90 protein-coding genes (1 of these 90 running past the window's edge) are annotated in these 115343 nt (G+C 46.4%); 52 read left to right on the top strand and 38 right to left on the bottom strand.

All coding sequences use genetic code 11. From position 1 onward, the window contains the following. From EV202_RS05590 to EV202_RS05505, 18 genes are all read left to right on the top strand, one after another. Positions 1-32, top strand: partial view of a CinA family protein gene (locus EV202_RS05590; RefSeq protein WP_106070464.1) — the 3' end only. The gene continues 436 nt to the left of window position 1, outside the view; 32 of the gene's 468 nt are visible here — the last part of the coding sequence; its start codon lies beyond the left edge, outside the window; its stop codon occupies positions 30-32. A gap of 120 nt (positions 33-152) precedes the next feature. Continuing rightward, positions 153-413 (top strand): 50S ribosomal protein L28, encoded by a 261-nt coding sequence (gene rpmB / locus EV202_RS05585; RefSeq protein ID WP_106068780.1) that lies wholly within the window; start codon positions 153-155, stop codon positions 411-413. A 22-nt stretch (positions 414-435) separates the two neighbouring features. After that, positions 436-624 (top strand): 50S ribosomal protein L33, encoded by a 189-nt coding sequence (gene rpmG / locus EV202_RS05580; RefSeq protein WP_106068779.1) that lies wholly within the window; start codon positions 436-438, stop codon positions 622-624. A gap of 13 nt (positions 625-637) precedes the next feature. After that, positions 638-796 carry a DUF4295 domain-containing protein gene (locus tag EV202_RS05575; protein WP_106068778.1) on the top strand — a complete coding sequence of 53 codons (159 nt, stop codon included), beginning with the start codon at positions 638-640 and terminating at the stop codon, positions 794-796. A gap of 362 nt (positions 797-1158) precedes the next feature. Continuing rightward, entirely contained in the window at positions 1159-2118 is a 960-nt protein-coding gene (gene ftsY / locus EV202_RS05570) for a signal recognition particle-docking protein FtsY (protein ID WP_125239543.1), read from the top strand. Beyond that, a complete protein-coding gene (gene rimO, locus EV202_RS05565) occupies positions 2115-3413 on the top strand; it encodes a 30S ribosomal protein S12 methylthiotransferase RimO (protein WP_131925969.1) in 1299 nt (432 codons plus the stop codon). The genes ftsY and rimO overlap by 4 nt, the downstream gene beginning before the upstream one ends. A gap of 77 nt (positions 3414-3490) precedes the next feature. After that, positions 3491-3790, top strand: a complete 300-nt coding sequence (locus EV202_RS05560) for an HU family DNA-binding protein (protein ID WP_106070463.1) — start codon at positions 3491-3493, stop codon at positions 3788-3790. Next, on the top strand, positions 3787-4926 hold the full coding sequence (locus tag EV202_RS05555; RefSeq protein ID WP_125239540.1) for an HU family DNA-binding protein: 1140 nt from the start codon (positions 3787-3789) through the stop codon (positions 4924-4926). The genes EV202_RS05560 and EV202_RS05555 overlap by 4 nt, the downstream gene beginning before the upstream one ends. A 190-nt stretch (positions 4927-5116) precedes the next feature. Continuing rightward, positions 5117-6112 carry an AAA family ATPase gene (locus tag EV202_RS05550; RefSeq protein ID WP_106068774.1) on the top strand — a complete coding sequence of 332 codons (996 nt, stop codon included), beginning with the start codon at positions 5117-5119 and terminating at the stop codon, positions 6110-6112. A gap of 92 nt (positions 6113-6204) precedes the next feature. Beyond that, positions 6205-7074: a DUF58 domain-containing protein gene (locus tag EV202_RS05545; protein ID WP_106068773.1), complete on the top strand. Its 870-nt coding sequence runs from the start codon at positions 6205-6207 to the stop codon at positions 7072-7074. A gap of 7 nt (positions 7075-7081) precedes the next feature. After that, on the top strand, positions 7082-8161 hold the full coding sequence (locus EV202_RS05540) for a BatD family protein (protein ID WP_131925967.1): 1080 nt from the start codon (positions 7082-7084) through the stop codon (positions 8159-8161). Between the two features lie 53 nt (positions 8162-8214). Beyond that, positions 8215-9198 carry a vWA domain-containing protein gene (locus EV202_RS05535; protein ID WP_131925965.1) on the top strand — a complete coding sequence of 328 codons (984 nt, stop codon included), beginning with the start codon at positions 8215-8217 and terminating at the stop codon, positions 9196-9198. Between the two features lie 51 nt (positions 9199-9249). Continuing rightward, positions 9250-10278: a VWA domain-containing protein gene (locus EV202_RS05530; RefSeq protein WP_131925963.1), complete on the top strand. Its 1029-nt coding sequence runs from the start codon at positions 9250-9252 to the stop codon at positions 10276-10278. After that, positions 10275-10982 (top strand): tetratricopeptide repeat protein, encoded by a 708-nt coding sequence (locus EV202_RS05525; protein ID WP_131925961.1) that lies wholly within the window; start codon positions 10275-10277, stop codon positions 10980-10982. The genes EV202_RS05530 and EV202_RS05525 overlap by 4 nt, the downstream gene beginning before the upstream one ends. A gap of 23 nt (positions 10983-11005) precedes the next feature. Then, on the top strand, positions 11006-12850 hold the full coding sequence (locus EV202_RS05520; protein WP_106070461.1) for a BatD family protein: 1845 nt from the start codon (positions 11006-11008) through the stop codon (positions 12848-12850). A 10-nt stretch (positions 12851-12860) separates the two neighbouring features. Further along, positions 12861-13703, top strand: coding sequence for a tetratricopeptide repeat protein (locus EV202_RS05515; RefSeq protein WP_106068769.1), 843 nt, complete (start codon positions 12861-12863; stop codon positions 13701-13703). A 209-nt stretch (positions 13704-13912) separates the two neighbouring features. Then, positions 13913-14188 carry a DNA-binding protein gene (locus EV202_RS05510; RefSeq protein ID WP_106068768.1) on the top strand — a complete coding sequence of 92 codons (276 nt, stop codon included), beginning with the start codon at positions 13913-13915 and terminating at the stop codon, positions 14186-14188. A 108-nt stretch (positions 14189-14296) separates the two neighbouring features. Next, entirely contained in the window at positions 14297-15424 is a 1128-nt protein-coding gene (locus EV202_RS05505) for a universal stress protein (RefSeq protein WP_106068767.1), read from the top strand. Between the two features lie 202 nt (positions 15425-15626). Here the strand turns inward: EV202_RS05505 and EV202_RS05500 are convergent, their stop codons facing one another. Further along, the gene (locus EV202_RS05500) at positions 15627-16127 is read right to left on the bottom strand and encodes a TlpA family protein disulfide reductase (RefSeq protein WP_131925959.1); all 501 of its coding nucleotides are present in this window, start codon (positions 16125-16127) and stop codon (positions 15627-15629) included. A gap of 277 nt (positions 16128-16404) precedes the next feature. On the opposite strand from EV202_RS05500, the gene serB reads away from it, so the two are divergent. Further along, positions 16405-17634: a phosphoserine phosphatase SerB gene (gene serB, locus EV202_RS05490; RefSeq protein ID WP_106068764.1), complete on the top strand. Its 1230-nt coding sequence runs from the start codon at positions 16405-16407 to the stop codon at positions 17632-17634. 136 nt (positions 17635-17770) lie between these two features. Then, complete coding sequence (locus EV202_RS05485; protein ID WP_125239532.1) at positions 17771-19018, top strand: DEAD/DEAH box helicase; 1248 nt, start codon at positions 17771-17773, stop codon at positions 19016-19018. Positions 19019-19335: 317 nt separating this feature from the next. Here EV202_RS05485 and EV202_RS05480 read toward each other — a convergent pair whose 3' ends face one another. The 5 genes from EV202_RS05480 to EV202_RS05460 form a co-directional block, all read right to left on the bottom strand. Further along, complete coding sequence (locus EV202_RS05480; protein ID WP_131925958.1) at positions 19336-20508, bottom strand: MORN repeat-containing protein; 1173 nt, start codon at positions 20506-20508, stop codon at positions 19336-19338. 70 nt (positions 20509-20578) lie between these two features. Next, a complete protein-coding gene (locus tag EV202_RS05475) occupies positions 20579-21868 on the bottom strand; it encodes a M16 family metallopeptidase (RefSeq protein WP_131925956.1) in 1290 nt (429 codons plus the stop codon). 15 nt (positions 21869-21883) lie between these two features. Further along, the gene (gene kdsB / locus EV202_RS05470) at positions 21884-22639 is read right to left on the bottom strand and encodes a 3-deoxy-manno-octulosonate cytidylyltransferase (protein ID WP_106068760.1); all 756 of its coding nucleotides are present in this window, start codon (positions 22637-22639) and stop codon (positions 21884-21886) included. Positions 22640-22703: 64 nt separating this feature from the next. Further along, positions 22704-23081 (bottom strand): 2-amino-4-hydroxy-6-hydroxymethyldihydropteridine diphosphokinase, encoded by a 378-nt coding sequence (locus tag EV202_RS05465; protein WP_106068759.1) that lies wholly within the window; start codon positions 23079-23081, stop codon positions 22704-22706. A gap of 3 nt (positions 23082-23084) precedes the next feature. Further along, positions 23085-25415 carry a transglycosylase domain-containing protein gene (locus EV202_RS05460; protein ID WP_131925954.1) on the bottom strand — a complete coding sequence of 777 codons (2331 nt, stop codon included), beginning with the start codon at positions 25413-25415 and terminating at the stop codon, positions 23085-23087. 440 nt (positions 25416-25855) lie between these two features. Between EV202_RS05460 and pyrB the strand changes: the two genes are divergently transcribed. The 5 genes from pyrB (at position 25856) to glyA (ending at position 30062) form a co-directional block, all read left to right on the top strand. Then, a complete protein-coding gene (pyrB, locus tag EV202_RS05455; RefSeq protein WP_106070460.1) occupies positions 25856-26794 on the top strand; it encodes an aspartate carbamoyltransferase in 939 nt (312 codons plus the stop codon). Between the two features lie 34 nt (positions 26795-26828). Next, positions 26829-27293 carry an aspartate carbamoyltransferase regulatory subunit gene (gene pyrI / locus EV202_RS05450; RefSeq protein ID WP_106068757.1) on the top strand — a complete coding sequence of 155 codons (465 nt, stop codon included), beginning with the start codon at positions 26829-26831 and terminating at the stop codon, positions 27291-27293. Positions 27294-27301: 8 nt separating this feature from the next. Next, the gene (locus tag EV202_RS05445) at positions 27302-27874 is read left to right on the top strand and encodes a flavin reductase family protein (protein WP_131925952.1); all 573 of its coding nucleotides are present in this window, start codon (positions 27302-27304) and stop codon (positions 27872-27874) included. A 30-nt stretch (positions 27875-27904) separates the two neighbouring features. Beyond that, positions 27905-28678 carry a porin family protein gene (locus EV202_RS05440; protein WP_131925950.1) on the top strand — a complete coding sequence of 258 codons (774 nt, stop codon included), beginning with the start codon at positions 27905-27907 and terminating at the stop codon, positions 28676-28678. 103 nt (positions 28679-28781) lie between these two features. Continuing rightward, positions 28782-30062, top strand: coding sequence for a serine hydroxymethyltransferase (gene glyA, locus EV202_RS05435; RefSeq protein WP_131925948.1), 1281 nt, complete (start codon positions 28782-28784; stop codon positions 30060-30062). An 89-nt stretch (positions 30063-30151) separates the two neighbouring features. Here the strand turns inward: glyA and EV202_RS05430 are convergent, their stop codons facing one another. Then, positions 30152-32554 (bottom strand): outer membrane beta-barrel family protein, encoded by a 2403-nt coding sequence (locus EV202_RS05430; RefSeq protein WP_131925946.1) that lies wholly within the window; start codon positions 32552-32554, stop codon positions 30152-30154. 681 nt (positions 32555-33235) lie between these two features. Here EV202_RS05430 and EV202_RS05425 point away from each other — a divergent pair. Both EV202_RS05425 and EV202_RS05420 read left to right on the top strand, forming a co-directional pair. Next, the gene (locus EV202_RS05425; RefSeq protein ID WP_131925944.1) at positions 33236-33784 is read left to right on the top strand and encodes an occludin; all 549 of its coding nucleotides are present in this window, start codon (positions 33236-33238) and stop codon (positions 33782-33784) included. Between the two features lie 25 nt (positions 33785-33809). Further along, a complete protein-coding gene (locus EV202_RS05420) occupies positions 33810-34709 on the top strand; it encodes an SDR family oxidoreductase (protein WP_131925942.1) in 900 nt (299 codons plus the stop codon). Between the two features lie 365 nt (positions 34710-35074). Here EV202_RS05420 and EV202_RS05415 read toward each other — a convergent pair whose 3' ends face one another. From EV202_RS05415 to ppdK, 10 genes are all read right to left on the bottom strand, one after another. After that, the gene (locus tag EV202_RS05415) at positions 35075-37300 is read right to left on the bottom strand and encodes an AAA family ATPase (RefSeq protein WP_131925940.1); all 2226 of its coding nucleotides are present in this window, start codon (positions 37298-37300) and stop codon (positions 35075-35077) included. Positions 37301-37468: 168 nt separating this feature from the next. Next, positions 37469-38362: a F0F1 ATP synthase subunit gamma gene (locus EV202_RS05410; protein WP_106068751.1), complete on the bottom strand. Its 894-nt coding sequence runs from the start codon at positions 38360-38362 to the stop codon at positions 37469-37471. An 18-nt stretch (positions 38363-38380) separates the two neighbouring features. After that, positions 38381-39967, bottom strand: a complete 1587-nt coding sequence (gene atpA, locus EV202_RS05405; RefSeq protein WP_131925938.1) for a F0F1 ATP synthase subunit alpha — start codon at positions 39965-39967, stop codon at positions 38381-38383. 80 nt (positions 39968-40047) lie between these two features. Beyond that, positions 40048-40608, bottom strand: a complete 561-nt coding sequence (locus EV202_RS05400) for a F0F1 ATP synthase subunit delta (protein WP_106068749.1) — start codon at positions 40606-40608, stop codon at positions 40048-40050. Positions 40609-40620: 12 nt separating this feature from the next. Next, complete coding sequence (gene atpF, locus EV202_RS05395; protein ID WP_106068748.1) at positions 40621-41127, bottom strand: F0F1 ATP synthase subunit B; 507 nt, start codon at positions 41125-41127, stop codon at positions 40621-40623. 39 nt (positions 41128-41166) lie between these two features. After that, positions 41167-41424, bottom strand: a complete 258-nt coding sequence (gene atpE / locus EV202_RS05390; protein ID WP_106068747.1) for an ATP synthase F0 subunit C — start codon at positions 41422-41424, stop codon at positions 41167-41169. A gap of 42 nt (positions 41425-41466) precedes the next feature. Beyond that, positions 41467-42651, bottom strand: coding sequence for a F0F1 ATP synthase subunit A (atpB, locus tag EV202_RS05385; protein WP_131925985.1), 1185 nt, complete (start codon positions 42649-42651; stop codon positions 41467-41469). 18 nt (positions 42652-42669) lie between these two features. Next, a complete protein-coding gene (atpC, locus tag EV202_RS05380) occupies positions 42670-42912 on the bottom strand; it encodes an ATP synthase F1 subunit epsilon (RefSeq protein WP_106068745.1) in 243 nt (80 codons plus the stop codon). A 77-nt stretch (positions 42913-42989) separates the two neighbouring features. Continuing rightward, complete coding sequence (gene atpD / locus EV202_RS05375; RefSeq protein ID WP_106068744.1) at positions 42990-44507, bottom strand: F0F1 ATP synthase subunit beta; 1518 nt, start codon at positions 44505-44507, stop codon at positions 42990-42992. A 703-nt stretch (positions 44508-45210) separates the two neighbouring features. After that, entirely contained in the window at positions 45211-47937 is a 2727-nt protein-coding gene (gene ppdK, locus EV202_RS05370; RefSeq protein WP_106068789.1) for a pyruvate, phosphate dikinase, read from the bottom strand. Between the two features lie 205 nt (positions 47938-48142). Here ppdK and rlmD point away from each other — a divergent pair, with 205 nt between their 5' ends. Next, complete coding sequence (gene rlmD, locus EV202_RS05365; protein ID WP_131925936.1) at positions 48143-49588, top strand: 23S rRNA (uracil(1939)-C(5))-methyltransferase RlmD; 1446 nt, start codon at positions 48143-48145, stop codon at positions 49586-49588. 20 nt (positions 49589-49608) lie between these two features. Continuing rightward, the gene (locus tag EV202_RS05360) at positions 49609-50520 is read left to right on the top strand and encodes an RluA family pseudouridine synthase (RefSeq protein WP_106068792.1); all 912 of its coding nucleotides are present in this window, start codon (positions 49609-49611) and stop codon (positions 50518-50520) included. A 38-nt stretch (positions 50521-50558) separates the two neighbouring features. On the opposite strand, the gene EV202_RS05355 is transcribed toward EV202_RS05360, so the two are convergent. Next, positions 50559-50972: a hypothetical protein gene (locus tag EV202_RS05355; protein ID WP_106068793.1), complete on the bottom strand. Its 414-nt coding sequence runs from the start codon at positions 50970-50972 to the stop codon at positions 50559-50561. A 467-nt stretch (positions 50973-51439) separates the two neighbouring features. Between EV202_RS05355 and EV202_RS05350 the strand changes: the two genes are divergently transcribed. The 3 genes from EV202_RS05350 (at position 51440) to rmuC (ending at position 54454) form a co-directional block, all read left to right on the top strand. Next, positions 51440-52084 carry an HU family DNA-binding protein gene (locus EV202_RS05350; RefSeq protein WP_131925934.1) on the top strand — a complete coding sequence of 215 codons (645 nt, stop codon included), beginning with the start codon at positions 51440-51442 and terminating at the stop codon, positions 52082-52084. Between the two features lie 171 nt (positions 52085-52255). Then, a complete protein-coding gene (map, locus tag EV202_RS05345; RefSeq protein WP_106068795.1) occupies positions 52256-53110 on the top strand; it encodes a type I methionyl aminopeptidase in 855 nt (284 codons plus the stop codon). A 33-nt stretch (positions 53111-53143) separates the two neighbouring features. Continuing rightward, a complete protein-coding gene (rmuC, locus tag EV202_RS05340) occupies positions 53144-54454 on the top strand; it encodes a DNA recombination protein RmuC (protein ID WP_131925932.1) in 1311 nt (436 codons plus the stop codon). Positions 54455-54538: 84 nt separating this feature from the next. On the opposite strand, the gene nhaA is transcribed toward rmuC, so the two are convergent. From nhaA to EV202_RS05270, 14 genes are all read right to left on the bottom strand, one after another. Beyond that, on the bottom strand, positions 54539-55855 hold the full coding sequence (nhaA, locus tag EV202_RS05335; protein WP_125239237.1) for a Na+/H+ antiporter NhaA: 1317 nt from the start codon (positions 55853-55855) through the stop codon (positions 54539-54541). 73 nt (positions 55856-55928) lie between these two features. Further along, positions 55929-57710: a translation elongation factor 4 gene (gene lepA / locus EV202_RS05330; protein WP_131925930.1), complete on the bottom strand. Its 1782-nt coding sequence runs from the start codon at positions 57708-57710 to the stop codon at positions 55929-55931. A gap of 123 nt (positions 57711-57833) precedes the next feature. Continuing rightward, positions 57834-58034 (bottom strand): winged helix-turn-helix domain-containing protein, encoded by a 201-nt coding sequence (locus EV202_RS05325; protein ID WP_106068799.1) that lies wholly within the window; start codon positions 58032-58034, stop codon positions 57834-57836. Positions 58035-58186: 152 nt separating this feature from the next. Continuing rightward, a complete protein-coding gene (locus EV202_RS05320) occupies positions 58187-58651 on the bottom strand; it encodes a C-GCAxxG-C-C family protein (RefSeq protein ID WP_106068800.1) in 465 nt (154 codons plus the stop codon). Then, positions 58651-59415 (bottom strand): exodeoxyribonuclease III, encoded by a 765-nt coding sequence (locus EV202_RS05315; protein ID WP_106068801.1) that lies wholly within the window; start codon positions 59413-59415, stop codon positions 58651-58653. Before EV202_RS05315 ends, EV202_RS05320 begins: the two co-directional genes overlap by 1 nt. Before the next feature lie 29 nt (positions 59416-59444). Further along, positions 59445-60710: an Nramp family divalent metal transporter gene (locus EV202_RS05310; RefSeq protein WP_131925928.1), complete on the bottom strand. Its 1266-nt coding sequence runs from the start codon at positions 60708-60710 to the stop codon at positions 59445-59447. Between the two features lie 573 nt (positions 60711-61283). Continuing rightward, the gene (locus tag EV202_RS05305; RefSeq protein WP_106068803.1) at positions 61284-61529 is read right to left on the bottom strand and encodes a TIGR03905 family TSCPD domain-containing protein; all 246 of its coding nucleotides are present in this window, start codon (positions 61527-61529) and stop codon (positions 61284-61286) included. After that, complete coding sequence (locus EV202_RS05300; protein WP_106068804.1) at positions 61529-62266, bottom strand: YebC/PmpR family DNA-binding transcriptional regulator; 738 nt, start codon at positions 62264-62266, stop codon at positions 61529-61531. Before EV202_RS05300 ends, EV202_RS05305 begins: the two co-directional genes overlap by 1 nt. 44 nt (positions 62267-62310) lie before the next feature. Next, complete coding sequence (gene pheT, locus EV202_RS05295) at positions 62311-64773, bottom strand: phenylalanine--tRNA ligase subunit beta (protein WP_131925926.1); 2463 nt, start codon at positions 64771-64773, stop codon at positions 62311-62313. Positions 64774-65003: 230 nt separating this feature from the next. Then, positions 65004-66089 (bottom strand): ABC transporter permease, encoded by a 1086-nt coding sequence (locus tag EV202_RS05290; protein WP_131925924.1) that lies wholly within the window; start codon positions 66087-66089, stop codon positions 65004-65006. A gap of 6 nt (positions 66090-66095) precedes the next feature. After that, complete coding sequence (locus tag EV202_RS05285) at positions 66096-67154, bottom strand: ABC transporter permease (protein ID WP_125239229.1); 1059 nt, start codon at positions 67152-67154, stop codon at positions 66096-66098. Between the two features lie 2 nt (positions 67155-67156). Beyond that, entirely contained in the window at positions 67157-68617 is a 1461-nt protein-coding gene (locus EV202_RS05280; protein WP_131925922.1) for an ATP-binding cassette domain-containing protein, read from the bottom strand. A gap of 9 nt (positions 68618-68626) precedes the next feature. Next, a complete protein-coding gene (locus EV202_RS05275; protein ID WP_185741351.1) occupies positions 68627-69478 on the bottom strand; it encodes an HlyD family secretion protein in 852 nt (283 codons plus the stop codon). 190 nt (positions 69479-69668) lie between these two features. Continuing rightward, positions 69669-70940, bottom strand: coding sequence for a TolC family protein (locus EV202_RS05270; protein ID WP_131925920.1), 1272 nt, complete (start codon positions 70938-70940; stop codon positions 69669-69671). Positions 70941-71447: 507 nt separating this feature from the next. Between EV202_RS05270 and EV202_RS05265 the strand changes: the two genes are divergently transcribed. Together EV202_RS05265 and EV202_RS05260 are read left to right on the top strand one after the other, a co-directional pair. Next, the gene (locus EV202_RS05265; protein ID WP_131925918.1) at positions 71448-72383 is read left to right on the top strand and encodes a helix-turn-helix domain-containing protein; all 936 of its coding nucleotides are present in this window, start codon (positions 71448-71450) and stop codon (positions 72381-72383) included. A 426-nt stretch (positions 72384-72809) separates the two neighbouring features. Continuing rightward, positions 72810-73472: a response regulator transcription factor gene (locus EV202_RS05260; protein WP_106070469.1), complete on the top strand. Its 663-nt coding sequence runs from the start codon at positions 72810-72812 to the stop codon at positions 73470-73472. On the opposite strand, the gene mnmA is transcribed toward EV202_RS05260, so the two are convergent. Both mnmA and EV202_RS05250 read right to left on the bottom strand, forming a co-directional pair. Beyond that, complete coding sequence (gene mnmA / locus EV202_RS05255) at positions 73463-74527, bottom strand: tRNA 2-thiouridine(34) synthase MnmA (protein ID WP_131925916.1); 1065 nt, start codon at positions 74525-74527, stop codon at positions 73463-73465. The two genes, EV202_RS05260 and mnmA, sit on opposite strands and share 10 nt — an antisense overlap. Before the next feature lie 51 nt (positions 74528-74578). Continuing rightward, positions 74579-75865 (bottom strand): O-acetylhomoserine aminocarboxypropyltransferase/cysteine synthase family protein, encoded by a 1287-nt coding sequence (locus tag EV202_RS05250; RefSeq protein WP_131925914.1) that lies wholly within the window; start codon positions 75863-75865, stop codon positions 74579-74581. A gap of 116 nt (positions 75866-75981) precedes the next feature. Here EV202_RS05250 and EV202_RS05245 point away from each other — a divergent pair, with 116 nt between their 5' ends. Further along, positions 75982-77379, top strand: coding sequence for a S41 family peptidase (locus tag EV202_RS05245; protein ID WP_234878245.1), 1398 nt, complete (start codon positions 75982-75984; stop codon positions 77377-77379). 26 nt (positions 77380-77405) lie between these two features. Here EV202_RS05245 and EV202_RS05240 read toward each other — a convergent pair whose 3' ends face one another. Next, the gene (locus EV202_RS05240) at positions 77406-78218 is read right to left on the bottom strand and encodes an alpha/beta hydrolase (protein WP_131925912.1); all 813 of its coding nucleotides are present in this window, start codon (positions 78216-78218) and stop codon (positions 77406-77408) included. Between the two features lie 150 nt (positions 78219-78368). Here EV202_RS05240 and EV202_RS05235 point away from each other — a divergent pair, with 150 nt between their 5' ends. Next, the gene (locus tag EV202_RS05235; RefSeq protein WP_106068813.1) at positions 78369-78845 is read left to right on the top strand and encodes a copper resistance protein NlpE N-terminal domain-containing protein; all 477 of its coding nucleotides are present in this window, start codon (positions 78369-78371) and stop codon (positions 78843-78845) included. Positions 78846-78957: 112 nt separating this feature from the next. Here EV202_RS05235 and EV202_RS05230 read toward each other — a convergent pair whose 3' ends face one another. The 3 genes from EV202_RS05230 to EV202_RS05220 are packed head-to-tail and all read right to left on the bottom strand — an operon-like array spanning position 78958 to position 83387. After that, the gene (locus tag EV202_RS05230) at positions 78958-79932 is read right to left on the bottom strand and encodes a glycoside hydrolase family 43 protein (RefSeq protein WP_131925910.1); all 975 of its coding nucleotides are present in this window, start codon (positions 79930-79932) and stop codon (positions 78958-78960) included. Next, positions 79929-81914, bottom strand: coding sequence for an alpha-L-arabinofuranosidase C-terminal domain-containing protein (locus tag EV202_RS05225; RefSeq protein ID WP_131925908.1), 1986 nt, complete (start codon positions 81912-81914; stop codon positions 79929-79931). Before EV202_RS05225 ends, EV202_RS05230 begins: the two co-directional genes overlap by 4 nt. A 24-nt stretch (positions 81915-81938) precedes the next feature. Next, entirely contained in the window at positions 81939-83387 is a 1449-nt protein-coding gene (locus tag EV202_RS05220; RefSeq protein WP_394364510.1) for an arabinan endo-1,5-alpha-L-arabinosidase, read from the bottom strand. A 279-nt stretch (positions 83388-83666) separates the two neighbouring features. Between EV202_RS05220 and EV202_RS05215 the strand changes: the two genes are divergently transcribed. The 16 genes from EV202_RS05215 to rpiB all read left to right on the top strand — a co-directional run bounded on the left by EV202_RS05215 (position 83667) and on the right by rpiB (position 115135). Further along, a complete protein-coding gene (locus EV202_RS05215; protein WP_131925904.1) occupies positions 83667-87947 on the top strand; it encodes a hybrid sensor histidine kinase/response regulator transcription factor in 4281 nt (1426 codons plus the stop codon). Between the two features lie 681 nt (positions 87948-88628). Continuing rightward, positions 88629-90494, top strand: a complete 1866-nt coding sequence (locus EV202_RS05210) for a LamG-like jellyroll fold domain-containing protein (protein WP_131925902.1) — start codon at positions 88629-88631, stop codon at positions 90492-90494. Positions 90495-90564: 70 nt separating this feature from the next. Further along, positions 90565-93630, top strand: a complete 3066-nt coding sequence (locus tag EV202_RS05205; protein ID WP_317127779.1) for a SusC/RagA family TonB-linked outer membrane protein — start codon at positions 90565-90567, stop codon at positions 93628-93630. Positions 93631-93638: 8 nt separating this feature from the next. Continuing rightward, the gene (locus EV202_RS05200; protein ID WP_131925898.1) at positions 93639-95384 is read left to right on the top strand and encodes a RagB/SusD family nutrient uptake outer membrane protein; all 1746 of its coding nucleotides are present in this window, start codon (positions 93639-93641) and stop codon (positions 95382-95384) included. Between the two features lie 21 nt (positions 95385-95405). Continuing rightward, a complete protein-coding gene (locus EV202_RS05195) occupies positions 95406-98651 on the top strand; it encodes a SusC/RagA family TonB-linked outer membrane protein (protein ID WP_131925896.1) in 3246 nt (1081 codons plus the stop codon). A 31-nt stretch (positions 98652-98682) separates the two neighbouring features. Beyond that, positions 98683-100512 carry a RagB/SusD family nutrient uptake outer membrane protein gene (locus tag EV202_RS05190; RefSeq protein ID WP_131925894.1) on the top strand — a complete coding sequence of 610 codons (1830 nt, stop codon included), beginning with the start codon at positions 98683-98685 and terminating at the stop codon, positions 100510-100512. 13 nt (positions 100513-100525) lie between these two features. Continuing rightward, positions 100526-102454: an arabinan endo-1,5-alpha-L-arabinosidase gene (locus EV202_RS05185; protein ID WP_131925892.1), complete on the top strand. Its 1929-nt coding sequence runs from the start codon at positions 100526-100528 to the stop codon at positions 102452-102454. 827 nt (positions 102455-103281) lie between these two features. Beyond that, entirely contained in the window at positions 103282-104421 is a 1140-nt protein-coding gene (locus EV202_RS05180; RefSeq protein ID WP_131925890.1) for an aldose epimerase family protein, read from the top strand. 22 nt (positions 104422-104443) lie between these two features. After that, on the top strand, positions 104444-106138 hold the full coding sequence (locus EV202_RS05175) for a sodium:solute symporter (RefSeq protein WP_106068825.1): 1695 nt from the start codon (positions 104444-104446) through the stop codon (positions 106136-106138). 53 nt (positions 106139-106191) lie between these two features. Continuing rightward, positions 106192-106869: an NUDIX hydrolase gene (locus EV202_RS05170; RefSeq protein ID WP_106068826.1), complete on the top strand. Its 678-nt coding sequence runs from the start codon at positions 106192-106194 to the stop codon at positions 106867-106869. A 69-nt stretch (positions 106870-106938) separates the two neighbouring features. Next, a complete protein-coding gene (locus EV202_RS05165; protein ID WP_131925888.1) occupies positions 106939-107625 on the top strand; it encodes an L-ribulose-5-phosphate 4-epimerase in 687 nt (228 codons plus the stop codon). Positions 107626-107660: 35 nt separating this feature from the next. Then, entirely contained in the window at positions 107661-109202 is a 1542-nt protein-coding gene (araA, locus tag EV202_RS05160; protein WP_131925886.1) for an L-arabinose isomerase, read from the top strand. Positions 109203-109317: 115 nt separating this feature from the next. After that, entirely contained in the window at positions 109318-110916 is a 1599-nt protein-coding gene (locus EV202_RS05155; RefSeq protein WP_131925884.1) for a xylulokinase, read from the top strand. Between the two features lie 25 nt (positions 110917-110941). Beyond that, entirely contained in the window at positions 110942-112498 is a 1557-nt protein-coding gene (locus EV202_RS05150; protein ID WP_131925882.1) for an alpha-N-arabinofuranosidase, read from the top strand. A 193-nt stretch (positions 112499-112691) separates the two neighbouring features. Then, complete coding sequence (locus EV202_RS05145) at positions 112692-114704, top strand: transketolase family protein (protein WP_131925880.1); 2013 nt, start codon at positions 112692-112694, stop codon at positions 114702-114704. After that, a complete protein-coding gene (gene rpiB, locus EV202_RS05140; protein ID WP_131925878.1) occupies positions 114701-115135 on the top strand; it encodes a ribose 5-phosphate isomerase B in 435 nt (144 codons plus the stop codon). Before EV202_RS05145 ends, rpiB begins: the two co-directional genes overlap by 4 nt. Positions 115136-115343 lie beyond the last annotated feature (208 nt).

The raw sequence follows: 115343 nt of genomic DNA, 5'->3' as shown, positions 1-115343 counted from the left end.
TTCTTTTCCTGCTTTATAATAAGCTGAAATGAGGAAAAATGCTATTATACAGTGAATTATTTGGGGAAAAACTTGTTTGGTAACGATAAAAGTACTTACTTTGCGCTCTGTTTGAAATAGACAAAAAAGAAAACTATAAAAATAAGATAGAAATGTCAAAGATTTGTCAAATTACCGGAAAGAAGGCCATGATTGGCAACAATGTTTCACACTCAAAGAGAAGAACAAAAAGAACCTTTGATTTGAACTTGTTTAACAAGAAGTTCTATTATGTAGAGCAGGATTGCTGGATCAGCCTGAGCATTTGCGCTAATGGTTTGCGCGTTATTAATAAAAAAGGACTGGACGCTGCTTTGAAAGATGCAGTAGCTAAAGGTTATTGTGATTGGAAAAGCATTAGAGTTATTGGCTAAAAAGTAGAGGAGAACACTGATTATGGCAAAAAAAGCGAAAGGTAACAGAGTACAGGTGGTTCTGGAATGTACAGAACACAAAGATAGCGGTATGCCGGGTACTTCTCGTTACATTACAACGAAGAATAGAAAGAATACAACTGAAAGATTGGAACTGAAGAAGTATAATCCTATCCTGAAGAAAGTGACAGTACACAAAGAAATTAAATAATATAGTATAACCCATGGCAAAGAAAACAGTAGCAAGTTTGCACGATGGAAATAAAGAAGGTCGTGCTTATACAAAGGTTATTAAAATGGTTAAGTCTCCGAAAACCGGTGCTTATTCCTTTGATGAACAAATGGTTCCCAACGAAAAGGTGCAAGACTTTTTCAAAAAATAAAAAAGATGAATGCGGTAGCTGTAAAGCGCTGACGAATCATATAAAGCTCCCCTTATCGGTTATTCCGGTGAGGGGATTTCTTTTTTAAAAAAAAGAATGAAGGTTTTATTATTCATTAGTTTTGTTATATCTTTGTGCAAAATGTAGAATAGTCCGAAAATTCCCGTGGGTGAATGATTTTCATTTTTATAACACGAAGATGTTCAGTGTTTTACGCTTGTACAAGCATCGCCTCACACTTGTACAAGTGTAAGCTTACACATGTAGGGGTGTAAATTGGGAAAGGAAGATGAACGGCATATGCTGTCCACGGGCTTTTCAAGCCGGCTCTGAAATGGAGTTGCATAAAACTTTTTTAGTATATGGGATTTTTTAGTTTTTTTTCCAAGGAGAAGAAAGAGACATTAGATAAGGGATTATCTAAGACCAAAGAGAGTGTGTTCGGTAAAATAGCACGTGCCATTGCAGGTAAATCGAGAGTAGATGATGAGGTGTTGGATAATCTGGAAGAAGTATTGATTACTTCAGACGTAGGTGTGGAAACAACTCTGAAAATCATCGAACGTATTGAAAAACGGGCTGCTGCCGAGAAGTATATGAATGCGCAGGAACTGAATGGGATTTTGCGCGATGAAATTGCAGCCTTGCTCACGGAGAATAACTCTGACGATGTAGATGACTTTGAGGCGCCGATTGCAAATAAACCATACGTAATTATGGTGGTAGGTGTCAATGGAGTAGGAAAGACCACGACCATCGGTAAGCTGGCATATCAATTTAAGAAAGCTGGCAAATCAGTGTATTTAGGTGCTGCCGACACTTTCCGCGCCGCTGCTGTTGAACAATTGGTGATTTGGGGCGAGCGGGTAGGAGTTCCGGTGGTGAAGCAAAAAATGGGTGCCGATCCCGCTTCTGTTGCTTTTGATACGTTAAACTCTGCCGTAGCCAACAACGCGGATGTGGTGATTATTGATACGGCCGGACGCCTTCATAACAAAGTGGGCTTGATGAATGAACTGACCAAGATAAAGAATGTGATGAAGAAAGTGGTTCCCGACGCGCCTAATGAAGTGTTGTTGGTGCTGGATGGCTCTACAGGGCAAAATGCCTTTGAGCAGGCCAAGCAGTTTACGCTGGCTACTGAAGTCACGGCAATGGCTGTCACCAAATTGGATGGGACTGCCAAAGGCGGGGTCGTCATCGGCATTTCCGATCAATTTAAAATACCGGTTAAATACATTGGTCTGGGTGAAGGCATGGAAGATTTGCAGGTGTTCCGTAAAGAAGAATTCGTAGCTTCATTATTTGGAGAAAATGCATGAGAAGAAAAACAGTTGATATCATAACATTAGGGTGTTCTAAAAATCTGGTGGATTCAGAGCATCTGATGCGCCAGTTGGAAGATGTAGGATTTGCTGTGACGCATGATGCCGAAGCTCCCAAAGGGCAAATAGCCGTAATAAATACCTGCGGTTTTATAGGAGATGCGAAGCAAGAATCCATTGATATGATTCTGGAGTTTGCACAAGCCAAGGAAGAAGGTGATTTGGAGAAGCTTTACGTGATGGGGTGTCTTTCGGAGCGTTACCTTAAAGAGCTGGCTGTAGAAATACCTCAGGTCGATAAATTTTACGGAAAGTTCAATTGGAAGGAACTGCTGCATGATTTGGGAAAGACCTATCGCGAAGAATTGCATATAGAGCGTACGTTGACAACCCCCAAACATTTTGCTTACCTGAAAATATCCGAAGGCTGCGACCGGAAGTGTTCTTATTGTGCCATTCCCATCATTACGGGGCGACATGTATCCCGTCCAATGGAGGAAATCTTGGATGAGGTGAAATACTTGGTAGCACGTGGCGTTAAAGAATTTCAGGTTATTGCACAAGAACTGACTTATTATGGTGTGGATTTGTATAAAAAGCAAATGTTGCCCGAGTTGATTGAGCAAATAGCAACCGTTCCCGGTGTGGAATGGGTACGTCTTCATTATGCCTATCCTGCGCACTTCCCTACAGAACTTTTTCGTGTGATGCGTGAGCATGACAATGTGTGTAAATATATGGATATAGCCTTGCAGCATATCAGTGACAATATGTTGCAGAGAATGCGTCGGCATGTAACGAAGGCCGAAACTTATGGGCTGATAGAACGGTTCCGCAAGGAGGTACCCGGCATTCATCTTCGCACAACGCTCATGGTGGGGCATCCGGGAGAAACGGAAGCCGATTTTGAAGAGTTGAAAGATTTTGTCCGTGAGATACGTTTCGACAGGATGGGCGCTTTTGCTTATTCTGAAGAGGAAGGTACTCATGCTGCCACACAATATGAAGATACAATTCCGCAAGAGATGAAACAAGCACGTCTGGACGAACTGATGTCTATTCAGCAGACTATTTCAGGAGAGTTGAGTGCTGCGAAGGTAGGTCGGAAGATGAAGGTTATCATTGACCGCTTAGAAGGTGACTATTATATCGGCCGCACAGAGTTCGATTCTCCGGAAGTAGATCCGGAGGTGCTGATAGAGCGTGGAGAATCGAAGTTGAATATTGGTAACTTTTACCAAGTGGAGATCGTAAATTCCGATGATTTCGACCTTTATGGACGAATAATCTAACTATTTTTCTTGAGCATCTTGCATATATGGAGAGGATTTGCTAATATAGCAAAGTGTTTTATTTTAAAGCAGGCATTTTGAATAATAAAGAGTTTATTTCCGAATTATCACGCAGATTGGGGTACACTTTGAAGGATACTTCTGATTTGATTGCTTCATTGCTGTCGAACATGACAAGGCAATTGGAGGAAGGAAATGCTGTCTCTATACAGACGTTTGGAACATTCGAAGTAAAGAAGAAGGCAGAACGTATATCTGTCAATCCGAATACCAAACAACGTATGCTGGTACCTCCTAAATTAGTGTTGACCTATAAACCCAGTACGCTGTTAAAAGAAAAGTTTAAACAGTTGCCCTTTATTAATTCCGAGTTATGAATAAAAGACTGAATATACAGGACTTGATTGATATGCTTGCCGAAAAGCATGGTATGAGCAAGAAGCATGCCGATGGCTTTGTGAAAGAATTCTTTCAGCTGATAGAGGAAGCGTTGGAAACAGACAAATATGTGAAAATAAAAGGATTGGGTACTTTTAAACTGATAGGGGTAGGAAGCCGTGAGAGTGTCAATGTAAATACAGGAGAAAGGTTTGAAATTCAAGGTCATACTAAAGTTTCATTTACACCGGATTCAGCACTGAAGGATGTAGTAAACAAACCCTTTTCTCATTTTGAATCGGTGCCTCTGAATGATGAAATCGTCTTTGAAGATATGCCATTGGAGGATGAGAATGAGGAGGAAGCCGATGGGGCGGAAACTGACATGATTGAAGTGTCACAAGTTATTTCCACCCCTATGTTGGAAGATTTTGCTGAATCGGTTTCTGTATCTCCAGGAACAGCTATCACGCCTGAAGAGATAAATGATCTTGAGAAGGACATTCCTACCGGAGAAGCTAATATCCCTCAAATAGCTGCTGTAACAAATGAAGATGTTGTAACAGATAAGAAAGATGCCTCTGACGCTTCAACCATGAAATATTTCATTGGTATCGTTGTTTTGGTGATATTATTGTGTGGAGCTGCTGTAGTCTTCATATATCAGCCTGACCTACTTGATAAACTGGTGACTAAACCCTTGGTAGAGGAAAAAAAGAAGCCCCAAACAGATGATTCTGCCAATAAGAACAATGCAGCATTGCCTGACAGTATTACTCTAAGGGATTCTACTGAAGAGATAAGCCGAACGGATACTATAGAAATAGCTGTGGCTGCATCAACAGCGAATCCTGTTGCAAAAGAGGAGATAATATCGGAATCGGTTTCGGTAAAAGAAAAACCAAAGGCCTCCGTGCCTTTTGAGCCGGATTCCGTAGGCTATCAAATTGTTGGAACGGAAACCGTTTATACAGTCAAGGAAGGAGAAACATTGACCAAAATAGCATTGCGCTTTTATGGGACAAAAGCTCTTTGGCCTTATATCGTGAAGCATAATTCGGATGTAATCAAGAATCCGGATAATGTACCTTATGGTACTATTATCAAGATTCCCAAATTGGCTAAGAAGCAGTAAATGTACTGCTTCTTTTTTTGTTAAATACTAAACTCTATGAAAGTAGTTTAATCTAAAGGTTTCAAATCGTTTTTTAATAAATATTAGTTGGTATGGTTAATTTATTACTGTACTTTTGGGAGCGAATTTAAATACCGGTTTTAGAAACCGGATAAAAGGAAGAAGTTAAATACAAAAAATAATTTGATTTATGGCTGAAATAATTGACATTCGCGAATTGAATGAGCGGATTGAAAGACAAAGCGCTTTCGTTACCAATCTTACCACGGGCATGGACCAAGTCATCGTAGGACAAAAGCACTTGGTAGAGTCGTTGTTAATCGGGTTGTTGTCTGATGGACATGTATTGTTGGAAGGTGTGCCCGGTTTGGCAAAAACATTAGCAATCAAAACACTGGCATCGTTGATAGATGCTAAATACAGCCGTATTCAGTTTACGCCCGACTTGTTGCCGGCCGATGTTATAGGAACAATGGTCTACAGCCAGAAAGACGAAACCTTTCAAGTGAAGAAAGGTCCTGTTTTCGCCAATTTTGTATTAGCCGATGAAATAAACCGTGCTCCTGCCAAGGTGCAGAGTGCATTATTGGAAGCCATGCAGGAACGTCAGGTCACTATCGGTAAAGAGACTTTCGGCCTGCCCGAACCGTTCTTGGTACTGGCGACGCAAAACCCGATCGAACAAGAAGGTACTTATCCGCTGCCCGAAGCGCAAGTAGACCGTTTCATGTTGAAAGTAGTAATCGACTATCCGAAGCTGGAAGAAGAAAAACTGATTATCCGTCAAAACATCAATGGCGATAAATTTAGTGTAAAGCCGATTTTGAAAGCAGATGAGATTGTAGAGGTTCGTAAGGTTGTTCGCCAGGTTTATTTGGATGAGAAGATTGAAAAATATATTGTTGATATCGTATTTGCCACACGTTATCCTGAAAAATATGATTTGAAAGAGTTGAAAGGAATGATTGGTTTCGGAGGATCGCCTCGTGCCTCTATTAATTTGGCATTGGCAGCCCGTAGCTATGCGTTTATCAAGCGTCGCGGTTATGTGATTCCGGAAGATGTACGTGCCGTGGCACACGACGTATTGCGTCATCGTATCGGTTTGACGTATGAGGCGGAGGCCGATAATATGACCTCGGACGAAATCGTCAGCAGGATATTGAATAAGGTTGAAGTGCCTTGATGTACAGATGTGTAGCTTGAAAGTGCGGATGAAAAAGCAAGAACTTTCTTTCAGGAGGTTTCGAGTTTTTGGTTAATGAGATGTAGAAATCAATGGAGACAACAGAACTTTTAAAAAAAGTCCGTCAGATTGAAATAAAGACGCGCGGATTATCCAATAATATCTTTGCCGGACAATATCATTCGGCTTTTAAGGGTAGGGGAATGGCTTTTTCCGAAGTGCGTGAATATCAATTTGGTGATGATATACGCGACATTGATTGGAATGTTACCGCTCGTTTCAACAAGCCTTACGTAAAAGTGTTTGAAGAGGAGCGAGAACTGACGGTGATGTTGCTGGTCGATGTTTCCGGTAGTCTGGAATTCGGAACAGTAAAGCAGATGAAGAAGGATATGGTAACGGAGGTTGCCGCAACTCTTGCCTTTTCGGCCATCCAGAATAACGATAAAATCGGCGTTATCTTTTTTTCAGACCGGATAGAGAAGTTTATTCCTCCCAAGAAAGGACGTAAACATATACTATACATTATACGTGAGCTGCTGGATTTCCAGGCAGAAAGCCGCAGAACGAATATCCACCTCGGGTTGGAATATCTCACCAATGTGATGAAACGCCGCTGCACCGCTTTTATCCTATCGGATTTTATTGATGAGGAAAGTTTTCAAAACGCTATGACTATTGCCAACCGAAAGCACGATGTAGTGGCCATTCAGGTTTACGACCGACGTGTAGAAGAGTTGCCGGCAGTAGGTCTGATGAAAATCAAAGATGCTGAAACAGGGCATGAACAGTGGATCGATACATCTTCGCGTGCCGTTCGTCGTGCTCATCATGAATGGTGGAGTAACAAACAGGCGAAACTGAACGAAACGTTTACTAAAAGCAATGTTGATAATGTGTCGGTGCGTACTGATCAGGATTATGTCAAGGCTTTGATGAACTTGTTTGCTAAACGAAATTAATCGGAAAATGAAAAGATATTTATTTCTGATAACGTTGCTGATGGCATTGACCGGCAAGACGACAGCTCAGTCGGTGACGGTGGATGCTACAATTGACTCTTTGCAGATTCTTATCGGAGAACAAGCAAAGATAAAACTTCAAGTGTCTTTGGATGCCAACAAGCGCGCCATCTTTCCGGTGTACACCGATACGTTGGTAAGAGGAGTAGAGATTATTGATGTGGCCAAGCCGGACACACAGTTGCTGAATGGCGGTAAACGCGCATTGATTACCCAAGAGTATACGGTTACTTCGTTTGATTCGGCTCTCTATTACCTGCCTCCTATGGAAGTGACGGTAGATAACAAGAAATATGCTTCTAAAGCGTTGGCACTGAAAGTATATTCGGTGAATGTGCCTTTGGATGCGGAGAACCCGGAGCAATTTTTCGGGCCTAAGACCGTGATGCAACCATCTTTTGCTTGGGAAGATTGGTATGGATTTATAGTTTGTGCGCTGCTGATTATTCTGTTGAGTATATTGCTTGTTTATCTGATTAAACGTTTCTTCGACAATAAGCCTATTATCCGTAAAATAAAAGTAGAGCCGAAGTTGCCTCCCCATCAATTGGCTATGCAGGAAATGGAACGCATAAAAAATGAGAAAGTTTGGCAGAAAGGGGAATCGAAGGAGTACTATACGGAACTAACAGACGCCCTTCGTACATATATAAAGAATCGCTTTGGTTTCAGTGCCTTAGAAATGACTTCTTCCGAAATTATAGATAAACTATTGGAAATGAAAGATAAAGAGGCTATATCGGATTTGCGTGATTTATTCCGGACAGCTGATTTGGTGAAATTTGCCAAGCATAATCCATTGATGAATGAGAATGATGCTAATTTGATTAATGCTATTGAATTCATAAATGAAACCAAGGAGAAAGAAGACGAAAATGCCAAACCACAGCCCACTGAGATAACCATCATTGAGAAACGTTCTTTGCGTACTAAAATAATGCTTGGTGTAGGTATTACGGCATTGGCTTCTGCAATAGTCGGTTCATTGATATATATAGGGTTGGAGTTGTACAATTATTTTGCTTAGCGGCTGAAAGAGCTTCAATCGTAAATTGTAAATGGTTAAAATAGTAAATGAATATGGTTTTTGCCAATATTGAATATTTGTTTTTGCTGCTGTTGCTTATACCTTATATAGTATGGTATATCATGAGACGGAAGAAGAATGAAGCCACGCTTCAGATTTCGGATGCTCGTGTATATGCCCATACTCCCAAAAGCTATAAGAACTATTTGCTGCATGTTCCGTTTATGCTACGCATCATAGCTTTGATATTGATTATTATAGTTTTGTCGCGCCCACAAACTACTGATAGCTGGCAAAACAGTGAGATTGAGGGGATTGATATAATGCTTGCTATGGATATCTCGACCAGTATGTTGGCCGAAGACCTGAAACCAAACCGTCTGGAAGCGGCTAAAGATGTAGCGGCGGAGTTTATTAATGGCCGTCCGAATGATAATATCGGCATAACCTTATTTGCCGGAGAAAGTTTTACGCAGTGTCCGCTGACGGTAGACCATACGGTGTTGTTGAATCTGCTTAAAGACATGAAATGCGGGCTGATTGAAGACGGAACCGCTATAGGAATGGGAGTTGCCAATGCCGTTACCCGCTTAAAAGATAGTAAAGCTAAATCGAAAGTGATTATTCTGTTAACGGATGGTGTTAATAATAAAGGGGATATCTCTCCTTTGACGGCTGCAGAGATTGCCAAGAGTTTTGGTATTCGTGTTTATACTATTGGTGTGGGAAGCAATGGGATGGCACCATATCCTTATCCGGTAGGCGGAACCGTTCAGTATGTAAATATGCCAGTTGAAATTGACGAAAAGACCTTGACACAGATTGCCGGGACCACCGAGGGTAATTATTTTCGTGCAACCAGCAACTCGAAGCTGAAAGAAGTGTATGAAGAGATAGATAAATTGGAAAAAACAAAACTGAATGTAAAGGAATACAGTAAACGCAAGGAAGAGTTTCGCTGGTTTGCATTGGTAGCCTTCCTATGCATATTACTGGAAGTTTTGTTACGTAATTCTATTTTGAAGAAGATTCCATAATTTTTAGATATAAAGTGGTAAATAGTAAATCGTAAAATAGTAAATAAAGAAATGTTTCGATTTGAAGAACCTGCATATTTGTACATCTTGTTATTATTGCCTCTGCTGGCAGCTTTCTACTTGTACTCCAATTATCGAAGAAAGAGAGCCATTCGCCAGTTTGGTGATCCAGAGTTGATGGCACAATTGATGCCCGATGTCTCCAAGTATCGTCCGGATGTAAAGTTCTGGATGGTATTTGCTGCTATCGGATTATTTGCTGTATTACTGGCTCGTCCGCAATTCGGTTCTAAACAGGAAACGGTGAAACGTCAGGGAGTGGAAGTCATGATTGCTTTAGATATCTCTAACTCCATGTTGGCACAAGATGTACAGCCAAGCCGTTTGCAGAAGGCGAAACGATTGGTGGCACAATTGGTCGATAAGATGCAGAATGATAAAGTAGGCATGATAGTCTTTGCCGGCGATGCTTTTACGCAGTTACCTATTACGAGCGATTACATTTCTGCCAAAATGTTTTTGGAATCCATAGATCCTTCATTAATATCCAAACAAGGAACGGCTATTGGAGCAGCTGTCAGTTTAGCTACTCGCAGTTTTAATCCACAAGAAGGAGTGGGACGAGCTATCATTGTGATTACCGATGGTGAAAATCATGAAGGTGGTATGGTGGAAGCTGCAAAGGCTGCTGCGGAGAAGGGCATTCAGGTAAATGTATTGGGGGTAGGTATGCCCGAAGGTGCTCCGATTCCGATAGAAGGAACGAATGATTATCGTCGTGATAGGGATGGTAATGTCATTGTAACCCGCTTGAATGAACAAATGTGTCAGGAGATTGCCCAAGCGGGAAATGGTATATATGTACGTGTAGACAATACAAATGGAGCACAAAAGGCCATCAGTCGGGAACTTGATAAAATGGAGAAAGCAGATGTGGAAACGCAGGTCTATACGGAATTTAATGAGCAGTTTCAGGCAATAGCATGGATTATTTTATTATTGCTGTTGATTGAAATGCTGATATTGGAACGTAAGAATCCTTTGTTTCGCAATGTTCATTTATTCTCCAATAAGAAATGATGCGTATGTTACAGAAAAAGTATATCGGAATATTTTCCTTGTTGTTTTTGGCAGTCTCTGTTTCTGCCCAGAAAGCGGAACGAGACTTTATCCGTAAGGGAAACCGCTTTTTTAAAGATAGTATTTATGTGAATGCCGAAGTGAATTATCGGAAAGCTTTGGAGGTTAATCCTAAATCGACCGTTTCCATGTTCAATTTAGGGAATACGCTGGCTCATCAGAATAAACTCAAAGAAGCCATGGAGCAATATGTGACAGCTACTAAAATAGAAAAGGATAAGTCAAAATTATCACAGATTTATCATAATATGGGCGTTATATTCCATTCTCAGAAAGATTATGCTAAAGCAGTGGAAGCTTATAAGGAGTCTTTGCGCAACAACCCGAAAGATGATGAAACGCGTTATAATCTTGCATTGGCCCAGAAGATGCTGAATGATCAGCAGAATCAAGACCAAAATCAGAATCAGGATAAAAACGAACAACAGAAAGAACAGGAGAAACAAAAGCAGGATCAAAATCGAGATAAGAATCAAGAACAACAGCAGCAATCACCTGCAAAACCGGAGAAAAAAGAGAATGAGATGTCCAAGGAGAATGCCGAGCAGCTGTTGAACTCGATTATGCAGGATGAAAAGGATGTACAAGATAAGGTGAAAAAACAACAGGTCATTCAGGGTAGTCGCTTGGAAAAAGATTGGTAACAAATATTATGAAGAAATTCTATATGAGAAAAATTGTTTTCTTATGGATAATGCTGATAACAGTCAGCATGAAGCTTTTTGCTGATGGTAAAGTCTCATTTACTGCATCCGTCCCAGATGTAGTGGCAGTAGGAGACCAGTTCAGATTGTCGTATACAGTGACTACCCAGAAAGTAAGAGACTTTCGTGCTCCGTCCATGAAAGGATTTGATGTATTGATGGGACCCAGTCGTTCGGAACAAAGCAGTGTGCAAATAATTAATGGGCAGACAACTTCAACGAGCAGCATTACATTTACTTACATCTTGATGGCAACTTCGGAAGGAAACTTTTCCATTCCGGGTGCGACCATTATTGCTGACGGCAATCAATTGGTTTCAAACTCGGTACGTGTGAAAGTGATTCCGGCAGATCAGGCTGCTAACGGAGCTTCAGGAAATAATGGTAAACAAAGTGAAGGTACAGCCAGTCGTGCTTCTTCAAGTACATCGGTATCAAATACAGACTTGTTTATTACTGCCACTGCCAGTAAGACCACAGTATATGAGCAGGAAGCCTTCTTGCTGACATATAAAATATATACGCTGGTTGATTTGCGTATGTTCGACAACGTAAAACTTCCAGATTTTAAGGGATTCCATTCTCAGGAAGTGGAACTTCCAAATGACAGGAGATGGGGACTGGAACATTATAAAGGCCGGAACTATCAAACAACAATCTATCGCCAGTTCGTGTTGTTTCCGCAGCAATCAGGTAAACTGACGATAGATGCCGCCCGTTTCGATGCTTCCATAGCCAAGGCAACACAGGTATCCGATCCCTTTGAAGCGTTCTTCAATGGAGGAAGCAACTACGTGGAAGTTAAAAAAGCAATTCTGACTCCTCAAATGACGATTGATGTGAAACCGTTGCCAGCAGGTAAACCTACGGATTTTTCAGGAGGAGTGGGAGAGTTCAATATCACTTCTTCCATTAACAGTATAAATGTCAAAACAAATGATGCAGTCACGATGAAACTTGTTATCTCAGGTACGGGTAATCTGAAATTGTTGTCCAATCCGGAAATCAAATTTCCTGAGGATTTTGAAGTTTACGATCCGAAAGTTGACAATAAATTTCGCCTGACAAATTCAGGACTTTCCGGTAGTAAAGTGATTGAATACTTGGCCATTCCGCGTAATGCCGGAACATATAAGATTCCTGTCGTAACATTCAGCTATTTTGATATTAATACTCGTTCATATAAGACTTTGAGAACAGAAGAGTATGTACTTCATGTGGAAAAAGGTGCCGGCAACGCAGAACAAACTATTGCTAATTTCACAAATAAAGAAGACCTGAAAGTGCTGAATGAAGATATTCGCTTTATTAAACAGAATGATGTTCATTTGTCTCAAAGAGGCGATTTCTTTTTTGGTTCCTTGATATATTGGTTGTTCTATTTGGTGCCGAGTATTGCATTTATTGTGTTCTTTATTGTGTATCGTAAACAGATAGCTGCTAATGCCAATGTTGCGGGTATGCGTACAAAAAAAGCCAATAAAGTTGCTGTAAAACGAATGAAGCAGGCTGGTAAATTACTGACTGATAATAAAAAAGATGCATTCTATGATGAAGTACTGAAAGCTCTTTGGGGCTATATCAGTGACAAACTGAATATTCCGGTGTCTCGCTTGTCTAAAGACAATATCGAAGAGGAACTGCGCAATTATGGTGTCGATGATGTCCTGATAAAGGAGTTTTTGGAGACACTGAACGAATGTGAGTTTGCCCACTTCGCTCCAGGCGACGACAATCAAGCTATGGATAAGGTTTATTCGGCTTCACTGAAACTTATCAGTAAAATGGAAAACTCAATTAAACGTTAATCGGGAGGATATGATAATGAACAAGATATTATTTTTAGCTCTTAGTTGTGTTATAACATTGGCTACTTATGGCCAGAATCTAGCAAAAGATACATTGCAAGTTCCCAATGATTCCCTTTCAGTCGATTCTCATGCTGATTTTTCAGCTAAAAAACAAGGAGGCGATGTTACAAAGCTCCAAGGAGATAGTGCTTATATGCGAAATGATTATGTTTCTGCCATTCAAATTTATGAAAACCTATTGAAGAAGGGGGAAGCGGCCGAAGTATACTATAATCTTGGGAACAGTTATTATAAGACGGATGATATAGCCAAAGCTATTTTGAATTACGAACGTGCTTTGTTGTTGCAGCCCGGAAATGCGGATATTCAGGCCAATCTGGAGATAGCGCGTGCAAAGACAGTTGATAAGATTGTTCCGGTTCCGGAAATATTTTTTGTGATGTGGACTAAATCATTGATAAATATGCTTAATGTAGATGCATGGGCCAAATTAGGAATTATGTTTTTTATATTGTTACTTGTATCATGTTCTCTTTTCTTTTTCTCAAAGCAGATTATTGTGAAAAAAGTGACTTTCTTTGCTGGATGTGTTTGGTTGGTGCTGGTTATTTTGAGCAATGTCTTTGCAGCGCAACAGAAACATCAATTGACTGAGCGTAACGATGCTATTGTATTGGTACCCAGCGTCACGGTGCGTAGTACACCTAGTGAAAGTGGTGTGGGATTATTTATTCTTCATGAAGGGTGCAAGGTTGAAATAAAGGATAATTCCATGCGCGAATGGAAAGAAATTCGTTTGGAAGATGGTAAAGTCGGGTGGGTGCCTAATATTACAATAGAAGGGATTTAATTGTTCTTTTTTCATTTTCCATCTTTTCTGATTGCTCTCTAAGATAAAAAGCTGATGTTGTCAACCAGCGAAGTATGATATTCTCTTCTTAGGAACTGATCGCTTTTTGAAAAAAGATAAGGAAATAATTTGTTTTATCTTTTTTTTTCCTTAAGTTTATAGCGTAATAATAAAAGAGTAAAAGAATATTAACCATTAAATTTATCAATATGAGAACAATAACATTTAATGAATTACGTAAAATTAAGGACTCATTACCCACCGGAAGCATGCATAGAATCGCTGATGAATTAGGACTGAATGTTGATACAGTAAGAAATTTTTTCGGCGGACATAATTTTAAAGAAGGGAAAAGTGTTGGAATTCACTTGGAGCCTGGGCCGGATGGCGGATTAGTTATGATTGATGACACTACAGTATTGGAACGTGCTTTAAAAATATTGGATGAAATGGCTGATAAAGCTACAGAGCCCATTCAAGTCTAAGAAAGAAGTATATAATCCCAATTGCTAAAACAGTTGGGATTTCTTATTTGTCAAAGAAGAAAAAACATCAACGGGTTAATCTGATTACCCTCTTAAAAACAATAAGGTATGGAAGATAAATTAGTAACATTAGCCATTCTGACCTACGTCAAAGCTCAGATTCTAAAGAATGTACTTGAAAATGAGGGTATAGAAACCTATATCCACAATGTAAATCAAATACAACCGGTCGTTTCTTCAGGTGTTCGTGTACGCATCAAAGAGAGTGACTTACCTCATGCCTTGAGAATCACAGAAAGTTCATCATGGTTATCAGAAGAAGTAGTAGGGGGAAAGACCCCTAAAATAGAGAAAAATAATAATAAAGTATTGATTCCGGTAGACTTCTCTGGTTATTCTTTAAAAGCATGCGAGTTTGGCTTTAACCTAGCTCAGAATATAGATGCTGAAGCCGTGTTGTTGCATGTCTATTTTACTCCGATATATGCAACATCTCTACCTTACGGAGATATTTTTAACTATCAGCTAAGCGATGAAGAAAATGTGAGAAATATCTTGCAGAAAGTTCATGCCGATTTAAAAGCATTGTCTGCTAAAGTGAAAGAGAAAGTTATTTCCGGAGAATTTCCTGATATCAAGTACTCCTGCGTTTTACGTGAAGGCATTCCGGAGGAAGAAATATTACGATATGTTAAAGAATACAGACCACGTATTATCGTTATGGGTACTCGTGGCAAAAATCAGAAAGATTTTGATTTGATTGGCAGCGTGACGGCTGAAGTCATTGAACGTAGTCATATACCCGTCTTTGCCATTCCTGAAAATATTCCATTCAAACGATTTACTGAAGCTAAGCGAATTGCTTTTATTACTAATTTTGATCAACGAGATTTAATAGTTCTTGATTCCTTTATTAATTATTTGAAACCATTTAATGTTTCTATATCTTTGATTCATCTTTCGGAAGTGCAAGATGCTTGGACTGAAATTAAACTGGCAGGAATTAAGGAATATTTTCAAAAACAATATCCACAACAAGAATTTCACTATGACATTGTAACAAATGATGATTTACTTAGTCACTTAGAGCATTATATAAGGAACAATCATATTGATATTATCACATTGACTTCCTATAAAAGAAATATATTTTCTCGCTTATTTAATCCTGGTATTGCCAGAAAAATGATTTTTCATTCTGATACGCCATTATTGGTTGTATATGGCCAGATCTAAATACAAATTTATTTCTTTTGTAATCAACGTTATGTTTAATATGCAACAATGAAGAGACTATCCGATTTTTTGGACAGTCCCTTTTGTTGTATTCATTTTCCTCTTTTATTCACTCTCTTTCTTTCCGTTGAAAACACGGTTTCGAGAGAACATTCCCACTTTCATCTTACAAATTATCAAGCAATAAAAGCAAATGCTTCGCTTAATTCAAGTAAGCAGAAAGTTCCGAAGCAGAGATGTTTTTGGCAATAATCACACCATTATCATCCAATAAATAGCTGGTAAATCCACGGCTTATACGATATTTTTTGAAAAGGCCGGAAGATTCGCCTTTAGTTTCCACGAAACAAGTGGGCGTAGCTATTTGATCCTTACGAATGGTTTCTTCAAAGATTGAACGATATTCGTCGAATGAGACAGAAACCATTTCTACATTATTTCGGGAAGCAGAGCGGAGCGCATTGCTTAAACTTACGTTTTGCATCCGGGATTGCGCATCATAGCTTGCCCAAAAACAGAGCAACACATACTTGCCTTTCAAGTCTGAAAGGTCGATTTGCGATTGCCCAGCCGACATGGATTGGATTTTAAAATCCGGGGCCATGTCACCCACATTCAAACCTCCGGTAGATTTGTCTTTTTCTACAAAAGAAGTCAAGGAACTTATCAGTAATACAACAAAAATCCATTTTACATATTTCATGTAACGCGGTTTTGGTTAGTACTATCCGGGCCTGCCCTTCAACAGCGATTTCTTCCCGGAACATAGTTTTCTTTGAACTTTCAATAATGAAAAATCATTGATATTCAAAGCCTTTTATTCAGAAATCAGGTGCAAAGGTAAGTAAATATTAAACAAACCTCCAAATAAACAACTAAAAAACTTGCTTTTAATATCCATCTTTTTATGTTATTTAGCATAGATAGCAAAAAAAATACCTACTTTTGTAACCTATTAGATTATCAAAAAGATGTGGCCTATGCAACAATTGAACACTGAACTCATCCTGATTCGTATTACAGGGGAAGATCGTCCCGGTTTGACAGCCTCTGTCACAGAAATTCTGGCTAAATATGATGCTACTATTTTAGATATAGGACAAGCAGATATTCATAATACTCTTTCACTGGGAATCCTATGTAAGACAGAGGAGCAACACTCAGGTTTCATTATGAAAGAGTTGCTTTTTAAAGCTTCGTCTTTGGGAGTAACTGTTCGTTTCTATCCCATTACAGTAAAAGAGTATGAAAACTGGGTGAGCATGCAAGGTAAGAATCGTTATATTCTTACATTGTTGGGACGTAAGTTATCAGCTCGTCAAATCGCCACAGTGACTCGCATTCTGGCAGAGCAAGGCATGAATATTGATGCCATCAAGCGACTTACAGGGCGCATCCCTTTGAATGAATATGAGTCCCGTACACGGGCATGCATTGAATTCTCGGTACGAGGCACGCCGAAAGACCGCATTGCCATGCAGGAAGAACTGATGAAATTGGCGGCGGATTTAGAAATGGATTTCTCTTTTCAATTAGATAATATGTATCGCCGGATGCGGCGCTTGATATGTTTTGATATGGATTCTACTCTGATAGAGACCGAAGTTATTGACGAACTTGCCATACGTGCGGGAGTGGGCGAACAGGTAAAAGCCATTACCGAGCGTGCCATGCGCGGTGAAATTGACTTCATAGAAAGTTTCCGCGAGCGAGTGGCTCTGTTGAAAGGTTTAGATGTGTCTGTGATGCAAGATATTGCAGAAAGTCTACCTATCACAGAGGGAGTGGATCGTTTAATGTATGTGTTGAAAAAATATGGCTACAAGATAGCTATCCTTTCAGGAGGTTTCACTTACTTTGGACAATATCTTCAAAAGAAGTATGGAATAGATTATGTGTATGCCAATGAACTGGAAATAGAAAATGGAAAGTTGACCGGCCGCTATTTGGGAGATGTGGTAGATGGCAAACGAAAAGCCGAACTGTTGCGTCTGATAGCTCAAGTTGAGAAAGTAGATATTGCTCAAACCATTGCCGTGGGTGATGGAGCCAATGATTTACCAATGCTTGGCGTTGCAGGTCTGGGAATTGCTTTCCACGCAAAACCCAAAGTGGTGGCCAATGCCAAGCAGTCAATTAATACGATTGGCTTGGACGGAGTTCTTTATTTCTTAGGATTTAAGGATTCGTATATTGACCTTCCTCAATAACATAACCAAAATCTTTCGATACAGTTGAAATTAATAGAACTCCTTACAGAACTTATTTTACGTAAGATCCTATTTTAGAAGTCTTTTTTCTATCTTTGTCTCAAAAGCATAAATAAGCTCAAATTAAAAGATATACATGAATTTTGCCGAACTGAATTTAAATGACAATGTACTCGATGCGTTGGATGCCATGCGTTTTGAAGAGTGCACGCCTATACAAGAAAAATCTATTCCGGTCATACTCGAAGGACGGGATTTGATAGCGGTAGCACAAACCGGAACCGGAAAAACCGCTGCGTATTTATTGCCTGTACTGAATAAACTTTCAGAAGGTGGCCATCCGGCAGATGCCATTAATTGTATTGTCATGGCTCCCACACGCGAATTAGCTCAACAAATAGATCAGCAGATGGAAGGCTTTTCTTATTTCATGCCGGTATCCAGCGTGGCCGTATATGGTGGTAACGACGGTATTTTGTTTGAGCAGCAGAAAAAAGGGCTGATTTTAGGTGCTGATGTTGTCATTGCTACTCCCGGTCGTCTGATCGCTCATCTCAGCTTGGGGTATGTTGACCTTTCCCGCGTCTCTTATTTTATTTTGGACGAAGCGGACCGTATGCTTGATATGGGATTCTATGATGATATCATGCAGATAGTCAAATATCTTCCCAAAGGGCGTCAAACAATAATGTTCTCTGCCACTATGCCGGCCAAGATTCAACAGCTGGCCAGCAATATACTCAATAATCCGGTGGAGGTTAAACTTGCTGTTTCAAAGCCGGCAGAGAAAATTGTGCAAGCTGCTTATGTTTGTTATGAAAATCAGAAGTTGGGGATTATCCGTAATTTGTTTGCCGAAGAAACGCCGGAGCGCGTCATCATTTTTGCTTCCTCCAAATTGAAAGTGAAAGAGGTGACTAAAGCTTTGAAGCAAATGAAACTGAATGTCGGTGAGATGCACTCTGATCTGGAGCAAGCACAGCGTGAGGCCGTGATGTATGAGTTCAAGGCCGGGCGCATCAATATCTTGGTGGCTACGGATATTGTGGCGAGAGGCATTGATATTGATGATATTCGTTTGGTGATAAACTATGATGTTCCTCATGACAGTGAAGATTATGTGCACCGCATCGGTCGTACAGCCCGTGCAAACAATGACGGTGTAGCCATCACTTTTGTATCTGAAAAAGAGCAAGGGAGTTTTAAGGCCATTGAGCGTTTTCTGGAAAAAGATATTTATAAGATACCGATTCCAGAGGAACTTGGAGAAGCTCCTGAATATAATCCAAAGTCGTTTGGTGGAAATAAACGGGGAAATGATGGTCGTAAACCGAGAAACAGGAACAACCGGAATAGGCAAAACAATAAGCCTAAACGTTCATAAAAGTAGAAAGAATAAGAGATAAGTATAAAAAGGCAGTATCCATAATTTTGTGTAAATAGAAACGGGATTCAGTTATAAGTTCTCTTATAGGTAGTGTAAGTTGAACTGTGTCAAGACCATTTCTCTTATTACATTAACCTCAGATGGGAGACACGATTTCCAATCGTGTTTTCCAGATGAGAGGCCTTTCCGCCTGCAAAGTTACATGATTTCATACCTGTCTCCAAATTTTATGGCCAATTGTTGTGAGATGAGTGCCCAGTTTGCCAGTGGCATAGTCCATTTCTCGGCACTATAAAATAAGCCAATGCCTCTTATCATCTATCATTGGCTTCCAATTTCCCCATTTTGTAGGTTCCTTTTCTCATCACTTTTCCATTCTTGTCAGTCTCAACAAAAGGGCCGTGTTTTTTCCCTTGCTTGAAAAAGCCTTCATAGCGATTTCCGTTTTTATCTTCTAAAACGCCATTACCCTCTTCCATGCCGTTCACAAAACTGCCTTTATACTTTGTTCCATCGGTCTGTATCAAGATGCCTCGGCCATTGAATTTATTATCTTTCCATTCACCTTCGTACGAATCGCCCACATTCCATTTGTAGATACCATATCCGTTACGTTGGTTATCTTTCCATTCGCCTTCATACACGGCACCATTGTGCCACGTAAAAGTACCACGACCTTCTTGCTTACCGTCTTTGAAATTACCTACATACTTATCACCATTGGCATGATAATAAATACCTTCACCAGTGCGCTCACCCTGAACATACGAACCTTCGTAACGGTCACCCGTATGGAAGAAATAGAGACCTTTACCATGCTGCATGTCATCCAGCCAGCCTCCCACGTATTTATCTCCATTGGCATACTCAAAAGTTCCTTTGCCATCGCGAACATCCTTTTTCCACAGACCTTCGTATTTGGAACCATCGTTCCAAGTCAGCGTTCCTTTACCGTCCTTCTTATCGTTTTTCCACAGACCGATATATTTAGAGCCGTTTTTCCATGTATATGTACCTACTCCTTCTCGTTTGTCACTCACCCAATCGCCTTCATAACGGTCGCCGTTATAATAATACATCACTCCCTTGCCATGTTGATAATCTTGATACCACATGCCATCATAGCGATTGTTATTCATGAAGTAGTAGATACCTTTACCATGTTGTTGATCCTGAAACCATTGTCCTTCGTATTTTTCGCCGTCCGGAAAAATATAGATTCCATATCCTTCCCGTTTGCCTTTCACATATTCGCCTTCGTATATATCCCCGTTTTTAAAGACGGTCTTACCTTTTCCATTGGGTTTACGACCTTTCATTTCACCGGTATATATAGCTCCGTTTTCCTTAAAAGTATAAGTTCCTATGGTAATTTCGGATGAAAAAGTAGTTTTCACCTTATTCAAGAAAGTTCCTTTTTTTTCTTGAGCCACGATATTGGCTTGGCATAATAAAGTCAGAATGAGTACCGTATATAGATATTTCATGGATTAAAAACTAAGTATTATGCACAAAGATAAGGTTTATCTCTTTACATAAGGCGTAGCTTTCCGTTTTTTATGACATTTTTTTGCCGGATACCACTTCTTTTAATGTCTCTTTGCAAAAATAACATTCGGCAAGTTTACGGATTTCTTGGGGTGTGACGGTTTTTACCACATTCAGAATATCAACAAAGTAGGTATCCTGCAAGCCGGATACTTGTACAAAAATCCATGCATCCGCCAAAGAAAAAGGTGATTCATAGCTACGGCAAATCTCTCCCAACATATAGTTCTTCACTATACCGAGTTCTTCGTCGGATACCGGTTCATTCTGAAGCCGCTCCATCTCGTAATAGACTTCCCCGATAAGAGGCTCCACATATTCGTTGGCAGTTTCAGCGTTAATAACCAGTACTCCCTGCCCGGGATAGGACATGAGACCGGCCGAAATGTTGTAAGTATATCCCTTTTCCTCTCGGATATTGGACATCAGACGACTGCCGAAGTATCCTCCGAAAAGCGTCACCAGCACACGTGTTTTCAAATAATCGGGATGGCTATAATCCAAAGAGAGCATGCCCATGTGGACAGCACTTTGCAGGGCTTCGGGACGCTCTATGAAGACGCGCTTTTCGGACAGAGTGGCAGGAGAAAACTCTTTCTTATCAGGTTTGCGGAAATCCTTGCCGAAAGACTCATTGCCAAACACCTTCTCTATTCTGCATAGATTCTCGTCCGTCACTCTTCCCGAAAGATAAATGCTACAATTGCCGGAATGATAATGACGATTGTAAAACTCGCGCAAAACATCGGGGGTGATGTGCCGATAATCGACTTCCCGAACCAACCGTCCGCAGGGATGCTGCTCACCATACAAGGCGCTCATCAATCCACGATGCGCAAGAAAATCCACTTTGGACGAATTGACGAGGAATTGCTGGATATTGCTATCTACAATTACATTCAATTCTTTTTCCGGAAACGTCGGTTCTTTTATAATAGATTCCAGTACATCCAGTGTCTCAGCAAAATATTTGTTCAATGAATAGAGTGTGACATACGTATATTCCGAAGCACTGGAAAGTTCCAACCAAGCCCCATAGTAATCCAACTTTTCCGCTATCTCGGCAGTAGTGTAGCGTTTGGTTCCTTCACGTAGCATGCGGTTTGTGAACAACGATTGCAAAGGGCAGGTCTGCTGCCAGCGCCCTCCCCCCATTAATAAATCTACGCGCATCACGTCGTTGTCACCGACATTGAGTATATTCAAGGGAATGCCGTTAGGCAACAATACAAATTCCGGCTTTTGTACGGCCAGTTGTTCCGGCTCTATGACGGCAGGACGATTCGTTCGGTTCAGCATGCTATTCCGATAAGTTTATAAACTACAACTTTCAAGGAATCTCTCAGCGCGTTCCAAGTCCTGTGGAGTATCTATGCCTATGGTCTCCACTTCGGTGATGCCCGCCTTGATGCTGTATCCATTTTCCAGCCAGCGCAGTTGTTCCAACGATTCAGCCAATTCGAGCGAAGATTGGGGAAGTGACGTTATCTCCTTCAATACCTCTGCACGATAGGCGTACAGGCCGATGTGTTTATAATAAACATGATTCTTCAACCAATCTTTCTTGTCGGCATTGCGCTGATAAGGAATAATGGAGCGACTGAAATAGAGAGCCTTCATGTTCCGGTCGAGTACGACCTTCGGAGAGTTTACGTTTTCCAAAGCCTCGAAATCATTGTCGGCAGTGAAGGGTTTCACCAAGGTGGCTATCTGGGTGGAAGGAGTGTCGAAACAGGCTTTGATTACTTGCAATTGAGAAGCTTGAATGAAAGGTTCATCACCCTGAATGTTCACAATGACATCATAGTTTCCTCCTATCCGGGTATAGGCTTCATAACATCGGTCGGTACCGCTCTTGTGACGGACGGAAGTCATAACAACCTTTCCGCCAAAAGCCTTTACGGTATTCTCTATTCGCTCGTCGTCCGTAGCCACATAGGCATCGTCCAATATACCGGCCACTTGTTCATAAACTCGTTGTATCACAGTTTTTCCCCCCAACATAGCCAAAGGCTTGGCCGGGAAACGCGTAGATGCGTAGCGGGCGGGAATAATTCCTAAAAACTTCATTTCAAATTTTATTTTTATCTTCGTCTGCTTCGGTTCGGTGGATGAAAAGCACGACGTTTATTCTTTAATAGCGGCCAGAGGATAGTTGTTCCAAACCGTGCACGATGTAATCTCGTTTCAAATCTTCCGGCTTATAGGCTGTGTCGTCGCAAGAAAGCAAATCAATATCCAGTCTGATAATCTCCAATTTCTTTTCTTCAGGTTTTCTGCCGGCTTCACGCTCTATGGCTTTCAGTCGCAAGAGGATTTCCGCAGGTTGCTGTTCCGAGGAAAAACGTGCCACCTGATTGGAAAACAGAGCAGGACGATGAAAAAGCAAGGGGGATGTCTCCTCCTCTTTTGAGAAACATATTCCCGGAAAAAGCTCGATCAGGCGTCGGCGCGCCAAAGCCATGTTCTCTTTCCGTTGCTCGTTACTGCCAATGCTGATTGTGTAAACCATCTGCTAATTAAATAATTCATCAAGCCCCTCTATCGGTTCTTCCGGATTGCCTCCTTCATGCAGGTTGCCATCGTCTTTACACGGGTCATAACCTTCGGGTAACTGAAATGTCTCCTTTTCATCGTAACCTAAGGATTTATCTCCCAAAACTTTCACCATGTATTTGCTCCAGATAGGCAATGCCATCGAAGCTCCCTGCCCGTGCAACATGGTGTCGAAGTGGATATCACGATCCTCACCGCCTACCCAGCAACCTGATACGAGCGAGGGGGTGAATCCCATGAACCAACCGTCGGCATTGTAATTGGTAGTTCCCGTTTTGCCTCCCATATCTGCTTTTATACCGAGGCGACGTACACGCCCTCCGGTGCCTTCGTTGATTACGGAGCGCAGCATGACCAGCATCTTGTATGCACTGGATGCACTAATGACCTCCTGCATTTCGGGAGTAAAAGTAGCCAGCACATTACCTTCATTATCTTCAATGCGAGTAACAAACAAAGGGGCTACCCGAATACCTTTATTGGGAAATGCCGTATAGGCACTGACCATTTCGCCTACGGAGATTTCGCACGGGCCGAGACACAAGGAGACGGAAGGCACGATATTGCGGTTGCGCACGCCGAAAGTATGTATCAGACGTTTCAGGTTGTATGGGTTCAACTTGCCCATCAGGTAGGCCGTAATCCAGTTGTCCGAGTTTGCCAACCCCCACTTCACCGTCACCATTTCGCCATACCGTTTTTTATTGGTATTGCGCGGTGTCCATGCCCTCCCGTTCTCGTCAAGCAGCGTGTATTCCACATGGCGCACTTCATCGCAAGGAGAAAACCCGTTTTCCATGGCCAGCGTATAGAGAAAAGGTTTGACGGTAGAGCCTACCTGACGACGCCCCACCATTGCCATATCATACTGAAAATAATGATAATTAGGGCCGCCTACGTATGCCTTCACATATCCGTTACGCGGATCCATAGACATAAAGCCGGCGCGAAGGAAGAATTTATAATAGCGTATGGAGTCCATCGGCGTCATCACGGTATCTTTCCCTCCCTGCCAACTGAACACCGTCATTTCTTCGGGCGTGTTGAAAGCCTTCTTTATTTCGGCTTCGGAAGCCCCGTTCTTCTTCATGATGCGATAGCGGTCGGACTGCCGCATGGCGCGTCCCAGCATTTCGTCTACTTGCTGTTGGGTGACCCGGAAAGTGTAGGGAGCTTTCTTAGCGCCTTTCTTCTCCTTGAAGAAATGACCTTGCAACTCTTTCAGGTGCTCCGTCACGGCTTCTTCGGCATATTGCTGCATACGCGAGTCGATGGTGGTGTAAATTTTCAGTCCGTCGGTATATAGGTTGTACTTCGAGCCGTCTTTCTTGGTGTTCTTCTCGCACCATCCATACAGAGGATTATTCTCCCAATCCAACGAGTCTTCGTAGAATTTCTGCATCTGCCATCCGCGATAGTCGCTCTTGTCCGGCTTCTTGGCAGTGAGCACTCCGCGCAGGTATTCGCGAAAGTAAGTGGCAAGTCCTTCCTTATGGTCTACCCGGTTATACTTCAACTTCAAGGGCAAAGTCTGCAAAGAATCGCATTCGGTCTGAGTAATATATCCGGCTTTACGCATCTGGTCGAGCACCACATTGCGCCGTCCGCGCGAACGTTCGTTGTAGCGAATGGGATTGTAAAGCGACGGATTCTTGCACATGCCCACCAAGGTGGCAGCTTCCTCCGGCCTCAGGTCTTTCGGCTCACACCCGAAATAGGTAAAAGCGGCCGTCTTGACACCTACCGCATTGTTCAGAAAATCGAATTTATTGAGATACATTGTCAGTATTTCCTCTTTGGTATAGTAGCGCTCCAGCTTCACGGCAATCACCCACTCTATGGGTTTCTGAAACAGGCGTTCCATAATATTCCCCGCACTGGGCGAGTAGAGTTGTTTGGACAACTGCTGGGTGATGGTACTTCCTCCGCCGGCATTTTTCTGCATCAGTATTCCCCGCTTCACCAAAGCACGGACCAAAGCGATGGCATCGATGCCCGAATGGTCGGCAAAACGCACGTCTTCCGTGGCAATCAAGGCATTGATGATGTGCGGTGACAAATCGGCATACCCTACAAATACGCGGTTCTCCTTACTGTATGAATATGTACCCAGCACTTTCCCGTCATCCGATAGGACTTCTGTGGCAAACTTATAGTTAGGATTCTCCAAATCTTCAACCGGCGGCATATAGCCTATCCAACCTTTTGCTATGGAAAAGAATATCAATACGCATACAAGAGCTGTCAGTGCAATGAAAATCCATAGGATTTTGACTACTTTCTTTATCATGTTGAGTTCTTAAAATCAAAGTTAAATAATAGGGCAAAGGTAGGAAAATATATTGGATACACCCATGTTTTCGCTTATCTTTTTCGGATAAACAGGTTTCCGAACACTTGCAGAAGCATAGCATTACACTTGTCAAAATGAGAGGCTGTGTTTACAGAGGTTTAACACGGTCTTTTCCGAAGTGCGGGATTACCTTTTCCGAAGTGTGGGAATATCTCCCATAAAGTGTGGGCATACATCTGCTGAAGTGTGGGCATACATCTGCTGAAGTGCGGGCATACGCCTGCTCAAGTGTGGGCATACATCCGCTCAAGTGTGGGCATATGCCCGCTGAGGTGTGGGCTTGGAAATTCCATTAAAAAACTTCCCTACATATTTCCACAGCACGCAGATTTTACTTAACTTTACACTCTCGAAAAATATAAATGAATATCAACGATATGGAAAACAGAAGTTTAGTCACCATTGCCGAACACAGTAAGGAAAAAATCCTCTACATGCTCGAAATGGCGAAAGAGTTTGAGGCCCATCCCAACCGGCGTCTACTGGAAGGGAAAGTAGTAGCCACCCTATTTTTCGAGCCTTCCACCCGCACCCGCCTGAGTTTTGAAACGGCGGCAAACCGTCTCGGAGCACGTGTTATCGGCTTTTCCGACCCCAAAGCCACCAGTTCATCCAAAGGCGAAACACTGAAAGACACCATCAAAATGGTGAGCAACTATGCCGACATCATTGTGATGCGCCACCATCTCGAAGGTGCCGCGCGCTATGCCAGTGAAGTCACTGCCGTGCCCATAGTCAATGCCGGAGACGGTGCCAATCAACATCCCTCGCAAACCATGCTCGACCTCTATTCCATCCACAAGACGCAAGGCACGCTGGAAAACCTGAACATCTTTCTGGTGGGGGATTTGAAATACGGCCGCACCGTTCACTCACTGTTAATGGCAATGCGCCACTTCAATCCCACGTTCCATCTCATTGCTCCCGAAGAGCTGAGAATGCCCGAAGAATACAAAATCTATTGTCGGGAACACAACATAAAATATGTGGAACACACCGATTTTACGGAAGAAACCATCGCCGACGCCGACATCCTGTACATGACACGCGTCCAACGCGAACGCTTCACCGACCTGATGGAATATGAACGTGTGAAGAATGTCTATATCCTGCGCAACAAAATGCTGGAGCACACCCGCCCAAACCTGCGCATCCTACACCCCCTGCCCCGTGTCAACGAAATAGCCTACGATGTGGACGACAACCCCAAAGCCTACTATTTTCAGCAGGCACAAAACGGACTGTATGCACGCGAAGCCATCCTGTGCGATGTACTGGGCATCACGTTGGAGCAAGTCAAGGATTTCGCCAAATAATAATTCGTAAATCGTCAAAACAGTAGATAGAAAGATGCTAAACGAAAAAAAACAAGAGTTGCAGGTTGCCGCTCTGGAAAACGGAACCGTTATCGACCATATTCCTTCCGAAAAGCTGTTCACCGTAGTCTCCTTGTTGGGACTGGAACACATGAGCAATAACATCACCATCGGTTTCAACCTCAAAAGCAAGAAACTGGGCACAAAGGGCATCATCAAAATTGCCGGCAAGTTTTTCTGCGACGAAGAGATAAACCGCATTGCCGTGGTGGCTCCGAATGTGAAACTGAACATCATCCGCGATTATGAGGTGGTAGAAAAGCGGGAAGTCAGTCTGCCCGACGAGCTGCGTGGCATAGTGAGATGCGCCAACCCCAAATGCGTCACGAACAACGAGCCGATGCCCACACGCTTTCATGTGGTAGACAAAGAGAATTGTATCATCCGATGTCATTACTGCGAAAAAGAACAAACGCGCGAAGACATCGAAATAATCTGAACAGCAAAGTGAAAGAAGACTGGAAACCCGGAACAATGATTTATCCGCTACCCGCCGTACTGGTGAGTTGCGGAAGCACTCCGGAAGAATATAATATATTGACCGTAGCATGGACGGGGACGATTTGCACGAATCCGCCCATGTGCTACATTTCCGTGCGTCCCGAACGATACTCCTACGACATCATCAAACGCAACATGGAATTTGTCATCAACCTGACCACGAAAGAGATGGCACATGCCACTGATTGGTGCGGTATACGCTCAGGCAGAAACCATGACAAATTTAAAGAAATGGGTCTGACGCCGGGAAAGAGTACCGTGGTCAGCGCTCCCCTCATCGAAGAGTCTCCGCTCTGCATAGAGTGCAGGGTAAAGGAAATCATATCTCTCGGCTCGCATGACATGTTCATCGCCGAGGTAGTAAACGTACGCGCCGAAACAAGCAACCTTAATCCACAAACCGGCAAGCTCGAATTGGCTGAAACCAATCCGTTGGTCTACGTGCATGGCGGATATTATGAGTTGGGCGAAAAGATAGGCAAATTCGGATGGTCGGTAGAAAAGAAAGGAAACAAGTAGCGAACGACCGATGAAATATTTAAAACAGGCATGAAATTGAAAAGAACCTTTATCTGTTTATACTCAGCGATTCTTTCCGCAGCAATGTGGGCACAGACCCCTATGGTGCCGGGTACAGTTGATGATGAACAACCCATCCAAAGAAAAGACCGTCTGGTAAATTTCGGCGTTAAAGGCGGATTTACTTCTTCTTTATTCCTCATCTCCAGCTTCAATGTCGACGGAGTGCCCGTTGAAGAAGTACAGAACAACTATAAAATAGGCTATTTCGGTTCTCTTTTCATGCGGATAAACTTCAATAGGCACTTCCTTCAGCCCGAAATTTCATACAATATCAATCGTTGCAACATCACTTTCGAACGTCCTTTGCCGGCCGTTGCCACTACAACGCCCCCGTCGGTGGAGGCCTCCATTACATCATCCATCCACAGCATAGACTTCCCTGTCATCTATGGCTATAACATTATCAAAGAAGGCCCTTACCGCCTTGCCGTCTTCGGAGGGCCTAAAATACGATATATCTGGAATAAAAAAAGCGATATAACGTTTGACGGATTCAATCAGAAAAACATCCGTGAGCAACTACACCCTTTCAACATTAGCTTTACGACGGGCGTATCGGTCACCATCTCGCGTATATTTTTCGATTTCCGTTACGATATCGGGCTGCACAATATCTCCAAACGCGTCACTTACGACATACCGACCGATGAAAACAAAGCAACGGATGAAACCGCGAAAAACAGAATACGTTTCAAACGCCGGGACAACGTGCTCAGTTTTTCTTTCGGAGTACTTTTCTAAGCATAATTTTCTGTACCATCTTTCCGTTTATTCATTTATTTCCTTTAAATTTGTGCTCTACAAGAGAAAAGCACCGATTTATCAACTTATCTAATAAGCAGTAATGAAAAGAGACGATTTAATTTTCGACATCATCGAAAAAGAACATCAACGTCAGCTCAAAGGCATTGAACTGATTGCATCAGAGAATTTTGTCAGTGATCAAGTTATGCAGGCCATGGGGTCCTGTCTGACCAACAAGTATGCCGAAGGTTATCCCGGCAAGCGTTACTACGGCGGTTGCGAAGTAGTAGACCAAAGCGAACAGATAGCCATCGACCGACTAAAACAAATCTTCGGAGCAGAATGGGCAAACGTACAGCCCCACTCCGGTGCACAAGCCAATGCTGCCGTATTCCTCACCGTACTGAATCCGGGCGATAAATTCATGGGATTGAACCTTGCTCACGGCGGACACCTCTCTCACGGTTCGTTGGTCAACACTTCCGGCATCATCTACACTCCCTGCGAATACAATCTGAATCAGGAGACCGGACGCGTGGACTATGACCAAATGGAAGAAATTGCCCTGCGCGAGAAACCGAAAATGATTATTGGCGGCGGATCTGCTTATTCACGCGAATGGGACTACAAGCGCATGCGCGAAATTGCCGACAAGGTTGGCGCCATCCTGCTGATTGACATGGCTCATCCTGCCGGACTGATTGCTGCCGGCGAACTGGATAATCCGGTGAAGTATGCCCACATCGTTACTTCCACCACCCACAAGACTTTGCGCGGCCCTCGAGGCGGTGTCATCATGATGGGTAAGGACTTCCCCAACCCATGGGGCAAAACAACTCCGAAAGGAGAAATCAAGATGATGTCGCAATTGCTTGACTCGGCCGTATTCCCCGGCATTCAGGGCGGTCCGTTGGAGCACGTCATCGCAGCAAAGGCTGTGGCTTTCGGCGAAATTCTGCAACCGGAATGGAAAGAGTATGCCAAGCAAGTGAAAAAGAATGCCGCCGCATTGGCACAGGCATTGATAGCCCGTGGCTTCACAATCGTTTCAGGCGGTACGGATAATCACTCCATGCTGGTAGACCTGCGCAGCAAATATCCCGACCTGACCGGTAAAGTTGCAGAAAAGGCCTTGGTATCTGCCGACATCACCGTAAATAAGAACATGGTTCCATTCGACAGCCGTTCGGCTTTCCAGACCTCCGGCATCCGTTTGGGCACTCCCGCCATCACAACCCGTGGCGCTAAGGAAGACCTGATGCTTGATATTGCAGAAATGATTGAAACCGTTCTTTCCAACGTAGACAACGAACAAGTCATCGCAGACGTTCGCACACGTGTAAACAAGAAAATGAAAGAGTATCCACTGTTTGCATATTAATAGGAAACGGCTGCTTAGCTCAGCATACATCAAAAGAATCAAAGGCTGCATGATTGCAGCCTTTGATTCTTTTATACAGGAAGATATGGCTACAATCTATCTACCTCCTCAAACTTGCTATTGTGCGAAGCATCCTTCTTCTTTCCGAATCTGTAAGCTACATTCAGCTTTATCTGCCTTGATTCGCTCTTTCCCCAATTCCACAATTGAAAACCGGTGAATGAGCGGTAATTATCCCATCGGCTGGTTCGAAAAATGTCGCTCACAGCCAGACTGACCGTCCACCTTTTATCGTCAAAGCTTTTACTGAAACCGACATCGACATAGCCCGAAGATTCTATGTGTTCATTGGAAGTCCCCAAATGTCTGGTCGCATACGAGCCGTTCAGCTCCATTTGAATCAGCCACGGAAGGCGTATCGTATTCTGAATGGAGAAAATACCGGCAAAGTCGTCCAAATCGAATGTCCGGTAGCGGTCGAAAGCGATGTCGTTTTTAATGTAATAGCCTATCAGGTTCAGGTTCACCTCCCACCATCGCGTCATATCAAGACCCTGAAACAAGGTCAGCGAGAGCCTCTGCTGCTTCCCGATGTTGCGCGACGTCATAATCATCTTGCTGACGGAAACTGTATCGGTGATTTGCGTCTTATAATCTTTCATATACGAATAAGAGACAGTCAGTGCCGTCCGTTTGTGAGAGTAAGAGAGAGACAACTGATGCGTTTTCTGTGGAATGAGGAAGGGATTTCCTTTCCATGAGGTCAATTCGTCGAGAAGATACTCAAAAGGATTCAGGTCTTGATAAGCCGGACGGTCTATCCTGTTTGCATAGCTCAGTGTAAGCGCATGATTATCGTCGAACCGGTAGTTCAAATTGAAGGTAGGAAACAGGTTGAAGTAGTTACGCTCGTTCTTCTCGTCGCTCCTCCCGTTTATGACGTGCAGGGTTCCGTCGGAGAAGGTATATTCGCCGCGCACCCCCGCCTCCAGTTTTAGTTTGCCGCCTATAGCGCGAGAATAAAGCATATAAGCAGCCAGTATTTGCTCTCTATACCCGAAGGCGTTGGACTGGGTACGGTCTATTATTTCCTTCTCGTTCACCACGTTATAGAACCAATAACCATTGTCTGCACGGACCGATGAATATTTCATCCCGGACTTCAGCTCACCGTTCCATAAAGGATGCTGCTGATCATAAGACAAGGCATAGATATGGATATTCCTGCTATTTACCGACTTGTAAAGGTTATCCTCCAGTACTTTCCCGTCGGGTGCGAGGTATTTGTTAGGCTGCCGGTTGCCGGAACCGCCATCAAACCATGCGTAGTTGATGTCCAGCGTGTAGCTGACACCCTCTTCGGGCGTTGACATATAATAAAGGTTTCCTCCATATCGGTTTCCCTTCTGCATATAATAATCATTTTGGGCATAAAGAATCCGCTCCAGCTTCATGCTTTCCATATCCCTTATTTCCGTCACGGTATTAGTGATTCCCGGCCCGAACAGTGTATTGGCATCTATGCGTCCTCCGATGGTTTGCTTCCCGCTCAGTGCGTACTCCATGTTCAGGTTTCCGGACACGGTCTTGCGCTTGTCCGTGTCCTGCGTGGGGCTGTAATAGTCTTTCCCGTTCTGACGACGATGCAGACCGTAGTCCATATCGAAATGTCCGAAAGCATGATTGTAGTTGCCCGACAGGCTGAATTTTCCTTTCGTATAGCTGAAAGAGAGTTCTGTATTTTCTCTCGGGTGATTCCAATAAGAAACCCCGTTGTTGAGCGAAAAGAAAAAGCCTTCCATCTTGCTTTTCTTCATATTGATGTTGATGATGCCGCCTGAGCCTTCCGCGTCATATCGGGCCGAAGGATTGTGGATGACCTCTACCGAAGCCACAGAGGACGATGGAGTGGCCCTCAGCAGAGCAACCAGCTCGTCCTTCTGCATGTACGTCTGCTTTCCGTTGAGTATGACCAATACACTGTTCTTACCTCCGATGCTGATGTTGTTTTCTCCATCGACGAAGATGCCCGGTGTTTTCTTCAGTACTTCAAGGGCGGAACTTCCGGCCGTGATGCTGCTGTTTTTGGGCGTGAAAATCATTTTCCCGCTCTCTATCTTTATCGACGGAGATTGCTTCTCGCCGATGACTACCACATCATCCAGCAGAAAACTCTCAGAGCGCAACCGGATATCGGAGATTACAGTATCATTACCCACTTTGAACGGATCGCTCAAATATTGCTTATAGCCGAGGCAACTTACATAGATTTGTATATCCCCCGCCACATCCATGCTATACTTTCCATCGGAGAAAGTGATGCCCTGCCGAATGGAAACACCGGTTTCGGGATTCATCAGAACCACCACCGCCGCATCTATCGGAATGCCGATGGAATCGGTCACTGTGCCTTGCACCCGATATTGAGCCGATGCAACTATGCTTTGCAAAACAAAAATAAAAGTGAAGAGCATCCTTCCAGTCCGTTTCATGGGCCTCATCATGTATTTTACGATTTTGATTAATGAGATGCAAAGGTACGAGATGCAAGAAAGAGGTTCAGTAATCCATCCCCCCTTTTACCAATAATTAACGCCGATTCGGCGAGAATGCTTGAAACAAAGACGTACAGCTATCAGCTTTCCTGTTATACGGCCGGTTATTGACATACCGCTAAAAAAGTTTGCGATGTCTGCAGAAAAACTTTGCGATGTCTGCAGAAAAAGTTCTCTTTATCAGGAAAAAAACTCTATCTTAAGCGCTGAGATACATATCGCAAGTGCTGAGATACACATCGCAAGTGCTAAGATACATATCGCAAGTGCTGAGATATAGAATACTTCCCGTATTCACAAAGTTTTTCTGCAGACATCGCAAACTTTTTTAGCGGACAGACACAAGTGTTTGTCATGAGAGAGTCCAATGCCTGGCAACAAGGAGAAAACAAATCTTTGCAAGCACCCCACCGCATTCATATAAAGAAATAGAAATAATACAAAGTTTTTTCCCATTGCTTCCGAAAAGACATTATCTTTGTTCAATCTGTCGTTTATCGGGCTTTCATACTATGCTTACAAGCAGTTCGGACTGCATTTACATATGCGTATAGACTACCAATGTTGTCTCTTTAAACTGCATGTACGACAGATGAAAACTTAATAATGAACGAATCGATGAGACGAATATTCTTTTGCATCATTGTGTTGCTTGCCGGCATATCATCAGCCGGCGCACAGAACGAGACACCTGCCGATACGATAAGGGAGCTTCCACCGAATATTAAAAACTACGATGGCTCCCTGCTTGACATGGGGCTGATGAATGTATCTCCTCCCACCCTGCCTAAGTTTACGCTGGAGATTCCGGATGCAAGCAAAGATTACAGCCGAATCTTCCGTCTGAATACCGACGTGACTTACTCGCAAGGGCTTTCAAACCTGTTCTCCCTCAGCAACTCCCGCTATTTCGGGCCAAACCCTTTCGGACTGACCGGTTTCGGTTCTCCTACCGATAATTTACAGATGGGAAGCTTCGTCTTGAAAAACGGCATGCGTATCAAAACCTATGGAGAATACGATAAAGATGGCCGGAAAGTATATAATCCTTCCGCTCTTCCGTGGGAAAGGAACAACTTCAAAGGTGCGTTCGAGTTGAAATCGGCCAACGGAGCGTTTGGCATACGCATCGAAGTGCAACAAGGAAGAAAAATGCCATACCCCTGATAAGCATTAGATATACCACAGATTTATGAATAAGAAGATATTGGTCATAGGTGCGAACGGTTTTACCGGCAGGCGCATCCTCAATGATTTCTCGCGCCACGCATCCTATCAGATAACGGGCTGCTCCCTGCATGATGACATCTGCCCTCATTCGGGGAACTATCGCTATGTCCGTATCGACATACGAGACCCCGAAGCCGTGAAACAACTTTTTCAGGACCTGCAACCCGAAATCGTCATCAATACCTCCGCCCTCTCCGTACCCGACTATTGCGAGATGCATCATGAAGAAGCCGACGCCATCAACATTACCGCCACAGAGCATCTGGCAAACTGCTGCGAGATACACGGCAGTCGTCTTATCCATCTCTCCACAGATTTCGTATTCAGTGGCCGGACAGACCGTCCCTATACGGAAGAAGATGTCCCTGCTCCCGTAAACTACTACGGCCGCACAAAGTTGGAGGGCGAGAAACGCATAGCCGCCATTTGCCGGAATTATGCCATTGTGCGTGTGGTGGTGGTATATGGTTCTGCCTTGCCCGGACAACATGGAAATATACTCCAATTAGTGGCCGACCGACTGAGAAGCAATGAAGAAATACGCGTCGTTTCCGACCAGTGGCGCACCCCGACTTATGTTGAAGATATTGTGCAGGGAGTAGAAAAACTGATACATCATCCGCACAACGGCATCTACCATATTTGTGGAAGTGAGTGCCTGACCATAGCCGATATAGCTTACCGAGTAGCCGATGTTTTGGGGTTGGACCGCTCGCTGATTCGTCCCGTCACCACTTCGGAAATGGGAGAAAAGACACCCCGCCCACACTTCAGCGGGCTGAGCATAGAAAAAGCCCGCAAAGAGCTGGACTATCGGCCACATACATTGGACGAAGGAATAAAGCTGATGTTCAGAATGTAAGAATCTATATTTCACACTTGTACAAGTATTACCTCAATAGTTGTACAAGTGCATTTTCACGTTTATGGAAATGAAATTCAGAAGTATCCAGACAATCAGCGGGATAATCTCTCCTCTTTCCTAAATCAATATAAATCAGAAGCTTGCATGTTTAGAAGCATAAGCTTACACCGAAGAAAAATTAAGCCCACACTTTAACAACTCTAACCTCACACTTCAGCAGTTCTATGCCCACACCTCAGCATTGCTATGCCCACACTTCAGAAGAGATATGCCCACACTTCAGAAGAGATATGCCCACACTTTAGGAGAGATATGCCCACACCTTAGGAGAGATAAACCCACACCTCAAGGTAGACAGAAGCTTACAATTCCGGTTCTATCAATCCTTTTTCTTTCTGATAAGTGCGTACCATCTGCAAAATAATATCTCCGTACTTCTCCACGCTTTTCTTACCGAAATACGGAATACGCATCAACATGGCCTTATCCGAAGGAAGCAAATTACTGACTCCCAATATCGCCTTCTGCTGAATGACTGTATATACCGGTAGCCCCAGTTGTGAAGCTTCGGCATTGCGCCACGCCACCAAGCGATTGTAAAGCACCGGATGCAACACATCGGCAGGGACTTCGAGAACCGCAGTCTCACGCTTCCGTTCCCGTTTTCTTTCTCTGCCATTCTCAAACTGATGTTCTCTGCTTTCTAACGACGCTTCTCCTCTCTTTGCAACTTCCTTTCCGCGAAGTTTCTTCTTTTGTGAGGCCGAATCGTCAAGGGTAAGAAGTGCTTTCTGCTTCAGGTAGTCCGTAATTTTGAATCCGTGTGTCAGAATGTGTTGCAGCAAGTCGGACTTCAAATCATACATATCTTCCAATTCTTCCAACGCATTCCGAAGCTTCTTTTTCAAATCCTTATTGTCAGACACCACACCGTTCGCCGGCAGCACATCCAAAGGTTGCAACTGTTCCAGAAAATAAACGGCAGCAGCGTGTATTCGTTCGTGCAGCACCTTGTCTGTGGCATAATCTTCCGCAGCAGCAATCAGACGGGTATATTGGAGGCCGAAGCGTGCGGCCACCTTCGTCACCTTTTCGTGAAAACGCTCCACCTCCTCTTTGCAGACGGCCAACTGTTTTGGGAAAAGCTTATACAAATGTTCGTCTATCAAACGCACATACCTGCGCAAAGCCTGTTCCAAAGACTGAAAATCGAATAATCCCGACAATAAGTTCTCAAAATAAGCCTGCCGCAAAGAGTTGAAACGCTTCTCGTCCGGTTCGTTCAGGCGCGCTTCCGTTATAAAGGCATTTACCGCATTGTCACTGATGATGGCTTTTGCCGAAAGCGGTGCACTGAGCACCACCCCTTCCAGAGTTTTACAACGGCTCAAAGCCACATACGTCTGCCCATGCGCAAACGATGCGCTGGCATCAATCAGCGCACGTTCAAATGTCAGTCCCTGACTCTTATGGATGGTAATTGCCCAAGCCAACTTCAACGGATATTGCCGGAAAGTACCTTCAATGGCTTCGGTAATTTCTTTGGTTTCCTCATCCAACACATATCTGGCATTTGTCCACTCCTCTTCCTGAAGAGCGAAAGGCACGTCGTTTTCCTTACTGCGCACCTCTATTCCACCTGCCGAAACGGCCGTCACCTCTCCAATCATGCCGTTATAATAGCGGTGCTCGCCGGAAGTATCGTTCTTTACGAACATCACCTGCGCACCGCGTTTCAACTCCAGTACCTCGTCCGTGGGATACGAATAATCGGGAAACTTCCCCTCAATCTTGGCCCGAAAAGCATAAGAGCGTCCCGGAAGTTGCGCCAATTCATGGTCGTTGATTCGTTGAGCCTGATAGTTATGAGTGACTAAACGGATATATCCATCCTCCTTCTTAGGTTCGAATCCGGGCATATAGCGACGATTCAAGGCTTCCAGCACCTGACTGTCGCAACGGTTCTCGCGGATGCGGTTCAGCAGTTCAAGAAATGCTTCGTCATTCTGCCGATATACTTTCCGTAACTCAATGGCACAATATTCCGTCTGCTTCAGAGCTTGGCTGGAAAAGAAGTAAGGGGTATCGTAATATTTGCTCAGCATCTGCCACTCTTCTTCCTTTACAACGGGAGAAAGTTGCCGAAGGTCGCCAATCATCAACAGTTGCACTCCTCCGAAAGGTTTGCTCCTGTCGCGGAAGCGCCTCAACACCGCATCCACCGAGTCGAGTAAGTCGGCACGCACCATGCTGATTTCGTCAATCACCAGCAAATCGATGCTGCGGATTATGTTTATCTTCTCTTTACCGTAGCGAAAACGGTATGTGACTTTGCCATCCGCACTGAACGAACTCTCAGGAACATAAGGGGCGAAAGGTATCTGGAAGAAAGAATGAATCGTCATCCCGCCGGCATTGATTGCGGCAATCCCCGTTGGGGCCAATACAATCATCCGTTTCGGACTTTCGGACTTCAGTTTTCTCAGAAAAGTGGTTTTACCGGTACCGGCCTTACCGGTCAGGAAAAGGTGAGTACCGGTACTTTCTATTAATTGCCATGCAAGCGCCAATTCTGAATTTTGCTCCATTGAAATGCTCTTTTTTCAACTAATCCGCTCCTTCTCGTTATCGATATCGGCGGATTTCATCTATTGTTATGCTTTCACAATAGGGCAAAGATAAAGATTATTTCATTATCCTTGTCTTTCATTGCCGCTTTTGTTTCCGGGCGCCTCTCCGTAAAAGCCGATAATCCACTACTTCAAGCTGCCGCCAACAATGTCGAGTAGTTCATTGGTTATGGCTTGCTGACGGCTTTTGTTGTACTGTTTTGTTAAATCCTGAATCAAATCATTGGCATTATCCGTTGCTGCCTGCATGGCAAGCATACGGGCGGCATGCTCGGAGGTGTTGGAGTCGAGAAGCACCGTAAATAACTTCTGGCTCAACACTTTGGGTAGAAGCTCGGCAATCAGCCCGTCAACGGAAGGTTCTACGATATAGTCATTATTGAAGCTACGGATATTCTCGGCAGCAGTATCGAGCTTTGCTTCTTCCGCCACTCGGCTAAGATCGATGGGCAGATAATTCTCGCAAAGCAATTCTTGCGTTCCCATCGACTTGAAGTGGTGGTAAATCAGCTCCACATGATCGATGTTTCTTCTCACAAACTCCTGCATCAGCTTTCCCGCCAATTCATAAGCCTCTGTATACGAAGGCTTGTCGGCCATCGACCGGTAACTGCCTTGCGGCTCGTATCCCATCTTCTTGACAGCCTCTTCTATTTTTTTCCCTACGGGATATATCAGTATGTTTTCTCTTCCCAGCGACTGATAACTTTCCAACATCCGTTCCAGCATCTTCACCACATTCGAATTGAAAGAGCCGCACAAAGAAGTATTGGACGAGAACACGACAATTGCTACCCGTTCCACGGTCCTCTTCTCCGTATAAGGCGACTCAAACGAAGCGTCCGTACGCAGGAAGTTGGTTAGAATCTCATTCAGCTTCCGTTGATAAGGCAGCATATTCTCAATCCGTCCTTGCGCTTTGTGCAATTTGGCGGAAGCCACCATCTTCATCGCCGATGTTATCTGGCGTGTACTCTTGACGGAACTTATTCTGTTTTTTACCTCTTTCAGTGAAGCCATATCTGTCTTACGATTTCATTACATAAATTGCCTTGCAACCATCTCGGCCGTTTCTTCCATCTTCTGGCAGATATCATCGTTGATGGCACCGGTTTTCAAGACATCAAGCACCTCCGCACGATAGTTCATCTCAAGCGATTCGAGAAAAGCACGTTCAAATTCGCTAACTTTATCCAAAGGAACGTTCTTCAGCAAACCGTGTGTGCCACAATAAAGAACGGCCACCTGCTTCTCTACGGGCATGGGAGCATACTGAGGTTGCACCAGCAGACGCTTGTTCTTCTGCCCTTTGTCAATGGTCAATGCAGTCACAGGATCCATGTCACCGCTAAATTTGGTAAACGCTTCCAATTCACGGTATTGCGCCTGATCAATCTTCAGCGTACCGGCCACTTTCTTCATCGCCTTTATCTGCGCGTTACCTCCTACACGACTCACCGAAATGCCGACGTCGATGGCCGGACGGTTACCCTGATTAAAAAGATTCGAGTCGAGGAATATCTGTCCGTCGGTAATGGAAATCACATTTGTAGGAATATAGGCAGAAACATCTCCGGCCTGAGTCTCGATGATGGGTAATGCGGTCAGCGAGCCGCCGCCTTTTACCTTACCTCTCAGACTGTCGGGCAGGTCGTTCATTTCACGAGCCACTTCTTCCTGACTGATAATCTTTGCAGCACGTTCCAGCAAACGAGAGTGCAGATAGAAAATATCGCCCGGATAAGCCTCGCGCCCTGACGGACGGCGCAGAATCAGAGACACCTCGCGATAGGCGACGGCCTGTTTGGACAAGTCGTCGTATACCACCAACGCATGGCGTCCCGTATCACGAAAATATTCGCCTATGGCAGCACCCGCAAAAGGAGCATAATACTGTAACGCAGCCGGGTCGCCCGCCGTAGCAGCCACTACAATGGTATAGTCCATGGCACCGTATTGGCGCAATGTGTTTACAATAGAAGCCACCGTAGAACCTTTCTGACCAATGGCTACATAGATGCAATAAACCGGGTCGCCTGCCTCAAAATTGGCACGCTGATTGATGATGGTGTCGATGGCAATCGCCGTTTTACCGGTTTGACGGTCGCCGATAATCAACTCTCGCTGTCCGCGCCCTATGGGTATCATGGCGTCTACCGCCTTCAACCCCGTCTGCAACGGCCGATTTACCGGCTGACGGAAGATGACTCCCGGCGCTTTACGCTCCAACGGCATTTCACAGAGTTCTCCTCCTACTGCCCCCTTACCGTCGAGTGGTGCTCCCAATGGGTCTATCACACGCCCCAGCATACTCTCTCCTACCATGATGGAAGCAATGCGCTTGGTACGCTTCACGACGAAACCTTCTTTTATCTTGTCCGTAGGGCCAAGCAATACAGCGCCTACATTATCTTCCTCAAGGTTCATTACAATGGCTTTGACGCCGTTATCAAACTCAAGCAACTCGTTTGCTTCGGCATTGCGTAGGCCGTAGATACGCGCCACACCGTCACTGACTTGCAACACTGTGCCAATCTCGTCCAGTTGCACGCGGGTGTCGATACCTTCGAGCTGACGTCGAAGAATATCGGATACTTCGCTTGCTTTTATATTTTCAGAAACCATGTTTTCTGTCTTTAATTGATTAGCAATGAGTACTCACCAAACAGCATTACTATGCACTGACCACTCATCGCTAACCGTTATTATACTATTCTTCTGTTTTTGTCAATAAATTGCTGCTTCACCTTTTTGAGCTGGGTGGCAATGCAGGCATCGAGACGAAAATCGTTGATGTCGAAAATAAAACCGCCTTCAATGGAAGGATCCACTTCCGTATGCAACTCCATGCTGGCATGCAGCAAGGAAGAAGCACTGTCATGAATGCGTTCCCATACAGCCCGGCTAACCGGCACGGCTGTAATCAACCTTCCTACACCGATGTGCTTGTCTTTCCGATACAAGTTCAGAAAGCTAAGACAAATATACTGGAGGAAGTTTTCACGCCGGTTCTTCAGCACCAAAGTGATGAAACGCGTAAACTCTCTTTCTGCAGGAGCATCGCCCGAAGCAGCAATACAGATAAGCGCAAACTTTTCGCGTATTGTCAGCATAGGATTATCCAACGCCACACGTAGATCGGGGTGCTTTCTGAAACTACGGTCGAGCATGCGGAATCTCTCGTATAAGGTATCTTCCGTACCCGTGCCCTTGGCATATTCCATCAATGCTTTTGCATAGCGCATCGAAATGATTCCTATATCCATTTTTCAGCCACTTTAATTGTTCTTGCTTGCCGCCAGCACTTCGTTCAACATCCGGTCAATCAGCCCCATCTGCTCATCCCTTTCATTCAGGTTTTTCCGAAGAATTTTCTCAGCAATGTCTACTGACATAACGGCTACTTGACGGCGGATATCAAGAATAGCCTCTTCCTTCTCTTGGCGTATTTGCCTTTTCGCCTCGTCCAGCTCTTTTTGGGCAACAACTTCCGCCTGCTTGTGCGCCTCGACAATAATCTTATCGCGCTCATGCATGGCCTCCCGCAAGATGCGTCCCTGTTCTTTGTTGGCAGCGGCAACCAAGGCTTCGCTCTCCGCTTTCAGTTCGGCAAGCCGAACATTTGCCTCGCGGGCCATTTCCAAAGAGTGGTCTATGTAGGCTTTACGCTCTTCCACCATATTGGTAATGATGGGAAAACCGTATTTGGCAAGCACGACAAACACCACCCCGAACGAAAGGAACATCCAAAACAGCAAACCACTATCCGGTAATAACAATGACATAATCTTTTTTTATGCTTTAGACTATTGTCCGATTATACATTATAAGAAAAACACCAACAGACATACAACCACTGCCAACAAAGCGACACCTTCAATCAAAGCTGCGGCAATAATCATATTCATACGAATATCTTTGGAAGCTTCGGGCTGTCGGGCAATGGCCTCCATGGCAGAATGACCGATCTTGCCAATACCAAATCCGGCACCTATCACGGCAATACTGGCACCTAATGCCGCACCTACCTTACTAATTCCCACACCTGCCGCAGCAGCTTGCAATAATACTGATAGTAACATAACTTTCAATTTTTAAAATGTTTATTAATCCTATATACTTTTCTATTTCATTTCTACATCTACATGTTCGGGGAGTGACGTCTCCTTCTTCTCTTCATGTCCCTCCACTTGCGCCAAGCCGATGAACACCGCGGAAAGCATGGTGAACACATAAGCTTGGATAAAAGCAACCAGCAACTCCAGAGCATTCATGAAGATATTGAACAAAACTGAAGCCACCGTCAGCGAACCGTTCAGTACCGGCCCCATGCTTGCCGAAATAAAGATAAGAGATGTCAGCACCAGCATCGCCATGTGTCCGGCAAGCATGTTGGCAAACAGACGAATCATCAGGGCAAAAGGCTTGGTGAAGATACCGAACAACTCTATCATGGGCATCATCGGGAAAGGGACTTTCAACCACCAAGGCACATCGGGCCAGAATATATCTTTCCAGTAAGCCTTTGTTCCGAATACATTGACGACAAAGAAAGTGCAAAGAGCCAGAATCATAGTAACGGCAATGTTTCCCGTCACATTGGCTCCGCCGGGAAAGAAAGGCACCAGTCCCATCAGGTTGTTGATGAATATAAAGAAGAAAGCCGTCAGAAGATAAGGAGAGAACTTACGATAGTTGGGCCCTACGCACCCCTTGATGACATCGTCGTTCACCATCATAATGAACATCTCCATGAAACCGACAAAGCCTCCGGGAACGGCACTGCCTTGAGGATGCCTGCGATACCAACGAGCCACGCTCAGGATGATGACGAGCAGCAACACACTGTTGATTATCAAAGCAAATACAACCTTGGTTATGGAGAAATCCCACGGACGAACTTCATTTCCCGCCGTGTCATGCTCCACCAATTTGCCTTCGAATCGGCTTCCCTCCGGAGCAATCGACAATCCGTCGTAGCTACCTCCGTTCTCTTCCAACCGGGCGGATGAGAAGACGTGCCATCCCGACATCCGGCTGTATACGATGACAGGCAACGGAATGGTGATATGCCTCTTGCCCCAAGTCGTGATATGCCATTCATAAGCATCGCCGATATGTCCGAAGACAATCTTTTTCACGTCCATTCCGCTTTTCTTCTCTGCCGGAACCGTCCCGTCGCCTCCGCCCTGTATGGCGGCAGTAACCGGATGATGTACGGCGATGCTATCGGCATGCATGCCGACGGAGGTCAACAACCCCATCAGCACAAACAGGCCGATAAAAAACATAGTATGCTTTTGTTTCATCCTTTTCATTCCCTTTCTTCACTCTATACAGACAGTGACTCTGTTATTGTTCATTTCAACGAAACCGCCTTGAATCAGCGATTCATGCTCCTCGCCATTCACCACATAAGTCAGTTTTCCTGCTTTCAATGACGATACAATAGGGGCATGCTGCGGCAGTATCATGAACGAACCGCCCGAACCCGGCAACGTCACGCTTTCTACCTCGCCCCCGAAAAGCTCCTTTTCGGGCGACACAATAACCAAATGCAGTCTCTTCATCTTTTTTATTTACGGGTTTGTCAATTTATGCATGTCCGATATCGGAGGAAAGTTTCATCGAACAAAAAACTCACGTTTTATTTTACTTGCTCCAGCAACTTCTTTCCTTTTTCGATGGCTTCTTCAATTGTTCCCACATTCAAGAAAGCCGGCTCGGGCAGGTAGTCCACTTCTCCGTCGAGAATCATCTTGAACCCCTTGATGGTGTCCTCAATGGAAACCATCGTACCGGGAACGCCGGTAAACTGTTCGGCCACGGCGAATGGTTGCGACAGGAAACGCTGTACTCGGCGCGCGCGGTTCACCAATGTACGGTCAGCGTCCGAGAGTTCCTCCATGCCAAGAATGGAAATGATGTCCTGCAACTCTTTGTTTCGCTGCAAAATTTGTTTCACGCGCTGCGCCACCTCATAATGCTCTTCGCCCACAATGTGGGGGTCGAGGATGCGCGACGTAGATTCCAAAGGGTCTACGGCAGGATAAATGCCGAGCTCCGTAATCTTGCGGCTCAATACCGTGGTGGCATCGAGGTGTGTAAAGGTAGTGGCAGGTGCAGGGTCGGTCAAGTCATCGGCGGGCACATATACCGCTTGCACGGAAGTGATGGAACCCTTGCGGGTGGAGGTGATGCGCTCTTGCATCGCTCCCATTTCCGTGGCCAGTGTAGGCTGATAGCCCACTGCCGAGGGCATGCGTCCCAGCAAGGCCGAAACCTCGGAGCCGGCTTGCGTAAACCGGAATATGTTGTCGATGAAGAACAAGATATCGCGCGGGCCATCCGTATCAGCTCCCATGTCGCGGAATGATTCGGCCACTGTCAGTCCCGACAATGCCACTGACTGGCGGGCACCGGGAGGTTCGTTCATCTGGCCGAATATCAAGGATACTTGCGACTTAGCCACTTCATCATAATCTATCTTCGACAAGTCCCAATTGCCTTCCTCCATACTTTTCTTAAACTCTTCTCCATAGCGGATGACACCGGATTCAATCATTTCCCTCAGCAGGTCATTGCCTTCGCGAGTACGCTCTCCCACTCCGGCAAAAACGGAAAAGCCATGTTGCTTCTTTGCAATATTATTGATGAGTTCCTGTATGAGCACTGTTTTGCCTACACCGGCTCCACCGAATAAGCCGATTTTTCCTCCCTTACTGTATGGTTCCAACAGGTCGATGACCTTGATACCCGTAAAGAGTACTTCCTGCACGGTAGTCAGCTCTTCAAATTTAGGAGGCTCACGATGGATAGGATAGGCTCCATTACGATCCAACTCTCTCATTCCGTCGATGGAGTCGCCCACCACATTCATCAGACGCCCCTTTATCTGCTCGCCTATGGGCATGGTAATGGGACCTCCCAACGGATATACTTTCATTCCTCTTTGCAGGCCATCCGTACTATCCATGGCTACGGTTCTCACTGTGTTCTCGCCAATGTGCTGCTGCACTTCTACAATCAACCTTTTTTTGTCAGGTCTTTTAATCTCCAGCGCATCATGAATACTTGGCAATTTCAGTTCCGCCTCCGTTCCTTCAAAATAAACATCTACCACAGGACCTATAACCTGTGAAATATGTCCCGCAATCTGTGACATAAGCAATCTTTTTATTCTGTTTTTCTTTAATAATACCTAACTAATGCAATGTGGTCGATTTCGTATATACACGCAGATTACTTAATGTTTATCCGTACACAAACCACATTAATATTTTCACTTATAAACGTTTACTCTTAACCGTTTGTTCTCTTCAATAGTTAAATAAACAACTTTGCAAATGTAGAAACAAATTGTATCTCGTTGTTCTATACCAATGCTTTTTTTATATAAAAAAACCTATATTGAACAATTATTACTACAAATGGAACAAATTTGCGACATTACACGCCTACAAACAGAGAAGTTCGTAACTCAAAGTCACTCAGTCTTTTATTCTTATACAAAGCTAACCCCGCATACGAAGAAACGTAAGCCCACACTTGAACGGACATAATCCCACACTTGAGCGGACGTAACCCCACACTTCAGCGGGCATAAGCCCACACTTCGGAACAGCTATACTCACACTTTAGAGAAGGTAAGCCCACACCTGAAGGAAGATGAAGTGGCATATGCAGGAAAATAAACCGAGAGGACGTACATGCAACTGGCAGATCTTTCCGGCATCCGCCCATTATTTCTGAATAAACAAGCGCACAAATCACACGTTTTACAGCATAGAAAAAAGGGATTCGCCTCAAGAGCAAATCCCTTCAACTTACAGATTATCAGTTATATCTATTTTTCAGATACTTCTTTTTCAGTTCAAGTCCTCAATCGCCGCCTGCGCCGCGGCCAAACGTGCAATGGGCACACGGAACGGAGAACAGCTGACATAATTCAATCCCACCTTGTGGCAGAACTTCACTGAAGAAGGTTCTCCACCATGCTCGCCGCAAATACCGCATTTCAAATCCGGACGGATGGCACGCCCTTTCTCCGTGGCCATACGTACCAACTGTCCTACGCCATTTTGGTCGAGCACTTGGAACGGATCGACTTTCAGAATCTTCTTCTCCAGATAGATAGGAAGGAAAGAAGCGATATCGTCACGTGAATATCCAAACGTCATCTGAGTCAAGTCGTTCGTTCCGAATGAGAAGAACTCTGCCGAAGAAGCAATACGGTTGGCAGTCAGAGCAGCACGAGGAATTTCAATCATAGTACCGACCTTGAAATCAATGCTATCCCCTACTTCTTCAAACAACTTGGCGGCTTCGCCACGAATGACATCTTCTTGTTGTTTAAATTCGTACAAGATACCGGTCAGCGGCACCATAATCTCAGGATGCGTTTCAACGCCTTCTTTCTTCAACTCCAAGGCTGCACCCAAGATGGCACGCGTCTGCATCTGGGTAATTTCAGGATATGTATTTCCCAAACGGCAACCACGGTGCCCCAGCATCGGGTTGTGTTCGCAAAGCGATTCAACACGTTGCTGAATATATTGCAGACTCACTCCCATTGCATCGGCCATCTCTTGCTGACCTTTCAAATCGTGAGGAACAAACTCGTGCAAAGGAGGATCGAGCAGACGAACAGTTACCGGGAATCCGGCCATAGCCTTGAAGATACCCTTGAAGTCGGCTTGCTGGTACGGCAGAATCTTAGACAAAGCCTTGCGGCGTCCTTCGGCATCTTCTGCAAGAATCATCTCGCGCATGGCTTTAATCTTCTCGCCTTCAAAGAACATGTGTTCTGTGCGGCAGAGACCGATTCCCACTGCACCGAAGTTGCGTGCCACCTCTGCATCGTGCGGAGTATCGGCGTTGGTACGAACTTGCAGTTTAGTATATTTATCAGCCAGATTCATCAACTCGGCAAAGTCACCGGAAAGTTCGGCAGCCTTTGTTTCTACCTTACCATTATATACTTGGCCTGTGCTACCATTCAAAGAAATGTAATCACCCTCTTTCAGGAGAACGCCATCTATCTCTACTGTACGTGCCTTATAGTCGATATTCAACGCTCCCGCACCCGATACACAGCATTTACCCATGCCGCGAGCCACTACGGCCGCATGCGAGGTCATACCTCCACGAGCAGTCAAGATACCTTCGGCAACTGCCATACCGGCCAAGTCTTCGGGAGAAGTCTCAATACGTACCATCACAACCTTTTTGCCGGCAGCATGCCATTCGGCGGCATCATCTGCAAAGAATACAATCTGCCCGCAAGCAGCACCCGGAGATGCAGGCAAACCACGGGTCAAAGTCTGGGCTTGCTTCAGAGCCTTTGTATCAAATATCGGATGAAGCAACTCATCCAGTTTGTTCGGCTCGCAACGAAGCAATGCCGTTTTTTCATCAATCATTCCCTGACGAAGCAAATCCATGGCAATTTTCACCATAGCGGCACCGGTACGCTTACCGTTACGTGTCTGGAGGAACCAGAGTTTACCTTCCTGTACGGTGAATTCCATGTCCTGCATATCCTTGTAGTGGTTTTCGAGCTTGGTCTGCAACGCATCCAACTCTTTATAGATTTCCGGCATGGCCTCTTCCATGGAAGGATATTTGCTTACACGCTCTTCCTCGCTCACGCCGGCCAGTTCCGCCCAACGTTGCGAACCGACTTTTGTAATCTGCTGCGGAGTGCGAATACCTGCTACCACATCTTCACCTTGCGCATTAATCAGATATTCACCGTTGAAAAGGTCTTCGCCGGTTGCTGCGTCGCGGCTGAAGCAAACACCCGTAGCCGAGGTTTCTCCCATATTGCCGAACACCATGGCCTGAACACTGACAGCCGTACCCCATTCATCAGGTATTCCTTCCATTTTACGATAAAGAATGGCACGCTCGTTCATCCAAGAATTGAACACGGCACATACGGCTCCCCATAGCTGCTCGTAAGCACAAGCCGGGAAATCCTTACCTGTCTGCGCTTTGACTGCGGCTTTGAATTTTTTCACCAATTCTTTGAGATCTTCTACTTCGAGCTCATTATCCAACTTCACGCCTTTGGCATGTTTCACCTCTTCAATAATGGCCTCGAACGGATCTACATCTTCTTTGTTTACCGGTTTCATGCCAAGCACCACGTCGCCATACATCTGAACGAAGCGGCGGTAAGAATCCCATGCAAAACGTGCATTGCCGGTTTTGCGTGTCAAGCCTTCTACCACTTCATCATTCAGACCTAAGTTCAAGATAGTATCCATCATGCCCGGCATGGAAGCACGTGCACCCGAACGTACAGAGACCAACAAAGGGTTCTCCACATCACCGAACTTGGAACGCATCAGCGTTTCTACGTGAGCGATGGCCTGTTCTACTTCGTTTTTCAATAAAGCAACGACTTTGTCCTGACCCATTTCATAATATTCGGTACAAACTTCTGTCGTAATTGTGAAGCCCGGAGGAACCGGAACTCCTATAAGATTCATTTCTGCAAGGTTGGCACCTTTTCCACCCAACAGATTCTTCATGTCAGCCTTTCCCTCTGCCCGGCCGTTTCCAAAAGTGTAAACTCTTTTTTTGTCCATAATAAATATTTAAAGTTTCTGATTATTACTTTATTTTTCTGTTCGCAAATCTAAGTATATTTCGCATACTATAAAACTTTTTCCCTCGAAAACTTTATGCCAAAATGCAATTTCGACATTGCAATCTTTAATATTTCGTTTCATAGAGAGAATTACCGAAAAAATATCTACTTTTGCAGAAGAATTTATTATATTTGGTGTAGAAGTGGCAAGAAAGAGAAAAGAACTTCCCCTATTGGAGAAAGTGACAATAACGGATGTGGCTGCCGAAGGAAAAGCCATCGCAAAAGTCAATGATTTGGTTGTATTCGTGCCATACGTCGTCCCCGGTGACGTGGTTGACTTGCAAATCAAGAGAAAGAAACATCATTATGCCGAAGCCGAGGCAGTAAAGTTTCATGAATATTCATCGGTAAGAGCTGTTCCGTTTTGCCAACATTACGGCGTATGCGGCGGTTGCAAATGGCAGGTACTTCCCTATTCCGAGCAAATCAAATACAAGCAAAAGCAGGTAACTGACAACCTCACACGCATCGGCAAGATAGAGCTTCCTGAAATATCTCCCATCTTAGGCTCGGAAAAAACGCAATTCTATCGTAACAAGTTGGAATATACTTTTTCCAACAAACGTTGGCTCACGGCAGAAGAAGTGGGGCAAAACGTGGTGTACGAACAAATGAATGCCGTAGGATTGCATATTCCCAATGCTTTTGACAAAGTATTGGCCATAGAAAAATGCTGGTTGCAGGACGACATTTCGAACCGGATTCGCAATGCCGTGCGTGATTATGCCTATAAACACGATTACTCGTTCATCAACCTGCGCACTCACGAAGGGATGTTGCGAAATATGATTGTGCGTACGTCCACCACGGGCGAACTGATGGTAATCCTCATCTGCAAGATAGAAAGAGAGGAAGAAATGGAGCTTTTCAAGCAGATGCTGCAATATGTGGCAGACACATTCCCTGAGATAACTTCTCTGCTTTACATTATTAATAATAAGGTGAACGACACCATTACAGACCTCGACGTATATACTTTTAAAGGGAAAGACCATATTTTCGAAGAGATGGAGGGGCTGCGTTTCAAAGTAGGACCGAAGTCTTTTTATCAAACCAACTCCGAACAAGCCTACAATCTTTATAAAATAGCACGCGACTTTGCGGGGCTGACAGGCAACGAGCTAGTATATGACCTATATACGGGTACGGGAACCATCGCCAATTTTGTCTCCCGGCAAGCCCGCCGGGTCATAGGCATAGAATATGTGCCCGAAGCCATTGAAGATGCCAAAGTAAATGCCGAGATTAACGGGATAGAGAATACCTTGTTCTTTGCAGGAGATATGAAAGACCTGCTGACGGAGGATTTTATCAACCGATACGGTCGCCCCGACGTCGTCATCACCGACCCTCCCCGTGCCGGAATGCATCAGGATGTGATAGGCGTCATTCTCTTTGCCGAGCCCAAACGTATCGTATATGTCAGTTGCAATCCCGCCACGCAAGCACGCGATTTACAACTGCTCGACGTAAAATATAAGGTAAAGGCCGTTCAACCGGTAGACATGTTTCCGCATACCCATCATGTAGAGAATGTGGTATTGCTCGAACTGAAGCCTGAGAATGAGAAACCGCTAATCAACTAATCGCTAAACCACTGACCAACATGGCAAAAGAAAAAATCGTGGCAAGAGCCCGCACACAATATACGGACTATATGGTGAAAGAACCGATGGAACTTATGGAGTTTCTGGCAGCCAAAATGCCGGATGCCAGTCGCACCAAACTGAAATCGTTGTTGAGCAAGCGGATTGTATATGTGGACCGCGTCATCACCACGCAATACAACTTCCCTTTGAAACCGGGCATGAAAGTACAAATCAGCCGCGAAAAAGGAAAGAAGGATTTCAACCACAAACTGATAAAGATTGTGTATGAAGATGCATATATCATCGTTATCGAAAAAATGCAAGGATTGTTGTCCGTCAATACGGAAAGGCAGAAAGAGCGTACAGCCTATACGATACTGAACGAATACGTGCAGCGTTCGGGAAGACAGCATCGAGTCTACATTGTCCACCGTTTGGACCGTGACACTTCAGGTTTGATGATGTTTGCCAAAGACGAGAAGACGCAAAACACATTGCGCGACAACTGGCACGACATCGTGTTCGACCGCCGCTATGTAGCGGTCGTGTCCGGAGAGATGGAAAAGAATGCCGGTTCTGTTTCCTCATGGCTCACCGACCGCACGCTTTATGTACATTCCAGTCCCACGGACGACGGCGGCAAAAAAGCCATCACGCACTACCGCACGATTAAACGTGCCAACGGCTACTCTTTAGTGGAACTGAATCTTGAAACCGGACGCAAAAACCAGATACGCGTGCACATGCAGGACTTAGGGCATCCCATCATCGGCGACGGACGCTACGGACTGGAAGATGTCAATCCGATAGGAAGATTGGCGCTGCATGCCTTCAAGTTATGCTTCTATCATCCCGTCACGGGAGAAAAGATGAATTTCGAGACTCCGTATCCCGGAGATTTCAAGAAGTTGTTTTTGAGGAAACAATAAGGGGCGGCACGGCCTATTATTTGCTGTGCCCCTCTCTCCTAATAATCCATGTCCAGAGTGAAATTAAAGCCAGAAGATTCTTTGGAAAAATAGAATACACCCCGTAATCGGGTATCGCCGATTCGAACATTATTCATATAGGAAATGCCTCCTACCCGGCCATAGTCCAGAACCAGATTTCGGCTATAATCATCTTCCCACCACCATTGAAAACGGAATTGGCCATAAACTTCTCCGTCATAATAGCGTTGAAGCTCCTCGCCGAATCCATCGGCTCCAAAATAAAAGGTACTCAAAACCCGTTCACCATGTTCATCCTGCATGCCCACATAGCCTGTCCACGAACGTCCGATGAGCGCAGCATCCACCATTTCCTGGTCGTCTTCGCATGCTGTCAGACTTACAGCCAGCACACACAACAGACATATCTTCACATAACTCAAGAATCTCATAAGTCATATCGTCATTTAGCATTCAGAGACAAACATACGCAAAAAAATAAAAAACATACCATTCCTTTCGTTTTTTTCTTTATTCCGATGTCAGGATTCCGCCCTGCTTCCTTTCCGAAAGTGTCCTGTTAAATGATTCCTCCCTCGGAGATATCTATCCGATTAATCTTCTCCAAAAACTTGCCTGCTTACTAAACATTCTTTATCTTCGCATTGCGAACACTTATCTGAGCCGTGCGAACACTTATCCGCACACTGCGTTTATTTGTCCGCGCACTGCGTACAGAGATTCATCCGCGTAAAGCGACAACTTCTCTGCCCATAAAGAAACGCTTTGATACCTGTACTAAACAACTTTTCTGCCTGTATCCGACCGTAGCATTGCCTATATCAGGCAAGCAATATCCGGGCAGGCAGAGAAAGAGAATGATTAATTTATAACCAAAACTTCATTTATATATCCGATTATGGCAGAATACGACATGCAGGAGCTTACCCTGCCCAACGAAGAAGGCAAGCGCATATTTTATCCCAAGATGCAACTATACGGACAGAAAGACTTGGGAGATGTTGCAGAGAAAATAGCTAAAGCCACCACCTTCACGCGAGGAGACATTATGGGGCTGGTGCAAGCCATCGCCGACGAGATTGCCTACAATGTGAGCGGAGGCTATTCGGTAAAGATAAACGGCCTGGGCATATTCACCCCGGCATTAGGCCTGCGCAAGGGCAAAGAACGCGAAAGCGGCGAAGAGGGCGAGTCCAAGCGCAATGCGGCAAGCATCTGCCTGAAAGACATACACTTCAAGGCCGACAAGGAGTTGGTGTACGAAACAGCCCGGAACTGCCATCTGCAACGGGCAAGATACAAGAAGTGCCGCCGCTCCTCACAATCCTTCAGCCCGCAAGAACGGTTGGCCATGGCCAAGGAATACATCAGGAAGAACCTCATCATGAGCGTTGCGGAGTACTGCCGACTGACGGGGCTGCTGAGAACCGCCGCAGCCAAAGAGCTGAGAGAATGGGAGAAAAACCCAGAAACAGGCATCGGAAGCAAAGGACGACGCACACACAAAGTGTATGTCCTGAAACCGGACAACACCGACATGTAAGGAGACGAAAGAAGAATCGGCCGCGCAAATCCCATGCGTTTTTTAAGAAGCATGTACGGACGGATATGCCGGAGAGGCGTGTGCGTGTGTGCGTTTTTTTATGCCCTATGTACACAACCATACCGTATTATTCCGTATTTTTGCCTGTCATTTATAAAAAGAAGAAGTAGTATGAAAAAGGGTATGAAAGGAGTACGGTTTACTCCCAAAAACTATTCCGACGAGGTAGAAGCAAAAATCCAACAATATAAGAAAGAAGGATATAAGTTGCCGTCGCGCCACCTGTTGCGCACGGAAGAACAATTGGCCGGCATACGCGAAAGCGCCAAGATAAACACGGCACTGCTGGATTACATATCGGCCAACATACGCGAAGGCATGTCCACCGCCGAGATAGACCACATGGTTTACTGCTTCACTACCGACCACGATGCAATCCCCGCTCCTTTCCTTTACGAAGGATTCCCCAAAAGCGTATGCACAAGCATCAACGATGTCGTATGCCACGGCATACCCAGCACGAAAGAGTTTTTGCGCAGCGGAGACATAGTGAATGTAGATGTATCTACCATTTATAAGGGTTACTTCTCCGATGCCTCGCGCATGTACATGATTGGAGAAGTCAGCCCCGAAAAGCAACGCTTGGTGCAAGTGACGAAAGAATGCCGCGACATCGGTGTACGGGCAGCCCGACCTTGGGCACGCCTCGGCGACATAGGCGCAGCCATTCAAGAGCATGCCGAGAAGAACGGATATAGCGTGGTGCGCGACCTTTGCGGACACGGCGTAGGAGTGAAATTTCATGAAGAGCCGGATGTGGAGCACTTCGGGAAACGCGGCACGGGCATGATGATAGTGCCGGGCATGACGTTTACCATCGAACCGATGATTAATATGGGAAGGTATGAAGTGTTCATCGACGAAACCGACGGCTGGACTGTATGCACGGACGACGGACTGCCCTCCGCACAATGGGAAAGCATGATATTGATTACAGAAGACGGAAACGAAATCTTGACCGAATAGGATTTAAAACGATTCATTTCAATAAATAACGACATGGATATAATACTACTCATCACGGGCATCTGCACAGGCCTCGTCATCGGCTATCTGCTTGCCTCACGAAAAGTCGACGCCATACGTGCCGAAATAGGTGGAAAAGAGAAAGAGATGGAGTTGCTGAAACAGCAGCAGGACAAAGAAGTGAGCATGCTGAAACAGCAGCAGGAAAAGGAAACGGATTTGTTGAAGCAACAGCAGGAAAAAGAAGTAAAAGCACTGAAGCTGCAACAGGAAGAGGCCGAAGCTCTGCACAAACGTATGAGCATCGAATTCGAGAACCTCTCCAACCGCATCTTCCAAAACAAAGCCGAAGACTTCAAGAAACTGAATGCCGAACATCTCGGCAACTTGTTGCGCCCTCTCGGAGACAATCTGAAAGATTTCCGCGAAAAAGTAGAGCAAGTTTACAGCAACGAATCCAAGGAGCGCTTCTCTCTTAGCGAGCGTATCAAGGAATTGGTGGAGTTGAATAATCGGCTCAGTGAAGATGCCAACAACCTGACCCGTGCCCTGAAAGGCGACTCGAAAATGCAAGGCAACTGGGGGGAAATGATTCTGGAACGCTTGCTGCAAGCCTCCGGCTTGATTGAAGGAGAACATTATACACGTCAGGAATACCTGAAAGACGAGCGTGGAGATGCCATCGCCAACGAAGAGAGCGGCCGGAAAATGCAACCGGACATCATCGTGAAATATCCCGATGACAGGGAAATGATTATAGACTCCAAAGTTTCACTCCTCTCCTATACAGCCTATACTTCCGCCGAAAGCAAGGAGGAACAGGCTCGCTTGCTGAAAGCGCATCTGCAATCTGTCCGTACGCATATCGACGAACTAAGCCAAAAGGACTATTCGCGCTACAACATCAAGTCGCCCGATTTCGTAATGATGTTCATCCCCACCGAGGGCGCCTATCTGCTTGCAGTTCAGGCCGACGCCACTCTTTGGGAATACGCTTATAACAAAAAGGTGGTATTGATAAGCCCCACCAACCTCATCAGTGCCCTGCGCCTTTCTCTCGATCTCTGGAGAAAAGAGAATCAGGTGAAAAACGTACAGGCCATCATCAAACGCGGCACAGCCCTCTACGAAAAGATAGCCGGCTTCACCGATACTTTCCTCGCCATCGGCGACAGGCTTACCGGTCTGCAAAAAGACTATGAACGTGCCTTCAACCAACTATCGGACGGAAACGGAAGCATAGTGCGCCAAGCAGAAATGCTGAAAGGCATGAGCCTTACGCCGAAAAAGAGAATCTCGCCAAAACTCCTGCCCAAAGATAAGGAGACGGAAGAGACGGAATAAGCATCCGTATACAAACTACCCCTTATTCCCTTTTTGGAAAGGTATCCGATAAAGGGAATAAGGGGTAGTTCGGAATCTCCGGGATTATAACTCCTTTTTGGGCAACACCATGTTCAAGACAAGATAACCGAGCAAACCGGCAACTATCGTACCCAGCAGTACGCCGAACTTCGCCTGATTCAAGAGTTCCGGATAATCGCCTGCAAAGGAAAGATTAGCCACGAACAAAGAAACCGTAAACCCGATACCTCCCAACAACGAGACGCCGGCAATATTTTTCCAGTTCATACCCGAAGGCATCGGAGCCAATTTGCTCTTTATCGCCACCCACGTGAAGAGGTAGATACCTACGAATTTCCCTAAAAGCAATCCCACGGCCACGGCTATGCTCACGTCACCCACTACATCGCCACTGTCTCCAAGCACTACACCGGCATTGGCAAAGGCAAACAACGGGAGGATAACGAAATTCACCACCCCATGCAGATTATCTTCCAATGACTGCAACGGACTGATGACAAAGTCCGAAGCACGCTCCACCCTCTTCAGTTTGGCAATCTGCTCATTGTCCAACACAATATTGTCTGAATGAGAGACTGGGAAACAGTTTACAACGGCACGGATATGTTTGATATACCGCCCTGCATCCAGACGCGGACGTGCCGGTATCACAAATGCCAATATCACACCCGAAATAGTGCTGTGGATACCCGACTGGAGAAACAAATACCAGATGACAACTCCTCCCGACAGGTAGAGAATCTTTTGCGTCATTCCCCGTTTGCCCAAATAGTAAAGAATTGCATAGAGCGCTGCCGCTATCAGCAAATACTCATACGCCACATCCGAACTATAAAACAAGGCTATCACTAAAATACCTCCAATATCGTCAACTACGGCAAAAGCCGTCAGGAATATCTTCAGGCTCAAAGGCACTCGCTTGCCCAGCAGACTGAGTACTCCCAACGAGAAAGCAATGTCCGTAGCCATCGGTATAGCCATGCCTTGCGCATCGGGAGTGCCTTGCACCACCAACAAAGAGTAGAACAGCACCGGCAATATCATTCCCCCGCAAGCTGCAATGAAAGGAAGCACCGCCTTACGGAAAGAGGATAACTCGCCCACCAGCAGTTCGCGCTTTATCTCCAATCCTACGGACAAAAAGAAAATCGCCATCAAACAATCGTTGACAAATTCAATCATCGTAAGCGGATGCCCTCCGTGTGAAAACAAGTTGAAGTCTCCGACACGGAGATACAATTCTTGCGACAAAAAGTCTTGATAAACCGGCGCCATCGGCGAGTTAGCCACACATGCAGCCATTATTGCCACTACAAACAATAAAATACTTGCCCAGACATTGAGCGACAAACGACTTTTGATAGAAAATATTTTTTTCATATTGATTAGATGTTGGAATCGTTTATATGAAAGAGAATGTCAAACACGACACATCCTCCCTCAAAAGATTTTATCAATCCAGCTTCAGTACTGCAAGAAAAGCTTTCTGCGGCACCTCCACATTACCAATCTGTTTCATTCTTTTTTTACCTCTTTTCTGTTTCTCAAGCAACTTGCGCTTACGGCTCACATCTCCGCCATAACACTTTGCCGTCACATCCTTACGCACAGCCTTAATCGTTTCGCGGGAAATAATTTTCGCACCGATAGCCGCTTGAATGGCTACATCAAACTGTTGTCTCGGAATCAAGTCTTTCAGCTTTTCGCACATCCGTCGTCCCAGTTCGTAAGCATTGTCAAAATGCGTCAAAGTAGAAAGAGCATCCACCGGCTCGCCGTTCAGCAAGATATCCAGCTTCACCAGTTTGGAAGGACGAAAGCCATTGGGATGATAATCGAAAGAAGCATAACCTTTGGAGATACTCTTCAACTTATCATAGAAATCGATAACTATCTCGCCAAGCGGCATATCATAATAGATTTCCACACGGTTGCCCGAAATATATTCCTGTTTCACCAGTTCGCCGCGCTTGCCCAAACAAAGGGTCATGATAGGACCGATATAGTCGGTAGCGGTAATCACCGAAGCACGGATATAAGGCTCTTCGATATGATCGATCATTGTCGGGTCGGGCATACTGCCGGGGTTATGCACCTCGGTCATGTTGCCTTGCTTGTCATAAATATTATAAGATACGTTGGGAACTGTTGTGATGACGTTCATATCAAACTCACGGTCGAGACGTTCCTGCACAATCTCCATGTGAAGCAAGCCCAGAAAACCGCAACGAAAGCCGAAACCCAAAGCCAACGAGGATTCCGGCTGGAAAGTCAGCGAAGCATCATTCAGCTGCAACTTCTCCAGCGAAGAACGCAGATCTTCAAAATCTTCCGCCTCAATAGGATATACGCCTGCAAAAACCATCGGCTTCACCTCCTCAAATCCGGCAATGGCTTCTTTGCAAGGGCGCATGATATGCGTGATGGTATCACCCACTTTCACTTCTTTGGAGGTTTTGATGCCCGAAATGATATACCCCACATCGCCGGTACGCAGTTCGGAACGCGGAAGCATATCCATTTTGAGTACGCCTATTTCGTCCGCATCATACTCCTTGCCCGTATTGAAGAACTTCACCTTATCTCCTTTACGGATTACGCCGTTCACAATCTTGAAATAGGCAATGATGCCGCGAAAAGAATTGAATACGGAATCAAAAATCAAAGCCTGAAGCGGAGCCTCTTCACTGCCTTCCGGATGAGGAATGCGTTCAATAACGGCGGCAAGGATTTCTTCCACTCCCATACCCGTCTTGCCGGAAGCACGAATAATTTCTTCACGTTTGCAACCCAGCAGCTCGACGATTTCATCCTCCACCTCTTCGGGCATGGCGCTCGGCATGTCGCATTTATTGATGACCGGGATAATTTCCAAATCATGTTCGATGGCCATATAGAGGTTGGAAATAGTCTGAGCCTGCACACCCTGCGAAGCATCTACAATGAGCAACGCGCCTTCGCATGCGGCAATGGAGCGCGACACTTCGTACGAGAAATCCACGTGTCCCGGAGTATCAATCAGATTCAAAATATATTTCTCGCCTTTATACGTATAGTCCATCTGTATGGCATGGCTCTTGATGGTAATGCCTCTCTCCTTCTCCAAGTCCATGTCATCCAGCATCTGTCCGTTAGTCACTTGTATGGTATTGGTAAACTCCAGCAGACGGTCTGCCAGTGTCGATTTACCGTGGTCGATATGGGCAATAATGCAGAAATTGCGTATATTATTCATTGTCAACAATTATCTATTTATTCGGTGCGCAAAGATAATGAAATCGGGGCAAATAAAAAAGATGCGTTGACAACATATACATGTATCAACGCATCTTTTTATAACATTCTAATCAATCTCTGCTTAGTTCAGCTTTACAAACAATTCGCCTTCTACTTCGGAAGTAACGACCTTGTTCTCTCTCAATAACCAACCCAAACCGAGGAAGAAGTCCTTATCAACCAGTTTGGTTACTTTTTTGATTTGCTTGTGTGTCAAGCCATCTGTGCCATTCAATGCTGTCCAAATCTGTCCTGCAACATTTCCAGCTTTTTCTTGTAACATTTCTATTTGCTTTTAGTTAAACGTTATCCTCATCTCCATTAACAAAGATGCAGGTGTTTCTTATATCGCTGCAAAGATAGACAAAATATGTTATAGAACACGTTTATAATCATATTTTTTTATATAAAGGGGCATAAAGTTCCGTTTCATTACTATTGATGCGCCTTTTCCATGTATTCAGTCCAGATTCGGGCAGCAACTTCCACCATCTTGGCACAAGGACGCTTTGCATAATATTGTTCTGTCCTCGCTTCGGGAATAGAAGATTTTTCCACTTTCTCCAGTCCCAACAACTTGGCACAAATTATAGAACCATTGCGTTTCTCGAATTCTTGGGCCAACTCCTGCACCAAAGCATAATTGGCCGCCTTGCTTTCACGGTCACTGGCACGTACCGCTCCTTTTTCCAATCCGGCCAGCATGAACAGCCCGCACGCGGCGCCACACGTCTGGCGCATGCGGCCGATACCGCCTCCGAAAGATGCGGACATGCGCAACGATTGTTCTTCCGTAAATCCATACATGTCGGCAAAAGCCGCCACAACAGATTGAGAGCAATTATACCCACTCTTGAAAAGTTCGACCGCCTTTGCTATTCTATCCTCTGTCTCCTTCATTACTCTGCAATTTCCAACAACATCGGGCAATGATCGGAATGAACGGCATCGCTCAGTATCCGAGCCTCCTTCAGCATCGGACGCACCGGTTCATTCACCATGCAATAATCTATGCGCCAGCCTTTATTCTTGGCGCGAGAATTAAAACGGTAGCTCCACCATGTGTATTCCTGCTTATCCGGATGAAGAAACCGGAAGCTGTCGATGAAACCCGCATTGAGGAAACGTGTCATCCACTCGCGCTCTTCGGGCAGGAAACCGCTATTGGTGGCATTGCGCACAGGATCGTGAATATCTATTGCCTCATGGCATATATTATAATCACCGCAAAGAATCAGTTTAGGACGGGTACGCTCAAGTTCAAGCACATACTCCTGAAATTTTTCCAACCAAATCATCTTGAATGCCTGACGTTCGTCGCCACTGGTTCCGGAAGGATGGTAGACGCTTACAACGGAAATATCCCCGTAATCGGCACGAATAAAACGTCCCTCGTTATCATACGCTTCCATCCCCATGCCGTATTCCACATGATCCGGCTCACGCTTAGTCAAAACAGCAACCCCGCTATACCCTTTCTTTTGTGCGGAATAGAGATAATGTTTGTATCCTAATGCATCCAACGCCTCGGCAGGATATTGCTCCGGTTGCAATTTCGTTTCTTGCAGACAAAGCACATCGGGCCGCTCTTGCGCCAACCAATCGGGAAATCCCTTCGTCACGGCAGCCCGCAACCCATTCACATTGTATGTAATAATTTTCATATCCGAATTTCTTTTAAAAGTTTCTTTATTCAGGATGTCAATTCGGAGATTAACAGCATGATATTCAAAGCCGTGACAACGGCAGCTATGGAATAAAGCACAAAAGTGCTCCATTTACTGTTTGCATACTGTCCCATTACTTTTCGAGAAGAGGTCAGTCCGACTTGGAGAAAGACAGTGAAAGGCAACTGAATACTCAATACCATCTGAGAAATCAACAATCCATTGAAGGGATCTCCGATAAAGAAAATCAGCAGCAAGGCAAGGCCCAACGAAAGTATCACGCCTACTTGCGAATGACTGTCTTTAATATGATAAGCCTCTCCGAATATTCCGGCAAAAATAGACCCCGCAGCCATGCCGCTGGTGATTGTAGAAGATATGCCTGCCATCAGCAGCGCCAATGCAAAAACCACGGCAGCGCTGTTTCCCAATAAGGGTTCCAACAAAGATTTGGCTTGCTGCAACTCTTCCACCTGAATGCCTCCTTTATAAAAGGTTGCCGCAGCCAGCAGTATCATGGCGCTATTGATAGCCCACCCCACCACCATGGAGAACAGTGTATCGAACAGTTCGTATTTCAACACCTTCCGGATAGAAGCATCGTCTTTCTTATTATATTCATGGCTCTGTATCACCTCCGAATGAAGAAACAGGTTATGAGGCATCACCACCGCTCCCAACACGCTCATAATAATCAGCATGCTACCATGCGGGAAAGAAGGCGTCACCCATCCCTGCACGGCCACAGGCCAGTCTATCTTCACCAGAAAAAGCTCGTAAATAAAAGAAAGTCCGATGACAGAGACAAATGCGATAATGGAACGCTCAATCTTTTTATAGGAGTTGGTAAAAAGCATAATGAAAACAAACGCCGTCGTCAATACCGAGCCCCATATAATAGGAATGTCGAAGAGCATTTGCAAGGCAATGGCTCCTCCCAATATCTCTGCCAAGGAAGTAGAGACGGAAGCCAGTACCGCCGTGCCGAGTATGGGACGCGACACCCATGAGGGAGTATATTTGGTGGCGGCCTCGGACAAACATAAGCCGGTCACAATGCCCAAGTGTGCCACATTGTGCTGCAACACTATCAACATAACGGTAGACAATGTGACTACCCATAACAAGGAGTAACCAAACTCGGAACCGGCGGCAAAGTTAGAAGCCCAGTTGCCCGGATCGATAAACCCCACCGTCACCAGCAGTCCGGGACCTATGTATCTGAAAACGTCCAGACCGCCCAGATAACGTTTATGGTCTCTCCGTTTCAGGTCTTTAAGAATATTCTTCATTGTCTTCGTTTATTTAAAAGTGTAAAAACATTGAATTAATAACAAATACGCTCCTATTAAGTTCGCAAGGAGGTCGATAGTTAAATTAAAACAAGTCAGGGTCCGTTTCCGGAGTCAGTCCGAGAAGTCTTTCGACAATCCATATCCCTCCCAAGATCAACCTTGTCTTAAAGTGTGGGGATAGCGATTGTAAGCTGGGGGCTCACCTCCCATAAAGTGTAGGAATACCTCCTCTAAAGTGTGGGCATACGCCTGCTGAAGTGTGGGCTTACGCTTACTGAAGTGCGGGCTTGTGTCCATTAAAGTGTGGGCAAACGCCTCCCCAAATACAGGCTTATGGTGACACAAGCGCACAACACTGATTTACACAGAATTACAATATAGAAAGATTTGTACGCCAAACTTTCTGACCGCCCCTGTTTCCATTCGCGCTACGATATAATATCAGACGCGGATTTCGCGGGATTAACACAGCTTCCGTTGACAAAATCCGTGAAAATCCGCGCAATCCGCGCCTGAGAAGAAAACCATACGGAGTTTTGCCTCTACATTCTCTTATTTCAAGCAAAAGGCTTAATACCCCATCTCATGCAGCGCTTTGCACAATTGGTCGGGACAAGAAGTGGAGCGCCTGCCGCAACGAATACCTTCCAGACGGCTTATCACCATATCCACCGGCATGCCTTTCACCAAGCGCGAAACTCCTTGCAGGTTTCCATTACATCCACCCCAAAATATCACTTCTTTCACAATCCCATCTTCTACTTCAAGCTCGATGTTACTGCTACATGTACCTTGAGTCTTATATGTGTACATCATTACGCTTCGCCTTCTTCCGGTTTCATATTGGTATAAACCGTCTGCACGTCGTCGAACTCTTCAAGACGTTCTACCATTTTGTCAATGGTCTCGCGCTGTTCGGGAGTCACGTCTTTCAGGTCATTCGGGATATAGGTAAACTCACCGCCGACATCCTCAAACCCACACTCTTCCAGATGTTTCTGAATGGCCGCGTAGCTCTTCGGATCACCGTAAATCGTGATTGTACCTTCTTCCTCATCCTCTTCATAATCCTCTTCCACATCATAGTCTATCAAATCGAGGATTAACTCTTCCATATCCATGTCGTTTTTCTTTTTGAAAGTAAACACACATTTATGGTCGAACAAGAAAGCCAAAGACCCCATGGTTCCCAAATTACCACCGAACTTATTGAATACGGAACGGACATCCGCTACCGTACGGGTGGTATTATCCGTCAAAGTGTCAACAAAAACAGCAACGCCATGAGGGCCATATCCTTCATAAGTCATGCTCTTGTAGTCGCTTTGGTCTTTACCCATCGCGTTCTTGATGGCGCGCTCGATATTATCTTTCGGCATGTTTTCGCGTTTACAAGTAGCGATAACCGAACGCAAAGTCGGATTGTTTTCCGGTTCCGGACCACCGGCCTTTACCGCAATAGCAATTTGTTTACCCAACCTCGTAAAGGTCTTTGCCATGTGGCCCCATCTTTTAAGTTTGGCGGCCTTTCTATATTCAAATGCTCTTCCCATTGGAACTATATTTATTTTTTAATTATAAATCATTCGATACTTAATCAGCGTAACTTGGCTCCCAGCATGTTTTCCAAATTAACCACCAACTTCGACATAATCTTGTCTATCTGCTTATCATTCAGTGTTGCATTCTCATCTTGCAACAAGAAACTTACCGCATAGCTCTTCTTGCCGGCTTCCAGATTCTTGCCTTCGTATACATCGAAAAGAGCGACTTCTTTCAGCAACTTCTTTTCCGTCTCATAAGCAATTCTCTCGATTTCGGCAAATTGCACTTTCTTGTCGAGCAACAAGGCCAAATCGCGCTTCACGGCCGGGAACTTGGATAGTTCCGTATAATTCACTTTTATGTTTTTGATGGCTTTCAGCAATTCCTTCCAATTCAGGTCGGCATAATACACCTCGTTGTCAATGTCGAATGCTTTCAGCAGCTTCTTCGAGATAGAACCAAACGTTGCCAGCCTCTTCCCTCCTCTTGTCTGTACGGACAAGGCGGAAGCATAAATATCATCCGTCAAGTTACCCACAACCAAATCTCTCATCTGCAATCCCAAACGTGCAAAGATATTTTCAACGTATGCTTTCAGTTCGTATACGGAACTGTCTTCATCCGGATGTGCCCATGAGTTGGAAACTCTTTTACCCGTCACCCACAAACCGAGATGGAAATCTTCAGAGTAAGCCGCCAATGCTTTTTCCGGATTCTTCTTTTCTTCATGGAAGCAATAGCAGTTACCATACTCAAAGAATTTCAAATCGGCATTCTTACGGTTGGCATTATGCGCAATGCTTTCCAAACCTCCGAAGAGCAGCGTTTGGCGCATTGCATTCAAATCTGCGCTCAACGGGTTCAAGAGCATCACAAGATTCTTCGAGGGATAGGACTCCAGATTGTCGTAGTAAGCCGCACGGGTCAATGAATTATTCAATATTTCGTTGAAACCGCAGCCCACCAACTGTTCGGCAATGAGATTCTGCAACTTATTCGATTTATCATGCTCGCCTTTTGTCGTCAGGCAAGATTTCAATGTAGACGGAATTTCCACATTATTATATCCATAGATGCGCAGAATATCCTCTATCACGTCGCAGTCGCGTTGCACGTCCACGCGATAAGGAGGCACAGCCAACGTAAGCCCTTCGGTGGTTTCCTTCACAATCTCCATCTCCAAGCTTGTCACAATGCTCTTGATTGTATCCGTCGGAATGACCTTACCAATCAACGAATGTACCTTTTCATACGAAAGTTCCACGCTGAAGTCTTCTATGGGAGCAGCGCATACATCCTTTATCTCGGAAGAGACGATACCTCCCGCGAGTTCTTTTATCATCAGTGCGGCAAGTTTCAGACAGTAAACCACGTTGTTGGGGTCGGCTCCTCTTTCAAACCGGAAAGAGGCATCCGTATTCAACCCGTGACGACGGGCCGTCTTACGCACCCACGTAGGATGGAAATAAGCGCTTTCGAGGAATATATCTTTAGTAGCCTCGGTAGAACCGGAATCCAATCCTCCGAAAACGCCGGCGATGCACATGGCATCTTCCTTGTTGCAAATCATCAGGTCGCGCTCGTTCAGTTTACGCTCCACGCCGTCAAGAGTGACAAAGGGCGTGCCTTCAGGCATTGTTTTCACAATCACCTCACGCCCTCTGATCTTATCGGCATCAAAGCAATGAAGCGGTTGCCCGAAAGCGTGAACAATATAGTTTGTGATATCCACTACATTATTTATAGGGCGCAGGCCGATAATGCGAAGTTTGTTTTGCAACCACTCCGGACTTTCTTTTACCGTAACCCCTTTCAGCGTCACTCCGGCATATCGGGGACACGCCTCTGTATTCTCTACCGTTACTTTAATATCCAAATCATGGTTCTCAACGGCAAAAGCATCCACAGACGGTTTCTTCAAGGCAGTCTGCTTTCCGTTCTGCGTCAGATAGGCATACAAATCGCGGGCCACGCCATAATGCGAACAAGCATCGGCACGGTTCGGAGTGATGTCCACCTCCAATACATAATCGCTTTTTATATTATAATAATCCTTGGCAAGCATACCCGGAACCGCCGTATCAGGCAGCACAATGATACCCGCATGGTCTGTGCCGACACCTATTTCATCTTCGGCACAAATCATACCCACGGATTCTACTCCGCGAAGTTTCGACTTCTTGATAGTGAAACATTCGTCACCATCATACAGTTTTGTGCCTAAAGTGGCCACTACCACTTTTTGTCCGGCTGCCACATTGGGAGCGCCGCATACAATCTGCACGGGTTCTCCCTGTCCCAAGCCAACGGTTGTAACATGCATGTGGTCCGAATTTGGATGGGCCTCGCATGTCAATACTTCACCGATGACCAATCCTTCCAATCCTCCCTTGATGGTTTGCACCTCCTCCACACTTCCTGTTTCCAATCCGATAGACGTCAAGGCGGCTGCAACCTCATCCGGCGTCAAATCAAAATCGACATACTCCTTCAACCAATTATAAGAGATATTCATATCATTGTTTTTTTATTGTTTCCAAAAGTGACCTGCAAAGTTAATAAGTTTTTTCGGTTGACGGGGAATTATCTCATAAGAAAATAATAAAAAGGAGTAACCGCTTGAACGAAATTTCTGTTTTCTATTCCTTAAATTGAAAATAGTGACAAAGAAAAATATGATAAAGATGCTAAGAAACATTGAAGAAATTCAAAACAGATTCTAAGCCCAAAGACATAAGTTCTTCCTCAGCCATTCTTCTTGTAGCTCCGCACTGCCCAACCACCCATAAAGAGGCCGATGGCAGAGAGGGCAAGGACTTGATGCCAGATGCTCCGGAAATCGCCACCACGGATGAAGACGGTACGAACGGCCTCGATGAAGTAGCAAACGGGATTAACGTAGGTAGTGAGATATGACCACGAAAGCATGGAACGCGTGGGGGTGAAGAGACCACTGAGGAGCAATAGGATGACCACGAAAAACCACATAACGAAGACAGCTTGCTGCATAGTGTCACTGTAGTTAGAGATGATGAGTCCAAACGACGAAAAGAATAGAGCCAGCAACATAGCCAACAGGTAAATGAGCCATAATGGGCCTATAGACGTGATGTCATAGACGAGCCACGCCAAAAAGAGGCAAACAGTGATGACGAACAGAGCAATGAGCCAGTAAGGAATAAGTTTGGCGAATATGAACAACCATTTGCTGACGGGCGTGACGTTAATCTGCTCGATGGTGCCCGATTCCTTCTCGCTCACAATGTTCAGTGCGGGCAAAAAACCGGTCATCAGCATCATTACAATGGCGAAGAGAGCGGGAATCATGAAGAGTTTGAAGTTCAAGTGCTTGTTATAGAGAAACAATGTAAAGAACTTTTGCCGGATGGCGTCGGCATCGGGATTGACATTGGCCGTGACAATCTGCGAGAGATAGGCTGCGCCCATACTTCCCTTGATGCCGTTTACCGCATTGGCAGCAATAAGTACCTGCGACTGTTTATTGAGAGCCAAATCCTTGCTATAATCCTGCGGGATGACTACTACAATGTCGGCGTCAGTACGCTCAATATCTTTCAGAGCCTCGGCATAAGTGGGTTTCCGGCCATGAAAGATGAAGTAACTGTTATGCTCGATGTCGTGGACGAGACGTTGCGACTGCATGGAGTGGTCGAGGTCAACCACATCGACTACGATGTTCTTCACCTCCATATTCATCACCCACGGCGTGACGCACATAATCACAATAGGGAACACGACGATGAGCCGGGGCAAAAACGCATTGCGGCGAATCTGTATAAACTCCTTTTGGATAAGATATTTCAGTACCATATAGCATTAATCTAAGCGTTTGTTAAACTTTACAAGCGACAGCGACAGCAGGACGACAAGCATGGTTGAGAGGATGACCAGTTCAGAAAACACCTGCTTGATGCCCACACCCATAATCATCATCTTGCGCATGGCCGAAATGTAGTAACGCGTGGGGATGATGGCTGACACCCATTGCAGTATCCCAGGCATTGACTCCACGGGAAAGATCATGCCCGAAAGCATCACAATGGGCATCAAGAGCACCATGGCCGATATGAGCAACGCCACAATCTGCGTCTGTGCCACATTCGACACTAGCAGTCCCAGCGAAAGTGCCAGCAGGATATACACCGTGGAAATGAAGAATATCCAAAACAACGAACCCACCAACGGTACGCCTAACACAAACCGCGCCATGAATAGGATAATGATGAGGATGACGAAAGCCAGCACCAGATAGGGTATCGCCTTGGAGATAATGATTATCAGTGGCTTCGCGGGTGAAACGAGCAGCACCTCCATCGTTCCCCTTTCCTTCTCGCGGACAATCGATATCGAGGTCATTATGGCGCACACCAGCATCAGCAGCATACCCATGATGGCAGGCACGAAGTTGTAGGCCGACTTGATCCGGGGATTGTAGAGCATCTTCGCGTTCACAAGTCCGCCGGCAGGGTTAAGCAGCACCTGCGTCGCGTAGTTTGTCCACTGCTGCGCCATGTTGGGGTCTGCACCGTCAACAATGAACTGTACGCCGTTCTTTTTGCTGGCGAACTTAGAACTGAACACCACCGCCATATCCGCTTTCTGATTGCGGATGATGCGCTCTGCCTCCTGCGGTGTACTGACGATTTCTACGATAATGAAATACTCTGACTGCGAGAGCCGTTCAACGGCAGCCTGTGTCGCTTGGTCGCTGTTGGCCATCACCACCACTGTGCGCACATTCCTCACATCGTTGGTGATGGCAAAGCCGAAAAGCAACATCATCACCAATGGCATACCAAAAAGCATCAACATCGTCCGCTTGTCGCGCAGAATATGCTTTGTTTCTTTTATTATGAATGATAGAAATAGTTTCATACTTAATCGCTTGAACGGGTTGCCTGCTTTGCCAGATAGGTAAATACATGGTTCATATCGGGTTGATTGAATTCTTGTTTCAAGGCGCCGGGTGTACCGATGCCCTTGATTTTGCCGTCGACCATGATGGAGATGCGGTCGCAATATTCGGCCTCGTCCATATAGTGGGTGGTCACGAAGACCGTAATACCGCGCTCAGCCGTGTCGTAAATCAGTTCCCAAAAATGTCGGCGAGTGGCGGGATCAACACCGCCCGTAGGCTCATCGAGGAACACAATACCCGGCTCGTGGAAAATGGAAACGGAGAAGGCGAGCTTCTGTTTCCATCCTAAGGGTAACAAAGCAACGAGAGTGTTCTTATGGTCCGCAAAACGCAGGCGTTCCAATAGTTCATCGGTCTTCCGGGCAATTGCCTCATCGTCCATACCGTAAATTCCTGCAAACAGCCGGATATTTTCTGCCACTGTCAAATCTTCGTAAAGCGAAAATTTCTGCGACATGTAACCGATGCGCTTCTTTATCTGCTCGTATTCCGTGCGAATATCATAGCCCACGACGCGGCCAATGCCAGCGGTAGGTTGGTTCAGGCCTATCAGCATGTGCATGGCGGTCGTCTTACCCGCACCGTTGGCTCCAAGAAAACCGAATATTTCGCCTTTCTTGACTGTAAAGCTGATATCATCGACAGCATGGAAGTTACCGAAAGCCTTTACCAAGTGTTCCACCTCAATGACATTTTCACTCTTAGTCTCAACAGCCTTCTCATGCTCAATGCCGGGAGGGTTGAAGACTTCCTTGAATCTGTCAAGAATCACCCCGGGCGTGTCGATGCCGCGAAGTTTTCCATGATCAAGGAAGGCCACGCGTTCACAACAGAGCACCTCGTCAAGATAGGGTGTGGAAGCCACGATAGTAATGTTATACTCCTTCAGAATGGCCAGCATCTCCCAAAAATCTTTCCTGCTGACGGGGTCTACGCCTGTCGTCGGTTCGTCGAGGAACAGAACGCTTGGCTTATGCACCAAGGCACAGCTCAAAGCCAGTTTCTGTTTCATACCGCCGGAGAGTGCTCCTGCACGGCGGTCCTTGAACCGTTCTATCTGCGAGTAGATGGCCTTGATGCTGTCGTACCCCTCCTCGACGGTAGTATCGAAGAGAGTGGCGAAGAACTCCAGATTCTCCTTCACGGTCAGATCCTGATAGAGTGAGAACTTGCCAGGCATGTAGCCCACGCGACAGCGGATTTCTGTCATCTGACTGAACACATCGAAACCATCAACCATGGCTGTCCCCGTATCCGGTAGCAACAGCGAACAGAGAATGCGATACATCGACGTCTTGCCTGCACCATCTGGACCTATCAAACCAAAGATTTCCCCTTTGCTGACAGAGAACGACACATCGTCAAGTGCTTTCACTGCCCCGTAGCTCTTACTGATATTCTTAACTTCAATGGCGTTCATAATTATCAATTAGAATTTCACCTCTCCGTACATTCCTATTTTTGCAAATCCGTCATTCTTGATGGCCACCTTCACGGCATACACCAAGTCGGCACGCTCATCGTCGGTGAGGATGGTCTTGGGCGTAAATTCCGAACGAGCTGAAATCCATAAGATGATTCCGTCATACTCCTTCTTCTGTCTGTTGCCATAGTCTGCGAAAACTTTCACCTTCTGTCCCAACTTGATGTTCTGAAGCTGAACTGAAGTGATGTAAGCACGCATATACATATCCTGAATATCAGCAATCTTGAAGAGCGGTTTACCTATAACCACGAACTCGCCACGTTCCGCATATTTCTCCAATACCGTGCCCTTGGTGGGCGTCACCACGTGACACTTACGCAACTGATCGTAAAGCAGCTCCACCTGCACATCGGTAGCAGCCATCTGCATGTCAAGCGACCGTATGTTGGTTGCCAGAGCCGACTGCTGGGCGATGAGCTGCTTCCGGAGCACCTGCACCTGACTCATAGCGTCGTCCAGCATCTTACTCGGAGCTGCTCCGTCAGCCACCAATTCCTTATAACGCTGCTGCTCCTGCTGAGCCTTTGTCAGTTGCTGGCGAGTGGTGGCAATCTGCGCTTCCATATCCGGCTTTTGGCTTTGATACACTTCCTTCGTTGCCCTAAGCTGCTGAATCTTCAGCCATATCTGCGTGGTGTCAATGAGTCCCACCTCGGCACCGGTCTCGATGTTTTCTCCCTCGCTGACGCTAAAGTTCAGCAATACACCATTCTGTTCAGCAAAAACGGTAGTTTCTGTAGCCTCGAACGTGCCGGTAGCATCAAACTCTTTACCGCTGTTTCCGCAAGCGGCCATCATCAACGTCGTACTTGCCAGTACAAATATTTTTTTGCCTTCCAAACGAAAGTTCTTATGCTCGGCAAAGCTGCTCTGCGTTCTCTTAATCTTTTTTTTCATAATCGCATTGTTTTGATCTTGAATTAAGAATCTGTTTTGAATTCATTTTAGCTTTCTTCTGCGAGATTGAAGAAACTCCAAACTGATTCTAATTATTGGTTGTGAATTTGTTATCGTAAATTTGTTTCAACATTTCTATTTCGTGCATTGACTGCTGCACTCGTGCCGCATTCTCCTGATTGATTTCACGCACCAGATCGTTTACGTCGATGATACCATGCGAGAGTTTTGACTCGGAAGCCTTGCGAACGGCAGTACGCAGCGAGATAATCTCGTCATCATCGGCCATCAGCTTCTTGTAGCGTGCGATATTCTCATTCTGCTGAATCTGCTCCAGATTGTTGTTGAAGAGAAACACATCGCGGCTGTTCTCTGTCAGGTCGCGCTGCAACTGAATCTTCGCCTTATCGTTCTTGCGAGTATAGAACACTCCGATGTTCCATGTCAGACGAGCACCAATCATGCCATTCCACGACCAGTTGCGTTTCATCATGTCGTCGAACATATTCTGGCCGGGATAGCCATAGAATCCTTGTGCGAATAAGCCAAGTTTGGGCATCAGAGCCGAATCTAAAGCCTTCTCCTGAGCATCAGCCAGACGGAGTTGTGCATCAAATAGTCGCATCTCGGGTCGATTGTTTGTGCCATTAATCTCTGCAACGGTTGGTTTCAGCACCTTCTTAATCTCGATGCCACAAAAGGTGGAAAGCATCGTCTGAAGTATCCGTTTCTGCGACTCCAGATTAGTCATCTGCTGAATCGCGTTCAGTCGCTCGGCCTTCACATTTTGCAAGTCACTCTCTGCCGCTGTACCGCACTTCACCATCGAAGTGAGCTTTTTCTCATTGCCACTCAGCAATTCCTGAACGTCTTTGTTCAATCGAATCCGGTCTTCAATCAGAAGCAGTGAGAAATACATCTCGTTCACACGCTTGCGAACATTATAAAACTCCACCTCCGTCTGGGCTGCCTGCACCTTGCCCTGCTCGCGGGCAATTTTTCTCTGGCTACTGACAGCACCGCCGTCAAACAACATCTGGTTGATACCGATACTCAAGCGATACTGGTCTTTCTTCAAGCCTTTCATATCAAGTCCCATCTGTTGGTAGAGCTTCTGAAACTGTTCCGGGAAACCGGCTACATCAGTCTGATAAGTGGCCTGACCCGAAGCCGAAATCTGCGGCAACCAGCCTTTCCCAATGTTAGAGACCGTCAAGTCTGTAGTCTTCTCAATAAGATCGTACCGGTTTATCAGCGGATAGTTCTGCTCCGCTGCCCACTGGCACTCCTCAAGAGATTGTGCCACGACGAAGACTGAATGAAAAATGATAAAAAAAAGACTTAATACTACTCTTCTCATAATTTTACTATTTCAAACATTCTGCTCCAAAGATGCGGTGATTTCAGCAAACCATTACTACCCAACGAAATGGTGAAATACTCTTTTTGTACGATTGTCACCCAAATAGAATCAGAATTCGGGATAGGCTGTTCCTTTTGCTGAAGATGAGGGGCTGCGTCCTGTCGGGCGGATATTTCCCGGATGCACCGGTTTACGGCGGTCAGGCAGAAGAGAGCCTTTCAGGCCGCCCTCCCTCCTCCTGTTTTGACAGTTGCAATCCTTTGTCGCGACAGAGGCAAGTGTCCAAGCCGACAGGCACAAGTCTCTGACGTGACAGACACAAGTGTTTGAGCCGTCAGACGCAAGTGTCTGACAAGGCAGGAATAAACACCAGATAACCAGTGCAGTATGGATTTAAGATACAAGTTTCCGGTGAGGTTATCGCCCTGTTTCTTATCCGAACTCAAGTAAATAGAGCATTCTTATTGGAGAATTATTATCTTTGTAGCAAAAACAGGCAAGAACATGAACAAAACACTCGCCTCAAAAAGGTGCTTGCCTAAACAAGCACCCAAACTGATGGATGTGTCGCAAATGCGCGACATCTTTTCCACAAACTTTGCACAAATCCGTGAGCATGTTTACTTCAGTAACGAACTGGCAATGATTTACAGAGACCCGTTGGTGCTTCATCTGGCTCTGCGGCAATCGCCACCTTTCGTAATCAACGATCACCGTTTGGGCATCATTATCCGTGGCGAGGGCAACGTGAACTTCAACCTCGTAGACCGTCACCTGACTGCCGGCACACTAGTATACCTTGGGCCAGGAACCATTATCAATCCTATCCACTTCTCTGACGACCTTGAGATTATGGGCATCGGACTCTTTACCGACTTCCCCATGCCTTTTACCCCAGAGCAGTATCCTTCTGCCTTCAACGGACAAGTACGCGATTTCCAGTTGCCTGCTTGCGCCGACGACTTTCAGACTGCCCGTCATATTCTTGACACTCTTTGGCAGCTCATCCACCAAAAGAACTACCATCGTCCCACCGCTTCTGCCCTCGTTGCAGCACTGATGCACCACTACGACCGTCTGTTCCATCAGCAAGCTGATCATCTGGCCGCCACCCGCTCGCGCGAGCAGACCATCTTCGACCGCTTCATTCAGCTCGTCAACCAACACTGTAACGAACAGCACCGGATAAGCTACTATGCCAATCGCATGTGCCTCACTGAGCGTTACCTCGGCACAGTCATTCGTCAGACCGGAGGTGTCACCGCTAAGGATTGGATTGACCGTGCCCTCATCACTCAGGCCAAAGTACAGCTGCGCTACAGTGGCAAAAGTGTCCTCCAGATTTCCGAGGAACTCAATTTCCCCAATCCCTCGTTTTTCTCCAAATATTTTAAAAGACTGACAGGTATGACACCAGGGAAGTTTCAAAAGATGGTATAAGTCAATCCATTTTCGTCTGTCTTTTAAAGAGGTAATTATGCGAATGAATGCAAAAGATGCGTATATGTAAGAATTATTTATTGGCAAATATTCGTTTTTGGAAATGATTTAAAAGACAGATATACCCTTGCGAGAAGTACTTCTGAGAGGGGGTATGATCAGTATAGGACTGATGTACCTTCAGTATACGACTGATCCTACATCAGTATACGACTGATGTACCCTCTATATAGAAGTGAACATCCCTCACCTTTTTCCCTCCACTCTTTCAAGGATAAATTTGATGATATTTTTCAAAATAAAAAATGCCGGCCGACGCTTAGCAGAATAATCTAACAAATAAAGTCGTTTTATCTACCTTTACTTCACAGCAAATCACTTAAAAAGCGTACATTTGCAACCGAAGTTTATTATATGCGAATGGTCATGAGAGAATTTATCATTGCAGACAATCAGGATATCACCAAAGCCGGAATGATGTTTCTGTTGAGCCGGCAAAAGGAAACACCCTTATTGCTGGAAGCCGATAACAAAGCAGAACTGATACAGCAGCTGCGTTTGCATCCCGATGCAGTTGTTATATTGGACTATACCCTTTTCGACTTTTCCGGAGCCGATGAATTGATTGTTCTTCACGAACGCTTCAAAAGGGCAGACTGGCTTCTTTTCTCAGATGAACTGAGCGTTCCGTTCTTGAGGCAGATATTATTCAGCAGCATGTCATTCGGGGTAGTTTTGAAAGACAACTCCACGGAAGAAATAGTAACTGCACTGCAATGCGCTTTGCGCAAGGAACGTTTTATCTGCAATCATGTCAGTAATCTGTTGCTTTCGGGTAATGCCGTCTCCTCGCCCACTCATCCGTCCATTAAGGATGATTTGCTGACTACCGCCGAACGCAGTATCCTGAAAGAAGTTGCCTTAGGAAAAACAACGAAAGAAATAGCAGCCGAACGAAACCTCAGTTTCCATACAGTGAACAGCCACCGGAAGAACATCTTCCGGAAATTGAACGTGAACAATGCACACGAAGCCACCAAGTATGCCATGAAAGCAGGCATTGTAGACTTGGTGGAATATTATATATAGATTTCCCCACTGCCAATGCAAAACCGGGAAGCGGCATCGTAGACCACTCCAAACTGTCCCGGTGCAATACCTTGCAGCTTCTCTGCCGAAACAATCCGATAGCCATCTGCTTCTCGCCGCAACCGTCCGTTTATAAATTCCGGCGTATGCCGTATCTTGAAAGTCACATCCGCTTCTTTATGCACGTCTTTCCAAGGATTATCGGTTATAAAATGGAAATCGCGCATGCCGAACTCATTGCCATACTGAAGCTCCGTATCATATCCGCGGGAGACGTAAATCACATTTTCATCGACATCCTTGCGAACAACAAACCACGGGCCTCCACTCAACCCCAGTCCTTTGCGCTGCCCAATGGTATGAAACCAATATCCCCGATGCCTGCCCAACTTCTTACCGGTCTCCAATTCAACGATATCCCCTTCCCGCTCACCAAGAAAGCGACGGACAAAATCATTGTAATCTATTTTCCCCAAGAAACAGATGCCCTGACTATCGCGACGCTTGGCACTGGGCAATCCGGCCTTTAATGCAACGTCGCGCACCTCCTGTTTCATCAGTCCGCCCAATGGAAACATCAGTTTCGAGACTTGCAGATAATCTATCTGAGCCAGAAAGTCGGTCTGGTCTTTTACAGGGTCAAGGGCGGTACCCAACCAAGTCTTTCCATCTCGAAGCAACGTGGTGGCATAATGCCCGGTTGCCGTAAAATCAAACTCTTTTCCTACTTGCTGTTCAAAACAACCGAACTTGATGAGCTTGTTGCACATCACGTCAGGATTAGGAGTCAACCCATACTTTATCTTATTGATGGCATAAGCCGCCACATTGTCCCAATATTCGCGATGCAGATCCACTACCTCCAAAGGTAGTCCATACCGTCGGGCAATGGCCGAAGCCATCTCTACATCCTCTTCTGCCGAACAGTCCATATAATCGGTATCGTCCTTCCCTATTTTAATGTAAAACAGAGAAGGACGGTAGCCTTGCTCGCAAAGGAGGTGCACAACAACAGAACTGTCGACACCTCCTGATAACAATACCGCAATATTCATTTATAAACCCCGAATCAGTTTCTATTATCAATCATTTCGATTCGTTCCTCCTCAAATTTTATCAAGAGCCTGCGACAAGTCGTCCAGCAAATCATCGATATGTTCCGTTCCGATGGAAAGACGAACCGTTCCCGGCTTGATGCCCTGCTCTACCAGTTCCTGTTCATTCAGCTGAGAATGAGTGGTAGTGGCAGGATGAATGACCAGTGATTTCACATCTGCCACATTGGCCAGTAAGGAGAAAATCTGCAGATTATCGATAAAGGCCTGTGCCTCTTTCACACCGCCCTTCACCTCGAAAGTAAAGATAGAACCGGCTCCGTTCGGAAAATATTCTTTATAAAGTGCATGATCCGGATGTTCGGGCAGAGACGGATGGTTTACAGTGGCTACCTTAGGATGTTTCTTTAAGAAATCAACAACTTTCAGTGCATTCTCTACATGGCGCTCTACACGAAGCGACAGTGTTTCGAGCCCTTGCAGCAGGATAAAGGCGTTGAACGGGCTGATGGCCGCCCCGGTATCGCGCAACAATACCGCCCGGATGCGAATGGCGTAGGCAGCCGCACCGGCAGCATCTACGAAGCGCACCCCGTGATAACTCGGATCGGGTTCCGTCAGTTGAGGGAATTTACCGGAAGCAACCCAGTCAAACCTTCCGCTGTCTATGATGATACCCCCCAAGGAAGTTCCATGCCCACCGATAAACTTGGTGGCCGAATGAACTACAATGTCCGCACCATGCTCAATGGGACGAATCAGGTAAGGTGTGCCGAAAGTATTGTCTATAATCAAAGGGATCTGATGACGGTGAGCTATTTCGGCCACAGCTTTAATGTCAATCACATTACTGTGCGGATTTCCCAATGTCTCAATAAATACGGCTTTGGTATTCTCCTGTATGGCTTTCTCGAAATTATTCAAGTCACTCGGATCCACAAAAGTGGTGGTTATTCCATAAGTAGGCAATGTGTGGGCCAGCAGGTTATAAGTACCGCCATAAATGGTTTTGGCAGCCACAATATGGTCGCCTGCACGAGTGATATTCTCAAAAGCATACGTGATGGCCGCCGCACCGGAGGCCACGGCCAATCCGGCAACTCCACCCTCTAAGGCAGCTACACGCTTTTCAAAAACATCCTGCGTGGAATTCGTCAACCGTCCGTAAATATTTCCCGGATCTTGTAAACCGAAACGGGCAGCAGCGTAAGCCGAATCACGGAACACATAAGAAGTGGTCTGGTAGATGGGTACCGCACGAGCGTCTGTTGCCGGGTCTGGCTGTTCCTGTCCTACGTGAAGTTGCAAAGTCTCAAAGTGTAATTTCTTCGTTTCCATTGTTTTGTATATTTAGATAAATAATGTGTTTCCAATTCGGATTTTGCAAAGGTAGCGAAGCTGGCCACGGCAGACAATGACATACGATAGGGATTTTTATACCATATTTGTGGTAGATGAACAAACTATTTTCTAATTTTGCAGCCATGAAAGCTAAAAACATACTGATATATATCGTGGGAGTACTGATTATTCCCTCCTATCTCTCCTCTTGCGGAGAAGACCGTTGGGCTGCATATGCCGAACAGACCCGGACAACCCGATGGATTGACGACTCAATGAGAGTGTGGTATTATTGGGCCGACGAAATTCCTCATACCGACAAACTGAATTACTTCACTGCCCCCGAGAAATTCTTTGGTTCCCTCCTTTCCAAGAAAGACAAATATTCTCACATTGATAGCCTTACAAATCCTACCACCACCCGCAGCATTCCTTATACAGACTACAGCTACGGATTTCAGTTTTCTACAGAAAGTGTAGAAGGAAATGACACGGCACTCTATGCACGTATTCTCTATGTTGCAAATGCCAGCCCTGCCTCGGACATCAAACTGCAACGCGGAGAGTGGATCATGAAGATAAACGGAGAACCCATTACCCAAAAGAATTCCGACAAGCTTTATGGAAGTACAGCCATGAAACTGACAATAGGCCATTATGATGCGGAGAAGAAAGCAATAGTAGCCTACGGAGAGCCGAGACAAATAGCGGCGGCACGTTCAATCGACGACAATCCGGTGCACTATCATAATGTGTACATAAGAGACAACAAGCGGATAGGCTACTTGGTGTACAACCATTTCAGCCCCGGTGCCACGAATAACACCCATGAGTACGACAACGATTTGCGCAACGTCTTCCGAAACTTCGCCAACCAGCAAGTAAATGAATTTATCTTGGATTTGCGCTACAATAATGGCGGCTTATTGAGTTGTGCCGAACTGATGTGTAGCATGCTTGCTCCTTCTTCGGCTCTTGGCAAAGATTTGGGATATCTGGAATTCAACAGCCGAACCAATCCGAAAGAAGTATCCTTTAAACTCAATGCCGACCTTATAGGAGAGGGTGCAAACCTGAACTTGAAAACGCTCTACGTTCTTACCGGAAGCCAGACAGCTTCTGCTTCCGAGATGGTCATCAACTGTCTTCAACCATATATGGAGGTCGTTCTTATCGGTAGTACAACTGTAGGCAAAAACGTAGGTTCTCTAACTTTCAGCAGTCAAGAGCTGAAAATAACCATGAGTCCCATTGTCTGCCAAATCTACAATTCCAAGGGAGAATCAGACTACGCTTCCGGCTTTACTCCCGAATTTTCGGTAGACGAGACCGATACCCCCAAGCAATTCCTGCCTTTCGGCAATACGGAAGAACGAATGTTGAGCACCGCATTGGGAGTAATCGACGGAAGCATAAAGCCTGACGACAAGAAGCAAAGTTCCGCATTAAAGGTCATCACAATAACAAACTCTATCGAACGTCGCGCAAGCCAAGCGGTACGCATCAGATAAGGAGGCACGGAAACCGACGAAGCGAATCACTTCTTGAAAAACTTTTCGAAGAAAAGAATGTGATAGTCTATCGAATTGTTCCAGTATGGGCCGGTATGTCCACCGGGGCGGATCGTAAAATCATGATCTATCTTTCTCGCCAATAACCGGTTGTGCAAATCCTTGTTCACCTCAAGGAAGAAATCGGCTTCACCGCAATCAATGGTCATCGCCAAGTCGCCATTTTCTATCTTATCCAATTGGTTGACCACCGTATGCTCATCCCAAACCTTTTTGTTGGCGGCAAACTCCCCCAGTTGTTTACTCATTTCCCAGTTCTGCGGAAACGGTCGGATATCCACCTCTCCACTCATGCTGCCTGCCGCACCGAATATTTCTTTATGTCGCATGGCAATCCACAAAGCTCCATGCCCTCCCATGCTTAAACCGGTGATGGCACGTGCTTTCTTCGCCGGAACGGTGGCATAGTGCTCGTCGGTATATTTCACCAACTCTGACGACACAAAAGTTTCATACCGGTAAGCGGCATTCTTAGGACTATCCCAGTACCAACTATTCTTCCCGTCCGGACACACAAAGATGATGCCTTTCTCATCTGCAATCTGCAATAATTCCGGCTTCAACTGAATCCAACTCCGGGCATTGCCGCTATAACCATGCAACAGATAAACTACAGGGCAGGCCGTTTTTCCTACTGCTTTATCCGGCAATACATACACCACTTCTACTTCCTTATTCATAGAGGTGCTTTTCACACATACCGTGTCTACACGCACCGCCTGCACAGCTACCACAAACAGTAACAACAGCGCACTCATTAACATTCTTCTTTTTTTCATCTTTATATTGTTTATTTTTCCTAAACGAAGGGACAATATTAATAATAAATACCGAGAAATTACTATTTTTGTCTCAGAAAACAATTCATAGTTCGCACTATGAAAGTTATATTAACTAAACTATTTATAAACGATTAAACAATTAAAATCATGAAAAAAGTAATGATGATTGCAGCCATTGCCGCTGCATTGATATCTTGTAAGTCAAAAGGAACGAATAACAATGACTCTGCCTCTACAAACGAAACAGTAATGGCTGTCACCGAGAATGCAGCTGCCGAGGTTGTTTACAAAGGCATACTTCCTGCTGCCGATGGTCCGGGCATTCAATATGTATTGAAATTAGACAATATAAACTCTACCGAAGAAGGTACATATACATTAGAGACCACTTATCTGGAAGCCGAAGGTGCCGGAAAAGATAAAAGTTTCACTTCCAAAGGCAAGAAACAAGTAATACAGAAAGACGTCAATAACGAAAAGAAGACAGCCATTAAGCTGATTCCCGATGATAGCGACACTCCGATTTATTTCGTTATAGTGAACGACAGTACTTTACGCCTTGTCAATGAGGAGTTGCAAGAGGCTGCAGGCGAATTAAACTATGACATCGTTCTGGTGAGATAAACAAAGGCATGCAATAAGAAAGTGGCGGAAGATATTTTGAACATTTTCCGCCACTTTCTTATTCCTGAAAAACAATCCTTCCCTCAAAAACAACCAACCTCTATTTTTCTTTTCAGAAAACCCCTTCCGTGGTCATTCTCACCTGCTTCATGGTTCCATCTTCATTATAGAACAAACGGTCGATACAAACCGATCGGCGAAAGCTCCCGCCCAAGGGATTGATTCCGCCGTTGTGATAGATGAAATACCAATCACCTTTGAACTCTATGATGGCTTGATGGTTTGTGTTGGAGTTACCGGCCAACTCATTCAGGATTCCTTTATACTCCCATGGCCCCGTGATGCTGCGGCTCATGGCATAACAAATCTTCTCCGGAAATTCCGAGGCGTAAGACAGATAATACCAGTCACTGCGTTTATGCACCCACGGTGCCTCCGTAAAACGAGGTAAATCTACCGGAACAACAGGACCGTCTAATTCTATCATATTTTCTTTTAATTTGGCATAATAGCACTGACTGTTTCCCCAATAGAGATAAGCCTGCCCATCTTCATCAATAAAGACGGTAGGGTCTATATCGTCCCATAAACTCTTGCTACGTTCCGTAGTCATTGCATTGGTGATCAAGGCCGAACCGCGTGCATCGACAAACGGACCGACAGGCGAATCGGAGACAGCCACACCGATAGACTTGCCCGGCACAGTTGCATGTTCTACCGTCACATACCAGTAGAACTTGCCGTTTCGTTCAATCACCTGGCTTGCCCATGCCTCACCCTTGGCCCATGCAAAGTCTTTGGCTTTCAGCGGTACGGGATGTTCCTTCCAAATCTTCATATCCGAAGAGGAGAACACGCACCACTCGTTGAGCAGATAATGCTCAGCTTCCGGTGGACATTCATCATGTCCGGCATAGAGATAGATCTTGCCATCGTGCACCAAAGCTGCAGGGTCGGCCGTATATTTATGCTTCACAATAGGATTCCCGTGTGCCACAAAAGAAGTATCTTTCTGTGCCGACAGTTCTTTAGAAACTGCCGGCATAAAAGTCACCATCCCCAATATAAATCCGATAAAACGATTCATGACAATTTCTTCAGGATATAAACGGCAAAGGTTTTCGGTTCCAAATTCACATTCAATACTTGCCCGCTTACCTGCAAATCCGATTCACGAGGTATAACGGCCGAAGGCTTTCCAATCGTATTGTCCATATTCGGATCGGCAGATGCCAACTTGATGCAACGTCCGGCAGAGAGCACCTCTTTTTTCTTCCATCCGTCGAACTTCAATGTCAAAGGCTGAGCCTTGTCCGAAGTATTCGCCACCTTGACGATGATTTCATCTTTCAGTTTATCATATACCGCACTGGAAAAAAGGCCATTCTGCCCTTCACCGCCCGTAACAGGCACTTTGTTCATAGTGAGCGGTAATACATTCGTACCCTTATAGAGGGCGTAAAGCTGCTGCACATAGTAGCTTGCCGTTCGTACCGAATTCAAGTTATCATACCAAATCATGTCCGGACGCCACTGCCACCCTTCCACATGCGCGAACAGAGGCGCATAAGTAGCCATGTGCACTATGTCGGCATTACGTTCCAGCCCCGTCATGAAAGCGGCTTCCAGCAAGGAAGCATGGAAATGGTTCCATTTTTTTCCTTTGCCGTGACAGGCATATTCTCCGGCAAAAACCTTCGGGCCTTTGCGGTCATAGTTATCATATCGTGCTCCTTGACTGAGGAACCATGTTTCGGGGCGATAGAAATGCTCGTCCACCAAATCGGCTTTCAACCGCTTCATCTCCGGCCAGAGGTAATCGAACTGCTTCCCTTCGGAGTCGGGGCCCGAACTGCCCACGATCTTCATCTGCGGATAAGCTTTGCGGATAGCGGCAATAAACGGTTCCAGATGTTCGGGATATTCCTTGCCCCATTGTTCGTTGCCAATGCCGATAAACTTCAGGTTGAAGGAAGCCGGATGTCCCATTTCGGCACGTACCTTACCCCACGGACTATCTATGCTACCATTGGCAAATTCTATCAAATCGAGCGCATCCTGAATGTAACTGCCCAAGTCGCAAACCGCCACATGAGCGTCCGCATCGGTATTCTGAAACTGGCAAGACAAGCCGCAGCTCAGCACTGGAAGCGGCTCTGCACCAATTTCTTCCGATAGCAAGAAGAACTCATAGAATCCCAAACCGTAACTTTGGTAATAGTCGGGAAAGAAACGGTGAGGGAAAGTATATTGCCAACGGTTTTCGTTCAGAGGACGATTTTCCACAGGACCTACCGACTTTTTCCAGTCATATCGGGTAGCCAAATCCGTTCCTTCCACAATACATCCGCCGGGAAAACGGAAGATGCCCGGTTTCAGGTCGGCCAAGGCTTGTGCCAGGTCTTTCCGCAATCCGTTTTCATGTCCTTTCCAAGTATCTGTGGGAAAGAGGGAAACATGCTCCAAATCTACCGTCGGCCGAGAAGCAAGGAAGATGCGAAGCACTGCCTTTGCATCTGTGACATTCGGTTTCAGCATCACCTGATATTTTTTCCATTCTTTGGAATCTATCGTCAGTGTTTCTGTGGCAAAAGCCTGACGTTCTCCTTTCGAAGCGGTGTTCACCAGTTCCACACGAATCTTCCCAGCCTCTCCTCCTTCGGGAATGCGCGCCCATACGGAGAAGCGATATTCCTCTCCTTGCTTCACGCCAATACCGAAGAATCCTTCGTTATCCAGCCCTGTCTGCTTGTGTGGATGGCCGGAATAGGCCAAACGCACATAATGCGGATTTCGTTCAAAAGGCCCATCGTCTTTCAAGGAGACTTTTCCGAAACTTTTCCACCCCATCAGGTTCTGCGGGAACTCAAACGAACGGTTCTTCACGAGTTCGGCATACAAGCCGCCATCGGCGGCATAATTAATATCTTCAAAAAAGAGGCCGTACATGGTAGGCTGGATTTCCGCCCCCACTCTCTTGGTCTGCACCACCAGTTCATTGGTCTGTGCCTGAAGCCCCACACTTGCTGCAAAAGTGAATGCAGCCAATAATCCTGTGTATTTTCTCATGGTAAAACAAAATATTTAGATGTATCATTTGATTCTTTTTCCCCATACGGAACGTCCCTGGCTGTCAAGCCCCGTGAAGAGTATCGTTTCCGTCTCGTTCTCCCAGTCGTGCCCCGCAAAGACAATCAATCCTTTCAGTTCCTCTCCGTCAAGTGTGAGGGAAAGAGACTGTTTTTCCTCCGCAAAGCGCCAATGCCCTTTTCCATCGGCTATCTTGTTCCCTTTCCTGAAAAAAACCGTGTGAGACAAGTTCCACTCCTCATTCTTCAGTTCATCCTCACCCCAGAGAATCTGTCCGGATTCCAATCGGCGTTCATACAATGGTTCTCGCACCCGTAACACTTCCCACTCACCCAACAAATCGACGTCGGAAAATTTCTGTGACTTGCTGCCTGTATAGCGTTGGGGCGACACTACGGGCCAGCCCTCTTCCGTGAAAAACACCTGACGCACATGTAAGTCCATCATCAAGTTTTGTGGTGACAAACGTCCCTGATGCACCATGAAAAATTTGCCCTCCTCCGATGTCAACATACCGCAGTGAGCAGTTCCCGCCCAACCTTGGTGATTCCGGAAACGGTAAGGGGCTGTTAAGATAGGAAAATTATTGGTAGTATCTTTCAGTTCCTTTCCGAAATAATCAATGAAAGGACCTTCCGGCTTGTCCGAACGGCCTACACGTACATTGTAGGTCGTCATCAACGGATCGTAAGAGACAAAAAGGAAATATTTCTTTAAGTCGGGATGATAGATGATTTCGGGAGCTTCCAGATTATCTTTCCGGTAATTGGCGCGACGGGCAATCAGATGTCCCTTATCCCCTTCAGTGGCGGGAAGACCGGTCGACGGGTTCAGTTCCACGCAATACAAACCGCCAAAATATGATCCGTAGTGCATCCACCATTTACCATCCGTACCGACTACAATGCTGGGGTCGATGGCATTCATGGCAGTGGTTTCGTCTGTCTTCACCACGCAGCCCACTTGTGTCCATGGCCCTTCGGGAGAGAACGATTCTGCCAGTCCGATGTAGGATGTCTTGCGTCCGAAGGCCGATACACAGTAATAAAGGCGGTACTTCTTTCCGAATGGAATGATGTATGGAGCCCAGATATTCGTCGCCCCTTGCCCTCCGGCACGAGAGCGCACCCACTCCATCGCCTCCTGCGGAATCTTCGGAAACGCCCAACCGCAAAACTCCCAGTTTACCAAATCCTTGGAACGTCTCACCTGTATATATCCAAGCGGCACACCTTTCTTTTCGGCCTCCTTCTTATTCTCCCGATAAATTGCATCCGTGGAATACATGTAATAATAGTCGCCCAGCTTGCGACAAGAGGGGGCGTGCACATTGTAAGTGCCCCACGAACGATAATTCTCCATCGAAAAGAACGGAGTATAATCATCCGCCCAAGGGTTGGGAAAAGGCGTCGGAGCAAAGGATGAAGCTGCCCCACAGCCGGCCAACAACATCAGGGCACAAAAAGCAGTCAACAATGATTGTAACGTTTTCCTCATATTACCAAATAAAATAAACAGACGACCAAAGTTTACTTATCCCCCAGTCATCTCCCGATGAAATAATATTGTATTGAAAGACATCGCAAATATACGTCCAAAGGATTTCGGCGAGGTGGACAAACGGACAAACATGGTGGACAAACAGACAAAAAACAGATTTTGCGCAGTAAAACTTTGGCTAATCAGACTCCGGACGCTAACTTTGCCTCCGTCAACCAACAGTCTACAACAATGAAAAAAATCCTTATTGGCTCTTTACACCTTATTACAATACTTCTCTGGCTTCTTCTGTTGCCTGACCGCATACTGGCGCAAGAAGCATTTGCCAAACACTACAATGCCACTTACATCACGATGGACGAGGGCTTACCCGCTAATTTCATCGAAGATATTTTTCAGGATAGCCAGGGTTTCATCTGGTTGTCTTTGTCAGGTGGTGGCTTGTCGAGATACGATGGATATGAATTTATCCACTTCAATTCCAACACCTTTCACCGCAAACTGAAAAGCAACTTCGTGCGTTGCGTGCGCGAAGACCGCTTCCATCGTCTATGGGTTTCCTCGGAAGGGGGTGTAGACCTTATCGACCTACGCACTTTGCAGACCTTCCGTCCCGACAAGCTGAAAGGATTGCCTGCCGCACTGATGAATCATCCTGTCTCACACATAGAAGCAGACGCAGAAGGATGTATCTGGACGCACGATGGCAACCGCCTTCACCGCATAGCGTTTAATGCTGCTGGAAACATTGAAAGCATCCACTCGCTGAACCATGCAGGAATACAAAAAAACAACCTGGTATTCAAAGACATCGAGCAGAAAGGCACGGTATGGATCAGTTTGAACGGACAAATATGCAATGTAAGTCCGCAAGGAGGAGACCGCCTGCAGGCCGTACCGGTGTCTCGCAGCCTGAACTTCGCCCCGGACATCACTATCTCCGATTTTATTCTCAAAGAACACGAAATATGGATAGCTTCCAGTCAAGGGCTGTACAGATATGACCGAAACAACGACGTGGTGAAACATTACGAATACGTGACCGGCGACCCTAACTCCCTCTCCCAGAATTTCCTGACTGCACTGGCCGTCACCGAAAACAAGCAACTGATAGTAGCCACCCTATGCGGATTGAATATATACAACCCGCTAAAGGATAATTTCGAGCAGATCAGGAACGACCTGCCCGGCAGCAAAACGCCTCTGCTGAACAGTAACTTCGTGAACTGCATTACCACGGAAGGACGGCATATCTGGATAGGAACCGAAAGCGGAGGCATTAACCTATTGACCCCCAAACGGCTGGCTTTGCAGAATTTCCGACACGATAAAGAAAATCCGGGCAGCCTGAGCCGCAATCCCGTAAACGCCATCTACGAAGACGAAGCGGGCACTCTGTGGGTGGGCACAGTGGAAGGAGGACTGAACCGTCAAGCGAAAGGCAGCCACAGTTTTCAGCACTATACTTACGAAAACGGCAGCCTGAGCCATAACTCCGTCAGTGCCATTACCGCCGATGCCGAAGGCCGCTTGTGGGTCGGCACTTGGGGAGGAGGAATCAACCTGCTCGAAAAGAAAAACCCGCAACGCCGGCTGCAAACGCTGACACCAGCCAATTGCAACAACTATCCCATCTATTTTATCGGCTCGCTGACCTACGACTCTATCAATAACGGTGTATGGGTTGGAGCTAACGAAGGTCTCTATTTCTACGACCTGAAGCAGGAAAAGATGATTGTCCCCCTGCCCGACTCCATTGCCCGCAACATACACGGATGCATCGGCTCCATCATCGACCGCGACGGCCGATTGTGGATAGGCTGTCTGGAAGGAACCTACATCATCGACTTGCATTCGCGCCGTACAGCCGTACAAGAGCAGTTCCAATACCGACACCTGAAGTACAAACTCGACCAGCCTGAATCGGGACTTATCGAAAAGATTGTATGCTTCCATCAGTCTGAAGACGGAACATTATGGCTCGGTAGCAATGGATGCGGTCTCTACCGCCGTACTGTCAGTACCGACGGGCAAGAGCGTTTCGAAGCCTATACCACTGTCAACGGGCTACCCAATAACACGGTGCGCACCATTTTGGGAGATGATAAAGGACATCTTTGGCTGGCTACCAACAACGGACTTTCTTGCTTTCTCCCCGAAAAAAAACATTTTATCAACTTCACGAAACAAGATGGCCTCGACTGCACGCAATTCTACTGGAACGCCGCTTGCCGCTCGACCGATAACCTGCTGTACTTCGGACATGTGACAGGCATGGTGGCCATTACCCCCGACCTTCCTTCCTATCTCCCCTCGCAACCCGCACCTCTCCGCTTCACCCGCCTATGGGCAGGCAACGAGGTGGTACAGCCCGGCAAGGGAATGTTGCCGCAAGACCTGCCTTTCACCCGCAAAATCAGCATACACGAGAGCATGCAGTCCTTCTCGCTGGAATTCTCGGCACTCAACTACGAACCGGAAAATGCAGGCAGCTACAGCTACCGCCTCATCGGTTTCGACAAGCAATGGATTCCCGCACCTGCCAACCACCGCTTTGCCCGATACACCAACCTCTCGCCGGGCAAGTACACCCTGCAAGTGAAGTACACTCCTTATCAGGAAGGCGGCAAGGAACAAACGGCAGAACTGGACATACTTGTCAGACCCTACTTCTACAAGACTGTCTGGTTCATTCTGCTGGCTATCGTAGCGGTCGGCATAGCCATATGGCAGTTCTATCAATGGCGCGTCCGCAACCTGAAGCGCCGCAGCGAGCTGCTGCATCGCAAAGTGGAACATCGCACCCGCGAACTGAAAGAGCAGAAACTGCTGCTGGAAGAGAAAACCGAAGAACTCTCCCGACAGAACCGGCTGCTGACAGAACAGAACGAGAAAATTTCCATGCAGAAAGCCAAACTGGCCGAACTGGCGCACAAGGTGCATACAATGACGCTGGATAAAATAGCTTTCTTCACCAATATCACGCACGAGTTCCGCACGCCTATCACGCTCATCATCGGCCCCATAGAACGCGCCCTGAAGCTGAGCTATAACCCGCAGGTCATCGAACAACTGCAATTCGTGGAGCGTAACTCCAAATACCTGTTGTCGCTCGTCAACCAACTGATGGACTTCCGCAAGATAGAATCCGGAACGTTGAAGATTGTCAACACTCCCGGCAACTTCGGAAAGTTTGCCAACGAGCTGGTGATGCCTTTCGCCGTCTTCGCCCATGAGCGAAACATCGACCTGAGGTTCTACATCCGCCTCGGCGACAACCATTTGAATTACGATGAAGAAGCCATGCAAAAGATACTGACCAACCTGTTGAGTAACGCCATCAAATTTACCCCCGACGGCGGCAGCGTGTCGCTCTTCATCGCCCGGCTTCCAAAGACGGAAAAGCGTGCAGAATCGCTCTACATCAGCATCTGCGACTCGGGCAGCGGCATTCCGCCCGAAGATCTTGAAAAAATATTCAATCGTTTCTACCAAGTGCGCAACCAGCCTAAATTCCCCATGTACGGACAGTCGGGCAGCGGCATCGGCCTCTATCTGTGCCGGTGCATCGTGCAAGCCATGAACGGTGACATCGAGGTGCGAAACAACCGCACCGCCGGTTGTACGTTCCGCCTGTTGATTCCCGTATCTGCCGATCAATCTGCCGAGCCTGCCGCTTCCGAAGGCAGGCAAACCACATTCGGCCTGCCCGCACAGCCATCCGATGGCAACCAGAAACGTCTCCATATCCTCGTGGTGGAAGACAACCTCGATATGCGCGGATATATCCGCTCCATCCTTCGCGAAAAGTATCAGGTGACGGAGGCCTCTAACGGAGAAGAAGCCTTGAACGTGCTGACTTCACAGCACATCGACTTCATTATCAGCGACCTGATGATGCCCGTGATGGATGGCATCGAACTGTCTCGCCGCGTGAAGGAGAATCTCTCCGTTTCTCACATACCGTTCCTGATGCTGACCGCCAAAACCTCGCAAGAGTCTCGCATAGAGAGCTACCGCATCGGCGTGGACGAGTACCTGCTGAAGCCTTTTGACGAGACGTTGCTCCTGACACGCATAGAGAATATCTTGGAGGCACGGAAACGCTATCAGCGGAAATTTGCCGTCAGCATGGATCCGGATGCGTTGCACATTGGCGACGAATCGGGCGACAAGAAATTTATCGCCCGTATCATGGAGGCGGTGAAGACACGCTACAAAGATCCCACGTTGGAAGTCGGCGACCTCAGCGAAGCCGCAGGGGTCAGCAAGTCGCTGCTCAACCAAAAGTTGCAAAGCCTGATGGGACAGTCGCCTAATCAGTTTATCCGCAGCTACCGCCTGAATGTGGCACGCGAACTGATTCTGAAAACCCGCAACACCAAGAGTATGAACATTGCAGAAATAGCCTATGAAGTAGGTTTCAACGATCCCAAATACTTCAGCCGATGTTTTGCCAAAGAGTTCAACATCAGTCCCGGCACCTTGCTGAGCGAACAATCCCGCTCTTGAAGAACCGGTAACCCCGGTTGCAGGATCGCATCGTTTCTTTTGCCACACTTCACCGTCTCCAATGCCACACTTGACAAGGTGCAAGGTGTGAGATTTGAGCCAACAAAGTGTGGCATTTAGGACGATGAAGTGTGGCATTTCCTTCGTCAATCTGCTGCAATTTTCCCGATAAGTGGCAATCTCCTCCACCTCCACCTTCGTTTTGAGAGGAACCTTATGGAGGAAAGTCTTTTCTATTCTCCTCTTTTCTTCTCTTATCTTTTTTCTTCTCTCGCGCGCGCGAGAAGAGTTTTCATATATAACAAACTAAGAAACAGCAAATTGTTCTTGTTTATTAAAGTGCCCAAACTTGTTGGCGTTTCCAAGTTGGTTAGCACTTTCAACATATACTATTTTTCCCTAACTTTATACCCTACAAAAGAAGATGGGTGTATTCAAAGTTTGTAATTCAACGTAATACATTTATCTTTAAAGCAGAATAAAGCAGAAACATCTAAACAAAGAGAAACAAGCAGCTTTATATGGTATGGAGAAGCACAACCAATGTAAATAATACACTTATTTACTCGTTTGTCCACCTCTAATGTTCATTTGTCCACCTCTTTCAGCAGGCGATGTTATACCTTTGCGTTACTACTTGTGAGTAGAAACCGAATTTGTTTAACAATTAATATCTGTATTATGAAGAAGACAAGAAAGAGTCCGTCCATTATTATGGCGGCAATGACTATTCTTTCATTTTCGGCTTGCGAGGATTGGGGCCAAATGGATCCACCGGCAGGTACGGATGTCTATCCCAAATTGGAACAGGTAGCAAACATCGACTTCGAACCGGCTGCAAAAGAGGGCGAAGCAGGATTTGAACCGGAAAGTTTCAATTACTACGCTTATGAGGAAGGCAACATCGCCGTGGTGGAAAAAGACAATGACCACGGACACGTGCTGCACCTGCCCAACGGTTATGCCCGTACGTTCAATCCGCTGACCGCCTACAAGGTTCAAAACGGCATATCGCTGACATTCTGGGTAAAACAAGCCCTCCGCATCGACAAAGAGACGGAAGAGGAACTGGAACCCGACTTGACCGGCGCATTATTCTCTTTTCAGAACAGCAACGGAACACAACGCATGTTCCTCACTGCAAACGGCTGGTTGAAGTACGAAGGGGTGGACGGAGAATATGAAGCCAACAATCCCGAAGAAAACAAAGTTTCTCGAAATCCCTTGCTATTGCCCGCCGGAGAGTGGCACTACATGGCGGTAACCGTGCGCAACGACGGCTACAGCATCTATGTAGACGGAAAACAACGTATTGACAAAACCGTATTGAAATCAGACTTCGATTTCAGCAAGATTGTACAATTCATGGCCGCTACTTCCTATTTATATATAGGTGCCGACTCAGACATTCCCACGCAAGAGATGTGGATAGACGATATCAAAATCTATCGTAACCAGATAACCGACAACGAATGCCGGATGCCAAGCATGGAAGAGAGCGCATTTGAATATATCATCGGTGCTCCCATCATCACGGTGGGTGCGGAGGATAATTCGGCAGGCTGGTGGAGCGCCTTTTCCAACTATTTCAGGATACCCGCCGATGGACAAATAAAATTCAAGTTTACCAACCATACCAACGGAGTGGGCAATTGGAATAACTGGAACCTCTGTCTCTGTACCGATGCCGACCGGGGTGGAAGCGGCTATGCCGAATACTTTGTCATTCGGTCCGACCTCTACGGTTGGGGCGACAGCTATGGAACGGGAACTTGGACCAACGAAGGCTATGGCAACTGGGATGCTTTCCGTGCCGACATGGAAGGAGCCGATGTGACGGTAACCATCCGCCGCAACAAAGCCACAGTGGTTGTAGAAGCCACGGCCAAAGCCAATAACGGCAACGTGTATAAAGAAACTTTTACCACCACATGCGGAGACGGCGCACAGATAGTCAGAGCTTTCTTTGTGATGGACGGATCACACATCGTATTCGACACCCAAGAGACCTCCGCTTTTACTCCCCAGCCCATAACGAAAACCGCTATCGGTGCCGAAGATTGTTCCACAGGCTGGTGGCAGGAATTTTCTGACTATTTCCTGATTCCTGCCGGACAGAATCTGCGCCTTGAATTCGAGAACCACACCAACGGGGCGGGCAACTGGAACAACTGGAACCTCTGCCTCTGCACCGATGCCGACCGTGGTGCGGGTGGCTATGCCGAATACTTTGTCATTCGATCCGACCTTTACGGATGGGGCGACAGCTATGGAGCAGGTACCTGGACCAACGAGGGCTATGGCAATTGGGATGCTTTCCGTGCCGACATGGAAGGTGCCCAAGTGACTATAAACATCTTGCGCGACGGAGCCAAAGTGACTACTACGGCTGTTGCCACGTCACCTAACGGAAACGTGTATAAAGAAACTTTTGTAACAAACTGCGGCGACGGCAACCAACCTGTACAAGCATTTCTCATCGTAGATGGCTCGCACCTCAAGATGGATAGTTCAAACTGCTACCTGTTTACTCCGCTATTTAAGTAACAATCCTTATAAACAATACATTATGAACAACAAAACAGTCACAATATCAGCTACTCCCCGCTTGGCGGGCATGTTGTTGGCACTTGCCTTCATGCTGACCGTGCAGCAACTTTTTGCCCAAAGCAAACAAGTGAGCGGTGTAGTGAACGATGCCTTCGGTCCCGTAATCGGTGCCAGCGTCGTGGAAAAAGGCACAACAAACGGTGTGATTACTGATTTGGAAGGTAATTTCAAACTCACAGTGAGCGGTGAGAATGCCACACTGCAAATCTCCTACGTAGGGTATCAGACCCAAGAGATTCCCGTTGCAGGCAAAACCTCTTTCAACATCCTGATGAAAGAAGACAGCGAAATGCTGGAAGAAGTGGTGGTTGTGGGATACGGTGCCCAGAAAAAGGAGAGTGTGGTAGGAGCCATTTCTCAAGTTTCGAGTAAGGAACTGCTTGCCTCACCTGCCGCCAACGTGTCACAAGCCATTGCCGGTAAAATTTCGGGTGTGATAACCTCACAGACATCCGGTGCGCCGGGTTCGGACGACACGCAGATTTATATCCGCGGCCGTGCCACCTTTGCCGGTGATGCACAACCGCTGGTGTTAGTAGATGGTGTGGAACGCTCGTTCGCACAAATAGCTCCGGACGACATCGAAACCATCTCCGTACTGAAAGACGCTTCGGCCACAGCAGTCTACGGTGTACGCGGTGCCAACGGCGTGATGCTGATTACCACCAAACGCGGCAAGGAACAAAAACCGGAAGTGAGCCTGACGGCCAACTACCAGATTCAAAGCCCTACCCGTAAAGATACGTATCTGGACTCTTACCAATCGTTGACACTGTTGGAAGAAGCATTGGCCAACGACGGTTTGCCTTCGCAATTCAACGCTGCCGACCTGGAAATGTTCCGCAAATCGAGTGCGGGTCAACTGAGCGGCATCGACGCCATGCTCTATCCTAACGTGAACTGGTATGACGAAGTGCTGAAAAACAGTGCTCCCGCCCAACGCTACAACGTGAGCGTGCGCGGAGGCACAAAGCGTATGCGTTACTACGCGTCGGCCGAGTATTACAATCAGCAGGGATTGGTGAAGGATTTGAGCAATGACAAGTTCGGCAACTCTTCCAGCCCGTCTTTCACCCGATATGCCTTCCGTGCCAATATGGACCTCTTCCTGACCAAAGACCTGACTTTCTCCGTCAACTTTGGTACGCGTTTCGAGGAGCGCGGCGGTTCGAACAGCAACGAAAGTCCCGCTTATAGCGAAATCTTCTACGAAATGAATCATACACCGGGATGGCTCTTCCCCGTAAAAACCGAAGTGCAGAACGGAGAAAAGCGGCAAATCATTTACGGCGGCAGTTCGCAATACCAAAACAACATCGTAGGACGTCTGGCCGAAGCCGGCTTCTATCGCTCCACCAACACCATCAACGAAACCAATTTTATTGCCGACTACAAAATGGATTGGCTGACCGAAGGCCTCAGCGCCAAAGCAATGGTTTCGTTCGACTACGACTCGTTCAACAAAAAACTATATAGCAAGTCGTTTGCTACATACGAGCTGAACGACCGCGACAACTATGACGACATTGATGCCTACAACCGCTTCAACAGCGACGGTGAACTGGCCGGCTCGCAAGATCGCAATGCCATCTACAAGCTCTACATGGAAGCACAAATCAACTATACCCGCAAATTCGGCAAACATGACGTTACGGGTATGGTGCTCTACAACCAGAACGACTATCGCGTGAACGACGAACTGGCCAAACGTTATCAAGGCTTAGTGGGTCGTGCCACATACGGCTACGATGACCGTTATCTGGCAGAAGTGAATTTCGGTTACAACGGTTCGGAAAACTTCATGAAAGGCAAACGTTTCGGTTTCTTCCCGGCTTTTTCTTTGGGATGGCGCATCAGCAACGAAGAGTTCATGCAAAACTCCTCCGGGTGGCTGAACAATCTGAAACTACGTGCCAGCTACGGACAGGTGGGTAACGATGTCTATCAGGTAGGCGGGGTAACACAGCGTTTCCTCTACGAAGAAAACTGGCAGCAACTAAGCAATGATTACTACTTTGGAAGTACCGGCATGAGCGGTATCTATGAGTCGCAATATCCTAACTATGGAGTCACTTGGGAACGTGCGCATAAATACAACGTCGGCCTTGAATTCGGTTTGTGGAACGGTTTATTGAACGGTAACATCGACCTCTTTTACGAAAAGCGTAATGATATTCTGACCCAGTTCCTCACCCGCCCGCAATGGGTGGGAACCACCATGGCCGCCGCCAACTTGGGAGAAACCGCCAACAAAGGTTTTGAAATCGAACTGAAGCACAGCCATCGCATCAACAAAGATTTCACATACAACGTTGGCTTGACTTTCTCGCATGCCAGAAACGAAATCAAAAACATGGATGAGCCGAAGTTGAAAACCGATTACCGCAAACGCGAAGGGCATCCCATCGGTCAATACTTCGGTCTGGTATGCGACGGATTCGTGACACAAGCCGACATTGATGGCGGCCGACTGCCCGTCTCTACTTTCGGCAATCCAAAAGCGGGTGATCTTAAATACCGTGACATGAACGAAGACGGATTCATTGACGAACGCGACGAAACCTTCATCGGTTACAGCGACGTTCCCGAAAACACCTATGCACTGACCTTGGGAGCAAACTACAAAGGTTGGAGATTCAGTGTCATGTTTCAAGGCGTAGATCACGTAAGCCGCTATTACGACGCAGAAGCTATGTATGCCTTTGTTAACGGCGGCAAGGTGAAGGAACACCATCTGCAACGCTGGAATCCGGCAAAAAGCGAAAGCGAAAATCTGGCCAATGCCCAATATCCTCTGCTGCACTACGACAGCTATGGCGACCACAATCAGCGTCAAAGTTCTTTCTTCCTGAAAAACGGAGCTTTTGTCCGTCTGAAGAATATCGAACTGAGTTATACGCTGCCCGAAAAATGGTCGAAAGTGGTGGGAATGAGCGATTGTCGTCTTTACGTCAACGCCAACAACCTCATGACATGGGATCATCTGGATGACTTGGTAGATCCGGAAAGCAACGGTTCCAATCGCTATCCGATTATGAAGACAGTAAACTTTGGTGTAAACATTAAATTCTGACAGTGAACATGAAAAAGAAATTATTATACAGCATATTCGCCTTAGGCATCGTCACCACTACCCTCACCTCTTGCGAAGACATGTTCGGCGATTTCCTCGACAAGCAGCCAAGCGGTGAACTGACAGGTGAAGAAGTGTTCGGCGACTGGGGAATGATGACTCAATTCCACAATGACACATACAACTTCCTGCGCCACGGAGCATGCCGCATCAACCGTTCCTGGCTGGATGCCGCCACCGATTTGGGTGAGACCAGTTATGCCAATGGGGGTGTGCGTACCACCTTCAATATAGGCAACTACTATGGAGAAGGCGGTGCCAACGAACTCACCGCCACTTGGGAAGCCTTCTATCGTGGCATACGTAAATGCAACATGATATTGACCCGTATAGAAAGTGTTCCCAAAGGTGCCGAGCTATCCGAAAGCGACTATTTGGTGAAAAAACAGAACTACATCTCGGAAGCCCGCTTCCTGCGTGCATGGTTCTATTGGGAACTCTTCCTACGCTATGGCCCTATCCCCATAGTGACCGAAGTACTCGACCCCAACGGTGACTTGCTGAGCAACTACACCACCCGTCCCACACTGAAAGAGTATGTAGTGGATTTCATTCTGAAAGAACTGGAGGAGTGCGAAGCCGGATTACAGCCCAATGATAAAAACTACAAAGAATACGGACGCATCAATCAACCCATGACACGTGCGCTCCACAGCCACATCATGCTTTATATGGCCAGTCCTCGTTACAGTGCCGAATCGGGTGTCACATGGCAACAGGCTGCCGATGCCAACAAGAGCTTCATCGACACTTACGGAGGCCTTTACTCACTGATGCAAGGCGTAGACGCCAAGACTGCACTGACCAATGCCTGGTTGCTGACACCCGCCGAAGGGAACAAAGAAATGATTTTCTACCGCAACGACAATACAATAACCTGGGGAGGCATTTCCAATGACACTCCGGTAGGAGAAGGTGGAAACGGCGGTCTATGTCCTTCGCAAAACCTGATAGACATGTATGACATGATAGACGGAAACGCTCCGTTCCAAAGTTATGATGAAACAGGGGCGCCTGCATATAACGGCACACAACCGATTATCAACCCGGCCGCCGGATACAGCGATGCCAAGATGTGGATTAACCGCGACCAACGTCTGAATGCATCCATCCTCTATCATGGTGTTGTTTGGGGAAACGGAACTATCAACGTGGTGAAAGGACAGCGCGACAACCCGATGGGAAATGCCAATGCCACTCCGACCGGTTATTATGTGCGGAAGCTGATTCCGGAATCCATCTTGAGCAACAACCATGGAGGTAAGGCATACCGTCTATGGTCTTTCATTCGCTACTCGGAAATTCTGCTGAATTATGCCGAAGCCGTAAATGAGGTACAAGGACCTTGCGAGGAAGTATACAAAGCGCTTGACCTGATACGCCATCGTGCCGGTATCACGGGGAATATAGCCGATCGAACAGACCTCAATACGAAAGAGAAGATGCGCAACTTCATCCGCAAGGAGCGTAGCATAGAACTGGCTTTCGAGGAACATCGTCCGTGGGATGTACGCCGGTGGAATGTGGCCGAGAAAGCGTTGGGACGCGACATCATAGGAATCGATGTAGCTGCCGACGGCAGCATCACTCGCAAAGTGGCACAAAAACGCGTATTCAGCGAGAAGATGTACCTCTATCCCATACCCGAAGGCGAATATTGGAAGACCGGCATCAAAAACAATCCCGGTTGGTAACCTTAAACATGATAACAGCATATGTATAAAATGAATCACATCATAAAAAGAATGGCAGATGCAGGCAAAGCCCTGATGCCGGTAGTCTTGCTCTTTGTAGCCACCGCCATATGGGCACAAAGCGAGCAAACATTGAAAGGCCGTGTTATAGACAGCGAAGGCAATCCCATTGTCGGTGCGGTGGTGAACATAGCAGAACAGAGTCGCATTGTCCTGACCGACAAAGACGGGAACTTCATCCTGAAAGGTGTAAAACTGACCGATGAGATCTGCATCAGCAGCGTCGGTTACAAGAATGCGCAAGTACCCGTAGAGTTCAGCGACGAGTTCAAAGTAGAGCTGGCCTCCGATTTAGATGAGTATCTACATACCACACCGGTACCTTTCGGACGCAAAGCCAGGAAACTGCTGACGGAAGCCACCTCCGTGGTAACGGGAGAAGAACTCCAGAAGCACCCCATCACCGTGTTGCAGAACGCATTCACCTCCACCGTAAACGGCGTACAGACTTATGAATGGTCCAGTGAACCGGGATGGACGGAATCGGCCATGTATATCCGCGGTATCCGCACTATGAACAGCAATGCCCGCGCTCCGTTGGTGATGGTGGATAATGTGGAACGCGACCTCTCATTCCTCGATGCTTTCCCCATCGAGAATATCACCATTTTGAAAGATGCGGCGGCAACGGCCATTTACGGTATGCGCGGAGCAAACGGTGCCATCATCGTGACAACCAAACGAGGCGAGGCCGGTAAAACCCGAGTGGACTTCACGCAAGAAGTGGGTTTCCAGATGCTGAGCAACAAAATGGAAAACCAAAATGCATATAACATGGCTCTGACACGCAACCGGGTGAAGTACCTGAATGGCGACCAACCGATGTACACGGACGAACAGATTGAGAAGTATCGTCGTGTATGCAACGGTGAAGAACTGGAGGGAATGGATAAATACAAATACTTCAACACAAACTGGTTCGACGAACTGTATCGGGAAACCGCACCTACTTATAAAACCAACTTGCAGGTAAGCGGTGGTAACGACCGTGCCCGCTACTATGTGTCGTTCTCCTACCTGCGTCAGGAAGGCATGTGGAACGATAAATGGACTGACTACAACAAAGATTACAACACGGGGCATACACTGAACCGATGGAATCTCCGCTCCAATCTGGACATCGATGTAACCAAATTCCTGAATGTATCGCTGGACTTAGGCGGACGTATCGACAACATCCAACAACCATTGACCGGTGTGTTCAGCCTCATCACTTTCGGCGCCGTGGAGTGTGATCCCACCGCTCCTGTATTCTGCCCCAATGGAGAAATCTTCGCTAAAGCCGGTGTGGAAAATGCAGGAAAGCTGTTGGCCGCTTCCGGTAAGGAAAGCAACCGTCGCCGTAACCTTTACTCTACTTTGAACATCAACGGAGATTTGAGTGCCATCCTGCAGGGACTGAAAGTAAATGCCACCGTCAGCTTCGACTCTTATGAAGTATTTGAAACTTCGCAAGCCAACAACGTAAACTCGTATAACTACGATTACCTGAATCTGGATGTGGACGATGTTTCGAAAATTAAGTACAATAAATTCAGTTCGTACCAAGCGCTACATTATACTTCAGGAGCAAAAGGCAACCAACGTGCCCACTACTACAACCTGAACCTGATGGGTGGGTTAAGCTACGAAAAGAGCATCGGCAAGCATAATATAGGTGTCCGTGCTTTTGCGCGTGCCTATCGCAACCAAATCAACGTGCAAGAAGCCAACAACGCCCAATACAACTCTTCGAACCGTTATTTATCATACAACGGGCAGTTGAATTACAACTATAATAACCGTTACCTGCTCTCAGCCAATATCTCGCGCATGGGCAGCGACAATTTCCGTGAAGACAGCCGTTGGGGAACGTTCTATGGAGGCTCGCTCGGCTGGGTGGCTTCTAAAGAATCTTGGTTGAGAAACAACAAACACATCGAACTCTTGAAACTGCGTGCTTCTTACGGACGTTCGGGACAAGCCAATACCGGTTCCGGCCGTTATCCTTACCAAAACACGTATGGCACAGCCACCGGCTACGGGTTCGGTTACAGTAACAGCACATACATTAATGGTTTTGCAGAGACAATGGCAGGAAATGCCAACAACATTTGGGAAATCTCCGATATGTTGAACATCGGCCTGGACTTCGACTTTTGGAAGAAAAAACTCTACGGACAGATTGACGTCTTCAAAGAATGGCGTTCCAATATTCTGGTGACACGCTCCAGCGTTCCCAGCATCTTGGGCATATCCGTGGCTCAAGACTCCTATGGAAAGGCCGAGACAAAAGGTTTTGAAGCGACATTGGGACACCGTAACCACATCGGAAACTTCAATTTCTATGTAGAAGGAATGCTGACTTACAACACCAATAAAATTACCGAGATGGACGAAACAGAACCCAACGTACCTTGGCAACGCAAAACGGGCAACCGTATTTTAGACTACACATCCGTAGCCAGCCTTTACGAAGCACCGTTCAACAATACGGTGGGTGGCTGGAATCGCTATAAATTCGTACAATGGGCTGCCGACCCCAACCTGATTGCCACCAGCCAGCAGGATGCCATCGACCACCCGGAAAAGTATCCTTATCACACCTCTTCCAACGGTAATCAACGATTGGGCACTGCCGTGTTCAGAGACCTGAACGGCGACCGTCAGATAGACTCGAACGATATGATTCCGGACACCTACACCATCATTCCGGAACTCATCCCTACGCTGAACTTAGGTTTTGAGTGGAAAGGATTGGATGCCCGTGCCGTATTGACCGCCTACCTGAACCGCGACGTATTCTTCTCACCCGCCATCTCTTGGTCCGGATGGGGCAACCAAGGCACGCACGAGGTTGTGAAAAGCTGGGGTTACTACACCGATGATCCGACAGACCCGCGCAACGTAAACGCCACTTATCCTCGTCCGGTATATGGCGGATACAATGCCATCGATTCTGACCGAGACAGCGGTACTTATCAGAACGATATCTGGATTGTGAACGGAAATTTCCTCTCGCTGCGCAACATCGAAGTGGGATATTCACTGCCGAAAAAACTGATAGCCAAAGCCAATCTGACGAAGTGCCGTGTTTACTTCAGCGGGTATAACCTCTATACTTGGGACAGCATGCCCGACGGCATCGACCCGGAAAAACCGATGAGTTATTGCTGGTGGTATCCGAAGACCCGTACATTCACCTTCGGCATCAATGTGGGATTCTGACCTTTATGTTGAAAACTTTAAAACAAGACGTATGAAGAAATATATTAAATACATGACAGTAGCCCTGCTTGCAGTAATTTTCACCGCTTGCAGCGACTTCCTCGACAAAGAAGTAGACTTAGCACTCGGACCGGAAGACGTATTCAATAAATTTGAAAATACACGGGGCAATCTGGCCAACATATACAGTTACTTGCCTGATGCTTTTGCCGGCTATAACGACGGACAATTCTTGGGCGCCTCGCGCGACTGCATGACGGACAATGCCATCTCTTTCTGGAATGTGCATCGCTATCATGCCGTACTTGCAGACAGCTATTCGGCCACCAACCATTGGTTTGCCCAAAACTACTGGGAAAAGAACTTCAGAGGCATTCGTGCCGCCAACACCTTCCTTACGTATGCCAAAGAAAGCGTCATCAAGAACAAGGAGACGGATAATGACGACAACCGCTTGTACGACCGTTACGTCGCTGAAGCCAAACTGCTCCGCGCCATCTTCCACTTCGATTTGGTGAGCTATTTCGGAGCCATCCCCATATTGGGCGAAAACGAAGAGGGTAAACCCATCATCTTCGATTATACCAATCCGGAAGCCATGAACCAGCCCCGTACCGATGCCGCCGAAGCATTGCAATGGATAGCCGACGAATGCGACAAAGTGAAAGACGTGCTCCCCTTCCGCTACAAGCAAGAAGACTTGAACTGGGGACGTCTGAACGGTGCCTCCGCGTATGCGCTGAAGGCAAGAGCGCTGCTCTACAGAGCCTCGGCCCTGAACAACCCTTCCAACGATAAAAGCAGATGGCAGGCAGCAGCCGATGCCGCCACGGCTTTCTTCGCAAAGAACAATCAGCAGAGCAATCCCTATCGTCTGTATACAACTGCCGATAATAATCCCGAAAAGAATTATTATGAATGCTTCGTTTCAGACCCTACTCCCCCGCACCTGAATAATGAGTTTATCCTCTGCCGGTCGGAGTGGACCAATACGCGGGAAATAGAATTGTTCTTAACTCCTTGTGGATTCAGCGGTTCGGCCAATGCCGTGGGCCGCACCAACCCGACCCAGAATTTAGTGGACAGCTATGAAACCATCAACGGGAAGCCTATTGATCAAGATCCTTCTTATGACCCGCAAAATCCATATGTCAACCGAGACCCGCGTCTGGAACAAACCATTCTGCATCACGGCTCGATATGGGGAGACGCCAACGAGTCGGAAGAACGGGAAGTGGACATCACATACGGTAGCGGTAAAGACTATAAGGCGCTGCATGGTGGCACGGTAACCGGATATTATACCAAAAAGTTCCTGCACAACATGTCGTTCAAGAGTCCCAAACTATATACGCACGCCTGCCCCATCTTCCGTTATGCCGAAGTGTTGCTGAATGCCGCCGAAGCCGTCAACGAAGCCCAGGGTCCGGACAATGCCTATCAATATGTGAATCAGGTACGTGCCCGTGTGGGTATGCCTGCCTATAAAGGCATGACGCAAGAGCAACTGCGTGAACGCATCCGTAACGAACGCCGCATCGAACTGTGCTTTGAAGACCATCGTTTCTTTGACGAACGCCGTTGGAAACTGTTTGAAGGGAAGAGCGCATCGAACGAACGAAACGAGCCGCGCTACAAACAGGTATATAATATATATGGTGTACAGGTAAATCCGGGTAGCTCAACTATATATACTTATGGAAGTTCCGACTTGTACAAGGCCCGTGCTTTCAGCAGCCCGAAGAACTATTATTTCCCAATACCCGATGCGGAAATCAAACGTCTGCCCAAACTGAAACAGAATGCAGGCTGGGAGCTGACAGCTTCTTCTGAAACAGAAAACACTACGACCGAACAATAAAAACAGGAAAAGTATGAAACTGATAAAATGGCTCAATCTCCTCGCATTGGGATGCGCACTGTTTATAGGCATGGCATCCTGCGATGACAATGATAATAACTCCGGCGAACTGAAACTGAGCACACCTACTGTGACCGATATTGCAGTTCCAGCGGCAACCGTTACTTCGGAAGTAACGGTTTGCCAAGAAGATATTGACTTTGGAAGAATACGGGTAATGACCTATGGCTTCTGTTATGGCAAGGCCATCAACCCCACCATCTACGACGCTACGGTGAAAACAACTCCCGACAACGGAAAAATGACGGCAAGCTTGACAAGTTTGGAAAGCGACACCGATTATCATGTACGCGCCTTTGCCACTCTCTATCCGAACGGGGTCATCTATTCCGATGACGTTTCATTTACCACCAATGCCCAAGGCACGATTTCCGAACTGAATGATTATGTTCCTCCGACCTATGTAGACAACTATACAGACATAGCCGATTGGAACCAACGCAATAAATGGAATTTGGCCAATGTGCACGACCCCAGTGTGGTGCTGGCCGATGACGGTTATTATTATATGTACCAAACCGATGCTTCCTACGGAAATGCACACGCTGCAGGCGGACACTTCCACGGGCGGCGCTCCAAGGATCTTGTGAATTGGGAATACTTGGGCGGAACCATGAAATCGCTGCCTGCATGGATTACACCTAAATTAAATGAAATACGCAAAGCCATGGGTTTGGAAGAGGCCTCCCCCTCCGAAGCGAATTTCGGCTATTGGGCTCCTTGTGTACGCAAAGTAAAAGACGGACTGTATAGAATGTATTATTCCATTGTTGTTCCCGGACATATCAATGGGCCTGAAAGCTGGGGAGAGCGTGCTTTCATCGGTCTGATGGAAAACAACAACCCGGCAAACAACGACGGTTGGGAAGACAAGGGTTACGTCATCACCAATGCTTCGGACAAAGGATTGGACTACATGATAAAACCCGATGATTGGGCTAACTGCTATTTCAAATGGAATGCCATCGATCCTTCTTACATTATAGATAAAGACGGGAAACATTATCTGATTTACGGCTCTTGGCATAGCGGCATCGTTTCCATAGAAATAGATGCCGACACCGGAAAACCTGCAACAACGCTTCCCAAGCCGTGGGGAACAGCCAATGACATTGCACCTTACGGAAAACTGCTGGTAACCCGCCAAATGGGAAACCGCTGGCAAGGCTCTGAAGGAGCGGAGGTAATCTATAATGCCCAAACCGGATATTACTATCTGTTTGTGGCCTACGATGCTTTGGATGTTCCTTACAACACACGTGTGTGCCGTTCGAAAGACATCAACGGCCCCTATATCGGCATTGATGGCACAGACCTCACCGCCAACGGAGGCAACATGCTTCCCGTAGTGACCCATCCTTATAAATTCAATAACAGCGACGGATGGGTAGGTTTCGCACATTGCGCCATATTCGACGACGGAAAAGGCAACTGGTTTTATGCTTCGCAAGGTCGATTGCCGAAAGACGTACCGAACATCAATGCAAGCAATGCCATCATGATGGGACATGTCCGTTCCATTCGCTGGACAAAAGACGGATGGCCGGTAGTTATGCCCGAACGCTACGGCGCAGTACCCAAAGTGCCCATTACGGAAAATGAATTGGCGGGAAAATGGGAGCATATCGACCTCTCCTACTCTTACGGTAAACAGAAGACGGCCGACAACATGACTCTCTCCTCCGACCACAAAGTGACCGAGGGTAGCTGGAAAGGCGCCACTTGGACGTATGATGCCACCAACGAGATACTCAGCTTCAGCAACGGTGTAGAGGTCTGCCTGCAACGAGAGGTTGATTGGGAAGCCAATCCGCGAACACATACCATCGTGTATGCCGGATATAGTAAAGATAAAACATATTGGGGCAAAAAAACTCGCTGATTATTTCACACAGCCTGTCACAGAAGGACAATTAAATGCTTTTGTGACAGGCTGAAGCCGGCCGATAAAGCCATGACACCCATATATCGTACGCTACTTCTCCGTTGTTGACCGAAGTTTCTTCTTCTCCCCCCTCATCGTTTTGCAATGCGCTCCCCCCCCCCCGACAACTCCACATCTTCCAACCGACAACTGATTTTCCTACACAATCCGGCCTTCGGAATCTGCTCCACTTTTATTCTCGAACGTTTGTTCGCACCGTGCGGATTTCTGTTCGCACGGCGCGAACAGAGATTTATTCAGGCAGAGAACAGGTTTACTCCTTGTCACACACGGTTTTTTCCTTTGAACCCAAGAAGTTTATACTTTGAGTCTGACCGATAGAACAATTATTGTTGTTATCCGCTAAGCTTAGATCTACCACGGAAAAGTACAAGACATGCTTTTTATAAAAAAGAATCTCCGCACCTGTCCGTTGGCTTTGCAGAAGCTGCCGGCTTTCGTTTGAAAGGTCAGGAAACCAACAACGGAAATCCCGCTCTACACACTTGACGAATCGTAAGCCCACACTTGAAGCGGCCTAATCCCACATCATAATGAGGCTAAGCCCACACTTTAGAGGGCATACCCCCGCACCTTAAGAAAGGTAAGCCCGCACTATAAAGAAGCTACCTCCACAGCCGAAAACTGAGATAAACTTGCAATAAACTCAAAAAAGAGCAATTTTATGTTGCATAACATACAGAAGTGTTCCTCACACACCAAAGCGAAGTGTTACTTTTACACCCAAGAAAAGCTTATATCTCATTTATATAAAACATTAAGCTATGAACAAACAATTCTTACTCGCCGGAATAGCCGCTCTGATGCTGGCGTCCTGCAACCGGAAACCGGAAACAAAGCCGACTTTATCCGGGCTTAATCCTGCCGATTTTCAAACTACTGTGAATGACTCTCAAACCGGTCTTTATGCTTTGAAAAACAAAGCCGGCATGGAAGTCTGCATCACCAACTTCGGCGGACGCATCGTATCCGTCATGGTGCCCGATAAAAACGGAACCATGCAAGACGTGGTATTGGGATTCGACAGCATTGCCGACTACATCAACATCCCCAGCGACTTCGGCGCTTCCATCGGACGCTATGCCAACCGCATCAACCAAGGAAGAATCGTACTGAACGGCGACACCATCCAACTGCCGCAAAATAACTTCGGACATTGTCTGCACGGCGGACCGAAAGGCTGGCAATATCAGGTTTTCGATGCCAAACAGATTGACGAAACCACATTGGAACTGACACGTTTCTCTCCGGATGGTGATGAGAATTTCCCCGGAAACGTTACGGCAAAAGTTCTCTTCAAGCTGACGGAAGACAATGCCATCGACATCAAGTATAGCGCCACCACGGATAAGACAACGATTATCAACATGACCAATCACTCCTACTTCAACTTATCCGGCAATCCGGCACAAGCAGCCACCGACCATATCCTGTACGTCAATGCTGACACTTATACGCCGGTAGACAATACTTTCATGACCACGGGAGAGATTGCTCCGGTAAAAGATACGCCCATGGATTTCACCACTCCCAAAGCCGTGGGACAAGATATTGCCAACTTCGACTTCGACCAACTGAAAAACGGAAACGGATACGACCATAACTGGATATTGAACACACAGGGCGACATCACCCGCATAGCGGCCAAGCTGACTTCTCCTGTAAGCGGCATCACACTGGAGGTTTACACCAATGAACCGGGCATCCAAGTCTACACCGGCAACTTCCTTAACGGAACAGTGAAAGGAAAAAAAGGAATCGTCTATAATCAACGCGCTTCCGTATGCCTTGAAACACAACACTATCCCGACAGCCCCAATAAGCCCGAATGGCCTTCCGTCGTTCTGGAACCGGGACAGACTTACAACAGTGAATGTATCTTTAAATTCTCGGTAGAGAAATAACAATAACTTTGAAATCATATTTATGGAAGCATTAGATTGGATAGTCATTGGAGGTTTTTTCCTGGCTTTAATAGGAATCATAGTTTGGGTTGTAAGACAAAAGCAGGACGACTCGGCAGACTATTTCTTGGGCGGACGTGACGCCACATGGATTGCGATAGGCGCATCTATCTTCGCATCGAACATCGGTTCCGAACACTTGATAGGTTTGGCTGGCGCCGGCGCATCAAGCGGTATGGCAATGGCACACTGGGAAATACAAGGATGGATGATTCTTATCCTCGGTTGGGTATTCGTACCGTTCTATTCGCGAAGCATGGTGTATACAATGCCGGAATTTCTGGAGCGTCGTTATAACCCTCAATCACGTACCATATTGTCCGTCATCTCATTAATCAGCTACGTGCTGACCAAGGTTGCGGTGACTGTATATGCCGGCGGACTGGTATTTCAGCAAGTATTCGGTATTGACACGCTTTGGGGTATCGACTTCTTCTGGATTGCAGCCATCGGACTGGTAGTGTTGACCGCACTTTATACCATTTTCGGAGGAATGAAGTCCGTGCTTTATACTTCGGTACTTCAAACACCTATTCTGTTGTTAGGCTCGCTGATTATTCTTGTGCTCGGCTTCAAAGAATTAGGAGGATGGGACGAGATGATGCGCATCTGCGGTGCCGTCACGGTGAACGAACATGGAAATACCATGACCGAACTTATCCGCAGCAATAACGACCCCGACTTTCCATGGTTGGGAGCATTGGTAGGTTCTGCCATCATCGGTTTCTGGTATTGGTGTACAGACCAGTTTATCGTACAGCGCGTCCTTTCCGGAAAGAATGAACGGGAAGCACGTCGAGGAACTATCTTCGGGGCTTACCTCAAACTGTTGCCCGTATTCCTGTTCCTGATTCCGGGTATGATTGCTTTTGCTTTGCACCAGAAATACCTTGGTGCAGGCGGCGAAGGTTTCTTGCCCTTGCTGGCCAATGGAAGCGCCAACGCAGATGCCGCTTTCCCGACTTTGGTTGCCAAACTGCTTCCGGCAGGAGTCAAAGGACTTGTGGTCTGCGGCATTCTCGCAGCCTTGATGAGTTCGCTTGCATCTCTGTTCAACTCTTCGGCCATGCTGTTCACTATCGACTTCTACAAACGCTTCAAGCCGAACACTCCGGAAAAGAAACTGGTAGGTATCGGGCAGATGGCCACCGTGGTGATAGTGGTATTGGGTATTCTCTGGATTCCCATCATGCGTAGCGTAGGCGATGTACTTTATACTTATCTGCAAGATGTACAGTCGGTATTGGCTCCGGGTATTGCATCCGCATTCCTGCTCGGCATTTGCTGGAAACGGACTTCCGCCAAAGGCGGCATGTGGGGACTGATTGCCGGTATGATTATAGGTCTTACCCGATTGGGAGCCAAAGTATATTACAGCAATGCCGGCGAAACGGCCGATAATATATTCAAATATTTGTTCTATGATTTGAACTGGTTGTTCTTCTGCGGATGGATGTTCCTGTTCTGCATCATTGTGGTAATAATTGTCAGCTTAATGACAGAAGCACCCGGTGCAGAAAAGATACAAGGATTGGTATTCGGAACTTCCACCCCGGCACAGAGAGCTACCACACGGGCAAGCTGGAACAAATGGGACATCATCCATACTGCCATTATTTTAGGCATCACCGGTATTTTCTACTGGTATTTTTGGTAATGGAAGAATCTGACAATAAGAACTTAATTTACAAATAATAAAAAAAGGAAAAGATGAGTGATTATTATAGTTCAAACCCGAAATTCTATGTGGGTGTAGATTGCATCATCTTCGGTTTCCACGAAGGTGAACTGCATCTGCTGTTATTAAAACGGAACTTCAAACCGGCAATGGGCGAATGGTCGCTGATGGGCGGCTTTGTACAGGAAAATGAAAGCGTGGATGATGCCGCCAAGCGAGTCCTGAAGGAGCTGACAGGATTACATAATGTGTATATGGAACAAGTGGGTTCCTATGGGACAGTCGACCGCGATCCGGGCGAACGGGTCATCTCCATCGCCTATTACGCATTAGTCAATATCAACGAGTATGACAAAGATTTGGTACATCAGCATAATGCTTTTTGGGTAAACATCAAAAACCTGCCTCCGCTTATCTTCGACCATCCGTTGATGGTGGAAAATGCACTGAGCCTGATGCAACAAAAAGCCTCCTCCGAACCCATCGGCTTCAACCTGCTGCCCAAACTCTTCACTTTAACACAGTTGCAGACAATGTACGAGGCTATTTTCGGTGAAGAAATGGATAAGCGGAACTTCCGTAAACGCATAAGCGAAATGAATTTCGTGGAAAAAACCAACAAAATAGATAAAATCACTTCCAAGCGAGGTGCGGCTTTGTATAAATTCAACGAGAAAGTATATCGCAAATCTCCGAAATTTAAACTGTAAATAAAGGATGAAGAGGTGTCATGCCATAAGCATCCTCCTCTTCATTCACAAATCAAAATTCTTCTGATTATGTTGGAAGCACTGAAAGAAAAAGTTTTTCACGCCAATCTCGAATTGGTGAAACATGGACTGGTTATTTTCACATGGGGGAATGTTTCGGCCATCGACCGCGAAAGCGGGCTGGTGGTCATTAAGCCCAGTGGAGTGAGTTATGATGAGATGAAAGCGGAAGACATGGTTGTTGTTGACCTCGACGGCAAAGTAGTGGAGGGAAAGCTGAAACCTTCTTCCGACACGCCCACCCACGTGGTACTTTATCAGGCATTTCCCGAAATAGGAGGAGTAGTACACACACACTCCACCTATGCCACCGCCTGGGCACAAGCCGGACTGGATATTCCCAACATCGGAACGACCCATGCCGACTACTTCCACGATGCCATTCCCTGCACGGCAGACATGACGGAAGCCGAAATTAAAGGGGCATATGAACAGGAAACGGGAAATGTCATCGTAAAACGTTTCGAAGGTCTGAATCCGGTACACACACCGGGAGTGCTCGTAAAGAACCACGGGCCTTTCTCTTGGGGAAAGGATGCGCACGATGCCGTACACAATGCCGTGGTGATGGAACAAGTGGCCAAAATGGCAAGCATAGCCTACGCCGCCAATCCCAACCTGACCATGAACCCGCTGCTGGTGGAAAAACACTTCAGCCGCAAGCACGGGCCTAATGCTTATTACGGACAGAAATAACAACTACAAATATTAACTATAAAAAAGAAAATTGTATGAACAACTTATTCAATCAATACGAAGTATGGTTCGTCACCGGAGCACAGCTCCTGTACGGAGGCGACGCAGTAGTAGCGGTAGACGCACACAGCACCGAAATGGTAAAAGGTTTGAATGAATCGGGCAAACTTCCCGTTAAGGTAGTATATAAAGGAACGGCCAACTCTTCTAAAGAGGTGGAAACTATCTTCAAAGCAGCCAACAACGATGACAAATGTATAGGCGTCATCACATGGATGCACACTTTCTCGCCTGCCAAGATGTGGATTCACGGTTTGCAACAACTCAAGAAACCGTTGCTGCACCTGCACACGCAATACAACAAAGAAATTCCTTGGGACACCATGGACATGGACTTCATGAACCTGAACCAGAGTGCACATGGCGACCGTGAATTCGGACACATCTGCACCCGTATGCGCATCCGCCGCAAAGTAGTGGTAGGTTACTGGAAAGATGAACAGACATTGCATAAAATCGCCGTATGGATGCGTGTTTGTGCAGGATGGGCCGATGCACAAGACATGTTGATTATACGCTTCGGCGATCAGATGAATAATGTGGCAGTGACCGATGGCGACAAAGTAGAAGCGGAACAGCGTATGGGCTACCACGTGGACTACTGTCCCGTAAGCGAACTGATGGCCTATCAGAAGCAAGTAAAAGATGAAGAGGTGGAAGCGATGGTAGCCACCTATTTCAAGGAATACGACCACGACGCCGAATTGGAAGATAAATCCTCCGAAGCCTACCGCAAAGTTTGGAATGCCGCCAAAGCCGAAGTTGCCCTGCGTGCCATCCTGAAAGCCAAAGGGGCCAAAGGATTTACTACCAATTTCGACGACTTGGGCGATGTGGATGTTGACAAGACCGGTAACGGATTCGACCAGATTCCCGGATTGGCTTCGCAACGTCTGATGGCCGAAGGCTATGGGTTCGGTGCCGAGGGCGACTGGAAATCGGCCGCTCTCTACCGTACTGTTTGGGTAATGAATCAAGGGCTGCCTAACGGATGCTCTTTCTTGGAAGACTATACGCTGAATTTTGACGGTGAAAACAGTTCCATCCTCCAATCGCACATGCTGGAAATCTGTCCGCTCATTGCCAATAGCAAACCCCGTTTGGAAGTACATTTCCTAGGCATCGGTATCCGCAAAAGCCAGACGGCACGCCTTGTCTTCACCAGCAAAGCACGCAAAGGTTGCACAGCTACCATTGTCGACCTGGGTAATCGTTTCCGCCTCATTGTGAACGATGTAGAATGCATCGAATCGAAACCGCTGCCCAAATTGCCGGTTGCCAGCGCGCTGTGGATTCCGCAACCCAACTTCGAGATTGGCGCAGGTGCTTGGATATTGGCAGGCGGCACGCATCACTCCTGCTTCTCCTACGACCTCACAGCCGAATATTGGGAAGATTATGCCGAAATCTCCGGCATCGAGATGTTGCATATCAACAAGGACACCACTATCAACGAGTTCAAGAAAGAACTGCGCATGAACGAGGTGTACTACATGCTTAACAAGGCTCTTTGCTAATTATTCAACCGGCCTCATAAATAAAAACGGAAGTGCCGGTGGCAATGAACCGCCGGGCACTTCTCATTCTATGGATTTATAATAATTGTTGTACCTTAATTATTTTGGTTCCAATATGAAAACAGATGCAAAATCAACTATTGAAACAGGCAAAGCCATTCTTGGCATCGAATTCGGCTCAACACGCATAAAAGCCGTTCTAATCGACCAAGAAAACAAGCCCATTGCACAAGGAAGCCACACTTGGGAAAATCAGTTGGTCGACGGGCTTTGGACTTACAGCGTAGAAGCCATCTGGCATGGACTGCAAGATTGCTACACCGACCTTCGTTCGAACGTAAAAGAATTATATGACACAGAAATAGAGTCTTTGGCCGCCATAGGTGTCAGTGCCATGATGCATGGTTACATGGCATTTAATAAGAAAGAAGAGATTCTCGTTCCTTTCCGTACATGGAGAAATACCAATACAGGTCGGGCGGCGGCAGCTCTATCAGACTTATTTGTATATAACATTCCCTTGAGATGGAGCATTTCTCACCTGTATCAGGCAATTCTGGATAATGAAGAACATGTGAAGGAAATCGATTTTCTGACAACTCTTGCCGGTTTTATCCATTGGCAGATAACGGGAAAGAAAGTGTTGGGTATAGGCGATGCTTCGGGAATGCTCCCCATAGACCCCACCACCAAGAATTATTCAGCCGAGATGGTGGATAAATTCAATTGCTTGATTGAACCCAAAGGATATGACTGGAAATTATCGGACATTCTTCCCAAGGTATTGCTTGCCGGCGAAAATGCGGGCTTCCTCACAACGGAAGGAGCTGCGAGATTGGATGTATCGGGACACCTGAAAGCAGGAATACCGGTTTGTCCTCCCGAAGGAGATGCCGGCACCGGCATGGTTGCAACCAATGCCGTAAAGCAGCGCACAGGAAACGTATCAGCGGGAACGTCTTCTTTCTCGATGATTGTTTTAGAGAAAGATTTATCAAAACCATACGAGATGATCGATATGGTTACTACTCCGGATGGAAGCCTTGTAGCCATGGTGCACTGCAACAATTGCACCTCCGACCTCAACGCATGGATCAACTTGTTCAAAGAATATCAGGAGTTGCTGGGTATTCCCGTAGACATGAACCTCATATACGAGAAACTCTATAACCATGCATTGAAAGGTGATGCAGATTGCGGAGGCCTCATTTCGTACAACTATATCTCAGGCGAACCGATAACAGGACTTGCCGACGGAAGGCCTCTGTTTGTACGTTCGGCAAATGATAAGTTCAGCCTTGCCAACTTCATGAGAGCCCACCTGCATGCTTCGGTAGGAGTGCTCAAAATCGGTAATGACATCCTTTTCAAAGAGGAGAAGGTTAAGGTCGACAGAATCACGGGGCATGGAGGTCTGTTCAAGACGAAAGGTGTAGGTCAAAGAATCCTTGCAGCAGCTATCGATTCGCCCATTTCCGTTATGGAAACAGCCGGCGAAGGCGGTGCATGGGGTATTGCCCTGCTCGGCTCTTATCTTGTTAATAATGAAAAGAAACAATCTCTGGCAGATTTTCTGGAAGAAAAGGTGTTTGCCGGTGAAGCCGGTGTCGAAATAGCTCCTACAGCCGAAGAGGTGGCAGGCTTCAACACATACATCGAGAATTACAAGGCCGGACTGCCTATCGAAACAGCAGCAGTTACATATAAAAAGTAGAAATTTAAAACCAAAAGAAACACCCATGAAAAACAAGCTTATCATCAGCGGTCTTATGCTTGCCGCTTCGCTTACCGCATCAGCACAAGAAAGTGCAACCCTTACCCTGCAAGCCGATAAAGCCGAACAAATCATCCCGAAGGAAATCTATGGCCAGTTTGCCGAACATTTGGGAACCTGCATCTATGGCGGACTTTGGGTAGGTGAAAACTCTGAAATTCCCAATATCAATGGTTACCGTACCGATGTATTCAATGCGCTGAAAGAACTGAAAATACCGGTTCTTCGCTGGCCGGGCGGCTGTTTTGCCGATGAGTATCACTGGATGGACGGTATAGGCCCGAAAGACAAACGTCCTAAAATGGTAAACAACAACTGGGGAGGAACGATTGAAGACAATAGTTTCGGAACACACGAGTTCCTCAACCTCTGCGAAATGTTGGGCTGCGAACCCTATATCAGCGGCAACGTAGGCAGCGGAACCGTGGAAGAACTGGCCAAATGGGTAGAATACATGACTTCGGAAGGCGACTCTCCAATGGCACGTCTGCGCCGGCAAAACGGACGCGACAAGGCATGGAAGGTGAAATATCTCGGCGTGGGTAACGAAAGCTGGGGTTGCGGCGGAAGCATGCGTCCCGAATATTATGCCGACCTTTATCGTCGCTACTCCACTTATTGCCGTAACTACGACAATACCCGCCTCTTCAAGATAGCCAGCGGTGCGAGCGACTATGATTACAACTGGACAAAGGTGCTGATGGACCGCGTAGGCAGAGGCATGCACGGACTCTCTCTGCACTATTACACCGTTACCGGATGGAGCGGAAGCAAAGGCTCGGCCACGCAATTCGACAAAGGCGATTACTACTGGACACTCGGCAAGTGCCGCGAAATAGAAGATGTTCTGAAAAAGCATATTGCCATTATGGACGAGTATGACAAGCAGAAACATGTTGCGTTACTGCTTGATGAATGGGGCACTTGGTGGGACGAAGAACCCGGCACCGTACGCGGACACCTCTATCAACAGAACACCTTGCGCGATGCTTTTGTGGCTTCCCTCAGCTTCGACATCTTCCATAAATACACCGACCGCCTGAAAATGGCAAACATCGCCCAGATAGTGAACGTACTTCAATCCATGATTCTAACTAAAGGCAAAGAAATGGTGCTTACCCCTACCTACTATGTATTCAAAATGTACAACGTACATCAGGATGCCACTTATATTCCTCTTGAAGGAAGCTGCAAGGTTATGAACTTGGAAGGCGAACGCAACCAAAACCGTAAACTGCCTCTGCTGAGCGCCACCGCTTCAAGAGACAAGAGTGGCAAGATACATATCTCTATGTCCAACATCGATGCCGACCAAGCACAGGAAGTGACCATCAACCTGTCGGGCACAAACGCCAAGAAAGCGGTGGGCGAAATTCTGACATCATCCAATCTGACAGATTACAACTCTTTTGAAAAACCCGATAACGTAAAGTTAGCTCCGTTCAAAGAGGTAAAAGTCAATAAAGGTGTACTCAAAATCAAGTTGCCCGCCAAATCCATTGTCACCCTTGAATTGCAATAAGGCACAACCGGCTTACAGTAAAGCAAACAAGCCGGCTTAATGTATTTTTGACATGAAGCAGACAAGGAGGCCAGCAAAAAAGGCCTCCTGACAGTGTTGCTAATTGCACATAAAGAGTTATCTTTGCCCTTATTAAAATCCAATAAGCAAAGAACCTTCTGTTTCTGACATTCAAAAACTAATTATAAACGATATGAACGACAACAAACTAATGAACCGTGCAGCGGACAATATCCGCATCCTTGCCGCCTCTATGGTTGAAAAGGCCAACTCCGGACACCCCGGTGGTGCCATGGGCGGTGCCGACTTTGTGAACGTGCTTTTCTCCGAGTTCCTGGTATACGACCCTGAAAATCCCGCTTGGGAAGGCCGCGACCGTTTCTTCCTCGACCCGGGACACATGTCTCCGATGCTCTATTCCCAACTGGCATTGACCGGAAAATTCACTTTGGACGAACTGAAAGAGTTCCGCCAATGGGAAAGCCCCACTCCGGGACATCCCGAACGCGATATCATGCGCGGCATTGAAAACACTTCCGGTCCATTGGGACAAGGACATACTTATGCCGTAGGTGCAGCCATTGCAGCCAAGTTCCTGCAAGCCCGCTTCGAGGAAGTGATGCCGCAAACCATCTACGCATACATTTCCGACGGAGGCGTGCAAGAAGAAATTTCTCAAGGTGCGGGGCGCATTGCCGGTACGCTGGGATTGGACAACCTCATCATGTTCTACGATGCCAACGACATTCAGCTTTCTACCGAAACAAAAGATGTTACCATCGAAGATACTGCGAAGAAATACGAGGCATGGGGCTGGAAAGTCATCACGATCAACGGTAACGATCCCGATGCCATCCGTGGCGCGCTGAAAGAAGCAAAGGCTGAAAAAGAGCGTCCGACGCTGATTATCGGTCATACCGTAATGGGCAAGGGCGCCCGCAAGGCCGACGGCAGCAGCTACGAAGCCGACTGCGCCACTCACGGTGCTCCTTTGGGCGGCGACGCTTACGTCAACACCATCAAAAATCTGGGCGGCGACCCGACGAATCCGTTCGTCATTTTCCCCGAAGTGGCCGAATTATATGCCAAACGCACTGCCGAACTGAAGAAAATCATGGCCGAGAAGTATGCAGCCAAAGCAGTTTGGACCAAAGCCAATCCGGAAAAGGCAGCCAAACTGGAACAGTTCTTCTCCGGCAAAGCCCCCGAAGTAAACTGGGCAGCCATCGAGCAGAAAGCCGGCTCGGCCACACGTGCCGCATCGGCCACAGTGCTCGGTGTTCTTGCCACTCAGGTGGAAAACATGATTGTGGCATCCGCCGACCTCTCCAACTCCGATAAGACCGACGGCTTCCTGAAAAAGACACACGCTTTCAAGAAAGGAGATTTCAGCGGCGCATTCTTCCAAGCCGGCGTTGCCGAGCTGACCATGGCCTGCTGCTGCATCGGCATGGCGCTGCATGGCGGTGTTATCCCTGCATGCGGCACATTCTTCGTATTCTCCGACTACATGAAACCCGCCGTGCGTATGGCTGCCCTGATGGAAGTTCCGGTTAAGTTTATCTGGACTCACGACGCATTCCGTGTAGGCGAAGACGGCCCTACCCACGAACCGGTGGAACAAGAAGCCCAAATCCGCTTGATGGAAAAACTGAAGAACCACAAGAGACAGAACTCCATGCTGGTACTCCGCCCGGCAGATGCCGAAGAGACCACAGTGGCATGGAAACTGGCCATGGAGAATACCACTACGCCGACCGGACTGATTTTCTCCCGTCAGAACATCGCCAATCTGCCCGCAGGAAACGATTACCAACAAGCTGCCAAAGGCGCTTACATCGTAGCCGGTTCGGACGAGAACCCGGATGTAGTTCTTGTTGCATCGGGCTCCGAAGTATCTACGTTAGTGGCCGGTACCGAGCTGTTGCGTAAAGACGGTATTAAGGTTCGCATTGTTTCCGCTCCTTCCGAAGGCCTATTCCGCAGCCAGGTACTCGGCTATCAGGAAAGCGTCATTCCGGGCAACGTGAAAGTGTTCGGTCTGACTGCCGGCCTGCCTGTAACTTTGCAGGGATTGGTAGGTCTTCATGGCAAAGTATGGGGCTTGGAATCATTCGGCTTTTCAGCTCCTTACAAAGTGCTGGACGAGAAACTCGGATTCACGGCCGAAAACGTTTACAAACAAGTAAAGGAGATGCTGCGATGAAGACAATAGGAATCTGCTCCGACCATGCCGGATATGCCCTGAAGCAATATGTAAAGCAATGGTTGGAGGCTAAAGGATGGGAATACAAAGACTTCGGAACTTACTCTCCGGAGAGTGTGGATTATCCCGATTTTGCCCATCCGTTGGCACTGGCTGTCGAAGCCGGCGAGTGTTATCCCGGCATTGCCATCTGCGGTAGCGGAAACGGTATCAACATGACATTGAACAAACACCAAGGCATCCGTGCCGCTTTGTGTTGGACATCGGAGATTTCTGCTCTGGCACGTCAACACAACGATGCCAATGTTCTCGTCTTGCCGGGACGTTTCGTCACCAACAACGAAGCCGATGAAATCATGACCAAGTTCTTCACCACTCCGTTTGAAGGTGGACGTCACCAACGGAGAATAGAAAAGATACCGGCAGAATAATAGGAGATTCAACCTCAGCATATCGGGGACTTGCAAACGTTTTACGTGACGTTCTGCAAGTCCCCGTCGCATATACCGCAGGCGGTAAGCCCGCCCCTGCGTGCTCTTTCTCTCATAATCCGTATTTTTGCATGCTAATCACATAAATCATAATACAGATGTTAGGATTCCTATTCAAATTCAAGAGAGCAGAGATTGCAAAGGAGAG

The sequence above is a fragment of the Prevotella heparinolytica genome (genome assembly GCF_004342845.1).
GTDB classification, from domain to species: Bacteria; Bacteroidota; Bacteroidia; order Bacteroidales; family Bacteroidaceae; genus Bacteroides; species Bacteroides heparinolyticus.
The sequence above is the reverse complement of the archived record's forward strand: the minus strand, read 5'-3'. Positions and strand labels throughout refer to the sequence as shown.

Coding starts and splice junctions, on each gene's coding strand:
- rpmB (WP_106068780.1), top strand. CDS start 153: ATGTCAAAGATTTGTCAAATTACCGGAAAGAAGGCCATGATTGGCAAC.
- rpmG (WP_106068779.1), top strand. CDS start 436: ATGGCAAAAAAAGCGAAAGGTAACAGAGTACAGGTGGTTCTGGAATGT.
- EV202_RS05575 (WP_106068778.1), top strand. CDS start 638: ATGGCAAAGAAAACAGTAGCAAGTTTGCACGATGGAAATAAAGAAGGT.
- ftsY (WP_125239543.1), top strand. CDS start 1,159: ATGGGATTTTTTAGTTTTTTTTCCAAGGAGAAGAAAGAGACATTAGAT.
- rimO (WP_131925969.1), top strand. CDS start 2,115: ATGAGAAGAAAAACAGTTGATATCATAACATTAGGGTGTTCTAAAAAT.
- EV202_RS05555 (WP_125239540.1), top strand. CDS start 3,787: ATGAATAAAAGACTGAATATACAGGACTTGATTGATATGCTTGCCGAA.
- EV202_RS05550 (WP_106068774.1), top strand. CDS start 5,117: ATGGCTGAAATAATTGACATTCGCGAATTGAATGAGCGGATTGAAAGA.
- EV202_RS05545 (WP_106068773.1), top strand. CDS start 6,205: ATGGAGACAACAGAACTTTTAAAAAAAGTCCGTCAGATTGAAATAAAG.
- EV202_RS05540 (WP_131925967.1), top strand. CDS start 7,082: ATGAAAAGATATTTATTTCTGATAACGTTGCTGATGGCATTGACCGGC.
- EV202_RS05535 (WP_131925965.1), top strand. CDS start 8,215: ATGGTTTTTGCCAATATTGAATATTTGTTTTTGCTGCTGTTGCTTATA.
- EV202_RS05530 (WP_131925963.1), top strand. CDS start 9,250: ATGTTTCGATTTGAAGAACCTGCATATTTGTACATCTTGTTATTATTG.
- EV202_RS05525 (WP_131925961.1), top strand. CDS start 10,275: ATGATGCGTATGTTACAGAAAAAGTATATCGGAATATTTTCCTTGTTG.
- EV202_RS05520 (WP_106070461.1), top strand. CDS start 11,006: ATGAGAAAAATTGTTTTCTTATGGATAATGCTGATAACAGTCAGCATG.
- EV202_RS05515 (WP_106068769.1), top strand. CDS start 12,861: ATGATAATGAACAAGATATTATTTTTAGCTCTTAGTTGTGTTATAACA.
- EV202_RS05510 (WP_106068768.1), top strand. CDS start 13,913: ATGAGAACAATAACATTTAATGAATTACGTAAAATTAAGGACTCATTA.
- EV202_RS05505 (WP_106068767.1), top strand. CDS start 14,297: ATGGAAGATAAATTAGTAACATTAGCCATTCTGACCTACGTCAAAGCT.
- EV202_RS05500 (WP_131925959.1), bottom strand. CDS start 16,127: ATGAAATATGTAAAATGGATTTTTGTTGTATTACTGATAAGTTCCTTG.
- serB (WP_106068764.1), top strand. CDS start 16,405: ATGCAACAATTGAACACTGAACTCATCCTGATTCGTATTACAGGGGAA.
- EV202_RS05485 (WP_125239532.1), top strand. CDS start 17,771: ATGAATTTTGCCGAACTGAATTTAAATGACAATGTACTCGATGCGTTG.
- EV202_RS05480 (WP_131925958.1), bottom strand. CDS start 20,508: ATGAAATATCTATATACGGTACTCATTCTGACTTTATTATGCCAAGCC.
- EV202_RS05475 (WP_131925956.1), bottom strand. CDS start 21,868: ATGCTGAACCGAACGAATCGTCCTGCCGTCATAGAGCCGGAACAACTG.
- kdsB (WP_106068760.1), bottom strand. CDS start 22,639: ATGAAGTTTTTAGGAATTATTCCCGCCCGCTACGCATCTACGCGTTTC.
- EV202_RS05465 (WP_106068759.1), bottom strand. CDS start 23,081: ATGGTTTACACAATCAGCATTGGCAGTAACGAGCAACGGAAAGAGAAC.
- EV202_RS05460 (WP_131925954.1), bottom strand. CDS start 25,415: ATGATAAAGAAAGTAGTCAAAATCCTATGGATTTTCATTGCACTGACA.
- pyrB (WP_106070460.1), top strand. CDS start 25,856: ATGGAAAACAGAAGTTTAGTCACCATTGCCGAACACAGTAAGGAAAAA.
- pyrI (WP_106068757.1), top strand. CDS start 26,829: ATGCTAAACGAAAAAAAACAAGAGTTGCAGGTTGCCGCTCTGGAAAAC.
- EV202_RS05440 (WP_131925950.1), top strand. CDS start 27,905: ATGAAATTGAAAAGAACCTTTATCTGTTTATACTCAGCGATTCTTTCC.
- glyA (WP_131925948.1), top strand. CDS start 28,782: ATGAAAAGAGACGATTTAATTTTCGACATCATCGAAAAAGAACATCAA.
- EV202_RS05430 (WP_131925946.1), bottom strand. CDS start 32,554: ATGAAACGGACTGGAAGGATGCTCTTCACTTTTATTTTTGTTTTGCAA.
- EV202_RS05425 (WP_131925944.1), top strand. CDS start 33,236: ATGAGACGAATATTCTTTTGCATCATTGTGTTGCTTGCCGGCATATCA.
- EV202_RS05420 (WP_131925942.1), top strand. CDS start 33,810: ATGAATAAGAAGATATTGGTCATAGGTGCGAACGGTTTTACCGGCAGG.
- EV202_RS05415 (WP_131925940.1), bottom strand. CDS start 37,300: ATGGAGCAAAATTCAGAATTGGCGCTTGCATGGCAATTAATAGAAAGT.
- EV202_RS05410 (WP_106068751.1), bottom strand. CDS start 38,362: ATGGCTTCACTGAAAGAGGTAAAAAACAGAATAAGTTCCGTCAAGAGT.
- atpA (WP_131925938.1), bottom strand. CDS start 39,967: ATGGTTTCTGAAAATATAAAAGCAAGCGAAGTATCCGATATTCTTCGA.
- EV202_RS05400 (WP_106068749.1), bottom strand. CDS start 40,608: ATGGATATAGGAATCATTTCGATGCGCTATGCAAAAGCATTGATGGAA.
- atpF (WP_106068748.1), bottom strand. CDS start 41,127: ATGTCATTGTTATTACCGGATAGTGGTTTGCTGTTTTGGATGTTCCTT.
- atpE (WP_106068747.1), bottom strand. CDS start 41,424: ATGTTACTATCAGTATTATTGCAAGCTGCTGCGGCAGGTGTGGGAATT.
- atpB (WP_131925985.1), bottom strand. CDS start 42,651: ATGAAACAAAAGCATACTATGTTTTTTATCGGCCTGTTTGTGCTGATG.
- atpC (WP_106068745.1), bottom strand. CDS start 42,912: ATGAAGAGACTGCATTTGGTTATTGTGTCGCCCGAAAAGGAGCTTTTC.
- atpD (WP_106068744.1), bottom strand. CDS start 44,507: ATGTCACAGATTGCGGGACATATTTCACAGGTTATAGGTCCTGTGGTA.
- ppdK (WP_106068789.1), bottom strand. CDS start 47,937: ATGGACAAAAAAAGAGTTTACACTTTTGGAAACGGCCGGGCAGAGGGA.
- EV202_RS05360 (WP_106068792.1), top strand. CDS start 49,609: ATGGCAAAAGAAAAAATCGTGGCAAGAGCCCGCACACAATATACGGAC.
- EV202_RS05355 (WP_106068793.1), bottom strand. CDS start 50,972: ATGAGATTCTTGAGTTATGTGAAGATATGTCTGTTGTGTGTGCTGGCT.
- EV202_RS05350 (WP_131925934.1), top strand. CDS start 51,440: ATGGCAGAATACGACATGCAGGAGCTTACCCTGCCCAACGAAGAAGGC.
- map (WP_106068795.1), top strand. CDS start 52,256: ATGAAAAAGGGTATGAAAGGAGTACGGTTTACTCCCAAAAACTATTCC.
- rmuC (WP_131925932.1), top strand. CDS start 53,144: ATGGATATAATACTACTCATCACGGGCATCTGCACAGGCCTCGTCATC.
- nhaA (WP_125239237.1), bottom strand. CDS start 55,855: ATGAAAAAAATATTTTCTATCAAAAGTCGTTTGTCGCTCAATGTCTGG.
- lepA (WP_131925930.1), bottom strand. CDS start 57,710: ATGAATAATATACGCAATTTCTGCATTATTGCCCATATCGACCACGGT.
- EV202_RS05325 (WP_106068799.1), bottom strand. CDS start 58,034: ATGTTACAAGAAAAAGCTGGAAATGTTGCAGGACAGATTTGGACAGCA.
- EV202_RS05320 (WP_106068800.1), bottom strand. CDS start 58,651: ATGAAGGAGACAGAGGATAGAATAGCAAAGGCGGTCGAACTTTTCAAG.
- EV202_RS05315 (WP_106068801.1), bottom strand. CDS start 59,415: ATGAAAATTATTACATACAATGTGAATGGGTTGCGGGCTGCCGTGACG.
- EV202_RS05310 (WP_131925928.1), bottom strand. CDS start 60,710: ATGAAGAATATTCTTAAAGACCTGAAACGGAGAGACCATAAACGTTAT.
- EV202_RS05305 (WP_106068803.1), bottom strand. CDS start 61,529: ATGATGTACACATATAAGACTCAAGGTACATGTAGCAGTAACATCGAG.
- EV202_RS05300 (WP_106068804.1), bottom strand. CDS start 62,266: ATGGGAAGAGCATTTGAATATAGAAAGGCCGCCAAACTTAAAAGATGG.
- pheT (WP_131925926.1), bottom strand. CDS start 64,773: ATGAATATCTCTTATAATTGGTTGAAGGAGTATGTCGATTTTGATTTG.
- EV202_RS05290 (WP_131925924.1), bottom strand. CDS start 66,089: ATGGTACTGAAATATCTTATCCAAAAGGAGTTTATACAGATTCGCCGC.
- EV202_RS05285 (WP_125239229.1), bottom strand. CDS start 67,154: ATGAAACTATTTCTATCATTCATAATAAAAGAAACAAAGCATATTCTG.
- EV202_RS05280 (WP_131925922.1), bottom strand. CDS start 68,617: ATGAACGCCATTGAAGTTAAGAATATCAGTAAGAGCTACGGGGCAGTG.
- EV202_RS05275 (WP_185741351.1), bottom strand. CDS start 69,478: ATGGCCGCTTGCGGAAACAGCGGTAAAGAGTTTGATGCTACCGGCACG.
- EV202_RS05270 (WP_131925920.1), bottom strand. CDS start 70,940: ATGAGAAGAGTAGTATTAAGTCTTTTTTTTATCATTTTTCATTCAGTC.
- EV202_RS05265 (WP_131925918.1), top strand. CDS start 71,448: ATGAACAAAACACTCGCCTCAAAAAGGTGCTTGCCTAAACAAGCACCC.
- EV202_RS05260 (WP_106070469.1), top strand. CDS start 72,810: ATGAGAGAATTTATCATTGCAGACAATCAGGATATCACCAAAGCCGGA.
- mnmA (WP_131925916.1), bottom strand. CDS start 74,527: ATGAATATTGCGGTATTGTTATCAGGAGGTGTCGACAGTTCTGTTGTT.
- EV202_RS05250 (WP_131925914.1), bottom strand. CDS start 75,865: ATGGAAACGAAGAAATTACACTTTGAGACTTTGCAACTTCACGTAGGA.
- EV202_RS05245 (WP_234878245.1), top strand. CDS start 75,982: ATGAACAAACTATTTTCTAATTTTGCAGCCATGAAAGCTAAAAACATA.
- EV202_RS05240 (WP_131925912.1), bottom strand. CDS start 78,218: ATGAAAAAAAGAAGAATGTTAATGAGTGCGCTGTTGTTACTGTTTGTG.
- EV202_RS05235 (WP_106068813.1), top strand. CDS start 78,369: ATGAAAAAAGTAATGATGATTGCAGCCATTGCCGCTGCATTGATATCT.
- EV202_RS05230 (WP_131925910.1), bottom strand. CDS start 79,932: ATGAATCGTTTTATCGGATTTATATTGGGGATGGTGACTTTTATGCCG.
- EV202_RS05225 (WP_131925908.1), bottom strand. CDS start 81,914: ATGAGAAAATACACAGGATTATTGGCTGCATTCACTTTTGCAGCAAGT.
- EV202_RS05220 (WP_394364510.1), bottom strand. CDS start 83,387: ATGTTGTTGGCCGGCTGTGGGGCAGCTTCATCCTTTGCTCCGACGCCT.
- EV202_RS05215 (WP_131925904.1), top strand. CDS start 83,667: ATGAAAAAAATCCTTATTGGCTCTTTACACCTTATTACAATACTTCTC.
- EV202_RS05210 (WP_131925902.1), top strand. CDS start 88,629: ATGAAGAAGACAAGAAAGAGTCCGTCCATTATTATGGCGGCAATGACT.
- EV202_RS05205 (WP_317127779.1), top strand. CDS start 90,565: ATGTTGTTGGCACTTGCCTTCATGCTGACCGTGCAGCAACTTTTTGCC.
- EV202_RS05200 (WP_131925898.1), top strand. CDS start 93,639: ATGAAAAAGAAATTATTATACAGCATATTCGCCTTAGGCATCGTCACC.
- EV202_RS05195 (WP_131925896.1), top strand. CDS start 95,406: ATGTATAAAATGAATCACATCATAAAAAGAATGGCAGATGCAGGCAAA.
- EV202_RS05190 (WP_131925894.1), top strand. CDS start 98,683: ATGAAGAAATATATTAAATACATGACAGTAGCCCTGCTTGCAGTAATT.
- EV202_RS05185 (WP_131925892.1), top strand. CDS start 100,526: ATGAAACTGATAAAATGGCTCAATCTCCTCGCATTGGGATGCGCACTG.
- EV202_RS05180 (WP_131925890.1), top strand. CDS start 103,282: ATGAACAAACAATTCTTACTCGCCGGAATAGCCGCTCTGATGCTGGCG.
- EV202_RS05175 (WP_106068825.1), top strand. CDS start 104,444: ATGGAAGCATTAGATTGGATAGTCATTGGAGGTTTTTTCCTGGCTTTA.
- EV202_RS05170 (WP_106068826.1), top strand. CDS start 106,192: ATGAGTGATTATTATAGTTCAAACCCGAAATTCTATGTGGGTGTAGAT.
- EV202_RS05165 (WP_131925888.1), top strand. CDS start 106,939: ATGTTGGAAGCACTGAAAGAAAAAGTTTTTCACGCCAATCTCGAATTG.
- araA (WP_131925886.1), top strand. CDS start 107,661: ATGAACAACTTATTCAATCAATACGAAGTATGGTTCGTCACCGGAGCA.
- EV202_RS05155 (WP_131925884.1), top strand. CDS start 109,318: ATGAAAACAGATGCAAAATCAACTATTGAAACAGGCAAAGCCATTCTT.
- EV202_RS05150 (WP_131925882.1), top strand. CDS start 110,942: ATGAAAAACAAGCTTATCATCAGCGGTCTTATGCTTGCCGCTTCGCTT.
- EV202_RS05145 (WP_131925880.1), top strand. CDS start 112,692: ATGAACGACAACAAACTAATGAACCGTGCAGCGGACAATATCCGCATC.
- rpiB (WP_131925878.1), top strand. CDS start 114,701: ATGAAGACAATAGGAATCTGCTCCGACCATGCCGGATATGCCCTGAAG.